This is a genomic window from Maribacter algae, from assembly GCF_047345745.1.
Classification (GTDB): domain Bacteria; phylum Bacteroidota; class Bacteroidia; order Flavobacteriales; family Flavobacteriaceae; genus Maribacter.
On the sequence record NZ_JBLFES010000004.1, the window covers coordinates 115,343 to 230,685 of the forward strand.

A 115,343-nucleotide genomic window follows, 5' to 3' on the forward strand; every position below is an offset into this window, starting at 1 on the left:
TAACCAGGGATTAAATTCCCCGACACAGAATCCGGCTGATTGTTTGCGGAATACACATAGTTCCAAGGCGGATTTATAGCCTGTGGATTTTCACTAAAATCCAAAAATCTTTTATTTAATGGCAACCCTTTTCCTCTTTCAAAAACCATTTTTGTATTTACACTATCCGGAATCTCGTATAATTTGGCCGAGGCGAACCAAGCAACATTTCCTTCTGCATCGCCATACATGATATTGAGTCCTGGAGCGTGTATGGCAGGAAGGGCATTTTTAAACTCATTAAGGTTATTTGCGGTGCTCATGGCGTATAGTCCATCAATAACTTTATTATCTAGCTGTGTATAAATCCATGACATGGCTATAGGACGCTCTCCCGTCACCTGATCAGCGATTCCATTAAGAATAGGTCCGTGATTAGATTTCTTATAAGAGAAGGATATAGTCGTGGAATCTTTGACCTTGATTTCCTTGGTTATCGTTTCATAAGTATTCCATCCACCATCAACCTTATATTCATTTTCATTTGAAGGATTCGTTTCTTCATAATAAAAGTCCACATCATCATTTTCGAACATGGTCATCCCATAGGCCAATTTTCTGCTATGTCCCAGAATAGGAAAAGGAATACCGGCAATATGATAGCCATATCTAGAATAGGTGGGCGTTTCTACATGCGCTTCATACCAAACAGAGGGCTGTGAAAAACCAATATGTGGGTCATTGGCAAATATGACTTTACCATTTTTAGTTTTTTCGGGAGCTATTACCCAACTATTACTGCCTTCAAACAATGGTAAATCCAGTTTTCCTAAGGCATTGTTTACCAATGCAGCAATAGAATTACCAATCGTATCCTGTTTTTTTGGGTTGTATGTTTTTATCCATTCCGTATTTTGATTTGAATCGATTTCCAAATCTTCTAAATATGCGGGTCCCAACTTGTCTTTGATATTGGTCAATAAAGGGTCCGTTTTATGAGCCATGGCAAAACTAAAGGCCATATACCCCATCGTATTATAAATATCCTTTAGTGTAAATTTGGTTTTTTCGATTCCGGTAAGATAAAATTCTATGGGTGTTGCTCCATTGGCAACAAATTGATTGATACCGTCCAAATAAGCTTCGCACAATAGTACCGCTTTACTATTTTTATCCAGTTGAGAAACGGTTTTTGTGGACGCATCATCAATCCCAATGGATAACATGAATTTATCGGTTCCTATTAAATCTTTTCCAAAAACCTCCGATAATCCTCCACTGGCAATACGACGCAATAACTCCATCTGCCAAAGACGGTCCTGAGCGTGCACATAACCTAACGCCCTGAACGCATCTTCTTCATTAGCTCCATAAATATGGGGAATACCATAGGTGTCAAAATAAACCTCTACTCCGGATTTTAAATTTTCCAACTCTTTTTCGCCTTCATAATCAGGAATCATGGAGTTCACTAATACGATAGAAATTCCTACACCGATCACAAGAACAATAAGTAGGCCCAACCCTACCTTTTTCAATACTTTCATACCTAATTACTTGATTGAAACAAGTTAGGGTTTATTTAAAAGGAAAAAAATCCGTAGGTGAAATTTTTAAATTAGGCCGAGGCCAAGCACCCTTAGGGCATTAATCCTTGTTCTTGAAATTACGCAACCCTTCCAATAACCAGAGTTTGTAGGTGTCCGCATCTGTATTTTGAATTGAAGTATTCAATACTTCCAAATCTGGGGAAAGTAATACGTAGAAAGGTTGAGAGACGGCGCCAAAGTTTATGTCCTGAAATGTACCCCATTTTTGGGCAATATTTTCAATGTGCTTTATTCTACCTGATTCATATTGAAAATCGAATACTTGCTCTTCGGGCAGTGCTTTACGGTCATCTACATAGAGGGAAATAAGTATATAATCGTTCTTAAGAATGGGATAAATTGCTGCTTCGCTCCACACATTCTCTTCCATTTTACGGCAGTTGACGCAGGCCCATCCTGTAAAATCTAACAGAATAGGTTTATTAACATCTTTGGCATAGGCTAGACCTTCATCAAAATCCTTGTAACAATCTATTCCTAAGGGACAATCGCTCTCCGTTTCAAAAATGCTATAAAAAGCAGGTGGCGGAAAACCGCTCAGCAGCTTTAAATTTACAATGTTGGTTATTCCCAAAATAAGATACAAGGTAAACAGTCCGCTCACTATTCCCGTTATTTTACGTCCTACGGACAACTTTCCCTTTGGACCATCATGTGGAAAACGAAATGCTCCAAAAAGATAGAACGTCATCAGTAGCCCCAAAACAATCCAGATGATAAGAAAAATCTCCCTTTTAAGAATGCCCCAATGCCCCACCAAATCTGCATTGGAAAGGAACTTCAAAGCTAAGCCTATTTCCAAGAATCCTAGGACCACCTTTACGGTCGTCATCCACCCACCGGACTTTGGCAAGGAATTCAGCCAAGCCGGGAACAATGCGAACAACGCAAACGGAAAGGCCAAAGCCGCACCAAAACCGGTCATACCCGCCGTAAGATTGGTAGCTACATCACCTTCCGCCAAAGTAGTACCTCCCAATAGGCCCCCTAGAATTGGCCCGGTACAGGAAAAGGAAACAATGGCCAGTGTAACGGCCATAAAAAATATTCCTAGAACACCGCCTACTTTTGAAGACGCGGCGTCCATTTTATTGGCCCAAGAGCTAGGTAAAGTAAGTTCATAATACCCAAAAAACGAAAAAGCAAAAAATATAAAAACGGCAAAGAACAATATATTGAGCCAAACGTTTGTGGCAATGGTGTTCAATATTTGGGAATCTACGGAATCGAACAAATGAAATGGCAAACTCAACAAAGCGTAAATCAGGATTATAAAAAATCCATATAGCAGCGCGTTTATGATTCCTTTTGATTTTTTCTGCGAATGTTTCGTAAAAAATGAAACGGTTAAGGGAATCATTGGAAAAACACATGGTGTAAGTAGGGCTATTAGTCCGCCAAGAAATCCCAAAGCAAAAATTACCCAAAGACTTGAATCCGAACTTATATTTTCTTGTCCTTGGCTTAAAAGTTCCCTGTTCTTTAAATTCAATTTTAATTTATTGCCCAAAGCAATACTTTTGGCATCTATGGTAGTATTCCCGGTATTGATTTTTGAACCATCCAGGGAGAAAACAAAATCGATATCGGCAGGAATACACACTTCTTTACATACCTGATAAAAAAGATTGGCCTTTACCTGTTTTACATCGGTATTCAGTAATTTGATATGTTGCTTGAAAATGGCTTTCTCTTTAAAAAAAGTCTCTTCCACTTCAAAAATATCACTGTATTCTTTTACAGTTTCACTCTCTGTGATTTCACCAATAAGCTCATAGTCCGTACCGGCATTTTTAAAATTGAACTCGCTCGGCAGAGAACCTCCTTCTGCGGTGAATTGAGAATAAACATGCCATCCGGGAAATATGGAACCTCTTACAATGAGGATAAACTCCGTTTCTGAAAGCTGCTTAACCTCATGGTTCCATATAACGGGATCTTCATCTGTCTGAGCGGATATGCTAAAAACAGTCATAAAAAAGAATATTGTGGCAACTATATATCTCATGGACTAAATTCTATTCTTAAAATTTCTTTTGTTTTTTCATCGACCTTAAATCTATCATCAAAACGTTTTCCAATTACCCAAACGATTTTTTCACCCGAGCAAAGCAACCATTGTTTTTGTTTTGACAATACATCGATTTTTTCATCCTTAAAAAATTTGGACAACTTCTTTTTTCCGTTAAGTCCAAATGGATAAAAATAGTCGCCATTTTCCCATTTTCTTATCACAAGGGGGTATCTTAACGTATTTTTATCTACATAAATTATAGTATCGGCAATGGTGCCAATAGCTTTTACCGTTGAAAAATTCAATCGAACGGGATATTCCAAAGACTGTTGCTCTTCAATTAAAACTGGGGAAGATTCTTCCTTGATCAATTCAGAAAGTAAAAGAACGTCCCTATCTTTCAACAACACATGGGTTCTGGATTTTAAGCTTTTGCCGCTCATCCCCTCAATTATATCCATTAAATTCTTAAGCTCAGTGAATCCATATTCCCTAAAAAGCTCGTAAAGATAAGCCTCAAAGGGTCTTAATTTTTTTAAATCATCAATTGCTATTTTGATGATTCTCTCCTTTTTTTGAAATAGCTGTTTTTTTAATGATTGTAGATGCCCTTCTAAAATGCTTTTTGTTTGGATTAAGTTGTGCTGCGTATTCTGAAAGTTGTTAAGAAAAGTTGGATGTAACTCTTTGAGCCGTGGTACAATCTCTTTTCTAATTTTGTTTCGAAGATATTTTATATCCTCATTGCTTTTGTCCTCTCGCCATTTTATTTCTTTATCGGTAGCATATTCCAAAATAGTTTCCCTGGAAAAAGGTAATAATGGCCTACGGATAGCACCATTTTTTGAGGGAATACCAGATAAACCATCAATTCCCGTACTGCGCGATAAATTGATAAGATAAGTTTCCAAATTATCATCGGCATGATGTGCCGTGACCAAAAATGGAATATTGTTTTTCCTCATGATACGTTCAAACCAATTATACCTTAGCGCTCGCGCTGCCATTTGCAGAGACGTTTTGCTGTTTTCTACATAGCCCAAAGTATCAAAAATGGTATCATAAAGTGTAAGTCCTTTTTCTTGCGCCAATTGCTTTACAAAAACGGCATCATCATCACTTTCTTTTCCCCTTAAATTAAAATTACAGTGCGCCAATGAAAACTCTAGTCCAAGTGCATAAGATAGATGGAAAAGCACCGTGCTGTCCAATCCTCCACTACAAGCCAACAAAAAATGATTTGTCTTTAATTCAGGGAAATTAAACTCTATATGTTTTTGAAATTTTTTAAGCACAATCAAAAATAAGGAATAGATATGAAGGCTTATCCAAATGACAATCGTTTAAATTATACCATCTATAAATAGTCAACAAAACTAGGGTTTCAAAAATAATTGTAAGGCAATATTTACAAAAAATTAGAGTTATTATTACACTAATGACCAACCAACAACTATAAAACAAATGAGCGGTTATGATCAAATCTTTTTAGTTGACGACCATGATATGACGAATGTCATGCATAAAATCTTCTTCAAAAAATTAGGCTTGGACAGCAAAATAACAACATTTACAAATCCTGAGGTGGCATTGAATCAATTAAGAACCTTCAAAAAAGAAAAAATTGATTTGTTGATGTTTTTAGATTTGAACATGCCGGAAATGAGTGGTTTTGAGCTTTTGGAAATACTTCGTAAGGAAAACTTTCCTACCACTTTTCAAGTAATTATTGTAACCTCATCTATATCGCCCCTAGACCGGGCTAAATCAGAAAAATATCATGAATTTGTCAAAGGTTTTGTGACAAAACCCATGCGACCGGATACCCTCAAAGAAATCACAGGCAATCTTTTAAGAACGGGATAATGTCCATCATTAGAACGTAAAAATCTAAATTTTGTATCAGTTAATCATATGCACAGGGATTACTTCAACTTTTTTAAAAATATCAACTTCAAAACGCTTAAAAAAATGCTTTTCTATGGTTTTATCATAGTGGGGCTGGTTACCGTTGCTAGTACTTGTGCTATTATATTTCTGTTGGACAAAAGACAAAATGATGCCAAGATTATTAATATGGCGGGTATGCAAAGAGCATTAAGCCAAAAAATAACCAAGAATATATATGTATCACAACTAAATGAATCCAAACCCAATGTACTATCTGAAGATGCTAAGCAATTTATGCTTGTGCACAATGCATTCTTAAATGGTGATACTGCATTGAATATTTCCAAATTAGAAAACAAGGAAGCGGATAGTATTTTAAATACCATTAATGTATATCAAAAAAACATCTATCATTTGGCCACTTTATCAAAATCTCAAATACCCAGTTCCAATGAACTTAACGCCTTGAAAATTTGGGAAGGAAAATTCTTGGCGGGTATGGATGAGATAGTTCACCGGCTAGAGTTGGATGCTTCGAATAAAATCAAAAAAATACAATACTTTTCTACAGTACTTGGATTTGCCACGCTTACCTTCTCGATCATTCTTTTCGTTTTCTTCATTAAACCCATATTTAGCGGCGTGAAGACTTTAAATGAAGAAAAGAAAATGCAAAAAGATCGTTTAAAATCCATCTTGGAAAATACGCCGAACGCCATATGGTCTGTTGATACAAATTTTGTCCTGTTGGCGCATAATTCGGCATTTACCGATTTTTTAAGAGACACGCACACAAAACCTATCGGGATAGGTGAATCATTGGAAGCTGAAATTCCCATGCAATCAAAAAAACAATATTATAAGGCTTTTAACGGCCAAAGTTTTAGGCGTGATATCGCATTGACGAACGTGGATGGAAACGTAATCCATAGCGAACTCTATTTTAATCCTATATACAATCAGAAGGGCGAAGTCACCGGATGCAGTATTTATAAAAACGACATCACCGAAAGAGTAAGAATTTTTGAGAACCTCAAAAAAAGTGAAGAGAGTTTAAAAGAAGCCCAAGAGATAGGAAATATTGGCAATTGGGACTTTGATGTTGAATCTGAGCGCATTATCTGGTCAAATCAATTATACAAAGTATTTGGGCAGGACGAGGAAACTTTTAAGACCGACTTTGAGAATCTTTTGTCCATCATCCATCCAGATGATCGCCAAGCATTTCAAGACGATGTTACCATGTGTTTGGAAAGAAAAAAGGAACACGATATTATTTACAGAGTAATTTCAAAAGAGAAAGAGATACGCTATGTTCATGGTAAAGGAATAGCTTTTTTTAAGGAAGATGGTACACCGTTCAGAATGATAGGAACTACACAGAATGTTACGGAAAGGGAAGAAATAAAGCAAAAATTGATAGCACAGTACAATGAACTCCAAAATTTCGTTTACATTATTTCACATAATGTAAGGTCACCTATTGCCACTTTACAGGCATTGACCTATATTTTTGATGAAAAAAATACGGAAGTAAACTCGCAAGTCATTGAAAACATACGAACAACGGTAAACGCTTTAGACCAGACCATTATAGACCTCAATACGGCATTGAATCTTCAGGACATTTCCGAATTGGACTTTACACAGGTTGACTTAAAAGGTGTTTTAAGCGATATAGAATTATTAATGGCCAAGCAGATTAGTGAAAGTAAGGCCAAAATTATTACTGATTTATCCGAAGCACCAACTTTACCAGGAATTAAGAGTTATTATACCAACATTCTATATAATCTTATAAACAACGCCATTAGTTACCGTTCTGAAAAAAGAACTCCCATAATCAAGATTTCCACTAGAAAAAATGAGGCTGGCGAATTTGTAATAAGAGTATCCGACAATGGTATGGGAATGAATTTAAATAATGAGAAACGAAAAAAAATATTTGATATGTACGGGCGCCTCAGCGGAAAAACGCAGGGCAAGGGTATGGGCCTTTATCTGGTAAAAACACAGGTCAGTGTTATGAACGGCAGCATAAATGTTGAAAGCAAACCTGATGAAGGCAGTATTTTTACTATCAATCTAAAAAATAAGACACTATCGGAACTACTGGTCACCAGTTAATTTTAAATGTATAAGATTACAAGCAAAAAAACCATAACTATCGCTTAAAAGTAAAATAATGACAAAGTACAATTCCATTTATTTAGTAGACGATCATGACATCATGAATCACTTGCACAATATAATTCTAAAGAATCTGGATTTACAGGAGAGGACCAAAACATTCTCCAATCCTGAAAAAGCGCTGGAAGATTTAAGATTGCATAAGAATGACGGGCAACTAACTTTAGTGCTTCTAGATTTAAATATGCCAGAGATGTCAGGCTTTGATTTTTTGGATATCCTCACAGAGGAGAATTTCCCCAATACCATAGATGTTGTCATATTGACCTCCTCTATCTCTCATTTTGACAAAGAGGAGTCGGAGAAATATCCAAAGTTTGTAAAGGACTTTGTAACCAAACCTTTGAATTTTGATAGCCTAAAGCCGTTGACCGAATACATCACTAAGGCCATCTAAGGATCAATACTTCTTTTCAAGGACGCTACGCATCGCTTTTGCCTTGACCAAACATTCCTCATACTCTTTGATAGGTATGGATTTTGCCGTAATGGCACTCCCAACCGAATAGGATAGATAGCGTTCCGTTTCGTTATAGAGTACGGTTCGTATGACAACATTAAAATCAAAATCGGAATCGGGCGTAAAATAACCTACCGCTCCGCTGTAAACTCCTCGCTTAAAAGATTCCAATGCTTCGATGATGTTCATGGCAGCAATTTTGGGAGCACCAGTCATACTTCCCATAGGAAACGATTCTTTGATCACATCAACCGGATGCGTGCCTTCTTTCATGTGGCTGGTTACCGTAGATATCATTTGATGTACTTGCTCAAAGGAATAGGCCTTACACAATTCATCTACCGCAACACTTCCCTTTTGTGCCGTTTTGGATAGATCGTTGCGCACCAAATCAACTATCATAATATTTTCGGCCCTTTCCTTCTCGTCTTTCTGTAAATTATTTTTCAAATGCTCGTCCTCAACTTTATCCAAGGCACGTGGAGCAGTTCCTTTAATGGGCTGTGAAATAATCTTGTATCCTATTTTCTTAAGATATCTTTCCGGGCTGGCACTTATAATATATTTGTCAAATAATTTCACATAAGTGGCGAAAGGACTTTTGGATATTTTATTTAATTCTTTATAAACATTTAATGCATCTAAAATGACATCCGCTGCATAGAATTCTTGGCAAAAGTTAGCTTCATAAATATTTCCCTGATAAATATGTTCAAGCATTTTAGCAACCTTCTTAAAATATTCATCTTTAAAAATTCGCATTTTTATATGGATGTCCCCTGTTGCCATAGGACTATTGGTAATAGTCTCATTATTCACAATATGATCGTAGTCTGTCTGAATCTCCTCGGAAACCATATTCAAATAAAGAAACTCTGCCTGATTGCCAATGAGCTTTATAATTTTCTTAGGTTGAAAAAAATAAAGATCGGGAAATTTTAAACCATCCCTGTTTTGTGATTTTAAATCCTCTGTATCATTTTTAAGATCATAAGATAGATAGCCAAAAATCCAATCCCTTGTTTGGGATTGGTACTCTTTTAAATCATCGAAAGCATTTGTGTGATCCGTAGTTATAGCAGTAAGACCATCGACCGCTAGGACAGCATCAAAAGAAGAATAATTTCCTCGGTGTTGGTTACTATCCAGCCAAACGGCTTCATCATGTTCATTTCCCCAGTTTAAAAGGGAATTTTTGAACGATTTTAAATGGGTTACCTTAAAAACTTTCCTTGTTCTCAATTATGATTGGGTTGCATCCAAGAAATTTTTCAGCACCGTAGCATGCTCTTGTGCTAACTTTTCATCGGTTATTCCTGCTTCAACGCTAAAATTATCATTAAAGCTTGGTAGTGAAAAGGTATCCGTAATTTCCGCTTCAAATCTGGAAAGCAGTTTTTCGGAAATCTCCAAGGAACTCTTAGCGCCACGCTTACCGGGAGAAGTGGCCATCAACAATACTTTTTTGCCGGAAATAAATTTCTTGTCCAATCTGGATAGCCAATCGATCACATTTTTGAAATAGGCAGAAGGATTGCTGTTATGTTCATTTACGGAAAGGATTATCCCAGAAGCATTTTGCACATCATTCTTGAACTCGACAAGCGAGTTGGAAAAACCGTTTTCCTTTTCATAATCCTCACTGTACATTGGAAAAGGATAGTTGGTCATATTCAATAACTTGGTCTCAAAAGAAGTTGTTAAAGAAATCGTATGGCGAACCAACTTAAAATTGATGGAAGTAGAAGAATTGCTTCCGGCAAAACCTAGAATGTATGACATATTGTATAAATTAAAAATCGCTCACGAAAATAAACCAAATACTATCCAGTTGCCAGTATTTTGTCTAATTTTGCCGCGCATAACATCCAAACATACTGTTAATTAAGTATATAGGAATAGTTATTTGAATATACTATGGGTACGAATAAAACGCGATTGTATTTTATTGATGCCATACGCGCATGGGCCATTCTAATGATGCTTCAAGGTCATTTTATAGATGGGCTTTTGGACAACGCATTTAGGGACAATTCTAATTTTGTTTTTTCGGTATGGCAGTATTTTAGAGGTATCACGGCCCCAGTTTTCTTTACGGTCTCTGGATTTATTTTTACGTATCTACTCATAAAAGTTCCGCAAGTAGGATGGGACAATCCAAGGGTTAAAAAAGGATTAAGAAGGGGGGTTCAACTATTGATAATCGGATATTTATTAAGATTGAACATCCTTGGCCTATTCGTGGGCGAGGTCTATCACGGTTTTTACTTGGTAGATGTGTTACACTGCATTGGGCTTTCTATTATAGGAATTATCGGAGCCTATGTATTGACGGCCAATTTCAAAAAATGGGTTTTCCCATTTTTGCTGTTGTTCGTAACACTTATTCTATTTGTTTTTGAACCATTGTACAAAGAGGCCAATTTTCATTTACTGCCGCAAGCCCTTGCAAATTATTTCACAAAGAGCAATGGTTCCGTTTTCACCATTTTGCCCTGGTTTGGTTATGCTACGCTCGGCGGGTTTATATCGGTCTTATTTTCAGGTTTCAAGAACCACAAGTATTTATATCCGGTGGCCATTCCTATGTTTCTGATAATAGGTAGTATCATAATTTTCTTTTCTTCGGATTTCTTTTTAGCACTCTCAGGATATACAGGAATCCAATTGTTCGCAGATATTTTCTTTAACAATTATCTTTTTATTCGATTAGGGGATGTACTTGTCGTTTTTGCCATATTCATGTTATTCCGAAAATTCTTGACCAATAGGACCGGTTTGAGATTGGGGCAAAACACCTTATCCATTTATGTAATCCATTTCATCATTCTATATGGAAGCTTTACAGGATTGGGATTATATGGTTTTTTTCATCATTCGCTAAGTCCTTGGCCGGTTATTCTCGGGGCCAGCGTTTTTATGATAAGTTGCTCCTACCTAGCATTAAAATATGAGGATAATGAAGTTTTGATAAAGCGTAATACAAACTACATTCTTAAAAATATCAATATTGCAATACAGCAAGCTTTTCTTATTGTTTTTGCAACATTGAGGACCGTTATCGTAAAAGTACTTCGCTTATTTGGAATGGCTAAAAATTAATCGCCCCTTTGGCCAGTTTCTTTCTTTTGGTATAAATTCACAAAAAAAAGAAATATGAGCGAAAAAGAATATGCCCCAATAGCAGTAGACTTAGAAAAAGACAAACGGTACGCATGGTGTACCTGTAGCCATAGCGAAAATCAACCTTTTTGCGATGGTTCGCATCGAGCGCACAACGCAACGCCCTCTTTAAGTTTTAGCGTAGAAGAAGATAAACAGGCCTATCTATGTACCTGTAAGAAAACCGGTAATCCGCCCTATTGTGATGGGAGTCACAAGAATTGATCTATAAGAATTCGCAACGACCTTACGTTAAATTGTAGTTAAACTGTTAGTCCCTTTATTCTCGTACGACCTAAGGGTAAAATTGCTTTATGTTTTCGTTTCCCAGATTGTTCGTGATAATCTGTTTTTCAATTAGTCTTATAACTAGCTTCATCTATCTAGAAAAATCAAGTGAGGGTATATCTCCTGTCAATAATCATACTTTTCAATCCAAGAAAAAAGTAACTGTTGATGATTTTTTTAAACTATTGACCAGCGATGATAAAAATGTACGAAACGCTATAATTGACAAGATTGATAAAAATTGGGACGAAAGCCTGGAAATCTTTGTTCTGGAAACCATTTATTTTTCTAGAGACCTTGAGCTCGATAATAAACTATCAGTACTCTTTAGTAAAAAGACCGGGCAGAAAAGAATAAAAAGTTTTGATTCTTGGTTTCAATACATTTGGAACAAGAAAGCAACATATCCAAATGAATATTTCGAGTTCAAGGCAAGAATCCATCAAAACATCGACTCGAAATTTTATAATTACTTTTCGAACAGGTCCGAGCAAAGTGTAATTCGTTTGGACGAGGTACGCTGGGGCGGTGTATTACAGGATGGCATACCTCCTCTGAGAAACCCGGAAATGATTACCGCGGACAGTGCAAATTATTTGGACGATGACAATATCGTATTCGGTATAGAAGTTAACGGGGATGCCAGAGCCTACCCAAAACGGATATTGGCTTGGCATGAAATGTTCGTAGATACCGTAGGTGATGTTCCTGTTGCCGGTGTCTATTGTACGTTATGCGGAACCGTTATTCTATACAAAACAGAGCATGAAGGTGTTAACTATAAATTGGGAACCAGTGGTTTTCTATATCGCTCCAATAAACTTATGTATGATAAAAAAACGCAATCTTTATGGAGTACTTTAGAGGGTGAGCCGGTAATTGGGCCTTTGGTCGGTAAAGGGATAACCTTGGATTATTTGAGTGTAGTGACGACCACTTGGGGCGAATGGAAAAAATTACATCCAGAAACAAGTGTTTTATCCTTAAAAACTGGCCATAGAAGAGACTATGGGGAAGGTGTTGCCTACAAATCCTATTTTGCAACGGATGATTTAATGTTTACCATCCCTAAAATAGATACTTCCTTAAAAAACAAGGATGAAATCCTAGCGCTTAGACTTCCCGAAGAAACTGATGAAAATATAGCCATATCCAGCAAGTATCTAAGAAAGAACCCTATTTATAGTGCCGCGTTGGGTGATATTCCATTTACGGTTTTTACCGATAAGAGTGGAGCCCACCGCATGTTTTTCACGAAGGGGAAAAAATTCAAGAGTTATGATAGAGCAACAAAAGCCGTTGATGAAAACGGAATACAATGGACGATATCCGAGAATAAAATGACAAGCGAAAATGGAGACAGATTAGAACGTTTTCCTACTCACAATGCTTTTTGGTTTGGTTATAAAGCAGCATTTCCAGATACAAAACTGATAAAGTAGTGAGAAAAAACGACTCTAACCAAAGACCCCGATGCCTAAAAAGCATCGGGGTCTTTGGTTTCTTTACTATATTTCCTCTAAACGTGCAAAGCTCTATCTCCCGTCGCCGCCAGTGCAGCTTCTTTCACGGCTTCCGCGTAGGTTGGGTGCGCATGGCTCATCCTAGCAATATCCTCTGCAGATGCCCTGAATTCCATAGCGGTAACGGCTTCCGTAATCAAATCCGCACAACGCGCTCCTATCATGTGAACGCCCAAAACTTCATCGGTCTCCTTGTCTGCCAATATTTTTACAAATCCCTCTATATCCATACTCGCTCTAGAGCGACCTAAGGCACGCATGGGAAACTGACCCACTTTATAAGCAATTCCGGCTTCTTTCAATTCTTCCTCGGTTTTTCCTACCGCAGCGACCTCAGGCCATGTGTAAACCACTCCTGGGATTAAATTATAATCAATGTGCGGTTTTTGTCCTGCCAATTGTTCCGCCACCAGCGTTCCCTCTTCTTCAGCTTTGTGGGCAAGCATAGCTCCTTTCACAACATCACCAATGGCGTAGATATTATCCACATTCGTTTTGAGGTGGCTGTCGACTTCTACTCTACCCTTACCATCTAATTTTACTCCGGCCGCTTCAAGATTAAGACCATCGGTATAAGGTCTTCTCCCTACCGAAACCAAACAATAATCACCTTCAAAAACGACTTCTTGCCCTTTTTTATCATCGGCTTTGACAGTGACTTTATCACCCTTTCTTTCAACCGACTTCACTCTGTGCGAAAGGGCGAATTTTATTTTTTGCTTTTTCAGCACTTTCATCAATTCTTTTGAAAGTGCGGCGTCCATTCCGGGAATGATACGGTCCATATATTCCACTACGGTTACCTCGGCACCTAGCCTCTTGTACACTTGCCCTAATTCCAATCCAATGACCCCACCGCCGATAATCACCATGTGCTTTGGGATTTCTTTTAGTTTCAAGGCTTCGGTGGAAGTGATGATTCGTTCTTTATCGATTTTTATAAAAGGAAGTGTTGCCGGTTTTGAACCCGTAGCAATAATGATATGTTTAGCTTCTATAGTCTCCGTTTTCCCATCGTTCTTCTTAATGTCTATGTGGGTGGCATCCTTAAAACTTCCTAAACCTTCAAAAACTTCAATTTTATTTTTGTCCATCAAAAATTGAATCCCTTTGGTGGTCATGTCCACTACGCCCTGCTTACGGGCGATCATCTTGTCCAAATTCACTTTTACTTCGCCGGGAATTTCAATACCATGTTCCTCAAAATGTTTTACGGCATCTTCATAATGATGCGAAGAATCCAATAGTGCTTTAGAAGGAATACAACCCACATTTAAGCAGGTTCCGCCTAACGTGGAATATTTTTCAATTATTGCGGTTTTCATTCCCAATTGTGCGCATCGTATGGCAGCTACATATCCTCCAGGTCCCGAGCCTATTACGGCTACATCATATTGATTCATATAAATGGATTAATTTCTGTTAATTCGTTGTACAAAAGTACAAATGTTTTAGGGGAGAACAAGACGATAAAATAGCTTATTCATACGGTAACGGAATAGCCGTGGAATGTTTTACCTCTTTGATGGTAAAGGAGCTCTGGGTGCTTCCTATATGTTGTATTGCTGTTAATTTGGTGACCATAAAATTCCGATAGGCTTCCATGTCGCTCACATGTATTTTTAACAAATAATCATAATCTCCACTAAGGTGATGGCACTCCACTACTTCTTCCAATCTAAACACTTCCCTTTCAAACCGTTGAATGTTTTCCTTGGTATGTTGTACCAATTTTACGTGGCAAAACACTGTAAAATTCCGGTCCACTTTATTTTTATCGACCAAGGCAACATAACTCCCAATGATTTCCAATCTTTCCAAACGTTTTATGCGTTCATAAACAGCTGTATTTGAAAGTTTTAGCTTTTGAGCGTATGCCTTAGTGGTCTTTTTACAATCCTCCTGCAATAGCGCTAAAAGTTTAATATCCGTATTGTCCAGTTTCATAGTTATTTATTTTCATCAGAATTGATTATAACACCATAATTTTAGATTTATAATCTAAAATTAGTCAAATAACAGAATCAAAATCTATATTAATCATTTTATATTGATATAAAACCTATATAATTCTATTTTTATACATAAATTTTCGTGATATGAGTAAGAAAGCTGCAAACGATTTACAGGATTTACAATATTTTGGGGAGTACGGTGGTGTTAATCCCTCTATTTCCGATTCTTCCACGTATACTTTTCTATCGGCAAAAACAATGTTCGATACTTTTGAGGGAAACACGGAAGGCTGTTACTTATATTCCAGGCACTCCTCCCCTTCCAATCTTTATCTTGGGGAAGCTTTGGCCGCTTTGGAAGGTACCGAAACCGCCAATGTTTATGCTAGTGGTATGGGCGCTATTACCTCAGTAATTCTTCAATTATGCAATGCAAATGAGCATATTGTGAGCAGCCGAACCGTTTATGGTGGTACTTATGCCTTTATGAAGAATTTTTTGAAAAAGCTACACATCAAAACCTCCTTTTTGGATATTACCGATCTGGATGCCGTAGCAAAGTCCATAACGCCCGAGACCAAAATGATATATTGTGAAAGTGTAAGCAACCCTTTGTTGGAGGTTGCGGATATTGCTGCGCTTTCAAAAATTGCCAAAGCACATCATATTCCATTGGTGGTGGACAATACCTTTTCACCATTATCTATTTCTCCGGCAAAATTAGGTGCCGATATTGTTGTTCATAGCCTAACCAAATTTATAAATGGTACGAGTGATGCGGTAGCTGGCGTTGTTTGTGGTACTACAGATTTTTGTTTGAGCCTTAAGGATGTGAACAGCGGAGCGGGAATGCTTCTGGGTAGCACATTGGATAGTTTGCGTGCCGCCTCTATCTTAAAGAACATGCGCACGTTGCACATCCGTATGAAAAAGCACAGTGAAAACGCTCAATTTCTAGCTGAAAAGTTTGAAGCGGATGATTTACGAATTGTATATCCCGGGCTTCCTTCCCATCCCGGACATTTGGTGATGGAAGATCAAATGAACCCTCAATATGGTTTTGGAGGTTTATTAACGATGGATGTAGGTTCACTGAAAAATGCCAACAATCTCATGGAACGCATGCAAGACCGGAAATTAGGATATCTAGCGGTCAGCCTCGGTTTTTACAAAACACTGTTCAGCGCTCCCGGTACCTCTACCTCTTCTGAAATTCCTTTGGAGGAACAAGAAGAAATGGGCTTAGGGGATGGGTTGATTCGTTTTTCCATAGGATTGGATGACGATATTGAAAGAACCTATGAATTAATGAAGTCTTGTATGCAGGATTTAAAATTGTTACATCCTAATGTAGAAAAGGTCTAGCGGTTTCAAAATTGTGGTTTGCACATCCTTTGCATAAGTTGTAATATTACGGCATAATTAATTAGATTTTAATGGCGGGCACAAACCAGGACCAACACAGACAAAATGAAAACATTGTTGAAAATAGAGAGCTTAGTATTTGGGAAGCGTTAATACCCGTTATCGCTTTAGTTGGAATGCTGGCTTACAATGTTTACGTGTTTGGCGATGATGCTTTGAGCGGGTCCAATCAATTTGTGTTGCTTTTAGGTGGTGCCGTTGCGGCCATCGTTGGATTTTTCAATAAGGTTCCCTATAAACAAATGCTAAAAGAGGTAGCCGAAAATGTGAAGTCGACTACGGGTGCCTTATTAATTCTATTAATGGTCGGAGCCTTGGCAGGAACTTGGCTCATAAGTGGTATTATACCTGCCATGATCTATTATGGACTGCAAATTTTAAATCCAACGATTTTTTTAGCGGCATGCGTTATTATATGTGCTATCATTTCAATTGCTACGGGCAGTAGTTGGACAACCGCCGCAACAGTAGGTATCGCTTTAATAGGTATTGGAAATGCTTTGGGAATATCTTTGGGAATGACGGCGGGAGCCGTATTGTCAGGGGCCTATTTCGGGGACAAACTTTCTCCGTTGAGCGATACTACCAATTTGGCGCCTGCCATGGCGGGAGGGGAATTGTTCGACCATATAAAGTACATGCTATGGACTACCGTTCCAACCGTTACGGTAACACTTTTGGTATTCATCATCATTGGCCTTAATATTGATACAAGTGGAGAGGCAGATGTAGATGCTATTTTATCCTCTATAGATACTTCTTTCAATATTAACGGATGGTTATTTATAGTACCTGTTGTAGTAGTGGCACTCATCGTGAAAAAAACACCGCCTTTGGCCGCTTTGTTGGTAGGGACTTTATTGGGCGCAGTTTTTGCACTGATTTTTCAACCCGAAGTGGTCGCCGGCATTACGGGTGCTAAAGATTTGAATTTTCAAACAGCTTACAAAGGTATTTTAAAAGCGATAACCGTAAATACGACCATTCCTACGGAAAATGAATTGCTGGCCGACTTATTTTCCGCAAAGGGTATGTCCGGAATGTTGGGCACCATATGGCTCATTGTTTGTGCCATGGTTTTTGGCGGAATCATGGATGGTATCGGGGCTTTATCACGAATTACCAAAGGTCTCTTGTCAATGGCCAAGTCCACGTTTAGTCTTTTCGCAAGTACGGTAGGAAGCTGTCTAGCATTGAATGTTACCGCATCCGACCAGTACTTGGCAATAGTAGTTCCTGGAAAGATGTTCAGTAAAGCATACGAAGACAAAGGTTTGGCCCCCGAAAACTTAAGTAGAACCCTAGAGGATTCCGGAACGGTAACATCGGTTTTAATCCCTTGGAACACTTGCGGCGCGTATCACAGTGGTGTTCTTGGTGTTAGTGTAGCAGAATATTTCGTTTATGCTATCTTTAATTGGTTAAGTCCTATCATGACCCTAATCTTTGCCGCTTTGAATATCAAAATAAAAAAATTGGTATCGCCATCTGGCAACTAAACCAGGTTTGGGCAAAAATGTGTTGCATCAAATTTTAACCAATAATTTTGATGTAATGCTTCCATTATCCTATTGTTATTTTTTAATTTCACGCTATAATTCAAAACAAAAAATATGGCATCTGTTACCTTAAAAGGAAATACGATAAACACATTGGGAACTTTACCTGCTGTAGGAAGTAAGGCCCCTGATTTTCAATTGACAAAAAATGATCTATCTAGTGTAAAACTTTCAGACTACGAGGGTTCTAGAGTAGTGCTAAACATATTTCCAAGTGTGGATACCGGTACCTGTGCCCAATCGGTGAGACAGTTCAACCAAGAAGCGGCAGAATTGGATAATACCATGGTACTCTGTATCTCTAAAGACCTACCGTTTGCACAGGCACGTTTCTGTGGTGCGGAAGGAATTGAGAATGTGGAAATGTTATCGGATTTTAGGGACGGGAACTTTGGCAAGGCATACAACTTGGAATTCACGGACGGTCCATTGGCTCCTTTACACTCAAGAGCAGTGGTGGTTATCGATGAAAACGGAAAAGTGCTCTATAATGAGCAAGTGCCCGAAATTGTTGACGAACCAAATTACAAGGCTGCTTTGGAGTCTTTAATGACCTCATAAGCACTTATTAAATGTCCAAAGAATCTTTCTTGGCCAATCGGCTTAAAAGTATTGGTTTTGCACTTCGTGGTGCGCTACTGCTCATCAGGACCGAAGCCAGTATAAAAATTCAGGTTTTCATAACGTTGATAATGACCGCTGCAGGTTTTTATTTCGAAATTTCAAATACCGAATGGGTATTGCAGATTTTGGCAATCGCACTGGTTTTGGGTGTGGAAGGCATGAATACAGCGGTGGAAAAACTATCCGATTTTGTACAACCGGAATTTGATTCCAAGATTGGATTCATAAAGGATGTTTCGGCCGGGGCGGTGATGCTCGTTTCCATAGCAGCAACGGTTATTGGATGCATCATCTATTTTCCTAAGATTTTTTAAATCCACTATCCCGTTCGCTTAGGGCGTAAATTTGTAATTTAGCCCTCAGAATAAAAGATTTCATGGCAAGAAAGGCAACCAAAAAAAAGCCAAAACCAGTTAAAAAAAGGTCTCCGTTTAAACTGTCCAAGCAAAATAAAATTATTTTGGGTAGTCTTTTGGCACTTTTCAGCATTGCCCTATTTTTCTCATTTGTTTCCTTTTATTTTACTTGGCAAGACGACCAAAGCCTTCTTTCTGAATTTAAGGACAGAAATGCGGAAGCCAAAAACCTCCTGAACAAATTTGGGGCCAGCGTAAGCCATTTCTTTGTATATAAAGGATTTGGAATAGCCTCATTGATCATTCCTTTTTTAATATGCTTAACGGGCATTTATATGTTCTTGGGCTTGGATAAAAAAGGATTGATCAAAAGATGGATTTGGGGATTGTTGTTTCTTATCTGGATTTCCGTGGCGTTTGGCTTTTTTGCCATAGATAGCCCACTGTTAGGGGGTTTGGTAGGCTATGAAATGAATGATTTTTTACAGGATTATACCGGTAAAATAGGTGTTCTTTTGCTTTTGGTTTTCGGTTTGATCTTTATTTTGGTACGATTGTTCAATATTACACCTGACGGTGTAGCTGAATTTTTCAAATCGAAGAAAATAGCGCTCGCATCGGAATTCAAATCGAAAAAATCCACTTCTTCCACTACGGATACCGTTATGTTGGAAACAGAAGATGAAACGCCGATAGTAGTAGATACCTACACCCATAAAAAAGATATACCTGCTTTAGGAAAAGAACCTGAAAAAGACAATTTTGAGATTACTCATCCTCCAGCCGAGGAATCGGACGAACAATTGGCTATGGAGGTTGAAAAAGTGGTCGAAGAAAAAGAAGAAACGGATGTTCTTGCCGAAAAATTGGTGGACGATTTCGGGGAATTTGACCCTACTTTGGAATTGGGCAACTATAAATTTCCAACCTTGGATTTGCTTGACCAGCACGGAGCTACCGGAGGCATCACCATCAACCAAGAGGAACTAGAGGAGAACAAGAACAGAATTGTAGACACCCTAAAAAACTATAAAATTGGTATTGCGCAAATAAAGGCGACCATAGGACCTACCGTTACCTTATACGAAATTGTTCCCGAGGCTGGAGTGCGCATCTCAAAAATCAAAAATCTAGAGGACGATATTGCACTTTCATTAGCCGCATTGGGCATACGGATTATTGCGCCTATTCCCGGAAAAGGCACTATCGGTATTGAAGTACCGAACAAGAATGCGACTATTGTTTCCATGCGTTCCGCTATCGCTTCCAGCAAATTTCAAAAAGCGGAAATGGAACTGCCCATCGCTTTCGGGAAAACGATCAGCAACGAAACCTTTGTGGTGGATTTGGCCAAAATGCCCCACTTGTTAATGGCAGGAGCCACAGGGCAAGGTAAATCCGTCGGGTTAAATGCCGTATTGACATCGCTCCTATACAAAAAACATCCCGCGGAAGTAAAGTTTATATTGGTCGATCCAAAAAAGGTAGAACTCACGCTTTACAATAAAATCGAAAGGCATTTCTTGGCAAAACTTCCGGATTCCGAGGAAGCAATTATTACGGATAACACCAAGGTAATCAATACATTGAACTCGCTTTGTATTGAAATGGATAACCGGTACGAATTGTTGAAAACAGCAATGGTTCGAAATTTAAAAGAATACAATGCCAAGTTTAAGGCCCGTAAGTTAAACCCGAATGATGGGCACAAATTCTTGCCTTACATTGTTCTGGTGATAGACGAGTTTGCAGATTTGATCATGACCGCCGGTAAAGAGGTAGAAACCCCCGTGGCGAGATTGGCACAGTTGGCAAGAGCTATCGGAATCCACTTGATTATTGCCACACAAAGGCCTTCAGTAAATGTAATTACGGGGCTTATAAAGGCAAATTTCCCGGCGCGCATTGCTTTTAGGGTAACCTCAAAAATAGATTCCAGGACCATTCTAGACGCTCAGGGAGCCGATCAATTGATCGGTCGCGGTGATATGTTGTTTACCCAGGGGAATGATGTCACCCGTATTCAATGTGCTTTCGTAGACACTCCTGAAGTGGCCAAAATAACGGAATACATAGGCAGTCAACGTGCATATCCTGAAGCGCACGAGCTTCCCGAATATGTTGGGGAAGAATCTGGCACAAGTCTTGATATTGATATTGCCGATAGGGATAAACTGTTCCGCGAAGCGGCAGAAGTCATCGTCATCGCACAACAAGGTTCGGCCTCATTGATTCAGCGGAAACTGAAATTAGGCTATAATCGTGCAGGGCGTATCGTTGACCAATTGGAGGCAGCAGGAATTGTGGGCCCTTTTGAAGGAAGTAAGGCAAGACAGGTGCTTATCCCTGATATGATTGCTTTGGAACAATTTTTTGATAACGAAAAGAATTAATTAAGAATGAAAAAAATTACACTATTGTTCATTGGAATAGTATCCATGCACATGGCTACGGCGCAAGATGCCCAAAAAGCAAAGGCCTTATTGGATGAAGTTTATAACAAGGTTAAAGGTTACGACAACATTTTTGTCGATTTTAAATTCGACCTGAAAAATACAGAAGCCGGAATCAATCAAGAAACAAGAGGAGATGTTACCTTGGCCGGGGATAAGTATCTTTTTAATTATTTGGGCTCCCAACAACTGTTCGATGGCAGCAAGGTTTACACCATAGTCCCCGAAAACGAAGAAGTTACTATTGAAAATCCGTCAGATGATGGCGATGCAATGACGCCATCAAAAATGCTCACATTTTATCAAGATGGACATAATTATGCATGGGACATCCTTCAAAACGTGGAGGGTAGAAAAATTCAGTATGTAAAATTGACCCCTATCGATTCCGATACAGAGATAAAATCCAGATTATTGGGAATAGATGTTGGTACAAAACACATTTATCGCCTTATCGAAACAGGCAAAAATGGTACCGTTACGACCATTACTGTTAATTCTTTTAAAACGGATCAACCTTTGTCGAAAACCTTATTTACTTTTGATGAAGCCAAGTACGAGGACGAAGGGTATTACATCATTAGAAATTAGGATATTTGAGAATTCTAGACCGATATATATTATCTAGGTTTGTTTTTAATTTTTTCAGTTCGTTTGTAATATTGATGTTCATCTTCATATTTCAAACGATTTGGCTTTTTATTGATGATTTGGCAGGTAAAGGGCTGGATATTATCATTATAGGTAAATTTCTTTTTTACCTAATGCCAGATCTAACTGAAAAAGTACTCCCGCTTACCGTTTTGCTCTCCTCCATCCTCACATTTGGTTCCTTTGCGGAAAGTTATGAGTTCGCGGCAATGAAGGCATCTGGTATTTCCTTACAACGCTCCATGTTATATCTCATTGTATTTGTAACTATTTTGGGCGGTGTTACCTTCTTTTTTGCGAACAATGTAATTCCGCTTTCACAGCGAAAAATATATAACCTTAGAAAAAATATCGCAAAGGTAAAACCAGCAGCGGCGGTAACGGAAGGCGTTTTTAGTGATTTTGAAGCAGCCGATATGAACATTAAGGTCGATGAAAAATATGGTGATAATGATCGGTTCCTTAAAAATGTAATCATCCATCAAAAAACAAAATCAAAAATAAATACCACTGTCATTAAAGCTAAAACAGGTGAATTGATCAGCAGTGAGGCATCGGATATTTTACAATTGGTACTAACCGATGGGCATTACTACGAGGATGTTGTTACCAAAAGTAATGACAGTAAGCTAAAATACCCTTTTGCCAAGGCCAATTTTGATACTTACACGATGAATATAGACTTATCCGAGTTGAATACGGTCGACTTGGAAGAAGAGCGTAGCGTGAGCACCTCAAAAATGAAAAACATATCACGCCTTACCAAAGATATCGATTCCATTAAAAACGACAATTTTAGGATTGTACGTGCGTTTTCAAAAAATATAGGAAGCAGAATGGGCGTTTTCGTGCCTTTACAAGTCAAAGATACCGTAACCAAAAAGAGCGAGGCCACCATAAAAAAAGATTCCCTGCTAACTGTCAAAATAGCAGAAATAAAGAACAACAAGGAAAAACAGGATTCTCTTAAGAACGATATTCTATATATTTATCCGGAATGGCAAAAAAACCAAATTGTAGGTTCGGCCAAAAATGCGGTGACAGGAATATTAGGTTCCGTAAGGGGGAAAAAAGAGGAGATGCAAAAACGCTACAAAAATTACAACATGCATATTCTTTCGCTACATAACAAATATGCCTTGGCCTTTTCCTGTATTATTTTATTCTTTGTTGGGGCGCCTTTAGGGGCCATTATACGAAAAGGGGGGCTTGGATTACCTATGGTGATTGCCATTATCTTATTTTTGGTGTATTATTTCCTTGGAGTTTTTGCCCAAAATTATGCCAAAGAAGGAAACATTCACCCTATACTTGGCGCATGGGTATCTACCTTGGTTATGCTACCTTTAGGTATCTTTTTGACCAAAAGAGCTACCGAGGACAAAGGAATGATGAATTTTGGAGTTGTGACCGATTTCTTTAAGAACCTATTCAAAAAGAAATCCAAAACCGATGGAGATGAGGAGTAGTACGTCTGTAAAAATTGAACTGAATACCATAGAAGAAGCTATTGCCGATATCAGAAAAGGCAAAGTAATCATCGTTGTGGATGATGAAAATCGTGAAAACGAAGGAGACTTTCTGGCTGCCGCAGAATTGGCCACCCCTGAAACGGTAAACTTTATGGCCACACATGGTAAAGGATTGATTTGCGTCCCATTAACAGAAGGGCGTTGCAAGGATTTAGGGTTACATATGATGGTCTCCAACAACACGGATCCTATGGAAACCGCGTTCACGGTATCCGTGGATCTAAGGGGAAATGGAGTCACCACGGGAATTTCCGCGTCGGATAGGGCTAAAACTGTTTGTGCGCTTACCGAAAACGGCACCAAACCCCATGATTTGGCGAGACCTGGACACATTTTTCCATTGGTCGCGAAAGAAGGTGGTGTTTTAAGACGTACGGGGCATACCGAAGCTGCCATAGATTTTGCTCGACTAGCAGGTTTAAAACCCGCAGGAATCATTGTAGAAATTATGAACGATGATGGTAGCATGGCCCGCTTGCCACAACTTCTTGAAGTTGCTAAAAAGTTCGATTTAAAAATTGTTTCTATAGAGGATTTGGTCGCTTACCGAATGGAACATGATAGTCTGATCGAAAAAGAAATCGATTTTGATATTAAAACCCGTTTCGGAGAATACAGACTTAGGGCTTACAAACAGACCACCAACAACCATATACACATCGCTTTGACCAAAGGTTCTTGGAAGAAAGACGAGGAAGTGCTTACACGGATCAATTCCACATTGATCAATAATGATATTCTGGGTACATTGACCAATAGCCCAGATAAAAAACTAGAAGACATGTTTACCGCCGTTAATACGAAAGGTAAAGGTGCCATTGTTTTTATCAACCAAGATTCGGAATCCTTAAACCTGCTTTCAAGATTAGCGGAATTGAAGGAATTACAAAAGGATGGTATCGCCAAAGCACCCAAAATTGAAATGGATTCTAGGGATTTTGGCATCGGTGCCCAAATTCTTCACGACATCGGTATCAGTAAAATGCGATTATTGACCAATAGTGCCCAAGCCAAGCGAGTGGGAATAGTAGGTTACGGGTTGGAGATTGTAGATTACGTTTCGTACTGAATTACAGAGGTCTGTAGATAATTACATACTTAAAAAAATAAAATGTCCGTTCGAGCGCAATCGAGAACTTTTTGTACTTTGAAATTAGATCTCGACTTTAGTTTATCTTGAGCGAAGTCGAAAGGCTCGATCTTACACTTACCGGAAAATTATAAATTTAATAGTAACGATTTACTACTCTACATCAAATTAATGCAGACATTCTTCAATGACTTTGGCCATGGTTTTAGCTCGAGCTTCTACTTCTTTTTCGGACCAACCTATTTTGACCAGACAGGATATCGCGCGGCCCATCCAGGCATCGGATTTTGAAAAATCGGCTTTTGTATAATCCGGTAATTGCGTTTTTATTTCTTCCGATAATTTTCCCAAAGTAGTCAGATGTGTCAGATGTTCCCATTTCCGGTAATAATGCCAATTGTTATCAAACCAGTAAAAACAAGCATCTATTCCTGCTTTACCCAAGGCACCATGCACTTCTTTTGCCTTTTCTTCCGTAGGAAGAAAGAAATTTAAGAAGGAATAATTTTCCACACCTCCTTCAGGTACTCTTCTAAAAGTGATACCTTTTATATTTTGGAGCGTATTTTTTAATATAGAATAGAATTTTTTTTGAATCGCCAAAAATTCATCCAACCGTTCTATTTGTGCACAACCTACCGCAGCGTTCAGCTCGGAAATACGATAATTATATCCTAAAAAGGGATGCGACTCCGCTCCCCTATCCGTTCCAATATGATCATGGCCATGGTCGGAATAATGGTCGGCGTTCAAGTAAAAAGATTCATTGTTCGTGATAAGTGCGCCACCTTCCCCGCACGTAATGGTCTTTACAAAATCAAACGAAAAGCAACCTATATCGCCGTAACTTCCCAACGGTTTGCCGTCATAACTACCCCCTATGGCCTGACAGGCGTCTTCTAAAAGCAATAGATCATATTCATCGCAAAGTTTCTTTAAAGCACCTAAATCTGCCATAGATCCGCACATGTGTACGGGCATGACTACTTTGGTCTTCTCCGTAATTGCCTTTTCCACAGCTTCAGGAGAGAGCGTCAACGTATCATCAATATCAACTAAAATTGGAATGCCCCCAATAGCCAATATGGATTCAAAACTGGCCACAAAAGTAAACGTGGGCATAATAACCTCGTCCCCCGCACCTATACCAGCACTGGCCAATGCCACGGACAAAGCTGCTGTGCCACTACTTACCAGTTGGGCGTGTTTAGTCTGCATTCTATCCGCTAGTGCCTTTTCCAATTCTTTGGCTTTCCAGTGCCCTTTCCGCATCCCGTCAAAACCATAGCGCATTAATATTCCAGAATCCAGTACATCTTGTACTTGCTTTTTTTCTTGCTCACCAAACAACTCAAATCCAGGCATTCTTTTATTTTAAAATCCAATGTAATATTACACAAAAAACCAAAGTCTTACCGCCATAGCAACAACTACTACAACTAAAAACGTTTTGATAAATCCATCCCCTTTCCTTACGGAAAATCTACTCGCCACCCAAGCTCCCGTTCCATTCCCCACGGCTAAAATCAACCCTATTTTCCAATTGACTTTATCGTTTAATACAAAAACAGCGAGTGCCGAAAGCATATAAATAAAAACAATTGCCACTTTGGTGGCATTAGCTCTGACCAAAGTCATATGATTTACATAATGCAAAAATAACAGCATCAAAAAACCTAATCCAGCATTTATAAATCCTCCATAAATTCCAAAAAAGAAGAATACCACAATACCTACCCAAAGATACTTGCCAGTGAGCCGTTCATTTTGATGCTGATTGTTCAGTTTGGGACCAAAAATGATAATCAATACCACGCTTATCATTACGATGGCTAGAATTCTATTAAATAGCTCAGCCGGAATATCCACTGCGATATAAGCCCCAATAATAGAACCCAAAAATGCCGCGATACCTAAATAAATATTAAATGGAAAAGTGGAAACACCCTTGCTTTTGAAGCCCGCTGTTGCCATTGCGGTCTGAATGATGATTGCCACACGGTTGGTTCCATTGGCAACACTTGGAGGTAGCCCTAAAAAAATCAAAACCGGTAACGACAATAATGACCCACCACCTGCTAATGTATTGATAAAGCCTACTACAAAACCGACCAAAATAAGTAATGGGTAATGATACCATTCTTGCATGAGCGCAAAAATACAAGGGAAAAAATTAGCAGCAGTTTTTTAAAATGAAAAAACCTACAACTTTCGTTATAGGTTTTAGCGGAGAAAGAGGGATTCGAACCCCCGGAGGTGTGACCCTCAACAGTTTTCAAGACTGCCGCATTCGACCACTCTGCCATTTCTCCAGTGTCTGTTGCGTTTGCCTATTAGCGGACTTGCCCGCCGAAGCGATGCCAGAGGCATTGCGTTGGCGGGTGCAAATATAGAAAGCTTTTTCTATTCTATAAAGGCTTTTTCTTAAATTAATTTTCAATCAAAAGGTATGGCTTCTGCAATTTTACATCGTAATTTTCCAATGTAACTTGTTCAAAACAAATGAATCGACCCCTTGTAAGCATACTCATTCCCTTTAAGAATACACAAGATTATCTATTGGAATGTCTAAAGTCTATTGCAAACCAACAATATAAGCACTGGGAGGTCATTGCCGTTAACGATGGCTCTACGGATAAAAGTTTGGAAATTGCCAAAAAATTCGCCCTACAAGACCCTCGTTTTAAAGTGTTGAACAATACCGGAAAAGGAATTATAGAGGCTTTGCGAATGGCTTATAAACAAGCTGACGGCACGCTGATAACTCGAATGGATTCGGACGATATTATGACGCCGGATAAAATAAGCGTGATGGTTAATTCACTCTTAGATCATGGGAAAGGACATATAGCCATTGGTCAGGTGAAATACTTCTCGGAAAAAGGGATAAACAATGGCTATGAACGCTATGAACATTGGCTGAACGAGTTGACCGAAAAAGGAAATAACTATGCGGAAATTTACAAAGAGTGCGTGATTCCATCGCCCTGTTGGATGGTCTTTAAAGAAGATTTGGACCTATGTGATGTCTTTAATCCCAATCGCTATCCGGAAGATTATGATTTAGCGTTTCGGTTTTACAAAAACAGTCTTAAGTGTATTCCTTGCGATACGGTGCTGCATTATTGGCGTGATTATGATTCCCGTACTTCCAGAACCAGCGAGCACTACGCACAGAACTATTTTTTGGACATAAAACTGCATTATTTTCTTGCGTTGGATTATAATCCAGAAAAACCATTGGTGCTATGGGGAGCTGGAAAGAAAGGAAAGGAAATTGCAAAGAAATTGGTCGAGAAAAATATCCCTTTTCATTGGATCTGTGATAACCCAAAAAAAATAGGAAAAGAAATTTACGGGAAGGAAATGCTTCCTTTTACCATCTTAAAAACCATAAAAAATCCACAAACTATTATCACGGTGGCCAACGAGGCCGAACAGAAGGAAATCCAAAACTATTTTCATTCACTTGAACAAGTTCCTGCCAAAGATTACTTTTTCTTTTGTTAAAAATAAAAACACCACTTATTTACAGTTTTCTTTAGCATTTTGATACGATAACATCTTTTAAGATTTAACTATCTTTGTTCAATCAAAAAAAGGAATGCAGTTTAAACATCCGGAAATTCTTTGGGCTCTTTTAGTACTCCTCATTCCTATTATCATCCATCTTTTTCAGCTTAGAAGGTTCAAAAAAACTCCTTTTACGAACGTAAAGTTTTTAAAAAAGGTAGTGAGTGAATCCCGGAAGAGCAATACTATAAAAAAATGGCTTATCCTTTGCACCAGGTTATTTTTATTGGCAGGTTTGGTATTGGCTTTCGCACAACCGTTCAGTGCCAAAGAAGAGGCTTTACAAGCTAAAGAAAATGTGTTTTATTTGGATAATTCTTTCAGTATGCAGGTCAAAAAAGACTCGGGCACGCTACTTGAAAATATAGTACAATCCTTTTTAAAAAGTATTCCCGAAGAACTAGAGTTTACCCTATTTACCAATAATCAAGTATTCAAGAACGTCACCAAAAAGGATATTCAAAATGATCTTTTGGATATTGAACCTGCTACGAAGCAGCTATCTATCCAAGAAATTATATTAAAGGCACAAAACTATTTTAATTCCTCCAAAGATACACAACACAATACCATACTCATTTCAGATTTTCAGCAAAGAATGGGTGAATTACCATCCGATAGGAAGACCGATGAGAATATTTATTTTATAAAACCTTCCGTCGGAAAAATTGAAAATGCTTCCATAGATTCGCTCTATCTGCAAACCATGAATACCGATAATATTGAATTGGTAGCTACCCTATCTACCAACACGGTTACGGAAAGCATACCGGTATCACTTTATAACGGAGATAAACTTATTGCCAAAACAGCAGCTAAATTTGGTACCAATAAAAAAGCTTCCGTTTCTTTTTCATTACCCAATGGAGAACCGATAAATGGACGAATCATCATCTCCGATACTGGTTTGGAGTATGACAACGAATTCTTTTTTAACATCAGTACCCCGGAAAGAATAAAGGTTTTAGCCATTGGCGAAACGGAAACAGGTTACTTAAATAAAATTTATGATCAAGAAGAATTCGACTTTAAAAAAACCAGTTTAAACCAGTTAAACTATAGCGAAATAGCATCACAAAATTTGGTGGTGCTCAATGAATTAGAGCGGATTCCGACTGCGTTGGCAAACGCGATAGAATCATTGACCAAAGACGGGGGGAGCGTTGTGCTCATTCCGGCAAAAGATATTGATTATACCTCCTACAATCAATTTACCAATAATTACGCCAATACTCGCTTTCAGGAAAAAATAGGTCAAGAGGCAAAAGTGTCGGGGGTCATTTTAGAACACCCGTTGTTTCAAAATGTTTTTGAAAGAAAGGTAGCTGATTTTCAATACCCCAAGGTATCAAGTTATTATAGATTGAAGGCAAATATGAGAACTGCGCTTCGGTTTCAGAACAATGAATCATTTTTGACGGGAAACGGCACTTTCTATTGTTTTTCTGCATCGATATCAACCGAAAATTCAAACTTTAAAAATTCGCCCTTAATCGTTCCTGCCTTTTACAACATGGCGATAAATAGTTTAAAACTTCCCGCATTGTATCACACAATTGGTCAAACGGCGGAGGTTGAAATCCCTATCTCACTTTCTCAAGATAACATTTTAAAAGTTTCAAAAGAAGGTTATGAATTTATTCCGCAACAACGGGCACTGCCTAAAAAAGTGAAGCTTCTTTTTGAGGAAAACCCTAAAGAAAATGGGATTTTCGAAATAAAGAACAAGGAAAACATTCAGCAGCTAATCAGTTTTAATTATGATAGAAAGGAAAGTCAACTCCTATACACTGATATATCGCTTGCAAACAATATAAATATTTATGATGCGATTCCTGATTTTTTTCAAGATGTCCAAAAAAACAACAGTATAAATGAGTTTTGGAAATGGTTTGCTATTTTAGCACTGTTGTTTGTTTTAATTGAAACAATGCTTCAACGGTTTCTGAAGTAACCAACTAATGAACAACCACATACGTAAATGAACATACTCCTAAAATCGGCCAAAATAGTACATGCCCCTGCCAAGGATATTCACTTAAAAAAGAGGGATATCCTCATTAAAAATGGGGTTATAGTTAAAATAGCCGCTTCAATTGAACCTCCCGCTAAAACGAAGGTCTTTGAATATGAAAATTTACATGTTTCCGTAGGTTGGTTGGATACTGGTGTTTGTTTTGGGGAACCAGGATACGAGGAGCGTGAAACCATTTCCAATGGTCTGGCTACCGCTGCAAAAAGTGGTTTTACAGATATCATACTCAATCCGAATACCAACCCGTTACCGGACAATAGTGGTCAAATTATATTTTTCAAAAATGCATCGGAAGGACATTTGACAAATTTGCATCCGCTTGGAAACCTTACGGTGTCATCCAAAGGGGAAAACCTTGCGGAATTATATGATATGAAAAATGCCGGGGCCGTTGGTTTTTATGATTATAAGCATTCCTTGGCAAATTCCAATTTATTAAAAATAGCGTTGCAGTACGCGCAGAATTTTGATGGTCTTGTTCATTCTTTCCCCATGGATAATAAAATAGCCGGAAAGGGAATCGTCAATGAAGGAGAAATCTCTACCAGAATGGGATTAAAGGGAATTCCTTCCTTGGCCGAAGAACTTCAAATTTCACGGGATTTGTTTATTCTGGAATATACCGGGGGCAAATTGCATATTCCCACCATCTCGAGCGCAGGTTCCGTAAAACTTATTTCCAATGCGAAAAAGAAGGGCTTGGATGTTACTTGCAGTGTTGCCTTGCATAATTTATATTTCGACGATAACGCGCTAAAAGAGTTTGATGCCAATTTTAAAATGCTGCCTCCCCTTAGAACAAAAGCAGATGTAAAGGCACTCATCAAAGGAGTGGAAAACGGGACCATAGATTTTGTTAGCGCTGACCATACTCCGCTAAATGTTGAATTAAAACATGTAGAGTTTGACAATGCCGAATATGGCACCATAGGCCTCGAAAGTGCTTTTGGTATCATGAATCAGCTATTTGGACTTGAAAAAGCCATTGAACTGCTTTCCAAAGGACGAGAGCGTTATGGAATCAAAATACCTGTGCTAAAAGAAGGAGAGCAAGCCAATCTTACCCTATTTGCTCCGGAGACTTCTTACGTAATGAAAAATGAGCATATTTCTTCATCTTCCAAAAACAGTGTATTCTTGGGTGAAAAGCTAAAAGGGAAGGTATTAGGCACCATAGGCAATAATCAGATACTATTTTGTTAAAATTTTAGTTATATATGGGTTAACCAACTAAAATTTGAATTATGTTTTATGGAATTTCATTAGTAATCCTTGGAATACTGGCAGTACCTTCTTTATTATTATCAAAAAAACCGAATGCACAAGAGCTTTTGGACAAAATCACTCCTTATCAAGGCTGGATAGGTCTTGGCTTTTGTATCTGGGGAATTTGGGGAATTATTAGCGCTATCTTAAATATAGGCATACTTTCCACTTGGCCAATTTGGTGGATTACCTGGATTGGTGTTAGCGTTGTTACCGCAGTGCTGGGCTTTTTATTGGGATATGGTATGATTCAGACATTGCTTTTATCCAAAAACGAAGAAGCCATGAAAAAAGGAGAGCAATTGCGCGCAAAATTAGCGCCATTACAGGGTAAATTTGGTATCGCCGCCATCATATTAGGGGTTTGGGCCATTATTTCAAGCATCATGTTCTTGGGGTAACTATAACCGTATCGGATATATAAAGAGACTCATTTTGAGTCTCTTTTTTTGTCCAAAATATTCAGTTCAACTACTTTTGGTTTATGGAAAATGAAGTGCAAGGAAAAACCACCGCTATCATAGCTTACCTTACCATTGTCGGAGCTCTGATAGCCATCTCAATGAATGCGGAACCTAAGCATGAATTCGCTCGTTTTCACAATCGGCAGGCATTTGGATTACATCTCCTTTTTATTGCTTTCGGAATTTTATCCAGTAATTATGGTAATGCCTATTCTGCAATGGGCCTCTTTCTTTGCTATTCCATTTTATGGGGCTATGGTTTTATTGGAGCCCTTTCCCTAAAAAAACATTCCATCCCATTTCTTGGAAACCACTTTCAAAAGTGGTTCACGTTTATTCAATAACCTATGACGACAGCTCCCCTATCCCTAGAACACATTATTAGACCATCCAATATTAAGGATAAAAAAGCCCCTGTGCTTTTCATGCTACATGGCTATGGTAGCAATGAAGAAGACCTTTTTTCATTTGCTTCGGAATTACCGGAAAAGTTATGTATTATCTCGGTTCGGGCGCCATACACTCTACAACCTTTTGGGTACGCGTGGTATGCTATAAATTTTGATGCCCAAAACGGAAAGTGGAGCGATGACGAACAAGCTATTGCGTCAAGGGAAAAAATTGTGACATTTATAGACGAAGCCTGTACTACATATGGCCTAGATACTGGCAATATTACTTTATTAGGCTTTAGCCAAGGGACAATTTTGAGTTATTCCGTGGCACTCTCCTACCCTTTCAAAATGAAAAATGTGATTGCGCTGAGTGGGTATATCAATGAAAAAATATTGGTGGAAGGTTATCGGAAAAACGATTTCAAAAATTTAAAAATATATGCTTCCCATGGTCAAGTAGACCAAGTAATTCCGATAGAATGGGCGCAGAAAGCGCCAGAATTAATGACTGCCCTAGAAATTGACCATATATATGAGGAGTTTCCATCAGGACATGGAGTGATTCCTCAAAATTTCTATGCTTTCAAAAAGTGGTTAGCGGATAAGATTTAATTATTTCGGGTATACAATAAATGGTCCATTAAAGTAAAATCAACCCCTAAATCGTCTTTTAGTTCGTACTTTATTAAGATTTCCCCCCAATATTTTCCATCGGAAAAATCGGCCAAAATCCATTTATGGTTCAGCACTTTGATTTTATTGATTTTAAAATCATTATGCATCCCCTCATAGGGCACCAAAGGGTTATCCCCTTCTTGCTCATTGGTTTCCAAAAGTTTATCGGCAATGTATCTCGAAGGATTTTTCAATTCTAAATAGTCATAATATGCCAAGGCATCATCGTTATTATCAAGTGAAAAATATTGCATCTCCAGCACTCTGAGATCGGCCTGCTGCACGGAATCTTTCAAGAGGACCATCTCCAAATTCAATTTTTCAATTTTTTCCCTATTGGCATCGGCCATTTTACCGCTACTCACAAACAAATACAGAGCTATCAAAGCCGCAAAAATAAAAAGATATAGAAAAATTTTGTTCTTCATAGAATTGCTAGATTATGGTTTCCCGATTAAAGTTCTAATAATATTAAACATTGACTACCAAGTTATCATAGGCCAAATGTACGTTTTCTGGCAAACGTTCCTCTACTTCTTTATGGAATCCCAATAAATGGCTTATATGCGTAAAATAGGCTTTTTCAGGGTTTATCAATTCAACAAAATCCAAAGCTTCTTTTAAATTGAAATGAGAGTGGTGCGATTCTTCCCGCAACGCGTTCACAACAAGGACTTTACTTCCCTTCACCTTTTCGATTTCCTTTTCTTTCATTGACTTAACATCAGTGAGATAAGTAAAATCATCTACCCTATATCCAAATACTTTCAAGCGATTGTGCTCCGCTTCAATAGGAATAATCTTTTTTCCGCTTAACTGAAAGGAAACATCTTTTTTCACAAAATTAATATTTACGGCTGGTGCTCCCGGATATCTATCCTTTTTATTGAAGATATAATCGAATCGCTTCTTTAGGGCTTTTATGACTCTTTTCCTTGCAAAAATGGGGATATCTCCTTGCCTAAAGAAAAACGGGCGTATATCGTCTATTCCCGCAGTATGGTCAGAATGTTCGTGTGTAAACAAAATCCCGTCCAATTTGGTAATATTTTGGGTCAACATTTGCTGTCTAAAGTCTGGGCCACAATCAATTACGTAATTATAATGGTCCCAAGATATTAATACGGAAACGCGCAATCGCTTATCTTTTTTATCATCACTAAGGCAAACTGGATGCATACTTCCAATGACCGGCACCCCTTGCGAAGTACCCGTGCCTAAAAAGGTGATTTTAAGATTTTGCCCCATGCACGCAAATTTAATCCTTATTTATATAAAATTTGAAAATCCTACGTTTTCTAAGGGTCATAACAATTCTATGTAAGCACTTAACCAAGTGAAAAGTATCCTATATTTTTCAATTAGTTTAACTATTAGGTGAACTGTTATTTATAAATTTGTTAAAAAGCAAACCCATTAAAAATGGCTTCATTTCTAAAGAAAAATACCGCCTTTGAAAATATACCTTCAATAAAGGCCAAAACGCTGAGAATAAACCTAAATCCTGATATTTACGGAACTTTTGCGGAAATTGGAGCAGGTCAAGAAACAGCTAGACATTTTTTTAGGTCAGGTGGGGCTTCGGGCACCATTGCCAAAGCAATGAGTGCGTATGACAAGGCTTTTAGCGATGCTATTTATGGAGTGGAAAAAGATGGTAGATATGTTACCCAAGCTCGCCTAAAAACAATGCTCTCTTATGAAATGCAACTGATGGAAGAGCGTATTAGTCGCGAAGAACATCCTGAAAGATTGTTTTTTTCCTATGCAAATACAGTAGCGACCATTGATTTTTCAAAACGATATAAAGGTCATGGATGGATTGGTATTCGCTACCAATTGAGTCCTGATCAAAAGGAATTTGATGAAATTATCCTACATGTTCGTTTTAAACAAAATGAAGCAAGACTACAACAAGAAACGCTAGGTATATTGGGCGTTAACTTAATTTACGGTGCTTTTTACAAATACCATAAGCCCAAGAAAATGCTTAAGTATCTGTACGACCACATTGATAAGGATACAGTGGAGATTGATATGGTCAATTTCAACGGTCCCAACTTTAAAGATGTGGATAATAGGTTGATGAGTCTTCAACTTATTAAAAATGATATGACCGATGCCGTGATGTTCGGCCCGGATGGTAACAACCTCCTTCCTGCAGCGGTACTCTATAAAAAGAATATTTTGGCGTTACGGGGTAGTTTTAGACCTGTAACCAAAGTGAATCTGGACATGTTCCAGAAATCCTATGATATTTTCATTCGTGATCCGCAAGTTGATCAGGATAATAGTATCGTGATTTTTGAAATCACTTTATCCAATCTGAAAGCTTCCGGTGAAATAGACGAACAGGACTTCATGGATCGCGCCGAACTACTATGCTCTTTGGGCCATTCGGTAATGATTTCCAAATTCCAAGAATATTACAAGGTTGTAGAATACTTTAATAATTACACCAAAAATAGAATTGGCCTCACGATGGGGGTCAATAATTTAGTCGATATTTTTGACGAGAAGTACTATCGTCATTTAAGCGGTGGTATTTTGGAGGCCTTTGGAAAACTGTTCTTCAAGGATTTACAAGTGTATCTATACCCAATGAAAAATCCGGATACCGGGCAGGTAATGACCAGTAACAATGTAAAAGTGCATCCTAGAATGAAGGAATTGTACAAATTCTTCAAGTATAACGGAAAGGTGATGGACATTATCGACTATGAACCGGAAATCATGCATATTTTCTCTCGTGACGTACTTAAAAAATTAACAAACGGTGAGGACGGTTGGGAAGAAATGCTTCCAGAAGGTATTGCGGAAATCATTAAACAAAAAAATCTGTTTACGCGAAAAACGATTAAAGCTACAACAGAGGAAAAAGTTTAAAAAAGCATTCATATAAAGAACAAAAGCCCCTATTTGAGGGGCTTTTGTTTTTGAGCATCTTTATAGTTTAGTCTAACAACTGTGCAGCGTGATCTTTGGTTTTCACCTTATCTATCACTCGGGTCACAATTCCATCCCCATCGATCATAAAAGTCTTTCTATGGATGCCGTCGTATTCCTTGCCCATGAATTTTTTTAGGCCCCAAACACCAAAGGCATCAATGACCGTATGGTCTTCATCTGCCAGTAAGGGAAAAGGAAATTCATACTTATTCTTGAAGTTCAATTGTTTTTTCTGCGAATCTTCGCTTACTCCAAGTAATTCATAATCAGCGTCTTGTAATTCTTTGTAGTTATCCCTTAAATTACAGGCTTCTGCTGTACAACCCGGAGTATTTGCCCTAGGATAGAAAAAAACAATCAGTTTCTTTCCTGAATAATCGGATAAATTTATAGTATTGCCATCTTGGTCTTTTGAAGAAAATGCAGGAACTTTATCTCCTACTTTTAAAGTATTCATATAGATTTGATTTTAATATTGTTTAAAATATTTAAAACAAAGTTAGACAAAAATGACAAAAACCGAAAAGGTATCGTTTGCAATTTCAACTTTGCAACAATTATATCCAGAAATTCCAATTCCATTAGACCATAAAGACCCTTATACATTATTGATCGCTGTATTAATGTCCGCTCAAAGTACGGATGTACGGGTCAATAAAATTGCCCCTTTATTATTTGCCAAAGCGGACAATCCGTTTGATATGGTAAAACTTTCGGTAGAAGAAATACGGGAAATCATTAAGCCTGTAGGACTATCGCCAATGAAATCCAAAGGTATTTATGGCCTTTCCAAAATTTTAATAGAAAAATACGACGGAGAAGTCCCCAAGGATATTGAGTTATTGGAAGAGTTACCTGCCGTAGGCCACAAAACGGCAAGTGTAGTCGTCTCGCAGGCTTTTGGTATTCCAGCATTTCCGGTAGATACACACATACAACGATTAATGTATCGTTGGGGATTTTCTAACGGAAAAAATGTTGTACAGACCGAGAGAGATGCCAAGCGATTGTTTCCCAAAGAATTATGGAATGATTTGCATTTGCAGATTATTTGGTACGGAAGGGAATATTCTCCGGCACGAGGTTGGAATCTTGATAATGACGTCATTACCAAAACAATAGGTAGGAAAACAGTCTTGAACGACTATTATAAAAAGCTAAAATCTCGCAAATAGCGGGATTTTTTAATTCAAAAAGGTTTCAAACCTTAGGTCTTTGTGCTCAATTTCATAAAGCGCCTGAGAAAAACTCAACAAAAAGTTGATAGTCTTGGGACAGACTTTGTTAAACTCGGTTTGTTCTTGATAATCAGAGTAAATTTTTTCCATATTTCCAATCTTGTTACATTAATTTAACGCAACTAAATTGGAAATATTGTTTATGTTATTTTAGACTCTTCCTAGTTTGTAAGAACAATATTGTTTTTGTCTATGATTTTTCTAAGATTGATCAATGCATAACGCATTCTTCCAAGTGCCGTATTGATACTAACTCCGGTGTTTTCCGAGATTTCCTTGAAACTCATATCCTTATAAATTCTCATTAAAAGAACTTCTTTTTGATCATCCGGTAATTCTTCGATTAATTCTCTCAAATCGGTATCGATTTGATCTTTGATCAACTGCTTTTCAGCATTTAGCTTATCGTCGCCAATTACGGAAAAGATATTGAAATCATCATTTCCTTCGAACATTGGCATTCTTTTGTTTTTTCTAAAGTGGTCTATAATGAGGTTATGCGAAATGCGCATTACCCAAGGCAAAAATTTACCTTCTTCACTATATCTACCTCTTTTCAACGTTTTAATGACCTTAATGAAAGTATCTTGAAAAATATCTTCCGTAATATCCCTGTCCAACACCTTAGAGTAGATAAAACTTGTGATACGTTGATTGTGTCTGTTGATTAAAATCTCCAGTGCCTTTTCATCACCGCTAATATAATCTCTTACTAATTCTGAGTCTTCAATTTGTAGTTCCATGTCAGTCATTTCTTTTGCTGGTTAAAGATTTTGGGAATCTTGTTAGTAATACTGTTTTGTTGTTAATTCTGATATAAAACTAGATAAAAGCCCTCCTGTAGGAAAAAGTATGTTGTCAAATAGCTCATTTATGATGTGAAACAACGAAAAAGTATTTTTCAATACAATAAAGCGCAATTTTGATAGTTGCGTGGGAAATGAAATACAGTCCTTGGGCCGGCCCACAAGAATTTATGGATAGAGGCGTGAAAGGATTCTTATATGCCATGATATAAAATGACACAAAACAAAAGCCCCTGGTATTTCTACCAAGGGCTTCTTTATATTATATAAAAGGGATAGCTAGTTTAAATTACTTTCAAAGGTTATCCCTTTTGCTTCCGTTACCTTTAATGACTTGGAATAGTCCAGCAAAAACCTAATAGTTTCTGGTTTGGCTTTTACTAACTTACATTGGTCTTCGTTTCTCTTGGCGTAAATTTTCTCCATATCCTTCCGGTTTGTTTCAATTGTAAAACGCTACAGATTTCAATATAATAGATCCAATCGACCTGTGACCAATTAATTCGTTAAAACTATACTATTTGCTTCAACCAGCTTTCTAAGGTTGATCAGGGCATAGCGCATTCTTCCTAAAGCCGTATTGATACTAACGCCGGTGTTATCGGATATTTCCTTGAAACTCATATCCTTATATATACGCATCTCTAGTACTTCCTGTTGATCTTCGGGCAATTGCTTGATCATAGTTACCAGATCGGTATCGATCTGATCCTTTATCAATTGCTTTTCGGCGTTCAAATGCTCATCGCCCATCAAAGAGAAAATATTATAACTCTCGGCGCCACCATACATAGGCATTCTGTTACTCTTTCTAAAATGATCTATAATAAGGTTGTGTGCAATACGCATGACCCATGGTAGAAATTTTCCCTCCTCGTTATAAGCACCTCGCTTGAGCGTGCGTATCACTTTCATAAATGTATCCTGAAAAATATCTTCGGTCAATTCACGGTCGCCAACTTTGGAATAAATAAATCCTGTAAGCCGGGAATTATGTTTGTTTATGAGCTGACCTATGGCACGCTCATCTCCGTTAATGTATTGTTTTACTAGTTGGGAATCCTCGATCTGTAGATTCATAGCCTTTACTTTTGGGGTTAAAACTTGGCCCTAATTCAAAGAAAAAGGGTCTTGTGGGTTACTATTCTAACTTAAAAAGTAATTGTGCTGTATAGGCTATTTTAGATTTTATTAGGATTCCAAAGATAGAAAAAAAATGATACTCACAAAAAAATGTGAAAATTTAGGGACCTATAAATAGGAAGAAAAGCTTTTCCTCGGTCAAGAAAAACCCATATTGTATCTTTGCCCATCGATAAAATGCTATGACGTTACTTACTGAAATAAATCCCAAAGAAAACATCATTATTAAAGGTGCAAAACTGCATAATCTTAAAAATATCGATGTAGTCATTCCTAGAAATAAGTTGGTTGTCATCACGGGGCTTTCAGGTTCCGGAAAGTCCAGCTTGGCTTTTGATACGCTATATGCCGAAGGACAACGAAGGTATGTAGAAAGTCTTTCTTCCTATGCCAGACAGTTTTTAGGAAAATTGGACAAGCCCAAAGTAGATTATATCAAAGGAATAGCGCCTGCCATTGCGATTGAACAAAAGGTAAATTCTACAAATCCGAGATCTACCGTAGGCACTACAACAGAAATTTACGATTATATAAAGCTGTTGTACGCCCGTATCGGAAGGACTTTTTCCCCAATTTCTGGAAAAGAGGTGAAAAAAGATACAGTGACCGATGTAATTGAGCACGTAAGATCCTTTCCTGAAAATACAAAACTGCTTTTATTGGCTCCTATTGAAATCCGTGAGGATAGGGATACTTTAAAATCATTACAATTATTTTCCAAACAAGGATATGCTAGAATAAAATATGAAGACAAAGTCATAAGAATAGACCAAGCACCACAGGATATAGGGAAGAAATTTGATTTGGTCATAGACCGTATTATTACAAAAAACGATGAGGATTTCTATAATCGATTGGCCAATGCAACGGACACCGCTTTTTTTGAAGGAAAAGGTCAGTGTAGTATAGAAATGCTGGAAACCGGAGAAAAAACCGTATTCAGTAATAAGTTTGAATTAGATGGAATGCAATTTTTAGAACCCAATGTGCATCTTTTCAGTTTTAACAATCCTTATGGGGCTTGCCCTAAATGTGAGGGATATGGTGATGTAATAGGAATTGACCCGGATTTAGTCGTTCCCAATACGGCGCTTTCCATTTATGAAAATGCAATATTTCCTTGGCGAGGCGAGAGTATGAGTTGGTATCGAGACCAATTGGTAAACGCCGCCTACAAATTTGATTTTCCGATTCATAAACCCTGGTTTGAACTTACCGAAGACCAAAAACAACTGGTATGGGATGGCAATGATTATTTTATTGGGTTGTACAAGTTTTTTGGAATGCTAGAGGAAAAAAGCTATAAAATTCAAAATAGGGTGATGCTCTCCCGTTACCGCGGAAAAACAAAATGTAACGTTTGTAAAGGAAGGCGTTTGACCAAAGAGACGGACTATGTAAAAGTTGGCAACACCAATATTTCCGAATTAGTAGAACTTTCCATAGAAAAGCTGATCGTTTTTTTTAATAAGCTGCAATTGAGCGAACATGATGCCCAAATTGCTAAAAGACTATTAAAGGAGATTAATACCCGTTTAGGTTTTTTGGATAAAGTGGGTCTAAGTTATCTTACCCTAAACCGAAAATCCAATACGCTGTCCGGAGGGGAGAGCCAACGCATCAATTTAGCAACCTCTTTAGGAAGTAGCCTAGTTGGTTCCATGTATATTTTGGACGAACCGAGTATTGGGCTCCACCCCAAAGACACTGAAAATTTGGTGGAAGTATTGTTATCACTTCGTGATTTGGGCAATACCGTCATTGTCGTTGAACATGACGAAGATATCATGAAAGCCGCGGACGAGGTTATTGATATTGGACCGGAAGCAGGAACGCATGGCGGACATATAGTTGCGCAAGGAAGCCTTAGCGAAGTATTAAAATCAAAATCGCTCACCGCCAGTTATTTGAACGGTACTATGGAAATAGCCGTTCCCGAAGAAAGAAGGACTTCGAAAAATCACATCACCATAAAAGGGGCGCGTGAAAACAACCTTAAAAATATAAACGCGACTTTCCCTTTGGATATGCTCACCGTAATCACCGGGGTTTCCGGTAGTGGTAAGAGTACTTTGGTCAAAAAACTGTTGTACCCTATTATTCTGAAAGAAGTAGGCGGTTATGGTGAAAAAGCGGGTCAGTTTACGGAGGTTGAGGGAAAATACAAGCATATAAAACATGTTGAATTTGTGGACCAAAACCCTATTGGGCGTTCCTCACGTTCCAATCCGGTAACGTATATCAAAGCGTACGACGATATCCGAAATCTATTTGCCGGACAAAAACTGAGTAAAATCAGAAATTACCAAGCAAAACATTTTTCCTTTAACGTGGATGGCGGCCGATGTGAAAAATGTAAGGGTGAAGGTGAAATCACCGTAGAAATGCAGTTTATGGCAGATGTGCATTTGGAATGTGATACCTGTGGTGGAAAACGTTTTAAGAAAGATGTTTTGGAAGTTACTTTCAATAACGCCAGCATTGATGATGTTTTAAACATGACCATTGACGATGCCATTGCTTTCTTTGAGGCTGGGGAGCAAACCAAAATAGTAAGTAAATTAAAACCCTTGCAAGACGTTGGTTTGGGCTATGTGACATTGGGCCAGTCCTCCTCTACCCTTTCCGGTGGCGAGGCGCAGCGCATAAAATTAGCATCATTTTTAGTGAAGGGGACCACAAAAGATAAAGCATTGTTCATTTTTGATGAACCAACTACGGGACTTCATTTTCATGATATCCAAAAACTGCTTAAATCTTTTAATGCCCTTATCAAAAAGGGACATTCCATTGTAGTAATTGAACACAATATCGAACTCATAAAATGTGCCGATTATATCATCGATTTAGGACCTGAGGGAGGTGAAAATGGCGGTTACTTATTGGCGGAAGGAACTCCAGAAGAAATCATAAAAAGTAAAAAATCGTTTACCGCGAAGTATTTAAAGGAGAAGTTGTAACCGATTAATTTGTAGATTTCTCACGCTCATTTCTTTCGGTTCGAAATGACTCAAAAATCTCTCAGTCATTCCGACATGAGAAGTAAAACTTCGATTTGGAAACCAGAAGACTATGAATAAAAATTACTAATCAATTGAAAGTTTACGCTATAAGTGGACTTGGTGCGGATAAAAGAGTTTTTCAGTATTTAAAATTGAATCAGGAGATTCTTCACCTAGATTGGATTCAACCTTTAAAAAGTGAATCAATAACTGCATATGCTCATAGGTTATCAGCAAAAATTGATACGAGAGAAGAATTTTGTCTTATTGGAGTAAGCTTTGGTGGGCTAATTGCTAAGGAAATTAGTTTATTTCTAAATCCTAAACTCACCATTCTGATTTCCTCCGCTTCAAAAAGCATGGAATTACCAAGAATTTATAAAACTTTTGGCTTGAAACATTTGATAAAAATAATTCCAAGAAGATTTTTTAAACCTCCTATTGCAGTTGCAAAGTTTCTTTTTGGCACAACCAAAACTCAGCTACTCAAAGATATTTTGAATGACACCAACTTAATCTTCGCTAAATGGGCTGTTACGAAATTGGTTTCTTGGGAGAATAATCATAACGCTAGAAACTTATATAGAATTCACGGTACAAATGACAAACTTATTCCAGCCAAAGGAAATTATCGAATTGATTTAATTAAAAATGGCGAACACTTTATGATAGTAGATAAATCAAAAGAAGTTAGTATTCTTATCCAAAAAAGAATAAATCTATTTATAAATAAAAATTACAAATAATTGATTTTCAGAATCTTATATTCATAATCTAATTTTTGGCACGCTGTTTGGTATTAGGTAAGAGAATGTAAATAGTTGCATTCAGAACCCGCCTGCCGTCGGGCAGGTTTAAAACCTTATATCATGAAGAATTTAGTACTCCTTTTTACGGCGATACTTTTTAGCACTACAGGTGCGTTCGCTAACGGTACAGTAGAAGATAAGGTTGCCTTACGCAATGCTTATAGAAATAACAACTCCTTCATCTTTGTGGAGAATGGCATTACGTTTTCCGTTTATCCAGATGGTGAGTTTGACTTCTACATAGAAGATTATGTAACAGGGCGCAGAAACGGAATCACATTTAATTCTGGATTCGATTATAACCCATATGCTCAGTATGATGATTACGGAGCCGTAATACAGGTAGAGAATGTTCCTATCTTTTACGACTACTATGGCCGAGTGAGCCAAATCGGTGATGTGGACATCCGTTATAGAAATGGTAGGGTCCGCAGATTAGGTGGAATGACCGTTTTTTATAACAACAGGGGATTCTTTGATTACCATACCGGATTCATCAATATCTATAACAGAAATTATGTGTACCGTCCATTTCATAGATGGTTCGTAAGACCTTCGGTCAACCTATGTTTGGTGTACAACAGACCTTATAGAAGGTTCTATACCCCAATTAGGTATACGTACTATAACCCATATAGATTTAACACTAGAAGGGCGTATGTGAATATCGGTAGGACCCATAGATACAATAGGGTACGTCAAGAAAGAGCCCGTGTCTATAGAAACGACAGAAGAGTTGCGGTAAGAAATAACAATTCCTTGCGAAACAACAGAAGCATTGCCGACCGTGGTGATGTAAGAAGTAACAGAACTGTTTCTAGAAGGGATAATAATTTTAAATCGGAGAGAAGAGTGGGTTCTAACAATACGGTACGGAGAGATAGAGGCAACGTGAACAGAACCAGTTCGGATAGAAGAGTAACCGCTAATACTGGACGTAACGATAGAAACAATGTAGGTAGAACAAATACAGTAAAACGAAATACCACAGTAGTAAAACGTGGAAACAATAATACTGTAAGAAACAATCAAGGTAGAACGGTCACCAAAAGAGAAGTGACCCGTACGCCAAGAAGTACTACCGTAAAACGAAGTACTACTACCTATAAGAAACCTGTGAACAGAAATACGAACGTTCGCAGTAATAATGGTAGAACGCAAAGAGCGGTAGCGCAATCAAGAACGCAGCGAAACTCAAATACTAGGTCGGTCAGCAAAGCACCTTCCAGATCAAGGACTACGGTAAAAAGAAGTTCCAGTTCCAGGTCGGTTAGCAAAGCGCCTTCCAGAAGTTCAAGAAGTAATGATTCAAGATCGGCTACTGTAAGAAGCAGTAGAAGACAATAACAATAATTGCTGAGCGAGGTCTTAGTTGCTTCGACTTCGCTCAGCATTCGTTACATAACCTATTTTTATTGCAGCCGCAATTTCAAAATAGATTTGCACAAAGTTTTTAGGTTGGTTAGTTGTTTAGCCCCGTAGCGGATTCGTCCACTGCGGGGCTTTTTTAGGCCCCACCCCTAAATCCCCTCCCGAAGGAGAGGGGACTTTAATCATAATTAGCTTTTAATAAATAAAACATCTTTATAAACTTTTCGGAAACTTATTTTTATGCTAAAAAATAAAGCAAATTAACCCTGAGCACTTCGGCTCCGCTCAGCGCAGGCTCGTAGAAGGGTCTCTTTTAATTTCCCCAAATCTCCCCAAAGGAGAGGGGACTTTACAATAGTCGCTTTATTCTCGAAGAAATAGTTTCCCAAACTTTTTAGGCAGTTTACTTTCCACTACTATTCTATTTTTAGCAAAGGGATGGATAAATTCCAAAGATTGGGCGTGCAGGTAAAGCCCCTTTCCTTTTAGAATGAGATGTGGCAATCCATATTCAGCATCTCCTAAAATCGGGTTTCCGACACCTGACAAGTGTTTCCGTAACTGATGCCTTCTGCCTGTTTTAGGGGATAGTTTCACCAAATTTAAACACTTGAACCGTTCCGAATTCAACGTTTGCAGTACTTCATATTCGGAAAGAGCTTCTTTAGCATTAATTGGGGTTTTAATTGTGCCTTTAGGCTTCGTTTCTCCAATAGTTACGGCAAAATAGGTTTTAACAACTTCTTTCTGTTCAAACAGTTTGTTCAATGCTAGGATGGCACCGCTTGTTTTACCTACTAAAAGTAATCCGGTCGTAGGATAATCCAACCGATGTACGGGTTGAGGCTGAACGGCATCAAGTTGTGTACTTTTCTTAAGATTTTGTGCCAATGCATTCGCAACGGTCTCGAATTTGTTTCCGCTAACTAAAATTCCTGCAGGTTTATTAATTACGGCCAAGTAATCATCTTCATAAACTACTTCTAGTGAAAAGTTTAACCTTTTATAAGTTTCTGGTTTAATGTTTTCCAGTAATTCAATTCGTTCTCCACCAGTGATAAAAGTACCTGTTTTGGCTTTGTTGCCATCAACCCAAATTAAATCGGTTTTTATTGCTTTTTTTAAGGCCGATTTAGTTGGTATCATTTTAAAAATTCCAACACCATATTCCTGTAATCGGATGGGGGTTGTTTGCATCGGGACAATATGTGTTGCTAGAATGTCCAAAAGGTAGAATACTTGGAAAGCACATTTTGTATATCCTTGGATATTTTAAACCGAAGCACTAAAAAAACATATAAAAATATCATCAGCATACTTTTTAAAGCAATGTTTATCAAAGGATGAAAAGAGAACTCTACATAGTAAAACAACACACCAAGTACAATCAGCAAAAACATGGCTTTTCCCGTATCTCGCGTAAACGGAATCATTTTAAATTTGGCCTTTACGTAAAACAGCTTCAACGTATTATAAATAAAAAAGGCCGAAAAACTGGCAACAGCTGCTCCATTAAGTCCATATTCGGGAATCAACCAAAGATTGAAACCAATGGCCAATAAGGCCAACAAAACTCCCAGAAACAATATGGAACGATAGTAATCAGAATTATAGAGAATGGCATTGTTGTTCCCCAGTAAAGCGTCATACACTTTGGCCAACCCAATCCAAAATACAATTAAAACACCGCCGCTATACACTTTGGGAATCATTTCATACAAATCGTTCAAGTTTAGCACAATCAATAAAAATAATATGCCTGAAACGATAAAAAGTGTTAATGAACTACGCTGATATAAATCTTTAAGTGCTGAATTATCTTTCTTATTAATATACTCTGCGGTAAGCGGATAGGTGATTTGATGCATGGCCCGTGAAGGAACGGCAATGGTTATGGCAATGAAACCCGCTACGCCATAATACGCTACGTTTTCAATTTCCAGAAAATGATTGAGCATTACTTTATCCACTTCCATCAAAACTATGGCCGTGGAACCTCCCAAAATAATCAATACACTATATTTTAAAATGGCGGTCATGTTCTTAGGTACACTAAAATTTAGCTTGGGCATGTGAAGTTTATAAGCGTAAAGCTTCATGATTACGGTACGTAGCAAATAGAACCCGACCAAGGCGTTAATAAAAAAATCAATGCCGATATATTCAAATAACAACAACACAAGCAATACTGTCTGTCCCACTCTACAGAAGATTTCTTTCATAAAATTTCCAAAGACCGACTTCATTTGAATTCGTACCCAAGCATAAAAAACTTCAAAATAGGCCATGGCCATCCCGATCAAAAATATCTGCCATACATAATCTTTTACAATAGGGTTCTTTTTGGCCAAAAATCCACCGATAAATTCGTTAGACGCGTAGCTTAACAACGCAATGGGAACGATTAAAACCAATGGCAAGAACAGCATCCAAGTAAGAAAACCTTCCTGTTCCTTTTTATGATTAAAACTGGAATAAAATTTTACCAACGTATTGGGTACGCCAAAAGCAAGAAAGGGCATTAAAACCATACTCACGGAAAGCACCACCTGTACCAGACCGTAGTTTTCATCGCTCATAAAATTGGTGTATAAAAAAAGGGTATTTATAGCACCGATAGCAAAACCAATATAGGTAACTACAAGATTTTTAAAAGATTGCTTTAGTACTAGGCCCATTAGATATATTCCACCAGCTTGCGGGTTAATTCCCTGCGACTATATTGGTTCAAATTCTGAGAAGAAACGGAAAGTGCCTGTTTCTGGTATTGTTCAAACCAATTTAAAAGTACATTTTTCAATTGAAAATGGGAACTGTACTCAAAAATTGCCCCTGTTTTGGTTTCTGAAACGATATTGGCCGCTTCCCAACCTTCTGGTCCAATACCGATAATAGGCCGCGCCGCAGCCATATATTCGAATAATTTCCCCGGAATAATACCCACCGTTTCGGGACTGTCGATTTCTGCCAACAACAAAATCTGTGATTTTTGCTGATATTTTAACGCTTCTTTGTGCGAAACATATCCCAAAACTTCCACGAATTCTTTTAGCCCGGCATTGGCGATACTTTCCAATACATCTTCACTGACCACTCCGATAAATTGAAGTTTTAATGAATTTGAAAAATCTTTATGCTCTTGTACCAATTCTGCAAGTACTTTCCATAAATTTTTAGGATTACGACCGGTAAGCATTGAACCGATATGGGAAATGGTGAATTTTTCGTCCAGTTTTATGCTTATTGGAGTTACACTATCAAAACCATTTGTAATTACCTTAATGGGGCGCTTGGTAAGCTGCTGAAATTCTTTTTGCGTGGTCTTGCTCGTCACTACAATTTTATCGGCATTGTTCAAAACCAAACTTTCCAGTTCTTTATGCCGATTTTCAGCAAGTTTGGTCAATTTTAATTTTTTGTGATACCCAATAGAGGTCCACGGATCTCTAAAGTCGGCAATCCAGGTAACCTTTTTAAATTCTTTCAGATAATGCCCTATAAGATGAACGCTATGCGGAGGCCCTGTTGTGATAATCGTTTCAATTCCTTCTTTTTCCAGTACACTGTACAAAAACTTAATAGAGGGCCGCACCCAATATTTTCTAGCATCTGGAATAAAAAGATTGCCGCGAATCCATAGCATGATTTTTTCCAAAACAGATTGATTTTTGGTCTGAATGATTCCTGAGCTGATGCGCTTGGTCTTTTTAGAGGATAGGATTCCTGCCAAACGATAGGGTTCAAAAATAGGATGTTTGTAAATGGTGATATCCTCTGGAATATCCTTCTCAAAAGTAGTATCTGTCAGTGGATAATGTGGATTCTCAGGAATGTAGATTACCGGTTCTACCCCAAAGTCCCTAAAATACTTTACAAATTTTAGCCATCGTTGTACACCGGGACCACCCGCTGGTGGCCAGTAATACGTAATGACCAGCACTTTTTTCATCAGGATTCCTCCTCTTTTCTAGATTTCCAAAACGAAAAGCCAATACCTCCTAGAATAACCAAAACCAGTATAATGGAACTCGCCAAACTTATTTGGCTTCCTTGGGCAACAACTTTAGGTTCAAACTTGAATTCTATGCTGTGTTTTCCTCCCGGTACTTTTAACGCGCGTAAAACATAGTTTACTTTAAAATGGTCTTTTAATTCCCCATCAATATAAGCGTTCCAACCATTCTTGTAATACATTTCGGAAAATACGGCCACACCTGCATTTTGGTTATTGGATTCGTAAGTTAAATGATTGGGCTTATAATCTACGAGTGTGATAGTAGCGCTCGAATCCAATTGATAATCAAACCGATTTAGGTTCTTGAACTTTTCTGTATTGACCACAGCCGTTTCTTTAGTGTTCAAGCTATCCAGAGCTTTGATTTCGGCATCGGCGGAGGCAACCTGGCGCAAGTTTTTTACAAACCAGGCATTGCCGTTGGCATTGGGATTTTCAATAGGAAATTTATTGCCCTCCTCATCCTGTTGCACTACATACTTTATATTTAACATATTGAGAACGGAAAGGTTTCCTTGATATACGTGAAAATCGAACAAATCTTGTATACCCGCAGGTTTTGCTGCGTGATATCCGGTGATACTTTGATGAAAATATGCTGTTTTAGCCGAATCAAAACCATCCGTTTGGTCAAAAACACGGAAAACACCATCATCTTTTAAAATTGCTTTATCCGCCGGAGTAGCCTGAAAAGGTTCCAGCATCTTTCTTTTGGAAACAAAATTATCGCTGTTCACATATCGCAGATTAACACCGACCAAATCAAAAAGAATAAGCAAACCTAGAGTTCCCACAACTAGGTTCATTTTTAGTTTATCCTTTAAAAATAACCAAAGGAACAGGCACGTCACCAAGACATAACCCATGGAACGCAAAAGATCGCTTGTATAGGCCGCTTTTCTGTCCAATCGTAACATTTCCGGAAGCTCCTCCAATCCCGTCATTCGGAGTCGGTCATCGGAAGGGCCTATAAAATCGAACATTCCCTTGAACACAAAAAGCAGAATTCCTAAACTGAGTACCACCCCAGCGGCATACTTCAAGGAAGTTAGTTTATCCTTTGCATCGACCTTACCGCTAAAGATTTTTTTCAGTGCCAGAATGGCCAGAATGGGAACACAAAGTTCCAATATTACTTGGATGGAGGAAACTGCCCTGAATTTATTGTATAAGGGGAAATAATCGATCATAAAATCGGTCAACAAACTAAAGTTCTTACCCCATGAAAGTACAAGCGATAATAACGCTCCAAATAATAGCCACCATTTGTGTTTGTTTTTCACTAGAAACAATCCTAGTATGAAGAGAAAAAAGATGATGGCACCGATGTAAGCTGGGCCAGAAGTACCAGGTTGTTCACCCCAGTACAAGGGCACACCATTCACAAAATCCAAAGCACTTCTTCTAGGCAACCCTTTATCTATCAAATAATTGAAGGATTTTGAATCTTCCCCCAAATTTTCTTGGCTCGCCCCGCCAAATAATCTTGGTACGAATAAGTTTAGGGATTCCGTTATCCCGTAACTCCAATTTGTGATATATGCTTTACTAAGTCCGTCAGTATTGTCTTTTAGGGACCCATCCGGATTAATAGTCAGTTCGGTTTTACCACGGGTACTCCAATCCGCATATTCCTTAGTTGTCAATAAACTGGTGGCGTTCGCAGCAATGCCCAGGGCAACCGCGGCCAATAAAATACCGACCGAACCAAAAAAATGCTTTAATTGCTTCTTTTTGATGGCATCTATAAAATAAACCACGCCCAACACCAATACCAAAAGCATAAAGTAATAGGTCATTTGATAGTGATTGGCAACAATTTCCAATGCCATTGCCAAAGCCGTGAGTACAAATCCCCACAAATACTTTTTTCTGAACACGAGCACAATTCCGGCCAATAACAATGGTAAATAGCCCAAAGCATGTGCTTTAGCATTATGTCCCGCACCAATGATGATAATCAAATAAGTGGAAAAACCAAAGGCGAGCGCTCCAAGTATTGCGAGCTTGAAATCTACCTTTAAGCAGCACAGAAGAATATAAAAACCAATGAAATAAAGAAAAAGATAATCTGCAGGTCTTGGTAAAAATCGAATTAAACGATCTAAATTTTTAATATAATTATGCGGGTAATTGGCTCCTAGCTGGTAGGTAGGCATCCCACCAAAAGCACTATTGGTCCAATATGATTCCTCTTCGGTGTTCTTTTTAAAATCGTTCCGTTCTTTGGCCATGCCCGTATATTGGGCAATATCATGTTGATAGATTACTTTTCCCTGTAATACCGGACTGAAATAGGCCAACGCCGCCACCACAAAAAATACGACAATAAAAAAATGGGTTAAAAAGAATTTTAGACCTTTTTTCATTTAAATAGCCATGATTGGTTAGGTAAAGATAGTTAGTCTATTTCTTCAAAGTCTATATACTCCCCTACTTTTTCGGATGAGTCCTTTTTTCTTTGGGTCTTTTTATCAATGATGACGTCTCCTACTTTTTCTTCCGAAGTGCTGTTTGGATGATCAAAACCTCCAAAAGCTTCCTTGAAATGGGATTCCGTCTTCCTTGCGGCGTAGTTTAAGATTTTAGGAGCAAACAACTTCACAACAATTTTTAGGAAGTAATAGCCCAAAAGAATAAACAATATTGTTTTTAAAAATGCCATTTTATTTTATAGGATATATATCAAAAGTACAATTATAGCGTTTTATAAGGAATATGTAAATCCTAAAATAATATTAAGATCAATAATGGGCTGTTCCCGTATTGTAAAAAACATAGCTATACCGTTCTTAATTATGAGCCTTTTGACCCCTTTTTTAGGGGTTTCCCAGTTTACGGACGTCATTAATTCCAACAGACCCAGTCTTGCCGTTAGTGCATATGCCGTAGGAGCCAATGTTTTACATATTGAAGGAGGTATGCGATATGAACAGAGGGATCATTCGCTATTAAAATCGCAAACGAATCTATGGGGCTCCGAAATCTCAGTACGATATGGCCTTCTTTTTGAGGAATTGGAAGTCACTTATGACGCTACCTTTCAAAATAGTGCTACCGGATATGTGAACAGCGATTATAGAAATAGTTTTACCAATTTCAGCAGAAATAGAATTGGTTTTAAATATTTGATTTATGACCGATACAAGGACACAATCCGGAACAAACCCAACCTAAAAAGTTGGCGTAAGGACCATTTGTTCCAATTTAAAAATCTAATTCCGTCCGTGTCTGCCTATGGTGGGGTAAATCTTAATATTGGAGAAAATTCCTTTTATCCCGAAGACCCTATGCTTTCCTACAGGGCTATGGTGGTTACACAAAGTAAACTAACCCCTAGAACCGTATTCATAAGCAACATTGCTTTTGACCGTATTGCATCGCCCTTTCCGGAACTTAGCTATAAATTGGCATTGACCTATGCTTTTAGGGACCCTAAATGGAGCACTTTTCTGGAACAGCACAGTATCCGCAGTAAGAGATATTCGGATATTCTTTTTCGCTCGGGTGTAGCACATCTGATCAATGAAGAACTACAAGTCGATTTTTCCATGGGAGCCAGTTTTAAAAACACTCCATCCAGAATATTCATGAACCTAGGTGCTTCCTACCGAATCAATATGCGTAAAAAACCGGTCATAAACCCGGAGGAAGAAGGTGAAGAGCCTATCAAGAAAGGGACTATGCGGAAAAAAGCAAAAGCGGAGAGAAAAGCACGGGAAAAGGCCAAAAAAGAAGAAGAAGCTTTAAGCGATGCTGAAAATAATGATGATTTTGATTGGTTAACGGGCGATGAAGAAGAGGCTGATATTACCGAGGAAATCCAAGAAGAGGAAGATTTGACCGAAGCACCGGTTGACGAAAACGATGAGGATATTGAAAAGAAACGAGAGACCAAGATTAGGGATATCACCTTAAAGCCCAAGAAACCTTCTGCCCGCAAAAACAAAAGAGAGGCCAAAAGACTCATTAAATCATCGGATGGTAGAATAACATTGTTCCCGAAAAAGAAAAAGAGAAGTAAAAAAATAAAGGTCAAAAAAGTAGATAAGGAAAAAATAGCGCAGGCAAAACAACAGCAACTAGACAAATATTTGGCAAAACAGGCCAAAGAGAAACAAAAGAAAGAAGCCAAAAAAGTTAAGACACAGCTCAAAAAAGAAAAAGAGGCAAAAAAATACACAGGTAAATTAGCAAAGGAAAAAATTAAAAAAGAGAAGAGAAAAACCAAACGTTTACAACAGTTTGATATACAAAACAAAAAGCAGAAAAGAAAAGCTGCCAAAAAAAGAAAGGGAATAGAAAAGAGCAATGGAAAACGTGCCAGAAAAATCAAGAAGTCCATTTCCGTAAAAGAAAAACAAATAGCCAAGAGAACTAGGAAAAAAGCGAAACAGGCATCTAAAATTCAAAAAAGAGCAGAAAAGTACAAAGAGAAAAAACGCAGGAGTACAGAAAAATTTCTAAAGAAAAAGGAAAAAAAGGCACTACAAAAACAAAAGAATGCACAAAAAAGAAAAGCTAAAAAAACAAAGCAAGTTCAAAAAGGAAAGAACAAGGCACATAAACAGCTACGGAAAAAAGAACGTAGCAGTTTTAAAAGACAGCAGAAAAAAAGAAAAGCAATTGAGAATTCTAGAGAACGTTTCCTAAAAAAGAAAACCAAAGCATCAAAAGAAGCCCAAAAGCGAAAAGCAAAATCAGAAAAAAGGAAAAAGACCTCGGTTGACAGGTACAACAAACAAAATGAGAAGAAAGCGAAGCAATATCAAAAAGAAAAACAGAAAACGGCCAAAAAGAAAGAAAAATCAATAACTGATTACGAGAGGAAAAACGAGAAAAAGCTCAGGCAATACGAAAATAGAAAAGAAAAAATAGCCAAAAAGAAAAATACTTCAATCGCTAAATACGAGAAAAACAAAAAGAAAAAAGTAGCCCAAGCACAGAAAAGGAGAGAAAAGATAGCTAAGAGAAAAAAGGCTGCCATTGCCAAATACCATAAGAATAATGAGAAAAAAGCAAAACAAGCCCAGAAGAGAAGAGAAAAAATAGCAAGAAAGAAAAAGGCTTCTATTGCTAAATACAAAAGGCAGCAACAGAAACGAGCAAATCAAAACGAGAAAAAAATTAGAAAAAGGAAGAATAAATAAGACCTATTTCGAGTTCTTTTTAATAGAAGGTCCACAAAATTAAGCCTATGAAAAGTAAAACAGTTTCTAATTTTACAGCTTTGTGCATATTATTATCCGCGTTTTTAGGCTATGGGCAGTATACGGACGTTATCAATTCCAATAGACCCGGACTATCCGTAAGTGCTTATGCTGTGGGTAAAAATGTAATACAAGCAGAATTGGGTGCGTTTTATGAACAAACGGACCACAGTCTTCTAAATACGGAATCCGATATATGGGGAACCGATATTTCCTTACGCTACGGACTGTTTTTTGAAACTTTGGAATTAAATTATGAAGGTACCTTTCAAAGCCAGGACCTTCTTTTTACCAATTTTGATTTTGAACAAAAACGAACCGATTTTTCCCGTAACAGGCTCGGTCTTAAATTTTTAATTTTTGACCCTTTCAAAAACCCAGAGGCCAATAAACCAAATTTATATAGTTGGAAGGCAAACAATAAGTTTAGCTTAAAAAATTTAATTCCGGCCATATCTATCTATGGAGGTGCGAACTTTGTTTTAGGGGATAATCCTTTCTATGCAGAAGATCCGACCACTTCTTATAGGGTTATGCTGGCTACACAAAGTAAATTAAGTTCCAAGTTTGTTTTGATTACCAATACCGCTTATGATAGAATCGGCACCGATTTTCCGGAATTGAGTTATCTCATTTCCTTATCGCATGCCTTCAGAAATCCTAAATGGAGCTTTTTTGCGGAACATCAGGGCATTCAAAGTGACAGATATTCGGATGTACTCCTGAGGGGCGGTATAGCGCATCTGTTGAGCAAAAAATTACAGGTGGACTTCAATCTAGGAGCAAGCTTTAAAAATACTCCTTCTCGCATTTTCGTGGGCTTTGGTGGTTCTTACAGAATTGACCTTCACACTGATAAACTTATACCTATTGAAAATCAAAAAGCCGGGCAAAACAATCGAAACCGATAATTCCTTTCCGCTCTTCTAAATTATACCTAATATTGAGGGTTCTAAAGAATAGCAATGATTGCCATCAAAGAAGCAAATACGTCAAAAGAACTAAAGCAGTTCGTGACTTTTCCTTTCTCGCTTTACAAGGATTCCAAATATTGGGTACCCCCTATTATAAAGGACGAATTGGAGACCTTTGACAAGTCTAAAAATCCAGTTTTTAAGGATGCCGAGGCATGGTTTTTCCTAGCTTATAAAAATAATGAAATTGTTGGCCGTGTTGCCGCTATTATCAATTGGCTGGAGGTCAAAGAGCAAGGCATTGCCAAAATGCGTTTTGGTTGGTTTGATTTTGTTGATGATACCGCCGTATCCGAAGCCCTACTTCAAAAAGTATCGGAAATTGGCGCAAAAAACAACTTAGAGTTTATGGAAGGACCCGTAGGTTTTTCCAATTTGGATAAAGTGGGTGTATTGGTCGAAGGGTTTGACCATATTGGCACCATGGTTACCTGGTACAATCATTCCTATTACCAAAAGCATTATGAGCGTTTGGGCTTCGCCAAGGAAAAGGAATACATGGAAAATAAGTTTCCGGCGGCCAATGCAGACCCAAAATTATTCGTTAAGATCAATAACCTCATCAAAAAGCGTTACGGTTTAAAAGAAGTAAATTTCTCCAAAACAAAAGAGGTAATGCCCTTTGCCGATGAGATGTTCGACCTCTTTAATGAAACCTATTCCAGCTTATCCTCTTTTGTACCGATTACCGATATTCAAAAAGCATATTTTAAAAAGAAATATATCAGTTTTATAAATCCGGAGTACATTAAATTCATAAAGGATAAAAATGATAAATTGATTGCTTTTGCTATAGTAATGCCCTCTTTTTCGGAAGCGCTTCAAAAAGCAAAGGGAAAGCTCTTTCCTTTTGGCATCTATCATTTATTAAAAGCGAAAAAGAGCAGCAAGGACGTTATCTTTTATTTGATCGGAATACATCCGGAGTATCAAAATAAAGGAGTTACCGCAATCATTTTCAATGAGTACTATAAAACCTTTACCAAAAAAGGCATAAAGATGTGCTACCGTACCCCGGAGTTAGAGGAAAATGTGGCCATCAAACAAATGTGGAAACACTTTGACCCCGTAGTCTATAAGCGTAGGAGAACTTACCGAAAAAACCTAACCTCCTAAAAACAAAAAAATTCCAGTTTATTTCTGGAACTTTTTTGTTGTATAAGCTGAAAAAGAAACCTACTCACCCATTGCCGCCGCAACCGCAGCAGATAACCTTTTATACGTTCCGTTCTCCAATCGTTCTCGGATGGCGGAGAAAGCCGCTAGGGTTTCCTCAATATCTTCCATCGTATGGGTCGCTGTCGGAATCATGCGTAACAGTATTAATCCTTTAGGTATTACAGGATATACCACTATGGAGCAAAAGATACCATAGTTTTCCCTTAGGTCTTTTACCAATGCCATGGCCTCTGGAATACTACCGTTAAGGTAGACCGGTGTCACACAACTGGTAGTAGAACCAATATCAAATCCTTTTTCTTTGAGTCCGTTCTGCAAGGCATTTACATTTTCCCAAAGTTTGGCTTTCAGTTCAGGTTGCGTACGCAACATATCCAAACGCTTTAATGCGCCTTTTACATACACCATTGGAAGTGATTTAGCGAACATTTGTGAGCGTAGATTATATTTTAGGTAATCTATAATTTCTTTGTCCGCCGCTAAGAAAGCCCCAATACTTGCCATGGATTTTGCAAAAGTGGCAAAGTACACGTCTATATCGTCCTGCACCCCTTGCTCCTCACCGGCTCCGGCACCCGTTTTTCCTAAAGTCCCGAATCCGTGAGCATCATCGACCAACAGACGGAAGTTATATTTTTTCTTTAGGGCCACTATTTCCTTTAATTTTCCCTGTTCACCGCGCATGCCGAAAACGCCCTCAGAAATCACCAAAATTCCACCTCCGGTCTGTTCCGCCATTTTAGTGGCGCGTTCCAGGTTTACTTCTAAACTTTCAACATCATTGTGCTTAAATGTAAAACGCTTGCCCATATGTAAACGCACACCGTCTATGATACAAGCATGGCAGTCCACATCATATACAATAATATCATCTTTGGATACCAAAGCGTCTATTGCGGACATAATGCCTTGATACCCAAAATTCAATAAATAGGCCGATTCTTTTTGAACAAAATCGGCACATTCCTGCTCCAATTGCTCATGGAAATCCGTATGGCCACTCATCATACGGGCACCCATAGGATATGCAGAACCATACTCCGCCGCAGTATCACCATCTATCTTCTTTATTTCCGGAAGATTGGCAAGACCCAAGTAATCATTAATACTCCAGGTAATGACATCTTTCCCTTGAAATTTCATTCTATTGGAAATAGGGCCTTCCAATTTTGGAAAAACAAAATATCCTTCTGCCTGTGATGCCCATTTTCCCAACGGGCCTTTATTCTCAATAATCCTATCAAATAAGTCTCTCATTTCCTACGTTTATTCTTGCTGCAAAAGTAAAAATTTTTAAGAAGCATTCATAATCTAATTTATTCCATAAAAAAAGCGGGTGTTTTACCCGCTTTTATCAAATTAAATAACATATTAATTACTTAACGTGCTGTATTTCATGTGTTTCTTCTACAGAATTCGTATTTAGGAATCCTTGGTCCTCCATCCATTTATCACTGTATATTTTACTCATATAGCGCGATCCATGGTCTGGGAAAATAGCTACTACATTGCTATCCTTATCAAAAGTTCCCAGTTCGTCCAATTGCTTTAAAGCTTGCATTGCGGCCCCACTGGTATATCCAACGAAAATACCTTCTGTTCTGGAAATTTCCCTAGCAGTATGCGCACTTTCGGCATCTGTAACTTTTATGAATTCATCGATTATATCAAAATCGGTTGCAGAGGGAATCAAGTTTTTACCGAGACCTTCTATGCGATAAGGATATATTTCATTTGAATCGAAATCACCCGTTTCGTGATACTTTTTCAAAACGGAACCATAGGCATCCACTCCAATGATTTTGATATTTGGATTCTGCTCCTTTAAAAAGCGTGCAGTACCGGAGATAGTTCCTCCCGTTCCGCTACAAGCTACCAAATGCGTAATTTGCCCACCGGTCTGTTCCCAGATTTCCGGACCGGTAGATTTATAATGTGCCTCAGTGTTCAATTCATTAAAATACTGGTTGATATAGATAGAACCTTTGGTTTCCTCATGTAAACGCTTGGCTACTTGATAATAAGACCTTGGATCATCTGCACTTACGTGCGCCGGACAAACATGCACCTTGGCACCCATGGAACGAAGCATATCTATCTTATCCTTTGATGATTTTGAACTTACCGCCAAAATACAATCATATCCTTTTATGATACTCACCATGGCAATGCTAAAACCCGTATTGCCCGAGGTAGTCTCTATCACCGTGCTGCCCTCCGTTAATAAACCTTTGCGTTCCGCTTCTTCAATGATATGAATAGCGATGCGGTCCTTGGAAGAATGGCCGGGATTAAAAGCTTCAACTTTTGCGAAAAAATTACCGGTAAAATCTTTTGTGATTCGGTTAAGCTTAACAAGTGGCGTATTACCAACTAACTGTAATATGTTATCGTAAGCCTTTATCTTATTTTCCATAAGGGGGATACTCTGTTTTAAAACTTTGAACAAATATTTAATTTGTTAAAATTCGATACAAAATTACTGTTTTTTTTCTATTATCGAATTTTACCTTCAAGTTCCATCAGAAAAGCGTATTCCTTAGCTACTTCTTTTAGCGACTCAAATCTTCCCGAAGCACCGCCATGACCGGCATCCATATTAATATCAAATAATAATTGATTGTCGTCTTTTTTAAGTTCCCTAAGTTTAGCGACCCATTTTGCCGGTTCAAAATATTGCACTTGGGAATCGTGAAGTCCGGTGGTCACCAACATATTGGGATATTCCTGTGCAACTACGTTATCATATGGGGAATAGGATTTCATATAATCGTAATATTCCTTTTCGTTTGGGTTACCCCATTCGTCATATTCCCCTGTTGTCAAAGGAATGGAATCGTCCAACATAGTAGTTACCACATCTACAAAAGGTACGGCCGCTATCACTCCCCTGTAAAGTTCCGGGGCCATATTAACGATGGCTCCCATTAATAAACCCCCTGCTGAACCGCCGCTCGCATATAGGTGTTCCGGGCCCGTGATATGTTCATCTATCAAAAACTTGGAACAATCAATAAAGTCCGTAAACGTATTTTTCTTTTGTAACAATTTACCATTTTCATACCATTGCCTTCCCAAATATTCCCCACCTCTTACATGTGTAATGGCGTAGACGAATCCCCTGTCCAGTAGGCTTAACCTGATTGTAGAAAAAGAAGGGTCTATGGTATAGCCGTAGGAACCATAGGCATATTGAAATAAAGGCGTGTTTTGGCCAAGCTCGGTATCTTTATGATAAACCAAGGAAATAGGCACTTTTACCCCATCTCTGGCGGTGGCCCACAATCGTTTTTCTATATAGTTTTTTTTGTTGAACGTACCTCCTAAGACCTCTTGTTCCTTCATGATTTCTTTCCCCTTCGTTTCCATATCAAAATCGATTACGGAACTAGGCGTGGTCAAAGAATTATAAACATAGCGTAACGTATTGGTGTCAAAATCCGGGTTGTTACCTACATAAGCAGCGTATGTTTCACTTTCAAAGGGTAGGTAATACGCGCTACTACCGTCCCATTTTACAATTCTGATTTTATATAGTCCGTTTTCTCGTTCGGAGAGCACGTAGTAATCCTTAAAAATATCCACATCCTCCAAACGGACGTTTTCCCTGTGGGCGATAAATTCTTGCCATGTTGCTGAATTGGTATGCTGTTCATTGGTTTCCATCAATTTAAAATTCGTGGCATTATCTTTATTAGTAAGGATATAAAATGAATCTTCGTAGTGATAGATAGAATATTCCAATCCCCGGGTTCTTGGCGAAAACACCTTAAAATCTCCGTCCGGATTATCCGCAGGAAGAATACGGTATTCCGAAGTCAAAGTGCTTACCGAGCCTATGACCAAATATTTCTTTGATTTTGTGCGATAAATAAAGGTGGTAAAAGTATCATCTTCCTCATGAAACACCAATATGTCCTCACTAGCATCTGTCCCTAAAATATGCTTGTATACCTTATCTGAACGTAGGGTTACTGCATCATTCTTTGTGTAGAAGAAGGTCTTATTGTCGGCCGCCCAAACGCCACCTCCGGTAGTATTTTCAATAACGTCATCATAGATTTCGCCTGTAACCAAGTTCTTTATGCGCAACGTATACTGCCTTCTAGAAACGGTATCCACACCATATACGGCAAACATATTGTTAGGACTTACGGCAATACCGCCAATATTAAAGTAATCATGTCCAATCGCCATTTCATTACCATCGAACATGATTTCCTCGGAAGCTTCCAAAGTTTCCTTAAATCTGGAATAAATAGGATATTCTTTGCCCTTTTCGTACCGAGTTTTGTACCAGTACCCGTTTTTCTTATAAGGAACGGAAGCATCATCCTCTTTGATGCGTCCTTTCATCTCTTCAAAAAGTAAGGATTGGAAAGCTTTGGTATGCGCCGTTACCTGATTGTAATATGCATTTTCCTCTTCCAAGTAGGCAATGACTTCCTTATCTTCCCTATTATTCAACCAATAATAATTATCCAATCTTTCATCCCCATGCTTTGCTAATTTCTTGGCTATTTTTTTGGCAACGGGAGGACTTGGTTTTGTCATGATATCCTTATTAATATTTTGTATGAGCGATTGCAAAAATAACACTTAATGCAAGTAGTGCTGTACCTTTTGTATTTGAGTTGATATATGCGAAGAAAAATCATGAAAGTTAGTACTTTTGATGTGTATGTATAATTAAAAACACAGCTATGTTCGGAGATATGATGGGCATGATGGGAAAACTTAAAGAGACCCAACAGAAAGTTGAAGCCACCAAAAAAAGAATGGATACCGTTATCCTCAACGAAAAGTCTTCCGACGGACTTCTCAATGTGGAAATCACCGCAAATCGAGAACTGAAGAAAATTGAAATTTCCGAAGAACTCCTAAACGATAAAGAACAACTGGAAGACTATCTCATCATAACATTGAACAAGGCCATAAAAAAAGCCACTGAAGTTAATGAAGCAGAACTGGCCGCTGTTGCCAAAGAGGGAATGCCCAATATTCCCGGTATGGACGGACTATTTAAATAGCGACATCTAAATATTTCATTTTCAAGTCTTTTAAAATTCCCTATCTTTAAAAGAAAGACTTGTTATGATAGAATTATTTGAGATTGATAAAGAAAAACATCGTTTTATTGTCAAATCAAAGTCCGGCACGACACTTCTAAACAGTATTGATTTTAAAAACAAGGAAGAGGTGGAGCAAACGGTCTTAAATTTGACTTCTACTTCCAATGCCATAAAAAGAATTGAAAGAAAGACCAATTTTGATGGAAAGTTCCTTTTTGATGTAAAGAACAATGAAGGTAAGACCATAGGCAGTAGCGGACTTTATTCCTCGGAAGCCGGTATGGAAAACGGCATTAAAAATCTCAGAAATAGCCTTTCGGCCAATTTATGAGTTCAAAAATAATTCTCTAAGGTTGGGTTATCGTCTCAAGGAAAAAACTGTGCATCTCTTCCGTATAATCCATATGCGTTACCATACGTAATTTACCTTGGCCCATACTTATAATATGTATATCCCTTTCCAATAATTTGTTCACAAAATCTTCACTGGACATGAAGTTTTCATCAATCTCAAAAATAATGATGTTGGTTTCTATGGGTTCTACCTTTTTAATAAACTTTAGTGTATTCAAGATTTCACCTATTTCCTTTGCTTTTTTATGGTCTTCGGAAAGTCTCTCGATATTATTGTCCAAAGCAAAAATACCGGCTGCGGCCAAGTATCCAGCTTGACGCATTCCACCTCCGAAAATTTTACGGATTCTAAGTGCTTTTTGAATATCAGCTTCGGAACCCACCAAAATAGAGCCAACTGGACACCCTAAGCCTTTGCTCAAACAAATACTGATGGTATCGAACAATGCCCCATATTGTTCGGGAGTTTCATTTTTGGCCACTAAAGCATTCCACAAACGGGCACCATCCAAATGATAGGCCAAATGATGTTTTTCACAAACCGCTTTTATTTTCTTTATCTCTTCAAAATCCCAACAAGAACCACCTCCTTTGTTCGCCGTATTTTCAATACAGACCAAAGAGGTCAACGGACTATGATAAAAATCAGGAGGATTGATAGCAGCTTCCACTTGTTTCGCGGTCATCATTCCCCGATGGCCATCTACCAGCCTACAGGAAACGCCACTATTAAAACTTACGCCACCCCCTTCATAATTATAAACATGGGCGTACTTGTCACAAATGAGCTGTTCCCCGCGTTGGGTATGCAATTTTATAGCCGTCTGGTTGGTCATGGTGCCACTGGGGAAAAATAAGGCCGCTTCCTTGCCAAAAAGTTTGGCCGCCTTGGCTTCCAAGGCATTTACCGTAACGTCTTCCTTGAATACATCGTCACCTACCTCGGCGCGCATCATGGCATCTAGCATCCCTGGGGAAGGTTTAGTTACAGTGTCACTAATCAGATTTATTTTCATATGGAATTAATCTTGAAACTTAAACTTATATTTTAATGAAAACAATCCATTCCAATAGGTGATCCATCCGGTATTTTTTGTGCGGGAATCACTTCAAATTCTTCGGGATGTTCATAAAAATTATTGATTCTCCTGACCATCTCCATTGTATTTGCATTTTTACCTTGGGTCTGTAAACTTGTTTTTAAACCCATTAATTGTGCATTAGCAATGGCATTTACCTGTGGGTGAACATTGGTATGTGCCGCCAAATTCATCAAATGAAATAGCACACGGAAATTTATGTTGTTCTGCACTTCGGATACATAAGCATCTTTGTGGTTTTTCTTGATTGTTTCGGAAATCAATTCGTCCAAAACATTCCCTAAACCTAAATTATTGGGTTGTAAAGCTTTTTGCTGAATCAATCGTGACGCTCGCTCAGGATGTAACAACAATCCCAGTGTCATGTCCGCGGCAGTTTCCGGAGCGGAAAGTGCATCAAAAGAAACACCCGTTTTTCCTAAAATGGACTCTCTGGTTCTAGGGTACCCAAAAGCCCTTGGGGGAAACAAATCCAATTTATCCTTCGGAATTGCAATTTCACTGGCGTCCAATGTTTTAAGAATACTGTTCAATGCTTCTTGTTGTTGTGCTTTCTCCACCACTGAAACTACTGGTTGCCCATCACCCTTTATAGCGTAATTATACTCCATACCTCCTACTACTTTGGCAACCGCTTCCGTTTGGTATCTATGAAAAAAATAGAGCGGAACAAAAACATCCTCCAAAACCGTGTTAGGCTCATTGGTTTTTATATTATCTATAGAAAAATTGTTAATTGCAGTTTCCCGTACGTTCAACATGGCGTCCAGTTCTTGGCTCACGTTTTTACCATTGTCCCATAAATGGGCCAAAACATGTGAACCTCCTTGGGGACGCGCATCTTGATCGGTAATATATCGCAATCCTTTTTGTTGGGCATCATCCAAAATTTCATTCAATCCCTTTCTTTCATCTACCCCTTCACCAAAATTGGTATAGGAATATGCTACGGATACCTTGTCCCATTCGCCAATTCCCGTTGCATAAGCGTTTGAAAAATCTATTGTACCATTTTTGACCGAAAATTGGGGGTGCGGGTAATCCATAACCGAAGCCCTGTTATTAGTACTTGCAGCGTAGTTATGTGCAAAACCAAGGGTATGCCCTATCTCATGGGCGGAAAGTTGACGGATACGGGCAATGGCCAAATCCAACATCGGTTTGTTATTGTCATCGTTTTCTGCAAAAGGTTTGTTCATTAAAGCCTGCGCGATCAGAAAATCCTGACGGATACGCAAGCTCCCAAGACTAACATGACCTTTCATGATTTCCCCTGTTCTTGGGTCGGTAATACTGCTACCATAACTCCAACCCCTAGTAGAGCGGTGCACCCATTGAATGACATTGTAGCGTACATCCATCGGGTCGGCATCATCGGGCAGTATTTTCACCTGAAAAGCATTTTTATAGCCAATGGCCTCAAAAGCTTGGTTCCACCAGCGACCGCCGTCCAGAAGTGCGGACCTCACTGGTTCTGGCGTTCCATTGTCCAAATAATAAATGATGGGCTCTACGGCTTCGCTGACCGCTGCTTTGGGATTCTTCTTTTTCAATCGGTGCCGTGTTATGAACCGTTTTAAAATAGGTTCTTCAACGGGAGTGGAATAATCATAATAGCTAAAGGGATAGGAGCCGCTCCGCGGGTCAAAAACACGTTTCTCGTATCCATCATCCGGAAGTTGGATAAAAGAGCGATGCTGCGCTACAGTAATCAAATCAGGGTTAGGGGTCACACTGCCAATATATGTTCCCTTTGCTTCTCCTTTAAACGTCATGGTCATATCAAACTCCACATTTTGAGGAAACGCTTTGGTCCGTTCCAAGGCAAAGGCACTTTTTGATTTATCCAAACTGTAATTTCCTTCATTGGACTGCTTCAAGCGCTTTGATACACCGTGGGCGTCTTCCATTAAAAAGTCGGTAATATCAATGATAAAGCTCCCATTTTTCTCCTCTTCAATCTTAAAACCACCTAAAATGGACTTTGCAAAGGCCTGTCCAACTGATTTTCGCTCCAAATCGTTATCCGTCAACGCCCTGAATTTTAAATTAGGCTGTACCAAAAGTAGCTTGTTCCCCACTTTTTGAAAGTAGACCACCTGTTCATTACCCAATTGCCCGCGATCCAGGCCAATATCATTACTACCGATTCCACTACTCAGCGAATACACATAAAGAAACTCTTTATTCAGGTCATCTACCTCTAAATACATCTTATCCTCATTGGCATCATAGTAAAAATCAAAGAACCCTTCGTACTTTTTAAATGTCTTTTTCTTTTCTGAAAATTGCGCCTTAATAGCTAACGGCAAAAGGAATATTGTACAGAGAAGTAAGCTTCTTTTCATCATTTTTATTTTAGGATTTTAAAAATATGGAAAAACAAATGAAATGGTCATTTTATACATTATTTTTGAAAAAATTTGTACAGAAATGACAGTAGGAACAGACCAATATAAAGGTCTTATAGATCGCCTTGGCGCGTTAAGGAGGTATCTTTGACATTGATGCCAAGCTTATAGAAATAGAGAACGAACAGGAAAAAACCCTGGCACCTGACTTTTGGGACAATCCACAGGAAGCACAGGCGCAAATGAAATTCATCCAATCCAAGAAACAATGGGTAGATGATTTTAATGCCGCAAAAACTTTGGTCGGCGACTTGGAAGTATTGATCGAGTTTCAACAGGAAGGAGAGGTATCCGAAGAAGAAGTCGCCCAACTCTATGAGAAAGCCGTAAACACCATCGAAAAAATGGAGTTTAAAAATATGCTTTCCGAGGAAGGTGACGAGCTCCCGGCAGTACTACAGATTACCGCTGGTGCAGGCGGAACGGAAAGCTGTGATTGGGCGGCCATGCTCATGCGCATGTACATGATGTGGGCCGAGAAAAGCGGTTTCAAGGTCAAAGAGCTAAACTACCAAGAAGGAGATGTTGCCGGTATAAAAACGGTTACCTTAGAGATTGATGGTGAATTTGCCTTTGGATGGTTAAAGGGCGAAAATGGGGTTCATCGTTTGGTACGTATCTCCCCTTTTGACAGTAACGCTAAGCGGCACACCTCCTTTGTTTCCGTCTATGTCTATCCATTGGTCGATGATAGTATTGAGGTAGATGTAAACCCGGCCGATATCACCATTACTACCGCAAGGTCCAGCGGTGCGGGAGGGCAAAATGTGAACAAGGTCGAAACTAAAGTACAATTGGTACACCATCCTACGGGAATACAGATTTCGTGTTCGGACTCGCGAAGTCAGCACGATAATAGGGCAACCGCCATGAAAATGTTGAAGTCGCAATTATACGAGATAGAGCTTCGCAAAAAGATGGAGGCACGTCAGGAAATTGAATCTTCCAAGATGAAAATAGAATGGGGTTCCCAAATCCGTAATTATGTAATGCATCCCTATAAATTGGTCAAGGACGTACGCACCGCCCAAGAAACAGGAAATGTGGATGCCGTAATGGATGGGGATATCGACCAATTCCTAAAAGCCTATTTGATGATGATGGGGCAAAAAGATGAGGTTTAATGTATTCTATAATTTTGTTTGAAATTTTGAAGAAGTGCAGATTTGAAAATGTAACGATGCAAATAGTCGTATAACTTTTCCATTATCAAATTAACCTACTAATAAACTATTTTTATAATGATTAAAATATATCACAATCCAAGATGTAGAAAATCCAGGGAAGGACTTGAATTTCTGGAAAAATCTGGCAAGGAGTTTGAAGTAGTAAAATATTTGGAAGATATTCCCTCAAAAGAAGAACTAAGGGAAGTGATTAATTGTCTTGGGATCTCACCGGAAAATCTTGTTCGCAAGAATGAGACCGTATGGAAAGAAAAGTATAGGAACAAATTATTATCGGATGAAGAAATATTGGACGCCATGATTACTCATCCAAAATTGATAGAAAGACCTATTGTTTTGAACGGCACAACTGCAGTCATTGGTAGGCCGAGCAGTTCAATACAGGAAATTTTATAATTTATTTTTAAGCGATGCAATTTAACATCACATTAACTATTACAGATTAAACCAAAGTAAAATTTCACAATCTATACATATGAAAGTTTTTAATAATGCCGTTGGATTAAAATTCGTTTTTGCAATCGTCCTATGTTTTATAGGGTCGGAAACTATGGCGCAGTATGGGTATGGAGGTAGAGGAGGCTATGGCTATGGAAGACAGCGTAGTGCCGTTCCACAGGCCCAGACGGCCCAAAAACCGCCAGAACCAAAAACGGCCGAACAAATAGTGGATGATGAGATGCCCTCCATTACGGAAGCCTTGAGTCTAAATGAGTTTGAATCTGCCATTTTAAGTTCCGTACTCAAAAAATATGTTCAGGAACGTATAGAGGCACAAATTTTGAAACTTCCGCCAGAAAAAATGAGGGAGGTGTATGAGAACATTACCAAACGGCAAGATGAAGAATTAAGAGCGGGATTGCCGTCAGAAAAATATGAAGCATTTGTTGCGCTTCAAAAAGATGGGGTTTCCAAAACCTTGAAAAAGAAGAAAAAGGAAAAAAAGAAAAAACGTAAAAAAGACAAAACCTAAATATGAGAAAAATTCTTCTGTTCTGTTGCGCGCTCTCCTTAGTTAACGGATATTCACAAAGACCAAGGGAAAGCCAAGAACGGAAATCGGGACCAATAACGATTAGCGGAAAAGTTATTGACCAAGAGACAAAAGCCCCCTTGGAATATGCCACTTTAGTACTACAGAGCATTAGAAACCCTGAAAAAATTACGGGCGGCATTACAGATGAAAATGGCATTTTTAAAGTAGAGACCTCACCAGGAAGATACAGTGCCCGTATTGAATACATTTCCTATAAGACTTACAATTTTGAAGTACAAACTTTCACCACTTCAACTGATTTAGGCACCATTTCCCTAGAATTGGATGTAGCACAGTTAGATGCCGTTGATGTGATTGCGGAAAAGACCACGGTAGAATTAAGACTGGACAAAAAAATATATAATGTAGGCAAGGATTTAACGGTCAGGGGCGGTACCGTTAGTGATGTTTTGGATAACGTACCATCCGTTTCCGTTGATGTGGAAGGGAATGTACAACTTAGAGGAAATGACGATGTTAGAATCCTCATAAATGGTAAACCCTCGGCCATTACAGGTCTTAACTCAACAGAGGCATTGCGACAACTTCCAGCCGAATCTATCGAAAAAGTAGAGATTATCACTTCCCCTTCCGCAAGATATGATGCGGAAGGTTCCGGAGGAATTATCAATATCATCTTGCACAGGAGCAAACTGGCAGGGCTCAATGGTGCATTGACCACAAATATTGGCGACCCCACCCTACTTGGTATAAATGGTAATTTAAACTACCGTACAGGAAATGTAAATATCTTCACCAATGCAGGATACAACTATAGAAAGTCTCCAGGGAATTCTTTGAATGCAACCGATTTCTTTGACCAAAACGGGGACTTTACCAATGCAATCCGCGAAGAGCGAGAATTTGATAGAATCAGAAAAGGATACAATGTAAACTTAGGCGTTGAATGGTACGTAAATGAAACGGCCTCTATTACCCAAAGTATTTTTATTCGCAATTCGGATAATGAAAGAGAAACCCTGAACATTTTTTTTCAATTGGATGAAAATCGAAACGAAACCAATGGATTTCGCTTGGACAATGAAATCGAAGATGACAAAACATTTCAGTACGCCTTCAATTTTGACAAGAAATTCGATGATTCCGGTCAGAAATTAACTTTTGCCTTTCAATATGAAACTACTGATGAGGTAGAATCGTCATTGATCGAGCAAAATGGGTTTGATAGTGAGACCGTCCGTACCGCCGAAGATCAGAATAGGGTTTTTCTTCAATCTGATTACATTTTGCCTATCGGGGAAAATAGCCAATTTGAATTCGGGTATCGAGGCGATTTCAATAGATTGGAAACAGATTATGACGTGAATTTTATTCAACCTACTATTGACGAATTAGGAATTACCGATCCGAGCAATCTTCTGGATTTCAAAGAAACCATTAACGCCGTATACACGCAATGGGGCAGCAAAATCAAAAATTTCTCTTATTTACTGGGGCTTCGCTATGAAGCAACAAGATTGATCATTAATCAGATAGAATCAAATGATTTTAGAAGAAATAATTTTGACGGTTATTTTCCCACGGTAAACTTGAATTATGAATTCACCGAAAGGGAAAGTCTTTCTTTTGGATATAATAGGAGGTTAAGGAGACCTAGGTCTCGATTTTTGAATCCGTTCCCCTCAAGATCTAGTCCTACAAATCTGTTTCAAGGAAATCCATTATTAACACCCTCCTTTTCAAATCAGGTAGATTTAGGATACCTCAATCGGTTCAAAAAAGTTACACTGAACGCATCTATCTATTACCAAAGAGCTACGGATGTTATCACCTTTATTACGGAGGATACCGGAGAAAATACGGTGTTTGATGGTCAGGTAGTGAGCATACTAAGAAGAACACCGGTTAATCTGGCTAAAAATGACCGTTATGGCTTTGAGTTCACCACCAATTATAGACCTACCGATACGTGGAACCTCAACGGAAATTTTAATGTTTTCAATCTCGTGACAAGGGGAGATTTTAACAATCAGAATTTTGATGCGGAAAATCTAAGTTGGTTCGTTCGCTTGAACAATAAAGTAACCCTTTTTAAAAATATTGAATGGCAAACACGCCTAAACTACAGGGGACCTGTAGAAAATGCACAAACGAGAAACCAAGGAATCATTTCCATGGATTTGGCCTTTAGCAAGGACCTTTTCAAGGAAAAAGCTTCACTGGCCTTGAATATAAATGATGTGTTCAATAGTAGAAGAAGAATTAGTGAAACCATTACCCCCTTTTTTGTGAGCGATAGTGAGTTTCAATTTAGGGTACGTTCCATAAATGCATCTTTCACCTATCGTTTTAATCAGAAAAAGCAAAATAGAAGGGAAGGACGTGGTAATGAAAACGGTGATGATGAGATTGAAGGTTGACATACTACCCACACATAAATAAAAAAGAAGCCTATCGGCTTCTTTTTTTATGCGTTACGAGCAGCTCTTTTAGCGTCCCGTTTTTCTTTCAAAAGTTCAATGATATTTCCAAACAACCAATACGGTACGGCAAATAACAACAAGAACATCATGAGCCAAAAACCGATGGTTAAAATGCTTAGAAAAGCTAAAAATCCTAAATATTGATCAAATTCAAACATAATACTTTAATTAAGCATCACAAAGATACCATAATCGCTATCTTTTATGCAAGTCATATCTCAAAATATTTAGAGTAAGATTTAGAAATTTAAATCTTGAAGCTATTTTAGCCTTCGGGCGTAAGCCTTAACTTTACAATATTAAATAGAATCCTATGGAATACAGAATCGAAAAAGATACAATGGGCGAAGTAAAAGTGCCCAAGGATAAATATTGGGGAGCACAGACAGAGCGTTCCCGTAACAATTTTAAAATAGGCCCTCCGGCCTCCATGCCTCTAGATATCGTTTATGGTTTTGCTTACCTAAAAAAAGCGGCAGCATATACCAACTGTGAGCTAGGTGTGCTTTCCGATGAAAAAAGAGATTTAATCGCTCAAGTCTGTGATGAGATTTTGGCAGGAAAACATGATGATCAATTTCCATTGGTCATCTGGCAGACAGGCTCAGGTACCCAAAGCAATATGAACGTGAATGAGGTAGTCGCCAATCGCGCCCATGAACTGTCCGGAAAAACAATTGGCGAGGGAGAAAAAACGATTCAGCCCAATGATGATGTAAATAAGTCACAATCATCAAATGATACCTTTCCGACGGGAATGCATATCGCAGCCTATAAAAAAATTGTAGATGTCACCATTCCCGGAGTACAAAAGCTTAGAAATACCTTAGATGCAAAATCCAAGGAATTTAAGAATGTGGTCAAAATAGGCAGAACACATTTAATGGATGCCACTCCCCTTACCCTTGGTCAGGAATTTTCGGGTTATGTTTCACAACTGGACCACGGATTAAAAGCATTGGAAAATACGTTGGAACATTTAAGCGAATTGGCTTTGGGCGGCACAGCAGTGGGAACAGGTTTGAATACACCGAATGGTTATGATGTATTGGTAGCGAAATACATTGCCGATTTTACAAATCTACCTTTCAAAACCGCAGATAATAAATTTGAAGCGTTGGCTGCACATGATGCTATCGTGGAAAGCCATGGTTCCTTAAAACAATTGGCCGTTTCATTAAATAAAATAGCGAATGATATCCGTATGATGGCTTCCGGACCGCGTTCCGGTATTGGGGAAATTATCATCCCTGCCAATGAACCGGGCAGTTCCATTATGCCGGGAAAAGTAAACCCGACACAATGCGAAGCATTGACCATGGTCTGCGCGCAAGTAATGGGGAACGATGTTGCCATAGGTGTAGGAGGTACCCAAGGACATTATGAATTAAATGTTTTTAAACCTATGATGGCCGCAAACATCCTACAATCCGCCCAACTTATTGGGGATGCTTGTGTAAGTTTTGAAGAAAATTGCGCTGCCGGTATTGAACCCAATCATGAGGTTATCAAAGAATTATTGAACAATTCCTTAATGTTGGTGACCGCTTTGAATACCAAGATTGGATATTACAAAGCCGCTGAAATAGCCAATACCGCCCATAAAAATGGAACGACTTTGAAAGAGGAAGCTATCAATTTAGGGTATGTAAGCGCAGCGGATTATGACGAATGGGTAAAGCCGGAAGACATGGTGGGAAGCCTAAAATAAGTTTTTAAAGTATTATTCATCATATAAAATGAAAACGGGGCCGGTCAAATGACCGGCCCCGCTTATATAATAAATGGATAGTGTTCCTTTTTATTTTAAAGTGAACTTAGATGTTCCCAATAATTTCAGCTTATCGTCATAAACATTGACCATATAATTTCCTTTTTGGAAATCGCCGGAAGGTTTTCCTATGTAATCACATACATCCAAAGATTTGTTTTCGTAATAGAACCCAGTTCCTTTACTATATGTTACGGAAGCTCCACTATCGTTTGTTTTAGAATAACTTTCCCCTAAAACGTTTCCTTGTGGATCAAGTACCTCTAAAAAGAACTCTCTGTCACCAGCCTGCGCGATAACATTATCCGCTACTGTAAAACAGATTTTGAATTTGTCCGTCGCTTTGGCTCTTGATGTAGAAACCAATTTCCCACTGTTTCTTTCTTTAACGGCATCTACGTTGAACTTGGATAAATTTAAGGCAGAACCTTTTTCCACAGCGTCCGATAATTGTGTGTTCTGAACTACTAGAGAGTCATTAAATACGGTCTGCTTTTCCAACTCAACATAAGTACTGTCACGTTGCATGGCGATAAAAGTGTTGGACCTTGTTAAAGAATCTACTTGCTTCAACAATTGCTCTCTTTCAGCTTTTAAAACACCAACTTGTCTTCTGTATCTTGATAAAGCAGAGATATCGGCTTTCATTGTTTTTACAGAATCTAGGTATTTCGCAATATTGTCACGCGCCGTTACCAATTCTTCATTGGTTGCATTGCTTTCCAAAATCGCTTTGTCATACTCGGATTTTAAGCTGTTCAAATCTTCTACAACTAAATCCTTTTCCTTCGTTAAAACAGTTTCCGTCTTCTTTTTATCTTGATAAAGACTTACTGTATAAATAATGGTACCCAAAAGCACTACTCCCAGTAATGCCGCCAATACCTTCAATCCATTGTTGCTTTTTGTTTCAGTCATAATGTAAAAATTAATTAACCTTGTTAATTTTTAATAAAGTGTTTGTTTGTATCAATTTTATATACGCAGACAAGTTCATTTTAGATGTTTCCCGTGTTAAATTATACTCAAACATAGGATTAAAGCCCATTCAAGTTTTTATTTTTGAAGAATAATTCTACCTAAAAGCCAATGTTAAAAATCATACCTTTTGATAAAACACATTCAAGGGCATTCAAGGAGCTGAACATAGCATGGCTTGAAAAATATTTTTACGTAGAACCAAAGGACGAATTTCTTCTTGGGAACGGGCAGGCCAATATAATCGATAAGGGTGGCCATATATTCATGGCTATTGATGATGCCAAAATTGTTGGATGTTTTGCATTGTTGAAAAACGGGAATACATGTTACGAATTGGGTAAAATGGCCGTGGCCGATGATGCCCAGGGAAAACAAATAGGTCAGAAAATGCTCATATATGCCATTGATTTTGCCAAAATCCAGAATATGGAAGCCATAGAACTTTATTCCAGTACCAAACTCCCCGCCGCACTTCATATCTATAAAAAATACGGATTTGTGCAGATTGAACTGGAAAAAGATTTACCTTATAAAAGAAGCGATATAAAAATGAAATTGAAATTAAAATAAACATCCAATGAAAACGAAAGTCCGTTACTTACTGATTACTTTATTTACCATAACGATTTCCTGTAAGGAAAATTCGAAAAAAAAGGAAACCACTGCAAATACAGACATAGAAACATTGGAAAGTGAAACACCCGTTTCTAAAAAAACGAGCTCCGATGTTGAAATCATACCGATTGAACATGCAACAGCTGTTCTGCAATGGAACAATATCACTATCTATGTTGACCCTGTAGGGGGAGCGGAAACATTTTCGACCTATAATAAACCTGATTTGATATTGATTACGGATATTCACGGAGACCACTTTAACCTAGAAACATTGGAGGCCTTGAACACTTCTAAAGCCAAAATCATGGTTCCCCAGACCGTAGCCGATAAAATGCCGGACAGCTTTACACCTCAATTGGATATCTTAAACAACGGCGATACCAAAGAACGCTATGGCATTCTTGTGGAAGCTATCCCAATGTACAACTTAAGGGAAGAAGCACTTAAATTTCATAAAAAAGGGAGAGGAAACGGATATGTTCTGAATATGGATGGTGAACGAATCTATTTCTCGGGAGATACGGAGGATATTCCAGAAATGCGGGCACTTGAAAATATAGACAAGGCTTTTATCTGTATGAACTTGCCCTACACAATGACCCCAAAAAGTGCCGCAGATGCTGTTCTGGAATTTAAACCAGCGGAAGTATATCCGTATCACTATAGGGGAAGACCAGATGTAAGTGATGTTTCCATTTTTAGAAACCTAGTGAATAAAGGCGATTCCGAGATTAAAGTTGTACAAATGGATTGGTACCCTAATAATGATTATTAGCTTATATATATGCGGTCACCCCTGAAAAAGTTCAGGAAATCACCAAAAGTATATCAAACCTAAACATATGGCTTTAATCGCTGTAGGGAACAAGGCCAAGATTGAAGACCAGATTCAGGAAACAATCAAAAAACCGCTAAAACAGTAATTTCACAATAATTCCAAACAAAAAGAGAGCGGAACCCTGTGGGTTCCGCTCTCTTTCTATATTTTAAACTTAAGTTATTCCTAACGAATCAATTTCTTATACTTAATACGTTTCGGCATGATATCTGCACCCAATCGTTTCTTTTTATTTTCCTCATAATCGGAAAAAGAACCTTCAAAGAAATAGACCTGGGAATCCCCTTCAAAAGCCAAGATATGGGTACATATCCTATCTAAAAACCATCTGTCGTGGGAAATGACCACCGCACAGCCCGCAAAATTCTCCAAACCTTCTTCCAAGGCTCGCAATGTGTTCACATCCAAATCATTGGTAGGCTCATCCAAAAGCAGTACGTTCCCTTCCTCTTTTAAGGTCATTGCCAGATGAAGTCGATTGCGCTCCCCACCAGAAAGCATATTTACCTTTTTATTCTGTTCACTTCCGGAAAAATTGAACCGACTCAAATAAGCTCTAGAGTTTACTTGTCGCCCTCCCATCATTATTAATTCCTGCTCATCACTGAAATTTTGCCAGATTGTTTTTTCCGGGTCAATATTAGAGTGACTTTGGTCTACGTAGGCAATCTTAGCAGTATCTCCCACTTTAAAAGAACCTTTGTCCGGGGCTTCTTCTCCCATCACCATCCTGAAAATAGTAGTTTTACCGGCCCCATTGGGTCCAATTACGCCAACAATGCCAGCTTGCGGAAGAGTAAAATTTAAATCTTCATACAATAGCTTATCCCCATAGGCTTTGCTCACCCCGTTCGCTTCCAACACATTGGTTCCTAAACGTGGGCCGTTGGGAATATAAATTTCTAATTTTTCATCCAACTGTTTTTGATCTTGACTCATTAACTTATCGTAATTTTTGAGTCGGGCTTTCTGCTTGGTCTGTCTTCCCTTGGCACCTTGACGTACCCATTCCAGTTCTCGTTCCAAGGTTTTTTGCCTTTTAGAAGCCGTTTTGGACTCCTGCTCCAGACGTTTTGATTTTTGTTCCAACCAAGAAGAATAATTTCCTTTCCATGGAATGCCTTCTCCCCTGTCCAGCTCTAAAATCCATCCTGCCACATTATCCAAGAAATATCGATCATGGGTCACGGCAATGACCGTTCCTTTGTATTGGGCCAAATGATGCTCCAACCAATGCACCGATTCCGCGTCCAAATGGTTGGTGGGCTCATCCAACAATAATATTTCCGGTTCCTGTAACAACAATCTACATAATGCAACCCTACGCCGCTCCCCTCCGGAGAGTACACCTATCTTTTTATCCGCTTCCGGTGTACGAAGGGCATCCATTGCTATTTCTAGCTTTGTGTCCAATTCCCAAGCGTTGGAAGCATCAATTTTATCCTGAAGTACAGCTTGCTTGTCCATTAATTTCTGCATCTTATCAGCATCTTCATAGACTTCCGGCAATCCGAACATATCATTGATCTTATTGTATTCGTCAAGAATGGCAACGGTCTCCGCAACACCTTCTTTTACCACTTCTAAAACCGTTTTGTCTTCATCCAGTTGTGGTTCCTGTTCAAGGTATCCTACCTTGTACCCGGGCGAAAAAACGACATCGCCCTGAAAATTTTTATCGACTCCAGCTATTATTTTTAACAAGGTAGACTTCCCTGAACCATTGAGACCAAGGATTCCGATTTTAGCCCCATAAAAAAAGCTCAGGTATATATTTTTTAGAACGGGAGTGTTTGCATTTTTATAGGTTTTGGTCACCCCGGACATTGAGAAAATGACTTTCTTATCGTCGCTCATTTGTGTATTTGTTTGTTTATGAGTTGAAGATTTTATTTAAAATATTTGAGTTGTAATGAGAACTATGAGTATCAGTATCCTACATGAACTTGGAACATATAGACTTACAACCTTTTCATACCCTTCCCTTCAAGGCATTAAAAACCCACGCAATGGCAAAGAAACCAATACCGACAGAGGCAAATCCCCAACCTGCTACATCATCATATCTGAATGCACCAAGTCCTATCAAGGCAAAGCCTACAAAAATCATTATAAAAGTGGCCCATGCCAATACCGTATTTTTATTCATCCCCATTTCTCTTCAGTTTTAGTTAGTGGTAATTTCAAATATCGTGATTTTTGAAAAATACTTGGTATGAATTTGAAGAGTTTATGATTCAAAAGGGAATTTAATCCCCGATTTTTCTCGAACCGTATCCAAAAGCTTGCACAAATCCATACTGTTCTTATGGCTCCAGCGTTGGCTCTCTTTTTTTCCTTGTTCCAAACAGTGCTGTACTTCTTTTATCTCGTAGGTGTATCCTTTACCCCGCTTACCGATTTGCATGTCCTTGGTTTCACCATCCTTTTCCAAAATAAAACCTGTGGCCTCATGCCACCTTGGTTTAATATATATGGAACCTTTACTTCCGGTAATTTTTGCCTTCATTTCAGCATTGGAACTCAGACCGCTATAGAGCATGGCTTGGGCATTCTCATACTCGAACAACATAGCTGTTTGAATTTCCGCTCCCGTTTTGAAAAATTTTGATTTCGCTATAATCTCTTCCGGCATACCCAAAAGCAGATAACTCAAGAATATGGGATAAATACCGATATCCAACACGGAACCGCCTGCCAAGTCCGGATTCAATAACCTTCCTTTTTCATCTCGGTCCAATCCGTAAAATGCAAAATCCGCATGTAAGTACCCGACATCTCCTATTGCCCCGTTTTCAATGAGTTCTTTCACTTTTAGGATTGTTGGATTAAATCTGGTCCATAAGGCTTCCATCAGAAAAACATTATTTTTTTTCGCGACAGAAATCATTTTATGAACCTCTGCACTATTCACTCCCAATGGTTTTTCACACAAAACATGTTTGTTTTGGGACATGGCCGCAATACTCATTTGAGCGTGGGAAGTATGTGGCGTAGCGATGTAAACAACATCTACCGTATCACTTTCAAAAAGCTCCTGATAACTGCCAAATGCATGAGTAGCATTATAAGTTCCCGCAAATTTCTTAGCTTTTTCCAAACTTCTTGAAGTAACGGCCACCAGTTCATTTTCCGCTACCAAACTTAGATCTTTCGCAAAGGTATTTGCAATATTGCCAGCTCCGGCAATCCCCCATCTAATCATTGTTCTATTTGTGCTTTTGGTTTTTTCAAATGTAGTCAATTTTACTCCTTATCTTTATCGAACTAAAGCGATAGAAGAATGGATATCAAGTTCAATAAGAATGAGGATACGAACAAATTAATGCTTTCCGAGCTTAAAAAACGACTGGCAAAAGTTCATCTAGGTGGAGGAAAAGCAAGAATAGACAAGCATCGTGAAAAAGGTAAAATGACCGCTCGTGAACGTATCGATTATCTATTGGATAATAATTCCGAACGCATTGAGATAGGAGCTTTGGTTGGTGATGGCATGTATGAGGAACACGGTGGATGCCCTTCCGGTGGCGTTGTCGTAAAAATAGGATATATCTCCAAAAAACAATGTGTTGTAGTCGCCAATGATGCAACGGTGAAAGCAGGGGCCTGGTTTCCCATCACTGCTAAGAAAAACCTAAGGGCACAGGAAATTGCCATTGAAAATAAAATCCCCATTATTTACTTGGTGGACAGTGCCGGTGTTTATTTGCCCTTACAGGATGAGATTTTCCCTGATAAGGAACACTTTGGGCGTATTTTTAGGAACAATGCCATTATGAGCAGTATGGGAATCACACAGATTTCGGCTGTCATGGGCAGTTGTGTTGCCGGTGGCGCATACCTTCCTATAATGAGCGATGAGGCCCTTATTGTCAACAAAACCGGAAGCATCTTTTTAGCAGGTAGTTATTTGGTGAAAGCCGCTATTGGCGAAAGCATTGACAACGAAACTTTGGGCGGTGCCACAACACACTGTGAAATAAGTGGTGTGACCGATTATAAATGCGAAGACGATGCAGCAGCCTTGGACACCATAAAAAATATCATGGATAAAATTGGCGACAACCCAAAAGCAGGTTTTAACCGGGCCAAGAGTACAAAACCTGTTGAAAAACAGGAGGAAATATATGGCATCCTACCTAGCTCAAGAGCGGAACAGTATGACATGATGGAAATCATCAGAAGACTAGTTGACAATTCGGAATTTGAAGCCTATAAAGACGGTTATGGGCAAAGTATACTTACAGGTTACGCACGTATTGATGGTTGGGCCGTGGGCATAGTTGCCAATCAAAGAAAAGTGGTAAAGACGAAAAAAGGGGAAATGCAATTTGGCGGTGTCATTTATTCCGACTCTGCTGATAAAGCCACCCGCTTTATTGCAAATTGCAATCAGAAAAAAATTCCATTGGTTTTTTTACAAGACGTAACGGGGTTCATGGTCGGTAGTAAAAGTGAACACGGCGGCATTATAAAAGATGGTGCCAAAATGGTAAATGCCGTTAGTAATTCCGTAGTGCCAAAATTTACCGTTGTCATCGGGAATAGCTATGGTGCGGGAAATTATGCCATGTGTGGCAAAGCCTATGACCCAAGATTTATAATAGCTTGGCCAAGTGCCGAGCTTGCCGTAATGAGCGGTAATTCCGCGGCAAAAGTATTATTACAGATTGAAACCGCTTCCTTAAAAAAGAAAGGGGAAACCATTACCGAGAAAAAAGAAAAAGAGTTATTTGATAAAATCAAACAACGTTATGATGCGCAAGTCTCTCCATACTATGCTGCTGCACGTTTATGGACAGATGCCGTTATAGACCCTTTGGATACCCGAAAATGGATTTCCATGGGCATCGAAGCCGCAAATCATGCTCCCATCGAGAAACAGTTTAATATGGGAATTTTGCAAGTTTAATTCCCTAACTGCTCCTTAACTCGTGGTATCAATAATAACTCAGTTTGCCTTCCATTCACATATCTAAATTCGTCTTCTCCATAAAAGCCTGCTTCTTCTAGCATAATCCTAATATCCCTGTTCCATTCCGATATAGTAATGGTCGTATTCAATTCTATTGCATAGACCGTATTTGGGTTCAGTGGGTAGTTCTCCCCATCATCTTTCATAACGCCGCCTTGGGAATCCCACATACCGATCGTAGTTCCTGCGGAATGCCCATATAGTCCCAAAGGGTGTGTATAAATGGACGGTCTTAGCCCAGCAGCTTTGGCATCGGATAGCGCATTTGCCAATATTTGATTTCCGGTTCTTCCCTTTATCATGTTTGTGGTCAAAAAGTCTTGGACTTTGTTTCCGTCCTTCAATCCATTCACAAGAAAATCCGGGGCGGAATGCTCTTTGGGTTTCAGCACATAGGCCAATTCCTGACAATCCGTGTTGAGTCTCAGATAAGTAATCCCAAAATCGCAATGCAATAAATCCCCTGGAAGGATAACCATATTGTCCGGGCGGCCCGAAAATGAATACAAATGACTTACCAATTCCTCTTTGGAGCGCTGCACATCTACAGTGGGATGAAACCAAGTTTCCAACCCTAAGTCCGTTACTTTTTGGCGCATCCACCACTCTACTTCTGTGGTTGTTGTCACTCCGGGGGTAATGACTTTTTCGGAAAAAGCCTCGGCAATTATATCATGGGTTATATCAACTAATTGATTATAAATAACCATCTCCCTTTCAGTTCGGGTTTCTATCCACCGGACCGCCAATTGTTCTGCCGAAACTACTTTTTTATGATACGTTTTCGGGAGATTCTCCATGAACTCGTCATAATCCGTTTTATCCAGACCATCTGCAATGTTATGGTCTTTGGAAAAATTAAGACCTATTTTCTGTGGGTTTCGTTCGGAGATAAGCTGTATAAGTCGTTTCCATTGGTTTGGCTCCTTTTCCTTGTCCCAAGCCGAAACAATATTCTTACCCACATTATAACGCGCGACCGCTAATTTCTCAATCGTATTTTTAGATTTGTTCCTGTAAAATAATAGAATAGTTCTTCTCCTCGCGTTCAGCCATGTTGCGGGAAGCATTGTTTTGATTACGGGGTCTTCATTATATTCCCTCGAAATAATAATCCACATATCAATACCGGTGGTATCCATAAGCTCCGGCAAAAGGGAATTGAATCTTTCTTCCAGAATTTCATCCACCACTTGGGCTCTTTGCCGTTCCGGTAGTATTTGTTGGGCCCATAAAGACTGAATCAATGCGAAACAAAACAAAAAGAGTAGTTTTTTCATTGGTTTTATTTTATCTGAAAATACAAAATAAACCGCTTGAAAAAACCACTATATCTTGAAAGTACGTTTTGAATTATTGTCTAAAACCACTCAAAAAATAATTGGTAGCAGCTACGGAAGGAGCCACTTTAACCGATTCAATATCCTGAGGATTCAAAGTATTTAAAATAGAAGCATCATACCTGACCCCATCCACGATAACTATTGTATTGTCGTCACCTCTCATCTGGATAGAAGGTGGCAAAGTCAACGCGTTTTTATTTTGTATCCTTAGCGAAGGCACCCTTACTTCCAATTCAATATACATATCCTGCTGTGTCATCCAATTGTTATTCGTTATACAATGAACTTTGAACGGATACGACTTTTCAGAACATTTTTTGATTTTGTTGGTTTCAGTTTGAATGAGTACCACTCCGTTTTTACCTGCCGCACCATAACAGCTTAAAGCATCAGGATCTCTCAAGATTGAAATTGAAGCGATATCCTCGGGGTTTATTTCTTTTAACGCTTCTTCCCCATTCAAGGGTACACCATTAATAATATATAATGGTTCATTTTCATAATTTAAAGAAGTGCCGCATCTAATTTTAACAACATCATTTTTCTCAGTTGAAGTTTCAGTCTGGGAATAACTAACTAGAAAACTAAAGGATAGTAAGAGGGTAGTAAATATTCTTTTCATGTCGATTATGTTTAATTTTTAAACAAACCTACATCGCCATACCTAAATTATAAAGTGTCGATTAGGGAAACTCCCCTTTGGATGCGTAAAACTACCTTTGAAGCGTTTTAATAGTTTTTGATCGGTTTACTTTTCCAGTATCCGTCTCTTTAAATTGAGCCAAAAAGAAAATCTCTTTGGGCAGTTCATACTTTGAGAGTTTTTTGGAAGCTTTTATTTTTTCTAATAAATCCGACTCTTTTTGGCCTTCGACTAGAAGGATTAGTTTTTCTCCAAACATATCATCTTGAACTCCTGCTACAAAAAACCTATTCCTAATGACTTGTGCCAACGCATTTTCTATTTGTTCGGGTATGAGTTTTATCCCCCCGGAATTGATAATGTTATCATGTCTTCCCAACCATACAAACTCCGTATCGGAAATTAGGTCTACAATATCGTTCGTTACTACTTTTTGAACGGAGATTTTCGGAGCATCAATAATCAAACAATCGAGTTTATCCCTTGAAAAAGATACGTTTGGCAATGCTCGAAAAGGGTTTACCACACTTTGATCTTTATCATCAAAATTATTGACCTTCTTTACTGCTACATGCGTAATGGTTTCCGTCATGCCATAGGTCTCGTAAACCTTTGTATTTTTTTTCTGAACTTCGTATTTAAGATTTTTCGTTAACGGGGTACCACCAACAATCAGTGTTTTAATGCAATTGATATCCTTAAGTGAATTCCGTAACTGCAGAGGAACCATCGCACTAAAATCATATGTTTTTTTATTGTTTTCAAGAGGGTATTTACTAGGTGCAACACAATCTATTTCCAAGCCCAAAACCATGGCGCGCACCAACATCATTTTTCCGGCAATGAAATTAGAAGGAAGACAGTTAAAAGCGGTATCACCTGGCTCTAGGTTAAAAAAATCACCTGTTGCCAAGGCGGAGTTTACCATATGTTTTTTAAGCAAATGTATATGTTTTGGAACGCCTGTAGAGCCAGATGTTTTAACGACGAGTTCATCGCTTTCGTTACACCAGTCCAATAAGAAATGACCAATACTTTTTTCAAAGTCCTCCCCCGTCTTGGTATAACCGTAACCCACAACAAGGAGGTCTTCGTTACTTAATGAAGTCCCATTTAATTTAAATCTGGGATGTACGTTAAACTGATTCAATATCGGCATTGTCTTGCGCTAAAAACGCTTCCCTAGAAAGTACTTTGCCTGTTAGACGCTCTTTCCAGTTGGTCCATTTGTATTTTTTTGAAAAAATCAACAAGAGAATAGGAAAAATCACAAAGACGGGTATTAAAACATCCCATCCTAAAACCGGGTCGGAAACGTCCCTGTAAACAGAATCGGTTTGAAAGGCTGTCCAATCCGCAGTAACCAACAAAGCGGCCGTTAAATTATTAGCGGCATGAAATCCCAATGCCAATTCCAAACCTTCGTCCATAAGTGTTAAAATCCCTAAAAAGAATCCGGTGCCTATATAAAAGACCATGATACCATATCCAAGTTTTTGAACTTCAGGATTTAGAATATGTAATAATCCAAAAAGTAAAGATGTAAATAGTAACGGGAAAAGTCTACTCTTAGTCATTACACCTAAACCTTGCATCATGTAGCCGCGCATAAAGTATTCTTCCATACTTGTCTGTATAGGAATCATTATAACTGCAATCAAGGCTAAAATTAAAAACGGAATCAATTGAAAGTTAAATTCGTAATCTTCCGGTGAAAAATAGATATCGATCAAAATGAAGATTACAGAAATGATGGACCAAAGTGTAAAGGCGAAACCTATTCTTTTCCAATCAATCTTTTTTCTAGACGTAGTCAGCGACGAAATCGTTTGTTTATGAACAAATTTTACAAAAAGGAAGAGAGAAACCAATCCTATTGCAAATGTCAAAAGCATGAAAAACAAAAATGTATTAGTACCCAAAATATTTGACATGGTTCCCATATCGCCACTTGCCAAGATTGCCAAAGAATCGGACTTCATGAGCAAAGCCGCCACCAATGGAACTCCACCGATAAATTGCCATGCTACAAACACTACAAAGATTCCTAAAATATATCTCCACCCTTCACTTAAGCCTTTAAACGCTTGTTCTATATACATATTTCCTTAATTAAATTTTCGTTCCATCTTTTATGCTGATCATAATACAATCCTCCATGCTTCACTTCCAAAGGACTTTCAATATTATTGGTGAAAAGAGAACCTGTTCCAAGTCCCTGCGGCATTTTACTATCCAAGATAGCCGTCCATTGGGCAATGGCGTTCAATCCAATATTACTTTCCAAAGCACTGGTAATCCACCAGGCAATACCCAACTTTTCTGCTAAACCTATCCATTCTTCACTTCCTCGAAAACCGCCTACTAAACTCGGCTTTAAAATAATATATTGTGGTTTTATGGTTAGTAGCAGTTTTTCTTTTTCCGTTACATCCAGTATCCCAATTAATTCTTCGTCCAAGGCAATCGGTAACGATGTCTTTGCACACAAGGATTTCATCTGCAACCAGTTGCCCTGTTTTATAGGTTGTTCTATGGAATGCAGATCAAGTTTGGCAAGAGTAGCCAATTTATCCAATGCTTCTTCGGGAGCAAAAGCTCCATTGGCATCCACGCGAAGTTCTATTTTCTCTTTGGAAAACCTTTCACGTATAGACTCCAATAATTTTAGTTCTTTTTTAAAATCGATAGCCCCGATTTTCATCTTTATGCAATCAAATCCATCTTCTAACTTTTCTTGAATTTGATCGTGCATAAAATCAACATCTCCCATCCATACCAGACCATTGATGGCTATAGGTTCTTTTTTATTCAAGAAAGAGGAATCAAAAAGATGAAAAGGATTTTCTGAATGAAAAGACATAAAAGCTTGCTCCACACCGAATTGAATACTAGGAAAAGCCTGTAATTGAGAAAGCAAAATGTTTTTTCCCAGATGAATATGTTCTACAATCCACCTGCATTTCTCCTCATATTCAGGAACATCATCATAACTGAGTCCTCTAAACAGTCCACATTCCCCAATTCCAAATTTATTTCCGTCCTTTAGTATTAGAAAATAGGTGTCTTTGGTATGCAATACCCCTCTAGAGGTGCCGCCCGGCCTTTTAAAGTGTAAAGTGTATTTTTTGTAGTTAGCCTCCATTCAATCCATCAAATTTAGGTATATTTTGACTGTTAAAATAACAACGCCATACGTATGAAAGGAAAAGTGGTTTGGATTACAGGGGCATCATCCGGCATTGGAGAGGCGTTGACCTACCAACTGAACGAGATTGGCTGTAAACTTATCATTTCGGCCAGAAGGGAAAAGGTCCTCGCCGAAGTAAAAAAGAACTCTAACCTTCCTGACCATGTAGCCATTTTGCCCTTGGACCTCACCCAAACCGATCAACTTCCAGCAAAAACCAAAAAAGCCATTGAATTTTATGGACATGTAGATATGCTCATCAACAATGGCGGTCTAAGCCAACGTTCACTCATCTTAGATACCAAATTTGAAGTGTTTCAAAAAATGATTGAAGTCAATTACCTGGGTACCATATGTTTATCAAAATCGATTTTACCTCATTTCATTGCTCGAAAAACAGGTCATTTTACGACTATTACAAGCCTAATGGGAAAGTTTGGGTCACCTTACCGGTCCGGTTATTGTGGTGCAAAACACGCATTGCATGGCTTTTTTGATGTGCTTAGAATGGAGCATGAAAAGGATAATATCAATGTAACCTTGATTTGTCCAGGATTTATTAATACCGATGTTGCCAAAAACGCTTTAACAGCTGATGGAACAAGGCAAAAAAAGCAAGATGAGGCTACGGCCAATGGAATGCATGTTGCAAAATGTGCCAAAAAAATCATAAAGGCTATCCAAAAAAGGAAGTTTGAAGTCAATATTGGCGGAAAAGAAATTATGGCCGTTTACTTAAAACGATTTTTTCCCAGACTGCTGCATCGTGTAGTATTGAAAAGTGCCGTTAAATAGTCATGGAAGCGCCTATGTCCAATAAATGAAGTTTTTTGCCTGCTTTTTCAAATTTTGAAATGGCCTCGGCATGGTCAATTTCAATATACCCAAAAGTATCAAAATGATATCCCAATACATTTGAACATTCTACAAAACTGGAGGCACTGATAGCATCATCTATACCCATAGTGAAATTATCCCCAATTGGTAAAATGGTTAAATCCAAAGCATAGGACATGGGTATCAATTTCATATCCATAGTTAAGGACGTATCGCCCGCTATGTAAATGCATTTTTTGTCGGTTTGGACTATGAAACCGCCAGGCTGCCCTCCATATGTGCCGTCTTCAAAAGAAGAAGTGTGGATTGCATTGGTATATTTTACGGTACCGAAATCAAATTGCCTTTTGCCTCCATGATTCATAGGATGTACTTTTAAGCCTTTCGCCTGAAAGTACATGGCAATCTCATAGTTACTTACAATAGTAGCATCGGATTTTTTTGCAATGGCGGATACATCCAGGATATGATCTTGATGTGCATGGGTCACCAAAATAAAGTCAGGGTTTAGCTCGTCCATATTTACTTTTTCCTTGGCTTTTTCATTCCCCGAAATAAAGGGATCAACCACTATGGAATAAGAATCAAATTCAAGGTAGAGACCTGCATGGCCTAGAAAAGTTATTTTCATTCTCTAAAAAATAAGTGTTCCCCAAATTTATTTAAAATTGAACCAAAAACGAACTCCTTCCGCAGTTTCATCCGTATTTAAAGTAGTTTGCAACTGATTGGCAAGCCTGTTCATTAACCGTATTCCCATAGAAGAACTTGCCCGTTCCTCAGTGTCCTTGGGGAGGCCTATACCGTTATCCGTATATTCAAAGAAACCTTCTTGTCCAATCATTTTACGCAGATGAATATAAATTTTACCGTTATCCTCATCATTCGGGAATGCGTATTTAAAAGAATTGGAAACCAGTTCGTTCAGAATTAATCCAAAAGGGATGGCCCTATCAATATCTAACTCTACACCTTCGGCATCTACGCTAATATTAATATTATGCCCTCCTTTTTTATAAACCGATTGAACGCTGTTTATCAAACTTTCAATATAACCCTGCATTTCAATAACGGATAAGTCTTCGTTCTGATATAGTTTCTGATGAATCAGTGCCATTGCCTTTACCCTGCTCTTGCCCTCCTCCAAGGCAACAATAGCCGCCTTGCTTCTGGTATTTTTAGTTTGTAGGCTCAACAAACTGGAAACCATTTGAAGGTTGTTCTTTACCCTATGATGAATTTCTTTTAAGAGTGAATCCTTTTCTACCAGAGAACTTTCAATAATGTGTTTCTGCTCCGCTATCAAACGTTGATTCTTGATACTTTTTAAATAGGCATAGACCAACCCAGCAAAACCCATCAGCGTAAATATTAAGGAAATGAAGACCAAACTGATGTTCCGGTCACGTTCCTGAATATCATTCCTTGATTTTTCGAGCGCTTTTTTCTGCTCTTCGATCATATTTTTGGAGTACTCCACTTCTTGGGTAACGATTGCGGTAAGTTGCTGATTTTTGATATTGGACTCTTTGGCATCCAAAGAATCCCGTATTCTCATATTCTGTTTTAAATACGATGTTGCACTTTGATAGTTACCCGTTTTATCATAATATGCCGCATATAGCCTGTTTTTCTTGAGAATGTTTTCTGCTTTTCTAGGCTCAATATCGTTACTCAAATAATCCGTTGCCTTGGCGAAATCATTGAGCTGTAAGTGACAATCCGTTATTTCCAACGTATTTTCAACCAACTCAGAGGAAAATTTTCCGCTATTGTACTCCGTAATAATTTCTATACTTGTTTCCAGATACGGGACAGCCTCTTTGTATTCCTTTAATTGTACGTGACACTTACCTATGTTACCAAGAATAATCCCTTTCAATAAATTGGCTTTTGTAAGTTCTTGTTCCGTTCTCAGATTGATTACATCACTAAAATAAACTTCCAATAAGGCTTCCGCCTTTTTAAAATAGGTCATCGCAGTTGGGGTAGACTTATCCAATCGTAAATAGTTGCCAATATTGTTATTGTAATTGGCTTGAGCTAGGAAATCATCTTCATCAAGGTTTTTCTTTTCTTCGGTCATGTAATCCCGCATAGCTTTACGGTGCTGCCCAAGACTTGAATAAATATCGTAGAATGCTACATTCTTGGTAAGCCCCAAATCACGTTTGCGCAAACGAACTTCAATTTGCTTGTCATAGAGTTCCAACTTGGAATAATTATTATCCATCAGCTCTAAAAGAAGCACCTTGGTATCTATGTCAAAACTTTCTATTTCTTCGTAAAGTGATTTTGTCAGTGCCAAACTCTTTTCATAATCACCAAGATCATAATAAATCTGAGCTTGAATCAGTTCATATTTCTGAATCGAAACTGTATCGTTAACCTTTCTAGAACTGCTTAAATACACGTTTACAGTATCTAACCAATCATAGGCAGAGTTTTTATTATATCTATTTGGAGTACTGAAGAAAAAAGTTGAACGATCATCAACTCCCTCAATAATTTGAAACTCTTCAAAGTAATCCTCATCCACATCAGTAGCAGGTTCTTGTGCTGTTACCGATTGGCCTGTTATGAACAAGCAGATTGCTAAAAGAGTGAAAAAATGAAAGTTCTTTTTCATATCATATAAACACGCGAATCCAAACATAGAAATTATGTACGTTTTAGATAAACTTTTGTTGTGATCCACTGAAAAATTTTCAATATCAACGGAAATAAATTTTTCTACGAGTGATAATCCTGTTGTTAATATGCCACTTTTTCCAAACTAAAACATCAATTAATCAAAGATTAACGATAAAAATCAGTAAAATTTGGAAATTATTAAGCCAGCAATAAAAATATTGTTTGAAGAGACGCTCTTTTTGGCATTGTTGTGTAAGTGCTCAATTTTGTTGTGTACATCAATTCAGCCCCGCATTTGAGTTATTCGTCGGGTTTTTATGCATTTCATAGGACGGATACAAAAAATAATCCCCGAAAAAATATTGAAAACTCAATCGGAAAAAAGAAGTATGCTTTACTCTAAAACTCTTTCAAGAGTTCATTGCGGAAATAATGAATTCTTTAAAGTCTTTTGATATGGGAATCAAGGTCTCATTGATCATAATATCCTTGGAATTGATTGCATCAATATGATCAACATTTACTATATAGGATTTATGGGCCCTGTAAAATTTTTTCTTGGGGAGTTTTTCCAAATAGTCCTTTAAAGGCGATCTGACCAAGAATTTTTTATCGACCGTATTTACCTCTAAATAAACATTATCAGCCTTTATAAATTGAATATCCTCAAACTGAATTCTGTAATATAGGTGTTGTTTTTTTACAAAAATGGAATCCTTCAAAATAGAATTTGACATAGCGACATCATCATCCATTTCGCCATTGGGATTGCTTACCGCTCCAGTATTCTGTTTACCATAGATAAAATTGGATAACGCTATTTCTATTGAAGTATAAAGATCCTGTTGCTCAAACGGCTTCACCAAATAACCGTTAGGCTTTACGGTCTTGGCATTTTCTACAGTAGCCCTATCCGAGTTGGAAGTAACAAAAATGAAGGGAATGTCGTAATTCTCTCGAATGTGTTTTCCCAAATCTATACCCGTCTTATCAGATGCAAGAATTATATCTATCAGAACAAGATCAACTTGCTGGGATTTTAAAACTTCTACGGCTTGTTCATAGACTATTACGTTGTCTACAATTTCATAGCCAATTTCTTCCAACATAGATTGCATATCATCTGCGATGATAACATTGTCCTCAACAATAAGAATTTTAATGGGTTGTTCCAAGTGTGTGGGGTTTAGATGGTTTTGTATCAAAATTACAAAAAATTATGATATGCCAAACAAAACAGGATTGCCAGTAAGAAAGTACTGAGTGCCAACTTTTTAAGTTCTGGGTCTAGTCTAGCGGGCGATTCCGTCTTTTTAACCTTTATAGCATGTACTATAATCGGGACATAAGCAATGAGGCACATAAACTGATGTACGCTATCATGTGTAAACACAACAAAGGACAATAACCCAAAAAACGAAATTCCCAATAAGTATAAATGATATTTTTTGGCTTTTGCGAAACCTAGCTTGACCACAACCGTATTTTTTCCGGCCTTCTTATCTGAAATATGGTCCCTAAGATTATTAAGGTTCAATACCCCAACGCTCAGCAAGCCTATAGCGAGTGCCGGTAAAAACGAAAGTACCGGAATAGTTTTTATGTACAAAAACATAGATCCCAAAACGCCCACCAATCCAAAAAAGATAAAAACAAACAAATCACCCAGGCCGCTATAGCCATAGGCAGAGTCACCAACTGTATAGCGTATCGCCGCCCATATACTCAAAGCTCCCAACACCAAAAAAAATATAATGAGCGCTAGATTTTCTTTGCTGAACGAAAAATATAAAAGCAGAAGTACCAATAAAACGTTTATAACGATGGAGACGATAATCCCTTTTTTAAGAGATTTCCTTGTTAATAACCCACTTTGTAGAGCACGTTTAGGACCGACCCTATCATCATTATCGGTGCCTTTTACGCCATCACCATAGTCGTTCGCAAAATTAGAGGTAATCTGAAACCCCACCGTAGTACATATTGCCAATACGAAAATGGGCCAACTGAAGTCACCATAATACAATGCCAATCCTGTCCCAACAAGTATTCCGGAAATTGAAAGAGGTAATGTTCTAAGTCTCGCGGCGTTTATCCACGCACCTATTTTTGACACTAATACGGGTCTTCTATCTGGACACGTTTCCCATCCTTATAAGAGGCCACAAAGGCATCTTCAAAACCAATATCCACTAATTGTTTTCTAAAAGATTGTGCTTCCTTTAAGGTTTCAAAATTACCAAGGGAATAGGAATAAAATGGATTCGTTTTGACAAATAACGTGTTTGTGAGTGCTTCCGAAGCTAGCGTTACATTATTATCCACAAAAGATTTCACTTGAACCGAGTAAATTTTCTCTTTCTGAAGGAACTCTTTTGCGAGATAGAACTCTTTTACCAAACTCAATTCATCGTTCTGTTGCTTAAGATTGTCCATTCGAGTTCGTACCGCTTCCAAACTATCAATAGAAGTGACCACCAAATCGGTATTGTTTCTATCAAAACCACCTGAACTACTAATGCCGGCCGTAAAGGAGGTAAATGCTAAACCACCAATCAAGAACAGTGTGGTAATCCCAGCAAAAATATTGCGTTGGATCTTACTCTTCTTGAGCTCTTTGTTCTTATACTTGATTTGATCTAAAAGTCGTTCATTGATAATTTGGGCCTTATCAATATCCTTGTGCAGTTCTAATAAATCGCTTTCTTCTATAAAAGGCATGTGTACTGATCTTGTGGGACGTTGTTCTAAAAGTAAACAAAAAATTAAGTGATTTGTATAAAAATCCTTTCAATTTCACAAAAATAAGATTTAAAGCAAATTATTGCAATAAAAGACCTACAAAATTTCAATACAAAACTGAAAATCAATCATTTGAGAATTTTCTGACAATAGCATAAATCAATCCTCGGCCAATGCTATACCATCATTTTCCAATGTAATTTTTCGTTCTTTATATAAAGTGCCCAATCCTTTTTTGAATGTCTTCTTGCTCATCTGCATTATATCCCTGATTTCCTCTGGGTCCGACTTATCATGTAATGCTAAAAATCCTCCATTCTCTTTTAAGGTCTCATATATTTTTTTGGCTGCTGGCTCCAAGACCCTACTGCCCAATGGCTGTAGCGAAATATCAATTTTATTATCGCTTCTGATTTTCTTGATGCACCCCGGGATTACATCCCCAATATTTATGGTCTTGAATACTTCATTAAAATAGACCAACCCTTTATGCTTTTCATTGACAATGACTTCCCAACCTAAATCGGTCTGTCTAATAACTACTAAATCTACCTCGTCCCATTCCTTCACATTGAGATTGTCATTGCTTAAAAATTTATCCAATTTGTTAGAGGCAACCAATCTTCCGGTGCGTTGGTCCAGGTAACAATGCACAACATACCACTGCCCCTGTTTCATTTTATCCCTTTGCTCACGAAAAGGCACAAGAAGATGTTTCTCAAGGCCCCACTCCATAAATGCACCGAATTCATTTACTTCAGCTACCTGTAACAACCGGAACTCTCCAACCATAATGTATGGTTCCAAAGTAGTTGCTATGGGTCTTTCATCATAATCCAGATAACAAAAAACTTCTATATGCTGCCCAATCTCATAATCTTTTGGCACATATTTGTTGGGCAAGAGGACATCATGGCCTTTTCCATCGCTCAAAAAGAGACCAACACTGGTATCTCTTACTATTTCCAATTTATTAGTTCTTCCCAATTCTATCATAAGAGCAAAATTACGTTTTAATTACCCATCATAGTAAGGTAAAATTAGGTGCATAAAAAAACCGTCCGCTAGAGAGCGAACGGTCCAATTTATATACGTTAAGCTTTCTAGTACACAGAAGCTTTGTTAAAATGTTTACATAACATATAGTATACTACCGCTCTGTGCTTGTTCTTATTGGAAGAACCGTATTTATCCAAAACAGATTTTACGGCATCCATTAGAGCAGGACTATCCTTAAGACCTAGTTTTTTTACCAGATAATTATTTTTTACGGTTTCTAGCTCCTTTTCGTCTCCTCCGGAAACTTTTGAAGCGTCTAAATTATAGATTGATGGTCCTAAACCTACAGTGACTTTAGTCAATAAATCCATATCTGCACTTTCACCAAATTTGTCTTTGATGTCCGCGGCATATTTTTCAATAAGTTCATCTCGTTTGCTCATAATTCTTAGTGTCTTTAAAATTAATGGTTAATATGCCCTAAGATATAAAATGAAAGTAATCCATCAAAATTTTATCATTCTTTAATCGTGGAGTGAAAATTTCGAGAATTCTTGACGTATTGGATTCTTCATAAAAGGATTCCAAAATTTTGGTCAATGAATTTGTATCATCCGCTTTTAGGTATTCAATATTAAATGTTTCGCAAAGACCCGAAGCATTTAATTCATGTTTTGTTTCAAAATAGGTTTCAAAATTATCCGTGTTCTCTTTGCCGGGTAGAATTCTAAAAATTCCCCCACCGCCATTATTAATGACGATAATCCTGAAATCCTTTCTTAAATAATTGTTCCACAGGGCGTTACTATCGTAGAAAAAACTAAGGTCCCCCGTAATCAACAAAGTTGGTTCCTTGCCTATTTGTGAAGCACCTATTGCCGTAGAAGTGCTCCCATCTATTCCACTAGTTCCCCTATTACAGAACACTCTCAGGGTTGGATTTAACTCGCAGAGCTGCGCATAACGCACGGTAGAACTATTGGCCAGCTGCAACTGATATTTATCTGGAATACTTCTTAGAATTTGCTCAAAAACCAAAAAGTCGGAAAATGGAATTTTTTCCAGATATGTTTTTCTTTTACTCCTATAGGTCTGTTTTACCTTGTCCCAACTTGGAAAATAGTCACTTTCTATTTTCGGATTCCCAATATATAATTCCTTTAAAAATTCGTTCGGTTTACATTGTAAATGAATGTCCAAACAAAAAAAGGTATCGTTTGCCTTAACGCCGCCAACATGCCAGTGTTGTCCGGGAGGATGCTGTCGTAGAAAAGCCTTTATTTTTTTTGATACGATGAGTCCTCCAAAGGTCACTAGAATTTCCGGTCTAAGGTCATCAAAAAGGACTTCCTTGTCATCCAATAGTTCAATGGGCGCAATGACACTATCTATACTGTTGAAAAAGTTTTTGTGATGCAAATTCGAAGTTGTTTCGGAAAAAACAAGAACCGATTCATCCATTCCAACAAAATCAAGTAGTTCTTGTTGAATCGTATTTGGAAAATTGACTCCTACCAAAATCATTTTTCTTTTAGCCCTGCTCCAGAGATTCCTCAATTCATCAAAATCAATTTTTGCACTTGTTTTACTTTCGGTGAAATTGATGTCGGGCGCTACCGAGGGAGCTTCCAAAAAATCATAGAGCGGCTCTTCAAAAGGTACGTTGATGTGAATGGGAAGGAGTTCCCGAGTGGCCAGATTGATTGCCGTATTCAGTTCATCGTCATTATACTGTTGTCGCTCCTGTTGTATCTTTAAAATATCCTTTTTGGATATCCATTCCGGTCTGTATTGTTTTATCCGGTTTGTGGCATGAACTACATCTTGTTGCAAATTGGCAGAATACCCAATATGTCTTTGATACACGTTATCCTGCCGTATCGTTTGCCCATCTCCAACATCTATTTTATAGGAAGGCCGATCTGCCGAAATAATGACCAAAGGTATTTGACTATAAAAGGCTTCGGTCACCGCGGGATAGTAATTTAAAAGTGCACTGCCAGATGTGCATACAACCGCTACCGGTTGCCGTAATTGTTGTGCCATTCCCAAAGCGAAAAAAGCGGCACAACGTTCATCAACTATGCTATAACAGTTAAAAAAAGGATTCTCTGTAAAAGAGATGGTCAAAGGCGCATTTCTAGAACCCGGGGAAATCACAATATTGGAAATACCTTTTGCTTGACAATGGGCGACCACTGTTTGTGCCAAAGGAATAGAGGAATGCTTCATCACCTACAAAAATACAACCTGTATGATTCTAAAACCAGTGGTTTTGAATACTGAACTCATTTTATGCTAAAACCTTCAAAATAGTACCACTTTTGTTAACGGTTTCCTGCCATTCTTTTTCCGGGTCGGAATCTGCCGTTATTCCACCCCCAACATAAATTGTGGCCATATCATTGGAAAGGGACATACACCTAAGATTCACATAGAGTTCCGAAGCTTTATAAACAGATTTATAAGCATTGTTTTCCACGTTCCTCAAGTTTCTGTTCCTAGTGCGCTCCCGTTTTAAATTCAATTCCCCTAAATACCCGGTGTAATACTTCCTGTCATAGTTTTCTTGCTCTAAAATGAACGCCTTGGAAATATCTTTTGGCATACCGCACACAGCAGGGGTGGGATGTAATGATTGGATAATATTCCCTAACTCTTCTACATCATAATTTCCTGAAATCTTTGTACGTAAATGCCATAATTGCCCTGCTTTTATGGATTCCAGTTCCCCAACGTGCAGATTGTTCAATTTATTTTTTAGAATGTCTTTAATATAATCTGTCACCAATTGTTGTTCTTGTAACTCCTTCTTTCCCCAGACAGGTTTTTTATAATCATCTGTGGTTTGGGTCCCGGCCAAAGACATTGTTGTAAGTACCCCGCCTTTTGTCATTAAAAGAATTTCAGGAGTAGCGCCCAGCCATAGACCAACTTTGGGATGAAACCATAAGTAACAGAACGCATTATGATAAGATGTCAATAGCCGCTCAAGCAAAATAAACGGGGACTCTTTTACGGGTACTTGAATTTTTCTGGACAACACTACTTTTTGGAATGTCCCTGCTTTAATCTTATCAACAGCCTTACCTACTAAATTCAGGTGAATTGCCTTATCGTTTGAATTGTGCAATACTTGGGACTCCGAGAAGGTATCCGTTTTTTTCAGATTGGATATATCTCCTTTCAAAAAGACATCGGTCTTTATTAAAATAGGCTTGTTCGTAGAATCAAAAGGAGCAAAAACAAAACCACTTTCCCTGTAATCGGAAACATAGGATAACGTTTTTGCTTTTTGGAAAATTCCATTTATCAAATTCTGCCTGGGTTTCCGGTATAAAACAAAAGGAAGTTCTTTCTGTAGCTGGCTTTCAGCAAAGTCAAGAATCTTGTCGGCCATATTACTTTCGGGGCAAGGCTATTGTGGTGAGTTTACAGATAGAAATCAGGTTATCGTCCTCATCGGTAATTTTAATGTCCCATAGTTGGGTGGTACGCCCTTTGTGAACGAAACTGGCCTTGGCAAAAACATGACCCTCTTTAACACTTTTTACATGATTGGCAGAAATTTCGATACCGCGTACAAAATATTTTTCGGCATCTAAAAAAATATAAGATGCCGTACTACCAATACTTTCTGCCAATGCCACCATAGCCCCACCGTGCAAAACACCATCAGGTTGGTATACTTTAGGGGTCACCGGCATTTTACCGACCAAAAAATCGGCTCCAACATCAATATATTCTATCTGCAACGTTTCCATCATCGTATTTTTGGTGGCTTCATTACAAATTTTGAGAATTTTATCTTTGTGCTCCATTATCAGCTTTTTTGTAAAATTAATCAATAGAAAGATAGTAGGTCTTCTAGCACAATAGAATTTGTATGTCCAAAACAAGTAAAGAAGTAGCGTATGTATCTCACAACTCTTATGAAGTTTTAAACGAGCTTACCCCAAAGACCAAAAACGTTTGGATCGTGCTGCACGGTTTGGGCTATTTAAGTAGGTATTTTATAAACTATTTTGATGAGCTATCCCCGGGAGAAAATTATATTATTGCGCCTCAGGCTCCTTCTAAATATTACCTCAAGGACAATTTTAAGCACGTTGGTGCCAGTTGGTTGACCAAAGAAAACACCGTGGGAGAAACCCGAAATGTCCTTGCATATTTGGACACAGTGCTAGAAAATGAAAAAATACCGAATCATTGTAATGTAATGGTATTTGGTTTTTCGCAAGGAGTATCCATTGCCACGAGATGGGTAGCAAAATCAAAGCTGAAATGTTTCAAATTGATATTATATGCCGGAGGAATCCCAAACGAATTGACAGCTGAAGATTTTGATTTTTTATGGAAGAACCAAACGGAAGTAATTACTATTGTGGGCGATTCAGATGTATATTTAACCCCCGAAAGATTATCAAAAGAAAGTGGGAAAATTGATGCCGTTTTTAGGGGAAATGCCAAATCTATTTCTTTTGAAGGTGGGCATGAAATCAAAAAAGAAATAATTAATAATCTGTTCTAGAATGAAGAAATTCCCAAATCTAGAGACAGAACGCCTAGTCTTGAGCGAAGTTGTTCAAAGTGATGTTCCCAATATCGTTTTACATGCCAATAACCGAAATGTTACCGACAATACGAGAAGCTTGCCCTTTCCTTACACTGAAAAAGATGCCGTAGACTGGATACGTATTATTAATAAAGGCTTTCATAACGAGGACCAATACGCCTTTGCCATACGCAGAAAAAATGGTTTAGAGTTTATTGGCGCCATCGGATTGACCATTTCATTGTCCAACAATAGAGCTGAGCTTGGATATTGGTTGGCAGAACCTTTTTGGAATAAGGGGCTCATCACTGAAGCTGTTCAACGTTTATTGAAATTTGGGTTCGAGAATTTAAATCTCAACAAGATTATCGCTGTTTATCTTAGTAGCAATGAAGCATCGGGCAAAGTAATGGTTAAAAACGGAATGATCAAAGAAGGTGTATTCAAAGACCATGATGTTAAAAAAGACCACTCTGTTTATGAGGGAAAATATGTTTCGCTAATTCAATACCGATTATTAAAAAGCGAATACGAATCATTGTAAACAAAAATTTAATCAAAATGTCCACATCGCCAACACTAGAAAATAGCTTTGCAATACTATCTCCGCTTACTTTGGATAACTTCCCAAAACTAATTCCCATAGCTGCGGAGGACAAACTTATCCAATATTCTCCATCGGACATTAAAACCCCTGAAAGCTTAAAAAAATATGTGGAAATTGCACTGGACCAAAAAGCAAATGGCACCAGTATTCCTTTCATCGTTTTTGACAAAAGCAAACAGCAATACGCCGGAAGCACGCGATTTATGAACATAAGCGCAAAGAATAAGGTTGTGGAAATAGGTTCTACATGGATTGGCAGGGCATTTCAGGGTACCGGACTCAACAGTCAAATGAAATTTCTAATGCTAGAGTATGCATTTAATGTTCTAGGATTTGAAAAGGTAGAATTCCGTATTGATGAACGAAACAAAACTTCAAGAAAAGCGGTAGAGAAATTGGGTTGTACCTTGGAAGGGATTCTAAGAAAAAATGTTTACCTCATGGACGGTTTTAAGAGAAATACATGTTGCTATGGATTGTTAAGAGAAGAGTGGAGCCTCATAAAAAAGGAACGGTTCAAAGATTATTCCTCTTCCTCTGCAACGTTCCCTGATTCGTAATATTCTATTTTCCTCGTAGTATATGTATTGTCCGGGGTTACTATTTGTTTGATCCAGTTGCCGTCCTCTTCACGGTCATATTGATAGATATATGCTTTCTTTTCAGTAATGTTTTCGGTTTTGGCGGTTTCGGAAATAAGCATATTATTTGAGTCATACTCATATGTGGTTCTGGTAGTCGGTACGAAATTTTTCTTCTTTTCATCGTACTCGAACATTTGCCGTGCCAACAATTTACCGGACACATCAAAAACTTCTTCAAAAGCTTTATTCGCCTCTCCGTCTAAATATTCTTTGGTCAAAACTACTTCTTGAACCGAATTATCTTTATTTTTTTGATTTGAAGTACGGATAGATTTTAAAAGTTCATCGTTCATCGTGTATGTCACGGTGTGCTCACCTTTATAGTTCTTGTAGCTGATAATGGTTTCATCCGTACCGTTATTATTAGTACGCATAATTTTCACCAAATTACCGGCAGTATTATATTCATAGACATATTGGTCCAAAAACTCCTTATCATAAGAAATAATTTTCTCGGTGACCGTTCTAACAGGAATCGTATCTATTTCATAGAAATGCGCAATAGAAGTATTGGAATCAAAAACGTTATTCCTATAAGATTCCGAACGTTTTTCTATAAGCTCATTATTATTGAACTTGTAATAAATAACGTCATAATCCGTATCATTGAAACGTGTAACGGATTTGGTCAGGAATCCGGCTTCGTTAAAATCATATTCTTCCTTGCCGTATTTGGTGCTCACCAGACACTTTTTTACCTGATGCTTGAGTTCAAAATCAGATGTTGTAAATACCCGGATCTCTTGTCCCATTAACTGAAGTGGGTTACCAAATAGTATTAAGAATAAAAAAACAAGGTAGTTTTTTAGCATATATTCAAAATTAGTCCAATTCCTACAAATTGAACGCGAAAGATATATCAAAAATAAAAAGGAGCGGTAAATACCGCTCCTTTTTCGATGTTATGCTTACGTCAATTACTTGACTTCTTCGAAATCTACATCCTCTACATTATCGCCTTCTGGAGCCCCTCCATCAGCGGTTGGTTCACCTTGAGGTGCGCCGCCAGCCTGCTGTGCCTCAGCTTGTGCTTTGTACATTTCTTCGGAAGCAACTTTCCAAGCTTCGTTTATTTTATCCAAAGCTGGCGTAATCACTGCTAAATCTTTTGTTTCATAAGCTGCTTTCAATTCTGCCAAAGCCTCTTCTACCGGCTTCTTCTTGTCATCGGACAATTTATCTCCAAACTCGCTCAATTGCTTTTCCGTTTGGAAAATCATACCGTCCGCTTCATTCAGCTTATCCGCAGTTTCCTTCGCTTTTTTATCCGCATCGGCATTTGCCTCAGCTTCAGCTTTCATCTTTTCGATTTCCTCTTCTGTTAATCCAGAGGAAGCTTCAATACGAATATCCTGCGTTTTGTTCGTGGCTTTATCCGTTGCGGAAACTTTTATGATTCCGTTCGCATCAATGTCAAAAGTTACTTCAATTTGAGGTGTACCTCGCTGTGCCGGTGGAATACCGTCCAAGTGAAAACGTCCAATCGTTTTATTATCCGCTGCCATAGGCCTTTCTCCTTGCAATACGTGAATCTCAACCGATGGTTGATTATCCGCTGCAGTAGAGAATATCTGGGATTTCTTGGTAGGAATCGTAGTGTTGGCATCTATCAACTTGGTCATTACGCTTCCCATGGTTTCTATTCCAAGAGACAATGGCGTTACGTCCAATAACAATACGTCTTTTACGTCTCCCGTTAAAACCCCACCTTGAATAGCAGCACCAACTGCCACTACCTCATCTGGATTTACACCTTTGGAAGGTTTTTTCCCGAAGAACTTTTCTACCGCATCCTGTACTGCCGGGATTCTTGTAGAACCACCTACTAAGATAATTTCATCAATATCGCTCTTGGAAAGTCCCGCTGCTTTTAAAGCTGTTTCGCAAGGCTCAATTGTTCTTTTGACCAAATCAGCGATCAATTGCTCGAATTTTGCTTTGGTCAGTGTCCTCACCAAGTGTTTTGGTCCTGAAGCCGTTGCGGTAACATAAGGTAAATTGATTTCTGTCTGAGCGGAAGAAGACAATTCGATCTTTGCTTTTTCGGCAGCTTCACGCAAACGTTGCAACGCCATTGCATCATCACGTAAATCTATACTTTCATCTTTTTTGAACTCCTCTGCCAACCAATCAATAATTTTTTGATCTACATCATCACCTCCCAAGTGGGTATCACCATCCGTGGACAGTACTTCAAAGACACCGTCTCCCAATTCCAAAATGGAAACATCATGTGTACCACCTCCAAAGTCAAAAACGACTATTTTCTGGTCGGTATCTTTTTTGTCCATTCCGTAGGCCAAAGAGGCAGCCGTGGGCTCATTGATAATACGCTCTACCGTAAGTCCGGCAATTTCACCGGCTTCTTTCGTAGCCTGTCTCTGCGCATCGTTAAAGTATGCCGGAACTGTAATCACGGCTCTAGAAACATCCTGACCAAGATAATCCTCTGCCGTTTTCTTCATTTTCTGAAGAATCATAGCGGACAATTCTTGCGGTGTGTATAATCTTCCCTCAATATCTACTCTTGGAGTATCATTGTCGCCCTTCACTACTTTATAAGGAACTCTATCCGCCTCTTTACTGGACTCGGAAAATTTGTTCCCCATAAAACGCTTTATGGAATATATGGTCTTGTGAGGATTGGTAACCGCCTGTCTTTTTGCAGGATCACCTACCTTAATTTCACCACCTTCTACAAATGCGATAACGGAAGGCGTTGTTCTTTTTCCTTCTGCGTTTGGTATTACAACGGGTTCGTTACCTTCCATTACGGAAACACAGGAATTCGTTGTACCCAAATCTATACCTATAATTTTACTCATTCTATATGTTTTAAAATATTAGTGCTTTTTTAATCAACCAGTAAATGTCAATTAATATGCCAAGCGAGTAAAACTGACAGGATGTCATTTTGAAAAACCAAATGTATGGATTCATTGTCGTTTTTTATGCTGATGTTACTATCGCCATATATTGTTAGCGCATATTAAACTTTAATTTATAGTCCAGCTGCTGCATTTGTCACTGCATCAAGGGCACTACTTATTTTTTTAAGAATTTCAGAAGTTTTTTCGCTTAATTGGTGACGCTCCTTAAGGTAGTAAGAATCGTTGTAGAACAATTTAACTGTTTCAGATGTTTCAATAACCAGTATCTTTTGGGGTAAATCAATACCAACAGTTTGGTTGTCTTTCATTAATACCGTACCCAATTTTGGATTTCCAAATAAGATGATTTTGGTCGGTGCCAAATCTAAATCTACGGAGGCTGCATTTTTACTGTGGTCCAACTCTAACAAAATCTTCAGGTTTGGATTTTCTTCTAAAACCTTTCTTAACTTATCGTAAGTATCCGTAAAGCCATATATACTATTCTTTTCTATAAGTCCGTTCGCTTTCATAATTATTTATTTAATAAGATTTTTTTAATAGTCGAAGGCTTTCTATCTACCTTGCCTAGGCCCAGTTATTTCCTATCCAAACAGATTATAATATTTTAAATTACCATTACCTTTACTTTGCAAAACTTCTTTATCAAATGGAGTGTATCAGTATTTTTGACATGCTAAAGATAGGCGTTGGGCCATCAAGTTCGCATACATTAGGCCCTTGGCGCGCCGCGGAACGTTGGATCAAGGAACTTAAAGCTTCCAATATTTTCCCTGACGTTAAAGAAGTACACGTACACATGTATGGGTCACTTTCTTTAACCGGGAAAGGACATGCCACGGACTATGCCATAATATTGGGGCTATCCGGAGCCGACCCGGAATATGTTCCTATTGATGAAATACATACTCTGGTAGAAAGCGTCAAGAAACTTAAAAAGTTACATTTTGGCGGGAATTTTTCAATTGATTTCGACCCTGATACACATATAAAGTTCCATAGGAAGTTTTTACCTTTTCATGCGAACGGCTTAACTTTTGAAGCACTGTTGAATTCTGGTATAAAGAAAACCAAAACCTATTATTCCATAGGCGGAGGATTTGTAGTGGTCGAAGAACGTAAAAACGCGAAGAAAAAAATTGAGGCATTTCATACATTTCCTTTTCCTGTTCAAAAAGGAACCGAACTATTGGCTTTTTGCGAACAAGAGAAAAAGAATATTTCGGAAATCGTATTGGAGAACGAACGTTCTTTACGGTCAGATACTGAAATTGATAATCAATTAAACCGCGTATGGGAAACCATGCTAGAGTGTATGTATATAGGTTGCCATACGGAGGGAAAGCTTCCTGGCGGGCTCAACGTAAAACGTAGGGCCTTTGAAATGCATCGAAGCTTAAAGGGCGAACTGCCCTACTCCAATCCCGAAGAGTGGTTGAACGGTATACGACAAACCGAAGTCAAGTTTCGGCAGATTTTGCAATGGGTAAGTTGTTTTGCCCTCAGCGTGAACGAGGTAAACGCTTCTTTGGGCCGCGTAGTTACGGCACCTACAAACGGAAGCGCAGGGGTTATTCCAGCAGTGTTGATGTATTATCTGGTTATTGAAAATCATGCAGGTAATTTTGAGCATATCAAACAATTTTTATTGGTGGCGGGCGAAATAGGAAGCATCTTTAAAAAAGGAGCTACCATTTCTGCGGCGATGGGTGGTTGCCAAGCAGAGATAGGCGTTTCTTCAGCTATGGCAGCCGGTGCTTTAACAGAATTACTTGGAGGAACTCCTGAACAGGTTCTTATGGCTGCAGAGATTGCGATGGAACATCACTTGGGACTTACCTGCGACCCAATTGGTGGGTTGGTCCAAGTACCATGTATTGAACGAAATTCCATGGGAGCCATAAAAGCCATAAACGCTGCCGAATTGGCATTGGGTTCCGACCCTAAAGAGGCCAAAGTGCCTTTGGATAAAGTTGTAGAGACCATGTGGTCTACGGCAAAGGACATGAGTTCCAAATACAAAGAGACCTCTGAAGGTGGCCTGGCCGTTGGCGTTTTCTTGAGTGATTGTTAATATTTATTGTAGCCTAAAAAGAATTTAAATAGTTTAGAACATTCTTTTCAATGCGCTCTTGAATGTTTGACACATCACCTTTTATAAAAGGTTCTCCAATAATATTCTCATAGAGTTCTATGTAGCGTTCAGAAACAGAATTGATGTATTCTTCGGACATTTTTGGAACGGCCTGCCCTTTTAAACCTTGAAAACCTTTGGAAATCAACCATTGGCGCACAAATTCTTTGGACAACTGTTTTTGAGGTTCGTTCTTATCCTGTCTTTCTTGATACCCATCTGCATAAAAGTAACGGGAAGAATCCGGAGTATGGATTTCATCGATCAAGACAATTTTTCCATCCTTGGTTTTTCCGAATTCATATTTGGTATCCACCAAAATCAATCCTCGGCTTGCCGCTATCTCCGTGCCTCTTTGAAAAAGGGCGCGTGTATAGTTTTCTAGAACTTCATATTCATCAGCTGAAACAATTCCCCTAGCCAAAATACCTTCGCGTGAAATATCCTCGTCATGATCGCCCATTTCAGCCTTTGTGGCCGGAGTAATAATAGGTTGCGGAAATTTATCGTTCTCTTTCATTCCTTCGGGCATAGGAACTCCGCATAACGTTCGCTTGCCTGATTTATATTCCCGCGCTGCATGACCGGACATATAGCCCCTAATGACCATTTCAACCTTAAATGGCTCGCAAGCATGGCCCACAGCTACATTTGGGTCCGGCGTTGCTGTTAGCCAATTCGGAACAATATCAGCTGTGGCAGCCATCATTTTTGTGGCAATCTGATTTAATATTTGTCCTTTAAAAGGTATTCCTTTGGGCATCACCACATCAAAAGCGGAAAGACGGTCCGTGGCAATCATCACCAATATATCATTATCCAAAGCGTAAACCTCCCTCACTTTTCCTTTGTATACACTCTTCTGATTGGGGAAGTTAAAATTTGTAGCTATGATCGTATTGGGCATAAACTTGATTAATTTTGGTGTTCTATGGTTTTATAGGCATCTATTACTTTCTTCACTAATTTATGGCGAATAACATCTTTATCGTCCAAGTAAATTATTTCAATACCTTCAACATTTTTAAGAATCAACAAGGCTTCTTTTAAACCGGATATGGTTCTTCTAGGCAAATCTATCTGTCCTGGATCTCCCGTAATCAAAAATCTAGCGTTCTTCCCCATACGGGTAAGGAACATCTTCATCTGTGCATGTGTCGTATTTTGGGCTTCATCCAAAATTACGAATGCATTGTCCAAAGTTCGCCCGCGCATAAAGGCCATTGGTGCAATCTGAATGGTTCCGTTTTCTATATAATGTGTCAGTTTTTCAGCGGCGATCATATCCCTTAGCGCATCGTACAAAGGCTGCATGTAAGGATCCAATTTTTCCTTCAGATCGCCTGGTAAAAATCCCAGATTTTCCCCTGCTTCGACAGCTGGCCTGGTCAGTATAATTCTTTTGACCTGTTTTTCTTTGAGCGCTTTTACCGCTAAGGCTACTCCTGTATAGGTTTTTCCTGTCCCCGCTGGACCAATGGCAAAAACCATATCATTCTTTTTAGAAGCATCCACCAACCTGCGCTGGTTTGCCGTTTGCGCTTTTATAAGCCTGCCGCTAACGCCGTGGACCAAAGTCTCCCCGCTCTTGGCAGAGGACTCATACCCCTTGGCGTCATCACTTGTAAGCACTCTTTCTATACTGTTTTCATCAATTTTATTGTACTTTACAAAATGTTGGGTAAGCATATCAAAACGCTTGTCAAACTCTTCTAAAAGTTCTTCATCGCCATAGACTTTTATCTTATTGCCTCGGGCTACAATTTTGAGTTTTGGAAAATATTTCTTGAGAAGGTCTATGTTCTCGTTCTGTTGTCCAAAAAATTCTCTTGGACTAATTTCGGTGAGTTCTAAAACAAGTTCGTTCAAATAGTGGGATTTTGAAGATTTAGCGTCGCCAAAGTTTAATTTCCAGTGGCTAATTTTTTGTTTAATTTTGTTTTCAAATTTAAGTAAAAATTAAGTTTAGCTAATCAAAAACATATCAACATTGCTGCATGGCAATCATCACATTAACTACTGATTTTGGACTTAAAGACCATTTTACCGCCGTCTTAAAAGGTTCTATTTACAGTGAACTCCCAGATGCAAAAATTGTTGATATTTCCCATAACATAACTCCGTTCAACATTCAGGAATGTGCCTATATTTTGCAGAATTCCTATCATAATTTTCCTAAAGGCACCATTCATATTGTTGGTGTAGATTCAGAGAAAACTCCTGAAAACGAGCATATTGCCGTACTTATCAATGGCCATTATTTTATCAGTGCCAACACAGGTGTCATTGGTTTGATAACTTCCGAAATGAAGCCGGACAAGGTGGTGGAAATTAAAATCCCCAACCCTATACATGGCTCCTTTCCAGTAATGAGCGTTTTTATCCAAGTAGCTTGTCATATTGCGCGTGGCGGAACTTTAGAAGTGGTGGGCAAATCTTTTGACAATTTAAAAAGTCTTCGTGAATTCTCTCCCAGAATTGTTGAAAACGGCAAAAAAATAATAGGTAGTGTCATTTATATTGACAATTATGGTAACGTAGTGACCAATATTCAAAAGCACTTATTCGATGCATATAGGAATGGTAGAAATTTTAAACTTTTGGTCCGTAACCATAAAATAAACGAGATTTTTAATGCCTATAGTGATATATTGGATTTTAATTTAGAAAAAGACAAACGAAAGAGTGACGGTGACCTTTTGGCCCTTTTTAATTCTTCCGACTATATTGAACTGGCCATCTACCGTAGCAATCTCACAACCGTTGGAGGGGCCTCTACCCTATTGGGATTGGACTATAGAGATACCGTAATCATAGATTTTGAATAATGTTCGTTCGGATTGTTAAAATGACCTTTAAAAAAGAAAAAGTAACTCAGTTCGAGCAACTTTTTAATGAAAATAAGCATAAAATAAGAGGTTTTGAAGGCTGTACTTTTTTAGAACTTTATCAAGATAAAAAAGATACCCGTATTTTCTTCACCTACAGTTATTGGGAAAATGAGTCCTCTTTAGAAGAATATAGACATTCCCAATTATTCAAAGGTGTTTGGAGTCAGACAAAAGTGCTATTTGATGAAAAGCCAGAGGCATGGAGTGTTGATAAAGTAGTTTCTTTGGATTAGACCTATTTGTGGAAGCAGTACATATCTTCCATTTTAAAAATAAAATCATAGGAAACATTGGCTTTTTAGAAGAATATGTATCTCAAATCTATTTCAATTACATGATTTTGTAGAGCATAACAGGTGTTGATAAGTTTGTTTTAGATAAAAGAGCAATTAAAATATCTTTGTTTTATTGCAGTTTTTAAATCAATTGCAATAATTTTCAACTTTCACAAAAGGTAAAGAACAAGTCAAACAGCATTATATGAAATTTATAGTATCCAGCACCTATCTTTTAAAACAACTTCAAATTCTGGGCGGGGTTATCAATAATAGCAATACGTTACCCATTTTAGATAATTTTCTTTTTGATTTAAATAAGGACAAGTTAACCGTTTCCGCTTCAGATCTGGAAACTACCATGAGTTCCGTATTGAATGTAGATTCTGATGCAGAAGGCACGATTGCCGTTCCGGCAAGGCTACTTTTAGATACTTTAAAAACGTTTCCCGAACAGCCCTTGACCTTTGTGGTGGAAGACAACAATACCGTAGAAATTAGCTCCAATCACGGTAAATATGCATTGGCCTATGCCGATGGTGCAGAATTCCCAAAAGCGGTCGAGTTATCCGACCCCAGTGCTACAACGATTCTTGGAGATATACTGGCGACTGCCATAAACAAAACAATTTTTGCTTCTGGAAATGACGATTTAAGACCCGTCATGAGCGGCGTGTTCTTCCAATTTTCAACCGAAAATTTAACGTTTGTCGCAACAGATGCCCATAAGTTGGTAAAATACCAACGTGCCGATGTAAGTGCTTCCCAAGTAGCAGAATTTATTATGCCGAAAAAACCATTGACTTTGTTGAAAGGAATTTTGGCAGGAAGTGAATCGGATGTTTTGATCGAATATAATGATAGCAATGCCAAATTTACTTTTGATGACACGGAATTGATCTGTAGACTTATTGATGGGAAATATCCAAATTATGAAGCGGTAATCCCAAAGGAAAATCCAAATAAATTGACCATCAACAGAAATCAATTCTTAAGTTCCGTTCGCAGGGTATCTATCTTTTCCAATAAAACCACGCACCAAATTAGATTGAAAATTGCTGGTGCCGAGTTAAATATTTCAGCCGAGGATATTGATTACTCCAACAAGGCCGAGGAACGTTTAACGTGTTCCTATAATGGGGACGATATGCAAATTGGGTTCAATTCTAGGTTTCTGACCGAAATGCTGAACAATCTGAATTCGGATGAAGTTTCCTTGGAAATGAGTTTACCTAACCGAGCTGGAATCTTAACTCCAATTGATGGATTGGACGAAGGCGAAAACGTGACAATGCTCGTAATGCCGGTGATGCTCAACAATTAATCTTGGTCAAGTAAAATTTTAAAGCAAAAATCCCGAACATTATGTTCGGGATTTTTTATACTCATTTCTTGTTAAGAAATAAACTTTATCGTCCCGAAATAGCTAGGACTTTCTCCATTACTGGCCCTCACCGCATTTATAGCTGGCATGACCAAGGAAAGAATTCCCGCAAAAATCAAAAGTAAAATTCCGAGGCCAAATAATAATATTCCAGGAATTCCGATAATGATATATAGAATGAGGGTCAATTGAAAATTAATGACCGATTTACCATGCTCGTCCATTCCTATAACTGAATCTTTGGAGGTCAACCAAAGTACCAACGGTACAATAAGTCCACCAAATCCCGTAATAAAATCCAAATATTGCGAAAGATGTGTGATGACCAATAATTGTCGGTCTTCTCGTAATGCGATTTGCTGATTTATAATTTCCATTTTTTGATTGATTTAATGATGAATACTACCTATTAGTAGTCAAAACATCCATTTTGTTACAAATCAATCCAAAACAGCTTATAACTTCTTTTTCTTTTTTAATAGCTTCTCTTTTTCTTTGACCGTCTTCGCTTTTAACTTTTCTATTTTACCTTCTATTTTTTTAATATCCGTAGGTGCCAATTTGCCCTTCAGTTTTCCCTTCTCTAATTTTGAATTCAACTTTTCAATTTGTTTTTCATATTTTCTAATTGTCTTTTGCCTTGAGGCAATGTCTTTCTTTAATTTCTGAATTCGCTCTTTTTCCTTTTCTTGTTTTGCCGCCTCTTGAGCTTCTTTTTCTGCTTTCTTAACTTTTTTTACAACTGCTTTTTTTTCCTTGGCTTCCATTTTGGCATCTTCAATAGTTGGGGATGCAGAAGACTCCTGTCCCTTTAGGATAGCTGTAAAAAGGAACGTTAAAACTATTATTAAATTTCTCATTTTTTAATTCTAGGATTTCTTTGGAAATATAAGAAATTATATAACTCGTCTGAATTACAAAAGCGCTTTCGTTTGACTATTTTTGCAGTATGATTTATACAGATACCATTATAGCCTTGGCCACACCATCCGGTGCTGGAGCCATTGCCGTGATACGTATTTCAGGTAAGAATGCAATTTCTATTGTTTCCTCTTTTTTCAAGTCCATTCATAACAAGGATTTAAATATACAAAAAACACATACCATCTTATTGGGCCATATCATTGAGAATGATGCTATTCTTGATGAAGTTTTAGTTTCCGTCTTCAAAGGTCCCAATTCTTACACTGGTGAAAATGTTGTTGAAATTTCGTGCCACGGATCACCATTTATTCAACAACAAATTATTCAACTCTTCTTAAGAAACGGATGCCGAACAGCCGAAGCTGGAGAATTTACCTTAAGAGCTTTCTTGAACGGAAAAATGGATCTGAGTCAGGCCGAGGCCGTTGCTAATTTAATAGCTTCAGATAATGAAGCTAGTCATCAAGTTGCCATTCGGCAGATGCGAGGTGGATTCAGTAATGAAATTCAAAAACTTAGGGAGGAACTGTTGAATTTTGCCTCATTGATAGAATTAGAACTCGATTTTTCGGAAGAAGATGTGGAATTTGCGGACAGAACACAATTTGTAGAGCTGCTCAATCGAATACAGAACGTCTTAAAACACTTAATTGATTCTTTTGCCATCGGCAATGTCATAAAAAACGGAATTCCCGTCGCCATTGTGGGAGAGCCAAACGTTGGAAAATCTACACTGTTGAACGCACTATTAAATGAAGAACGCGCCATAGTCTCTGAAATTGCCGGAACTACTAGAGATGCGATAGAAGACGAAATTACCATAAAAGGATTTGGATTCCGTTTTATAGATACGGCGGGTATTAGGGAAACCAAAGATGTAGTAGAAGGGATTGGAATTCAAAAAACCTTTGAAAAGATTGAAAAAGCTCAAGTAGTGCTTTATTTGGTTGATGGCCAATCTTTATTCGTTGCGGGGAAAACTTTAGAAAAACTCAAAGTTGAAATAGAAAAGGTAAAAAATCAGTATCCCCAAAAGCAGTTAATAGTTATCATAAATAAGAAGGATAGATTATCCGCAGAACACTTATCCCTTATCGACCAACAGTTATCAAATGTTCTACTTCTTTCGGCTAAAACCGGTCAAGGTATTGAAACATTAAAAAATCAACTACTGGATTTAATAAATACAGGGGCTTTACGGAACAATGAAACCATTGTCACAAATACCCGCCATTACAATGCCCTTTTAAAAGCGTTGGAAGCCATAGAAAAGGTTCAGTCCGGTAATACAGAGGGGATTTCGAGTGATTTAATGGCAATAGATATTCGTGAAGCTTTAAATCATCTAGGTGAAATTACTGGGGAAGTCACTAATGATGAACTGCTTGGGAACATATTTTCCAATTTTTGCATCGGGAAATAAATAAGTATTTCATTTGGTCTCATATGATTCTATTTGGTTTTATTTAACTGTAAATCAATACGTTGTTAAAAAGTATTTTTATTTTCTCTTTCTCTTAATCTCCTATTTTCATAAATTTATTACACCATTTTTACACCTCATTTAATTTTTTAACTAAAAAGGTGTAAAAATTACACCTCAAAATCCTTTGTTATGAAAATCAATCTAAAGCAGAAAAAGTTAAAAAACGGAAAATCTAGTTTGTTTCTTGAATTCTATAATGGTTATCGGATAGATAATAATGGGGTTAAAAAGCATCTACGAAAATTCGAATACCTAAAACAGTATGTTTTTGATAATCCTGCAAATGCAGAGGAAAAAAGAAAAAATAAAGAAACCCTTCAATTGGCCGAAAACATATTGGCGATAAGAAAGGCTGAATACATTCAAGGGAAATACAAAATCAAGAATGATAAGAAGGGAGAATTAACTTTTTTAGAGTACTATGAGCAGCTTAAAGAAGACCGCTTTGAAACCAAAGCGAATTATGGCAATTGGGATGCAGCTCTAAAACATATCCAAAAATATTGTCCTGCCCATAAACAGCTAAAGGATATTGATACCGATTTTGTCAAAGGGTTTAAGCGATATCTAAACACTAAAGCCAAAACCAAGAGTGGTTCTCCCCTATCCCAAAATTCTAAATACACCTACTTCAACAAATTTAAAGCAGCTTTGCGAGAAGCCTATACCGAAAACTATTTGGAAGAAAATGTATTGCGGTCAGTTAAAGGTTTTGAGCAAGGTGAGTCTACAAGGGAATACCTTACCTATTCAGAATTACAGGCAATGTCACAAGCCGAATGTAAGTATCCTGTACTAAAGAATGCTTTTATTTTTAGTTGTCTTACTGGTTTACGATGGAGCGATATTGATAAATTAAGATGGTCGGAGGTTAGAGATGAAGATACAGGCTCTAGAATTATATTCAGACAAAAGAAAACAGAAGGACTAGAATACCTTTACGTTTCGGAGCAATCAAGAAACCTTTTGGGCAAAAGAGCCAATGAGAGTGACCGCGTTTTTAGAGGTCTTAAATATGGTGCCGTTTACAACACCGAGATTCTAAGATGGTGTATGAAGGCTGGAATTACAAAGCACATAACTTTTCATAGCGCAAGACATACCAATGCGGTACTCTTGTTAGAGAACGGTGCAGATATTTATACTGTATCGAAACGTTTGGGACACAAAGAAATTCGAACAACAGAAATCTACACCAAAATTATAGATGAAAAAATGAAAGAGGCTGCGAATTTGATTCCGGAATTGGAATTGAAAATTTAGTAAAAGTGTTTAGGTTTTCATAAACCATAAAGCGCCTCAAAAAAGGTTAAAAAAAAACTACTAAAAGTGATCACGAATGGGACACCCTAGAAAATAATCGAAGTTTCATAAAACAGTCCCATAGAAAGGTCGATTTTGGGGACTGACTTTTATCCCCAAAGATATGATCTAAATGCCCCTTAAGATATTTTTTTTGCAATCGGTATCTAATGTGGTTTAATGGAATTCCTATTCTACACGTTTATAAGCATATCCGGATAAATTAATGGATTTTTAAAATGTCCGCTCTGATAATAAAACCAAATCAATTTTAAAGACACTATTAAATTTAGCACTCTACAATCTTTATGGCAATTAATCTTGCATGTTTTGTTTAGTAAAGTTGAAGGTCTTCGCGCCGCATATATTTTTACTTTCGTTACGTCCCATACGCCTAATACTTGATAAAGAAAATCCAATTATTTTTTACAAAATAATCCTTATTTATTAGATAAGGGGTTTCGCAATCTAAATATGCTACAAACGCTCCCAAAAATAATAGTTACACCGATATACCAGGAGGTGCATAAAGTCCTGGTACCACAATTACCATTCTACTACCGATATAGACTATTTTATCTGCAATCGACAATACCAGAGGGTTCCTTTTAATCATTTTAACATCTGATAATTTAAAATAGTGTCCTCGAATCTTAATTCTAGTTGAATCGACTATTTCAAATTTCCCTACCCTTCTCACATCTTTGGAAGATTTCAGCTTGATTCTCGAGAATTGCTTTGCCCTTACCATTATAACTTTTCCGAATATGTTATAATTAAGGCTCTTTCTTGTGAAAAAGACATATTCATTATAACTAAGCAAAGAAGTATAAGCGCTGATTTCATCTTATTTTATTTTTATCAGTCGAAAACTCTTGTTCCACAGAAGGAGAAATAGCAATTTCAAAACGCCACTTTCTATTGATGTTATAGCCTTTGTTTAGATTTGGAGATTTTATAGCGCCATAAATACCCGCTGCTAATACAGCTGCCCCACCCACTAATATGCCACCTTCACCACTAAGACCCGTACCTAAAATTCCAAAAAACATACCTAGAGAACCTATATGAATCAGATTTGATTTAATAAAAATGGTGTTGAAAAGAGGGTGACGTCTTATTTTTATAATTTCAGACAAATTTATTTCAACTCCATCGAGCACTATGGTATTTTCATCAATTATCCAAAAACGCCCTTGAAATTTTTCGCCTGTACTTTTGGTTATCCTTATTCGCTTACGCTCTTCAATCAGTTTTTGCTTTTGGGTTTCAGTATTGGTAATCAAGAGCGTAGCTTTTTGAGCAAATGACTGGTTTGCCGTAAGTAGGAAAAGTAGTATCAGTAGCTGTTTCATTTTATAGATTTTTTAGAGGTCAGCAGATAAATACATCTGTTTTGAACCACATAATATATTGAAAATCAATATATTAAATTTCGCTGTCAGTTCGAATCTGGCCGACAGGCAAGGGCAGTCGAGAACTCTTGATTGGCAAAATCAGACTTCGACTGCGCTCAGCCTGACATTTTTGCTATAAATTCAACTTAGAATAGGTAAAACTATCACCATCGAAATCGATGGCCTGCCCTCGAGTAAGAGGGGGTGTACGAATTACAATTGTATTATCAATTTCCGGCGTCAATAGTAAAAAACTATTGGGCGCTTGGGATTCGGGATTCGGGATTCGGTTCGGAATCGGGATTATCGATTACGTTTGGTGCTAGTCAAATACCCATACACCATTCTGGGTGATACCACTCTCCTCACCGCCGATGACCCAGATTTTCTCTCTAAAAACGGTTGCACTATGGTTGGCCAATTGACCAAGTTCATTGTTTTCCGATAACAATTTCCAATCTGTGCCATCTTTGCTATACCATATTCCTGCATAGGTATCATCAAATTGTGGAAGGCCCTCTATGACCCAAATCACGTCATCGAATACTACGGAAGTATGATTAAACCTTTCGGGCAAACTTGCTCCGCCAGTGGGCTTTATCCAATTTTGACCATCTTCGGTATACCAGATTTCATCTGAATATTGATTGTTGCTATCAAGTCCTAAAATGACCCATAACTTATCATCGAAAATCACCGATGTGTGATCTGTTCTTCCGAAAACCGCTTTATTATCTGCAACTCGTTCCCAATTTTTTCCGTCCTCACTGACCCACGCATCCTTCAAGTATATAAGTCCATCGGTTCCTTCAGCTGTGCCAACACCGCCTATAACCCATAATTTGTCATTGAAGACCATTGTTGTATGACCAAACCGCTGCTGACCATAGAATGCCTCGTTCTCATTGTCTATTGATTCGTCGATCCAGTTTACACCGTCGTCAGTTGACCAAACAGGATTGCTTGAAGCACTACCACTAACCTGACCTCCTATGACCCATAGCCTCTTTCTAAAAACTACCGAAGTGATCAATTTGGCGGTCGAGAAACCATTTCTATCATCGAATTCTATTTTCTGCCATGTTACCCCATCTGTGCTCCTGACAAAAGAATCATCGGCGTTACCAACCCCACCTATAGCCCATAGCTCATCATTAAACACTACTGTTGAATGTTCTTTTCTACCAATCCACTTTTCATTAATGGTAGAAGGTTCGGAAGGAATACGTAAATCTCTCGTTGTGAACGAAAAAATATTACTCTCTACAGAACCGTTTTTGTCATCTTTTGCCAATATCTTCCAATAGTATGTGGTATTAACCTTTAAGCGTCGATCTAGTGCCACCGAGGTAGTGGTCAAATTTTCCAACCAAATTATGGTTGAATCCTCTTCAACACCCATTAACAAATCATAAGTGACCTGATCACCATCGGGATCAGTGGCCTGCTCCCAACTTAAAGTGGGGAGTATATTAACATTCTCGGCGCCGTCTGTAACAGTCATTAGACCAAATGACCCGGGAGGCCGGTTTTGGGGATCCGGTTCGAGATTAGGTTTGTCAATGACCTCGGACTTTGGTGGTACGGGGTCGTCGTTTTTATTGCAACCTAAAGCCACTAAGAGTATCAGTACCAAGAATAGTACCCAACTAAAAATTCGTTTTTCTTCTTTTTCCATGATTTCGTTTTATTCAAGCACCCAAACATCATTTTTTAAGCTACCCCCGTCGCCGCCGACAATCCAAAGCTTTTTATTGAACAAGGTCGTGGAGTGTAAATTGCGAAAAGGGTAGTTGGCGGAATCGGTATTTCGCAACCACTCAATACCATTACTGCTATACCAAATGTAATTTTCGTTCGTGCCTGTAGCCCCTCCTATGAGCCACATTTTATTTGCATATGTGGTCACCGTATGTTGTTGCCGCGCTCTAAAGGCACCTTCTTCTGTTGCCAAGGCCCAAGTTTCACCATCGGTACTATACCAAGCATCATTTTTATTGATGCCATCGTTGCCGCCGATCACCCACATTTTATCATCAAAAACTGTCATGGCATGTTCCTCTCTCGCTGTAAAATTGGCGTTCGCGGTGGCCATTTCCCAATCAACGCCATTTGAGCTTGACCACGCATCATTTCTTCGAGTGCCATCGTACCCACCAATGACCCATAATTTCTTATTAAAGACTACTGTTGAATGCAGGTTCCTGCCCGAAAAATCAGCCTCTTCCGTTGCCAAAACCCAATCCATACCGTTGTTCGAATACCAGACTTCATTGCCATACTCGTTATCGGTATTTCTACCCCCGATTACCCACAACCTATCGTCAAAAACTGCTGTCGAAAAACCGTTTATTCTACCAAATTCAGCCGTATCGGTCATCAATTCCCAACTATTGCCATCGAGACTACTCCATACCTCGCTTATGAATCCGCCTAAGGTAGTGGTGCCTCCAATAAGCCATAAACGTTGCTTGTACGCCAGAACCCTGTGTCCTCTACGTCCCGCGAATTCAGCGTTCTCAATAACTAAACGGCCGTTTGAAATGGTTCTAGTGGTAAAGCTATTAACAGCACTCGAATTGGTCGCCCCAAGGTCATCTTTGGCAACTACCTGCCAGTAATATTCAGTGAGTATTGTCAAAGAATCGGATAGTGTAAAATTGGTCTCGGTCAGATTGGTCGCCACTTGAGTGGTCGATTCCGCCGTGGCCCCCAGATACACGTCATAGGTGACACCATTACCTTCTGGATCTTCGGAAGCCTGCCAGCTGAGCGTGGGTTGTAGCTCTGTTGCCTCAATATTCTCCAAAGGGATAAGTTCAAAAGCCGTGGGAGGCTCATTTTCCGGATTATCCGGTGGGTTGCCGACAAAATCATCCGGGGAACAACCAAAAGATAGCATCAAAATTGCTGCGCTTACGGTGAATCTTATATTTTTCATATCTCTTATTTTAGAATTCTTATTTATTCAAATACCCAAACATCATCTCTAATTTCGTTCCCATTTTCGCCTGCGATAATCCAGATTTTCCCTTCAAAATAAACTGAACTGAAATTTTGTCGGAAAGGGTAAGATTCAGCAGGAGTAACATCTTCCCACGATGCCCCATCTTGGCTTGTCCAAATATCGTTTTGACCTGCGCCTACGCCACCAATCAGCCAAAGTCTATCATCAAATGCCAGTACACGATGGCCGGACCGCTCCGAAAAACCCCCATCAGTAGTTACTTCTGTCCAGGTTTTTCCATCCACACTATTCCAAACGTCTTTTTCTGCGCTACCCGGGTCGTTACTCAGGCCTCCAATGAGCCAAAGATTATCCTTGAAACTGACCACCTGATGAAAACTACGTGGGCCGAATTCCGGATTGGACGTTTCCTCCACCCAATTACTTCCGTCTTCGCTGCTCCAGACATCCATCAAACGAACAGCCCCAGTAGTTACTCCTCCAATTATGTACATTTTGCCATTGTGAACGGTTACCGTATGCTCACCACGAACTGGGAATTCGCTAATTTGTGTGATTTCTTGCCATTGATTACCATCTTCACTTGACCATACCTCATTCGAAAAACCATCTGCATTGCCGATTACCCACATTTTATCCTTAAAAACCAAAGCTTCATGAAAAAAACACTCCGTAAATTTTTCACCTGGAGTTTTTATGAAGCTCATCCAAATCTTTCCGTCGGATGAATGCCATACTTCGTTTGAGGCCGCGGGTCCTGCCATAGAATTTACAAGACCGCCCAACATCCATATTTTGTCTTCGAACACCACCGATTCGTGTTTAGAAACATGTGTAAAATCGCC

Annotated in this window: 104 protein-coding genes and 1 tRNA gene (2 of these 105 running past the window's edge); 48 read left to right on the forward strand and 57 right to left on the reverse strand. The window is 38.3% G+C overall.

Annotated elements, in window-relative coordinates:
- The 3 genes from ACKWBX_RS15100 to tilS all read right to left on the reverse strand — a co-directional run.
- Nucleotides 1-1,526, reverse strand: partial view of a penicillin acylase family protein gene (locus ACKWBX_RS15100; protein ID WP_413969554.1) — the 5' portion only. Its footprint begins 865 nt before the window's first position; the window shows 1,526 of its 2,391 coding nt (coding positions 1-1,526); its start codon is at nucleotides 1,524-1,526; its stop codon lies off the left edge, out of view.
- A 100-nt stretch (nucleotides 1,527-1,626) separates the two neighbouring features.
- Nucleotides 1,627-3,597, reverse strand: a complete 1,971-nt coding sequence (locus ACKWBX_RS15105; protein WP_413969555.1) for a protein-disulfide reductase DsbD family protein — start codon at nucleotides 3,595-3,597, stop codon at nucleotides 1,627-1,629.
- The gene (gene tilS, locus ACKWBX_RS15110; protein ID WP_413969556.1) at nucleotides 3,594-4,832 is read right to left on the reverse strand and encodes a tRNA lysidine(34) synthetase TilS; all 1,239 of its coding nucleotides are present in this window, start codon (nucleotides 4,830-4,832) and stop codon (nucleotides 3,594-3,596) included. Before tilS ends, ACKWBX_RS15105 begins: the two co-directional genes overlap by 4 nt.
- Before the next feature lie 235 nt (nucleotides 4,833-5,067).
- On the opposite strand from tilS, the gene ACKWBX_RS15115 reads away from it, so the two are divergent.
- The 3 genes from ACKWBX_RS15115 (at nucleotide 5,068) to ACKWBX_RS15125 (ending at nucleotide 8,080) form a co-directional block, all read left to right on the forward strand.
- A complete protein-coding gene (locus ACKWBX_RS15115) occupies nucleotides 5,068-5,469 on the forward strand; it encodes a response regulator (RefSeq protein WP_413969557.1) in 402 nt (133 codons plus the stop codon).
- 105 nt (nucleotides 5,470-5,574) lie between these two features.
- Complete coding sequence (locus ACKWBX_RS15120) at nucleotides 5,575-7,620, forward strand: PAS domain-containing protein (RefSeq protein WP_413969558.1); 2,046 nt, start codon at nucleotides 5,575-5,577, stop codon at nucleotides 7,618-7,620.
- 58 nt (nucleotides 7,621-7,678) lie between these two features.
- Complete coding sequence (locus ACKWBX_RS15125; RefSeq protein WP_413969559.1) at nucleotides 7,679-8,080, forward strand: response regulator; 402 nt, start codon at nucleotides 7,679-7,681, stop codon at nucleotides 8,078-8,080.
- A 3-nt stretch (nucleotides 8,081-8,083) separates the two neighbouring features.
- Here the strand turns inward: ACKWBX_RS15125 and ACKWBX_RS15130 are convergent, their stop codons facing one another.
- Both ACKWBX_RS15130 and ACKWBX_RS15135 read right to left on the reverse strand, forming a co-directional pair.
- The gene (locus tag ACKWBX_RS15130; RefSeq protein WP_413969560.1) at nucleotides 8,084-9,385 is read right to left on the reverse strand and encodes an anthranilate synthase component I family protein; all 1,302 of its coding nucleotides are present in this window, start codon (nucleotides 9,383-9,385) and stop codon (nucleotides 8,084-8,086) included.
- Entirely contained in the window at nucleotides 9,386-9,925 is a 540-nt protein-coding gene (locus ACKWBX_RS15135; RefSeq protein WP_413969562.1) for an NADPH-dependent FMN reductase, read from the reverse strand. It lies immediately after the preceding gene.
- 135 nt (nucleotides 9,926-10,060) lie between these two features.
- Between ACKWBX_RS15135 and ACKWBX_RS15140 the strand changes: the two genes are divergently transcribed.
- From ACKWBX_RS15140 to ACKWBX_RS15150, 3 genes are all read left to right on the forward strand, one after another.
- Nucleotides 10,061-11,245, forward strand: a complete 1,185-nt coding sequence (locus tag ACKWBX_RS15140; RefSeq protein WP_413969563.1) for a heparan-alpha-glucosaminide N-acetyltransferase domain-containing protein — start codon at nucleotides 10,061-10,063, stop codon at nucleotides 11,243-11,245.
- Nucleotides 11,246-11,299: 54 nt separating this feature from the next.
- Entirely contained in the window at nucleotides 11,300-11,530 is a 231-nt protein-coding gene (locus tag ACKWBX_RS15145; protein WP_413969564.1) for a CDGSH iron-sulfur domain-containing protein, read from the forward strand.
- An 89-nt stretch (nucleotides 11,531-11,619) separates the two neighbouring features.
- Nucleotides 11,620-13,035, forward strand: a complete 1,416-nt coding sequence (locus ACKWBX_RS15150) for a DUF3179 domain-containing protein (protein ID WP_413969565.1) — start codon at nucleotides 11,620-11,622, stop codon at nucleotides 13,033-13,035.
- Between the two features lie 77 nt (nucleotides 13,036-13,112).
- On the opposite strand, the gene lpdA is transcribed toward ACKWBX_RS15150, so the two are convergent.
- Together lpdA and ACKWBX_RS15160 are read right to left on the reverse strand one after the other, a co-directional pair.
- The gene (gene lpdA, locus ACKWBX_RS15155; RefSeq protein ID WP_413969566.1) at nucleotides 13,113-14,519 is read right to left on the reverse strand and encodes a dihydrolipoyl dehydrogenase; all 1,407 of its coding nucleotides are present in this window, start codon (nucleotides 14,517-14,519) and stop codon (nucleotides 13,113-13,115) included.
- A 76-nt stretch (nucleotides 14,520-14,595) separates the two neighbouring features.
- The gene (locus ACKWBX_RS15160) at nucleotides 14,596-15,063 is read right to left on the reverse strand and encodes an Lrp/AsnC family transcriptional regulator (protein ID WP_413969567.1); all 468 of its coding nucleotides are present in this window, start codon (nucleotides 15,061-15,063) and stop codon (nucleotides 14,596-14,598) included.
- Nucleotides 15,064-15,215: 152 nt separating this feature from the next.
- Here ACKWBX_RS15160 and ACKWBX_RS15165 point away from each other — a divergent pair, with 152 nt between their 5' ends.
- From ACKWBX_RS15165 to ribB, 8 genes are all read left to right on the forward strand, one after another.
- Nucleotides 15,216-16,436 (forward strand): aminotransferase class I/II-fold pyridoxal phosphate-dependent enzyme, encoded by a 1,221-nt coding sequence (locus tag ACKWBX_RS15165; RefSeq protein WP_413969568.1) that lies wholly within the window; start codon nucleotides 15,216-15,218, stop codon nucleotides 16,434-16,436.
- Nucleotides 16,437-16,507: 71 nt separating this feature from the next.
- The gene (nhaC, locus tag ACKWBX_RS15170) at nucleotides 16,508-17,995 is read left to right on the forward strand and encodes a Na+/H+ antiporter NhaC (RefSeq protein ID WP_413969569.1); all 1,488 of its coding nucleotides are present in this window, start codon (nucleotides 16,508-16,510) and stop codon (nucleotides 17,993-17,995) included.
- Between the two features lie 114 nt (nucleotides 17,996-18,109).
- Entirely contained in the window at nucleotides 18,110-18,616 is a 507-nt protein-coding gene (gene tpx, locus ACKWBX_RS15175; RefSeq protein ID WP_413969570.1) for a thiol peroxidase, read from the forward strand.
- An 11-nt stretch (nucleotides 18,617-18,627) separates the two neighbouring features.
- Complete coding sequence (locus ACKWBX_RS15180) at nucleotides 18,628-18,993, forward strand: diacylglycerol kinase (RefSeq protein WP_413969571.1); 366 nt, start codon at nucleotides 18,628-18,630, stop codon at nucleotides 18,991-18,993.
- 62 nt (nucleotides 18,994-19,055) lie between these two features.
- Nucleotides 19,056-21,428 (forward strand): FtsK/SpoIIIE family DNA translocase, encoded by a 2,373-nt coding sequence (locus ACKWBX_RS15185; RefSeq protein WP_413969572.1) that lies wholly within the window; start codon nucleotides 19,056-19,058, stop codon nucleotides 21,426-21,428.
- Nucleotides 21,429-21,434: 6 nt separating this feature from the next.
- Nucleotides 21,435-22,079 carry an outer membrane lipoprotein periplasmic chaperone LolA1 gene (locus ACKWBX_RS15190; RefSeq protein WP_413969573.1) on the forward strand — a complete coding sequence of 215 codons (645 nt, stop codon included), beginning with the start codon at nucleotides 21,435-21,437 and terminating at the stop codon, nucleotides 22,077-22,079.
- 74 nt (nucleotides 22,080-22,153) lie between these two features.
- Nucleotides 22,154-23,608, forward strand: coding sequence for an LptF/LptG family permease (locus ACKWBX_RS15195; RefSeq protein ID WP_413969574.1), 1,455 nt, complete (start codon nucleotides 22,154-22,156; stop codon nucleotides 23,606-23,608).
- Nucleotides 23,598-24,740 carry a 3,4-dihydroxy-2-butanone-4-phosphate synthase gene (ribB, locus tag ACKWBX_RS15200; protein ID WP_413969575.1) on the forward strand — a complete coding sequence of 381 codons (1,143 nt, stop codon included), beginning with the start codon at nucleotides 23,598-23,600 and terminating at the stop codon, nucleotides 24,738-24,740. The genes ACKWBX_RS15195 and ribB overlap by 11 nt, the downstream gene beginning before the upstream one ends.
- A gap of 189 nt (nucleotides 24,741-24,929) precedes the next feature.
- Here the strand turns inward: ribB and ACKWBX_RS15205 are convergent, their stop codons facing one another.
- From ACKWBX_RS15205 to ACKWBX_RS15215, 3 genes are all read right to left on the reverse strand, one after another.
- Nucleotides 24,930-26,126 carry a DegT/DnrJ/EryC1/StrS family aminotransferase gene (locus ACKWBX_RS15205; protein ID WP_413969576.1) on the reverse strand — a complete coding sequence of 399 codons (1,197 nt, stop codon included), beginning with the start codon at nucleotides 26,124-26,126 and terminating at the stop codon, nucleotides 24,930-24,932.
- 27 nt (nucleotides 26,127-26,153) lie between these two features.
- Nucleotides 26,154-26,909: a sulfite exporter TauE/SafE family protein gene (locus tag ACKWBX_RS15210; protein ID WP_413969577.1), complete on the reverse strand. Its 756-nt coding sequence runs from the start codon at nucleotides 26,907-26,909 to the stop codon at nucleotides 26,154-26,156.
- A 79-nt stretch (nucleotides 26,910-26,988) separates the two neighbouring features.
- Nucleotides 26,989-27,073: transfer RNA gene (locus tag ACKWBX_RS15215), tRNA-Ser, on the reverse strand.
- A 190-nt stretch (nucleotides 27,074-27,263) separates the two neighbouring features.
- Between ACKWBX_RS15215 and ACKWBX_RS15220 the strand changes: the two genes are divergently transcribed.
- The 6 genes from ACKWBX_RS15220 (at nucleotide 27,264) to ACKWBX_RS15245 (ending at nucleotide 33,106) form a co-directional block, all read left to right on the forward strand.
- A complete protein-coding gene (locus ACKWBX_RS15220) occupies nucleotides 27,264-28,271 on the forward strand; it encodes a glycosyltransferase family 2 protein (RefSeq protein WP_413969578.1) in 1,008 nt (335 codons plus the stop codon).
- Nucleotides 28,272-28,365: 94 nt separating this feature from the next.
- On the forward strand, nucleotides 28,366-30,288 hold the full coding sequence (locus ACKWBX_RS15225; RefSeq protein ID WP_413969579.1) for a BatA domain-containing protein: 1,923 nt from the start codon (nucleotides 28,366-28,368) through the stop codon (nucleotides 30,286-30,288).
- Nucleotides 30,289-30,315: 27 nt separating this feature from the next.
- Complete coding sequence (locus ACKWBX_RS15230; RefSeq protein ID WP_413969580.1) at nucleotides 30,316-31,572, forward strand: dihydroorotase; 1,257 nt, start codon at nucleotides 30,316-30,318, stop codon at nucleotides 31,570-31,572.
- A 41-nt stretch (nucleotides 31,573-31,613) separates the two neighbouring features.
- Nucleotides 31,614-32,036: a hypothetical protein gene (locus ACKWBX_RS15235; RefSeq protein ID WP_413969581.1), complete on the forward strand. Its 423-nt coding sequence runs from the start codon at nucleotides 31,614-31,616 to the stop codon at nucleotides 32,034-32,036.
- Between the two features lie 83 nt (nucleotides 32,037-32,119).
- Entirely contained in the window at nucleotides 32,120-32,443 is a 324-nt protein-coding gene (locus ACKWBX_RS15240; RefSeq protein ID WP_413969582.1) for a hypothetical protein, read from the forward strand.
- Between the two features lie 3 nt (nucleotides 32,444-32,446).
- Nucleotides 32,447-33,106 (forward strand): alpha/beta hydrolase, encoded by a 660-nt coding sequence (locus tag ACKWBX_RS15245; RefSeq protein ID WP_413969583.1) that lies wholly within the window; start codon nucleotides 32,447-32,449, stop codon nucleotides 33,104-33,106.
- Here ACKWBX_RS15245 and ACKWBX_RS15250 read toward each other — a convergent pair.
- Nucleotides 33,103-33,597: a hydrolase gene (locus tag ACKWBX_RS15250; RefSeq protein ID WP_413969584.1), complete on the reverse strand. Its 495-nt coding sequence runs from the start codon at nucleotides 33,595-33,597 to the stop codon at nucleotides 33,103-33,105. The genes ACKWBX_RS15245 and ACKWBX_RS15250 overlap by 4 nt on opposite strands.
- Before the next feature lie 43 nt (nucleotides 33,598-33,640).
- Entirely contained in the window at nucleotides 33,641-34,417 is a 777-nt protein-coding gene (locus ACKWBX_RS15255; protein ID WP_413969585.1) for an MBL fold metallo-hydrolase, read from the reverse strand.
- A 174-nt stretch (nucleotides 34,418-34,591) separates the two neighbouring features.
- On the opposite strand from ACKWBX_RS15255, the gene ACKWBX_RS15260 reads away from it, so the two are divergent.
- The gene (locus ACKWBX_RS15260; RefSeq protein ID WP_413969586.1) at nucleotides 34,592-36,055 is read left to right on the forward strand and encodes a TonB-dependent receptor; all 1,464 of its coding nucleotides are present in this window, start codon (nucleotides 34,592-34,594) and stop codon (nucleotides 36,053-36,055) included.
- A 67-nt stretch (nucleotides 36,056-36,122) separates the two neighbouring features.
- On the opposite strand, the gene bcp is transcribed toward ACKWBX_RS15260, so the two are convergent.
- Nucleotides 36,123-36,575, reverse strand: a complete 453-nt coding sequence (gene bcp / locus ACKWBX_RS15265) for a thioredoxin-dependent thiol peroxidase (RefSeq protein WP_413969587.1) — start codon at nucleotides 36,573-36,575, stop codon at nucleotides 36,123-36,125.
- A 52-nt stretch (nucleotides 36,576-36,627) separates the two neighbouring features.
- On the opposite strand from bcp, the gene ACKWBX_RS15270 reads away from it, so the two are divergent.
- Entirely contained in the window at nucleotides 36,628-37,293 is a 666-nt protein-coding gene (locus tag ACKWBX_RS15270; protein ID WP_413969588.1) for an endonuclease III domain-containing protein, read from the forward strand.
- 224 nt (nucleotides 37,294-37,517) lie between these two features.
- Here the strand turns inward: ACKWBX_RS15270 and ACKWBX_RS15275 are convergent, their stop codons facing one another.
- The 3 genes from ACKWBX_RS15275 to ACKWBX_RS15285 all read right to left on the reverse strand — a co-directional run bounded on the left by ACKWBX_RS15275 (nucleotide 37,518) and on the right by ACKWBX_RS15285 (nucleotide 39,242).
- Nucleotides 37,518-38,099: an RNA polymerase sigma factor gene (locus ACKWBX_RS15275; RefSeq protein WP_413969589.1), complete on the reverse strand. Its 582-nt coding sequence runs from the start codon at nucleotides 38,097-38,099 to the stop codon at nucleotides 37,518-37,520.
- 342 nt (nucleotides 38,100-38,441) lie between these two features.
- Nucleotides 38,442-38,588, reverse strand: coding sequence for a hypothetical protein (locus ACKWBX_RS15280; RefSeq protein WP_413969590.1), 147 nt, complete (start codon nucleotides 38,586-38,588; stop codon nucleotides 38,442-38,444).
- A gap of 72 nt (nucleotides 38,589-38,660) precedes the next feature.
- On the reverse strand, nucleotides 38,661-39,242 hold the full coding sequence (locus ACKWBX_RS15285) for an RNA polymerase sigma factor (RefSeq protein ID WP_413969591.1): 582 nt from the start codon (nucleotides 39,240-39,242) through the stop codon (nucleotides 38,661-38,663).
- Between the two features lie 245 nt (nucleotides 39,243-39,487).
- On the opposite strand from ACKWBX_RS15285, the gene uvrA reads away from it, so the two are divergent.
- The 3 genes from uvrA (at nucleotide 39,488) to ACKWBX_RS15300 (ending at nucleotide 44,463) form a co-directional block, all read left to right on the forward strand.
- Complete coding sequence (gene uvrA, locus ACKWBX_RS15290; RefSeq protein ID WP_413969592.1) at nucleotides 39,488-42,265, forward strand: excinuclease ABC subunit UvrA; 2,778 nt, start codon at nucleotides 39,488-39,490, stop codon at nucleotides 42,263-42,265.
- A 134-nt stretch (nucleotides 42,266-42,399) separates the two neighbouring features.
- Nucleotides 42,400-43,053, forward strand: coding sequence for an alpha/beta hydrolase (locus ACKWBX_RS15295; RefSeq protein ID WP_413969593.1), 654 nt, complete (start codon nucleotides 42,400-42,402; stop codon nucleotides 43,051-43,053).
- A 123-nt stretch (nucleotides 43,054-43,176) separates the two neighbouring features.
- Entirely contained in the window at nucleotides 43,177-44,463 is a 1,287-nt protein-coding gene (locus ACKWBX_RS15300; protein ID WP_413969594.1) for a hypothetical protein, read from the forward strand.
- 387 nt (nucleotides 44,464-44,850) lie between these two features.
- Here the strand turns inward: ACKWBX_RS15300 and ACKWBX_RS15305 are convergent, their stop codons facing one another.
- From ACKWBX_RS15305 to ACKWBX_RS15325, 5 genes are read right to left on the reverse strand one after another with little or no spacing between them, the layout of a single operon-like run.
- Entirely contained in the window at nucleotides 44,851-45,684 is an 834-nt protein-coding gene (locus ACKWBX_RS15305; RefSeq protein WP_413969595.1) for an RluA family pseudouridine synthase, read from the reverse strand.
- Between the two features lie 17 nt (nucleotides 45,685-45,701).
- Nucleotides 45,702-47,165, reverse strand: coding sequence for an oligosaccharide flippase family protein (locus tag ACKWBX_RS15310; protein ID WP_413969596.1), 1,464 nt, complete (start codon nucleotides 47,163-47,165; stop codon nucleotides 45,702-45,704).
- On the reverse strand, nucleotides 47,165-48,436 hold the full coding sequence (locus tag ACKWBX_RS15315; protein WP_413969597.1) for a glycosyltransferase family 4 protein: 1,272 nt from the start codon (nucleotides 48,434-48,436) through the stop codon (nucleotides 47,165-47,167). Before ACKWBX_RS15315 ends, ACKWBX_RS15310 begins: the two co-directional genes overlap by 1 nt.
- The gene (locus ACKWBX_RS15320; RefSeq protein WP_413969598.1) at nucleotides 48,436-50,871 is read right to left on the reverse strand and encodes a YfhO family protein; all 2,436 of its coding nucleotides are present in this window, start codon (nucleotides 50,869-50,871) and stop codon (nucleotides 48,436-48,438) included. Before ACKWBX_RS15320 ends, ACKWBX_RS15315 begins: the two co-directional genes overlap by 1 nt.
- A 32-nt stretch (nucleotides 50,872-50,903) precedes the next feature.
- Nucleotides 50,904-51,167 (reverse strand): DUF4834 family protein, encoded by a 264-nt coding sequence (locus ACKWBX_RS15325; RefSeq protein ID WP_413969599.1) that lies wholly within the window; start codon nucleotides 51,165-51,167, stop codon nucleotides 50,904-50,906.
- Nucleotides 51,168-51,300: 133 nt separating this feature from the next.
- Here ACKWBX_RS15325 and ACKWBX_RS15330 point away from each other — a divergent pair, with 133 nt between their 5' ends.
- The 3 genes from ACKWBX_RS15330 to ACKWBX_RS15340 are packed head-to-tail and all read left to right on the forward strand — an operon-like array spanning nucleotide 51,301 to nucleotide 55,802.
- The gene (locus tag ACKWBX_RS15330) at nucleotides 51,301-53,652 is read left to right on the forward strand and encodes a transporter (protein ID WP_413969600.1); all 2,352 of its coding nucleotides are present in this window, start codon (nucleotides 51,301-51,303) and stop codon (nucleotides 53,650-53,652) included.
- A gap of 47 nt (nucleotides 53,653-53,699) precedes the next feature.
- Complete coding sequence (locus tag ACKWBX_RS15335) at nucleotides 53,700-54,623, forward strand: transporter (protein ID WP_413969601.1); 924 nt, start codon at nucleotides 53,700-53,702, stop codon at nucleotides 54,621-54,623.
- A gap of 54 nt (nucleotides 54,624-54,677) precedes the next feature.
- Nucleotides 54,678-55,802 carry a GTP cyclohydrolase gene (locus ACKWBX_RS15340; RefSeq protein ID WP_413969602.1) on the forward strand — a complete coding sequence of 375 codons (1,125 nt, stop codon included), beginning with the start codon at nucleotides 54,678-54,680 and terminating at the stop codon, nucleotides 55,800-55,802.
- A gap of 60 nt (nucleotides 55,803-55,862) precedes the next feature.
- Here the strand turns inward: ACKWBX_RS15340 and ACKWBX_RS15345 are convergent, their stop codons facing one another.
- The 3 genes from ACKWBX_RS15345 to ACKWBX_RS15355 all read right to left on the reverse strand — a co-directional run bounded on the left by ACKWBX_RS15345 (nucleotide 55,863) and on the right by ACKWBX_RS15355 (nucleotide 60,419).
- On the reverse strand, nucleotides 55,863-57,122 hold the full coding sequence (locus tag ACKWBX_RS15345) for an aminotransferase class I/II-fold pyridoxal phosphate-dependent enzyme (protein WP_413969603.1): 1,260 nt from the start codon (nucleotides 57,120-57,122) through the stop codon (nucleotides 55,863-55,865).
- A 118-nt stretch (nucleotides 57,123-57,240) separates the two neighbouring features.
- The gene (locus ACKWBX_RS15350; RefSeq protein WP_413969604.1) at nucleotides 57,241-58,281 is read right to left on the reverse strand and encodes a PLP-dependent cysteine synthase family protein; all 1,041 of its coding nucleotides are present in this window, start codon (nucleotides 58,279-58,281) and stop codon (nucleotides 57,241-57,243) included.
- 80 nt (nucleotides 58,282-58,361) lie between these two features.
- Nucleotides 58,362-60,419, reverse strand: a complete 2,058-nt coding sequence (locus ACKWBX_RS15355; protein WP_413969605.1) for a S9 family peptidase — start codon at nucleotides 60,417-60,419, stop codon at nucleotides 58,362-58,364.
- A 149-nt stretch (nucleotides 60,420-60,568) separates the two neighbouring features.
- Here ACKWBX_RS15355 and ACKWBX_RS15360 point away from each other — a divergent pair, with 149 nt between their 5' ends.
- Nucleotides 60,569-60,895 (forward strand): YbaB/EbfC family nucleoid-associated protein, encoded by a 327-nt coding sequence (locus ACKWBX_RS15360; protein ID WP_413969606.1) that lies wholly within the window; start codon nucleotides 60,569-60,571, stop codon nucleotides 60,893-60,895.
- A gap of 64 nt (nucleotides 60,896-60,959) precedes the next feature.
- A complete protein-coding gene (locus ACKWBX_RS15365; protein WP_413969607.1) occupies nucleotides 60,960-61,268 on the forward strand; it encodes a YegP family protein in 309 nt (102 codons plus the stop codon).
- Between the two features lie 16 nt (nucleotides 61,269-61,284).
- On the opposite strand, the gene ACKWBX_RS15370 is transcribed toward ACKWBX_RS15365, so the two are convergent.
- Both ACKWBX_RS15370 and ACKWBX_RS15375 read right to left on the reverse strand, forming a co-directional pair.
- Nucleotides 61,285-62,307: a threonine aldolase family protein gene (locus tag ACKWBX_RS15370; RefSeq protein ID WP_413969608.1), complete on the reverse strand. Its 1,023-nt coding sequence runs from the start codon at nucleotides 62,305-62,307 to the stop codon at nucleotides 61,285-61,287.
- A 32-nt stretch (nucleotides 62,308-62,339) separates the two neighbouring features.
- Entirely contained in the window at nucleotides 62,340-64,739 is a 2,400-nt protein-coding gene (locus tag ACKWBX_RS15375) for a zinc-dependent metalloprotease (protein ID WP_413969609.1), read from the reverse strand.
- Nucleotides 64,740-64,824: 85 nt separating this feature from the next.
- Here ACKWBX_RS15375 and prfB point away from each other — a divergent pair.
- From prfB to ACKWBX_RS15395, 4 genes are all read left to right on the forward strand, one after another.
- Nucleotides 64,825-65,926 (forward strand): peptide chain release factor 2 gene (prfB, locus tag ACKWBX_RS15380; protein WP_413969610.1). Its coding sequence is split into 2 segments (ribosomal slippage): nucleotides 64,825-64,890 and nucleotides 64,892-65,926, totalling 1,101 coding nucleotides; the frame shifts between segments, so codons are not numbered across the junction.
- Nucleotides 65,927-66,043: 117 nt separating this feature from the next.
- Complete coding sequence (gene arsC, locus ACKWBX_RS15385; protein WP_413969611.1) at nucleotides 66,044-66,385, forward strand: arsenate reductase (glutaredoxin); 342 nt, start codon at nucleotides 66,044-66,046, stop codon at nucleotides 66,383-66,385.
- A gap of 79 nt (nucleotides 66,386-66,464) precedes the next feature.
- The gene (locus ACKWBX_RS15390; protein ID WP_413969612.1) at nucleotides 66,465-66,962 is read left to right on the forward strand and encodes a hypothetical protein; all 498 of its coding nucleotides are present in this window, start codon (nucleotides 66,465-66,467) and stop codon (nucleotides 66,960-66,962) included.
- Between the two features lie 2 nt (nucleotides 66,963-66,964).
- Complete coding sequence (locus tag ACKWBX_RS15395) at nucleotides 66,965-69,406, forward strand: TonB-dependent receptor (protein WP_413969613.1); 2,442 nt, start codon at nucleotides 66,965-66,967, stop codon at nucleotides 69,404-69,406.
- Nucleotides 69,407-69,453: 47 nt separating this feature from the next.
- Here ACKWBX_RS15395 and ACKWBX_RS15400 read toward each other — a convergent pair whose 3' ends face one another.
- Complete coding sequence (locus ACKWBX_RS15400) at nucleotides 69,454-69,627, reverse strand: hypothetical protein (RefSeq protein ID WP_413969614.1); 174 nt, start codon at nucleotides 69,625-69,627, stop codon at nucleotides 69,454-69,456.
- 155 nt (nucleotides 69,628-69,782) lie between these two features.
- On the opposite strand from ACKWBX_RS15400, the gene fumC reads away from it, so the two are divergent.
- Nucleotides 69,783-71,180, forward strand: a complete 1,398-nt coding sequence (gene fumC, locus ACKWBX_RS15405; RefSeq protein ID WP_413969615.1) for a class II fumarate hydratase — start codon at nucleotides 69,783-69,785, stop codon at nucleotides 71,178-71,180.
- A gap of 90 nt (nucleotides 71,181-71,270) precedes the next feature.
- Here the strand turns inward: fumC and ACKWBX_RS15410 are convergent, their stop codons facing one another.
- Entirely contained in the window at nucleotides 71,271-72,158 is an 888-nt protein-coding gene (locus ACKWBX_RS15410; protein WP_413969616.1) for a hypothetical protein, read from the reverse strand.
- Between the two features lie 171 nt (nucleotides 72,159-72,329).
- Here ACKWBX_RS15410 and ACKWBX_RS15415 point away from each other — a divergent pair, with 171 nt between their 5' ends.
- Both ACKWBX_RS15415 and ACKWBX_RS15420 read left to right on the forward strand, forming a co-directional pair.
- Nucleotides 72,330-72,791, forward strand: coding sequence for a GNAT family N-acetyltransferase (locus ACKWBX_RS15415; RefSeq protein ID WP_413969617.1), 462 nt, complete (start codon nucleotides 72,330-72,332; stop codon nucleotides 72,789-72,791).
- Nucleotides 72,792-72,798: 7 nt separating this feature from the next.
- Entirely contained in the window at nucleotides 72,799-73,614 is an 816-nt protein-coding gene (locus ACKWBX_RS15420) for an MBL fold metallo-hydrolase (RefSeq protein ID WP_413969618.1), read from the forward strand.
- A 228-nt stretch (nucleotides 73,615-73,842) separates the two neighbouring features.
- On the opposite strand, the gene ettA is transcribed toward ACKWBX_RS15420, so the two are convergent.
- From ettA to ACKWBX_RS15435, 3 genes are all read right to left on the reverse strand, one after another.
- Complete coding sequence (ettA, locus tag ACKWBX_RS15425; RefSeq protein ID WP_413969619.1) at nucleotides 73,843-75,534, reverse strand: energy-dependent translational throttle protein EttA; 1,692 nt, start codon at nucleotides 75,532-75,534, stop codon at nucleotides 73,843-73,845.
- A gap of 115 nt (nucleotides 75,535-75,649) precedes the next feature.
- Nucleotides 75,650-75,832 (reverse strand): CAL67264 family membrane protein, encoded by a 183-nt coding sequence (locus ACKWBX_RS15430; RefSeq protein ID WP_413969620.1) that lies wholly within the window; start codon nucleotides 75,830-75,832, stop codon nucleotides 75,650-75,652.
- Between the two features lie 75 nt (nucleotides 75,833-75,907).
- Entirely contained in the window at nucleotides 75,908-76,882 is a 975-nt protein-coding gene (locus ACKWBX_RS15435; RefSeq protein ID WP_413969621.1) for a Gfo/Idh/MocA family protein, read from the reverse strand.
- Nucleotides 76,883-76,960: 78 nt separating this feature from the next.
- Between ACKWBX_RS15435 and ACKWBX_RS15440 the strand changes: the two genes are divergently transcribed.
- Entirely contained in the window at nucleotides 76,961-78,589 is a 1,629-nt protein-coding gene (locus ACKWBX_RS15440; RefSeq protein ID WP_413969622.1) for an acyl-CoA carboxylase subunit beta, read from the forward strand.
- On the opposite strand, the gene ACKWBX_RS15445 is transcribed toward ACKWBX_RS15440, so the two are convergent.
- The 5 genes from ACKWBX_RS15445 to ACKWBX_RS15465 form a co-directional block, all read right to left on the reverse strand.
- A complete protein-coding gene (locus ACKWBX_RS15445; protein WP_413969623.1) occupies nucleotides 78,586-79,932 on the reverse strand; it encodes a M24 family metallopeptidase in 1,347 nt (448 codons plus the stop codon). The two genes, ACKWBX_RS15440 and ACKWBX_RS15445, sit on opposite strands and share 4 nt — an antisense overlap.
- A gap of 73 nt (nucleotides 79,933-80,005) precedes the next feature.
- Nucleotides 80,006-80,617, reverse strand: coding sequence for a TonB-dependent receptor plug domain-containing protein (locus ACKWBX_RS15450; protein WP_413969624.1), 612 nt, complete (start codon nucleotides 80,615-80,617; stop codon nucleotides 80,006-80,008).
- Nucleotides 80,618-80,708: 91 nt separating this feature from the next.
- Nucleotides 80,709-81,797: an AMP-binding protein gene (locus ACKWBX_RS15455; protein WP_413969625.1), complete on the reverse strand. Its 1,089-nt coding sequence runs from the start codon at nucleotides 81,795-81,797 to the stop codon at nucleotides 80,709-80,711.
- Complete coding sequence (locus tag ACKWBX_RS15460) at nucleotides 81,775-82,740, reverse strand: CPBP family intramembrane glutamic endopeptidase (RefSeq protein WP_413969626.1); 966 nt, start codon at nucleotides 82,738-82,740, stop codon at nucleotides 81,775-81,777. The genes ACKWBX_RS15455 and ACKWBX_RS15460 overlap by 23 nt, the downstream gene beginning before the upstream one ends.
- Complete coding sequence (locus tag ACKWBX_RS15465) at nucleotides 82,731-83,783, reverse strand: o-succinylbenzoate synthase (protein ID WP_413969627.1); 1,053 nt, start codon at nucleotides 83,781-83,783, stop codon at nucleotides 82,731-82,733. The genes ACKWBX_RS15460 and ACKWBX_RS15465 overlap by 10 nt, the downstream gene beginning before the upstream one ends.
- A 54-nt stretch (nucleotides 83,784-83,837) precedes the next feature.
- On the opposite strand from ACKWBX_RS15465, the gene ACKWBX_RS15470 reads away from it, so the two are divergent.
- Nucleotides 83,838-84,623 (forward strand): SDR family oxidoreductase, encoded by a 786-nt coding sequence (locus ACKWBX_RS15470; RefSeq protein ID WP_413969628.1) that lies wholly within the window; start codon nucleotides 83,838-83,840, stop codon nucleotides 84,621-84,623.
- On the opposite strand, the gene ACKWBX_RS15475 is transcribed toward ACKWBX_RS15470, so the two are convergent.
- The 10 genes from ACKWBX_RS15475 to ACKWBX_RS15520 form a co-directional block, all read right to left on the reverse strand.
- On the reverse strand, nucleotides 84,616-85,296 hold the full coding sequence (locus ACKWBX_RS15475; RefSeq protein WP_413969629.1) for a metal-dependent hydrolase: 681 nt from the start codon (nucleotides 85,294-85,296) through the stop codon (nucleotides 84,616-84,618). The two genes, ACKWBX_RS15470 and ACKWBX_RS15475, sit on opposite strands and share 8 nt — an antisense overlap.
- 27 nt (nucleotides 85,297-85,323) lie before the next feature.
- On the reverse strand, nucleotides 85,324-87,294 hold the full coding sequence (locus ACKWBX_RS15480; RefSeq protein ID WP_413969630.1) for a sensor histidine kinase: 1,971 nt from the start codon (nucleotides 87,292-87,294) through the stop codon (nucleotides 85,324-85,326).
- Between the two features lie 415 nt (nucleotides 87,295-87,709).
- Nucleotides 87,710-88,474: a LytR/AlgR family response regulator transcription factor gene (locus ACKWBX_RS15485; RefSeq protein ID WP_413969822.1), complete on the reverse strand. Its 765-nt coding sequence runs from the start codon at nucleotides 88,472-88,474 to the stop codon at nucleotides 87,710-87,712.
- Nucleotides 88,475-88,506: 32 nt separating this feature from the next.
- Nucleotides 88,507-89,415: a 1,4-dihydroxy-2-naphthoate octaprenyltransferase gene (menA, locus tag ACKWBX_RS15490; RefSeq protein ID WP_413969631.1), complete on the reverse strand. Its 909-nt coding sequence runs from the start codon at nucleotides 89,413-89,415 to the stop codon at nucleotides 88,507-88,509.
- Nucleotides 89,415-90,020 (reverse strand): SPOR domain-containing protein, encoded by a 606-nt coding sequence (locus ACKWBX_RS15495; protein ID WP_413969632.1) that lies wholly within the window; start codon nucleotides 90,018-90,020, stop codon nucleotides 89,415-89,417. Before ACKWBX_RS15495 ends, menA begins: the two co-directional genes overlap by 1 nt.
- 180 nt (nucleotides 90,021-90,200) lie before the next feature.
- Nucleotides 90,201-91,037, reverse strand: coding sequence for a CvfB family protein (locus ACKWBX_RS15500; protein ID WP_413969633.1), 837 nt, complete (start codon nucleotides 91,035-91,037; stop codon nucleotides 90,201-90,203).
- Nucleotides 91,038-91,144: 107 nt separating this feature from the next.
- Nucleotides 91,145-91,483, reverse strand: coding sequence for a DUF2853 family protein (locus ACKWBX_RS15505; protein WP_413969634.1), 339 nt, complete (start codon nucleotides 91,481-91,483; stop codon nucleotides 91,145-91,147).
- Nucleotides 91,484-91,520: 37 nt separating this feature from the next.
- Entirely contained in the window at nucleotides 91,521-93,272 is a 1,752-nt protein-coding gene (menD, locus tag ACKWBX_RS15510; protein WP_413969635.1) for a 2-succinyl-5-enolpyruvyl-6-hydroxy-3-cyclohexene-1-carboxylate synthase, read from the reverse strand.
- Between the two features lie 61 nt (nucleotides 93,273-93,333).
- Complete coding sequence (locus ACKWBX_RS15515) at nucleotides 93,334-94,440, reverse strand: chorismate-binding protein (RefSeq protein WP_413969636.1); 1,107 nt, start codon at nucleotides 94,438-94,440, stop codon at nucleotides 93,334-93,336.
- A 1-nt stretch (nucleotide 94,441) separates the two neighbouring features.
- Nucleotides 94,442-94,861 (reverse strand): PaaI family thioesterase, encoded by a 420-nt coding sequence (locus tag ACKWBX_RS15520; RefSeq protein WP_413969637.1) that lies wholly within the window; start codon nucleotides 94,859-94,861, stop codon nucleotides 94,442-94,444.
- 65 nt (nucleotides 94,862-94,926) lie between these two features.
- Between ACKWBX_RS15520 and ACKWBX_RS15525 the strand changes: the two genes are divergently transcribed.
- From ACKWBX_RS15525 to ACKWBX_RS15535, 3 genes are read left to right on the forward strand one after another with little or no spacing between them, the layout of a single operon-like run.
- Nucleotides 94,927-95,571 (forward strand): alpha/beta hydrolase, encoded by a 645-nt coding sequence (locus ACKWBX_RS15525; protein ID WP_413969638.1) that lies wholly within the window; start codon nucleotides 94,927-94,929, stop codon nucleotides 95,569-95,571.
- 1 nt (nucleotide 95,572) lies between these two features.
- Nucleotides 95,573-96,139, forward strand: coding sequence for a GNAT family N-acetyltransferase (locus tag ACKWBX_RS15530; RefSeq protein WP_413969639.1), 567 nt, complete (start codon nucleotides 95,573-95,575; stop codon nucleotides 96,137-96,139).
- Between the two features lie 17 nt (nucleotides 96,140-96,156).
- Nucleotides 96,157-96,762 (forward strand): GNAT family N-acetyltransferase, encoded by a 606-nt coding sequence (locus ACKWBX_RS15535; protein WP_413969640.1) that lies wholly within the window; start codon nucleotides 96,157-96,159, stop codon nucleotides 96,760-96,762.
- Here the strand turns inward: ACKWBX_RS15535 and ACKWBX_RS15540 are convergent.
- The 3 genes from ACKWBX_RS15540 to ACKWBX_RS15550 form a co-directional block, all read right to left on the reverse strand.
- Nucleotides 96,726-97,598 carry a hypothetical protein gene (locus ACKWBX_RS15540; RefSeq protein ID WP_413969641.1) on the reverse strand — a complete coding sequence of 291 codons (873 nt, stop codon included), beginning with the start codon at nucleotides 97,596-97,598 and terminating at the stop codon, nucleotides 96,726-96,728. The genes ACKWBX_RS15535 and ACKWBX_RS15540 overlap by 37 nt on opposite strands.
- Before the next feature lie 165 nt (nucleotides 97,599-97,763).
- A complete protein-coding gene (dnaK, locus tag ACKWBX_RS15545; RefSeq protein WP_413969642.1) occupies nucleotides 97,764-99,671 on the reverse strand; it encodes a molecular chaperone DnaK in 1,908 nt (635 codons plus the stop codon).
- Nucleotides 99,672-99,847: 176 nt separating this feature from the next.
- Entirely contained in the window at nucleotides 99,848-100,249 is a 402-nt protein-coding gene (locus ACKWBX_RS15550; protein WP_413969643.1) for a DUF302 domain-containing protein, read from the reverse strand.
- A 137-nt stretch (nucleotides 100,250-100,386) separates the two neighbouring features.
- Between ACKWBX_RS15550 and ACKWBX_RS15555 the strand changes: the two genes are divergently transcribed.
- The gene (locus ACKWBX_RS15555) at nucleotides 100,387-101,811 is read left to right on the forward strand and encodes an L-serine ammonia-lyase (protein WP_413969644.1); all 1,425 of its coding nucleotides are present in this window, start codon (nucleotides 100,387-100,389) and stop codon (nucleotides 101,809-101,811) included.
- Between the two features lie 13 nt (nucleotides 101,812-101,824).
- Here ACKWBX_RS15555 and ACKWBX_RS15560 read toward each other — a convergent pair whose 3' ends face one another.
- Nucleotides 101,825-102,778: a phosphoribosylaminoimidazolesuccinocarboxamide synthase gene (locus tag ACKWBX_RS15560; RefSeq protein WP_413969645.1), complete on the reverse strand. Its 954-nt coding sequence runs from the start codon at nucleotides 102,776-102,778 to the stop codon at nucleotides 101,825-101,827.
- Between the two features lie 8 nt (nucleotides 102,779-102,786).
- Entirely contained in the window at nucleotides 102,787-103,740 is a 954-nt protein-coding gene (locus ACKWBX_RS15565; protein ID WP_413969646.1) for a PhoH family protein, read from the reverse strand.
- Between the two features lie 128 nt (nucleotides 103,741-103,868).
- Between ACKWBX_RS15565 and ACKWBX_RS15570 the strand changes: the two genes are divergently transcribed.
- The 3 genes from ACKWBX_RS15570 to dnaN all read left to right on the forward strand — a co-directional run bounded on the left by ACKWBX_RS15570 (nucleotide 103,869) and on the right by dnaN (nucleotide 106,361).
- On the forward strand, nucleotides 103,869-104,699 hold the full coding sequence (locus tag ACKWBX_RS15570) for an SAM hydrolase/SAM-dependent halogenase family protein (protein ID WP_413969647.1): 831 nt from the start codon (nucleotides 103,869-103,871) through the stop codon (nucleotides 104,697-104,699).
- On the forward strand, nucleotides 104,699-104,995 hold the full coding sequence (locus tag ACKWBX_RS15575; RefSeq protein ID WP_413969648.1) for a putative quinol monooxygenase: 297 nt from the start codon (nucleotides 104,699-104,701) through the stop codon (nucleotides 104,993-104,995). The genes ACKWBX_RS15570 and ACKWBX_RS15575 overlap by 1 nt, the downstream gene beginning before the upstream one ends.
- Before the next feature lie 247 nt (nucleotides 104,996-105,242).
- Nucleotides 105,243-106,361, forward strand: a complete 1,119-nt coding sequence (gene dnaN, locus ACKWBX_RS15580) for a DNA polymerase III subunit beta (protein ID WP_413969649.1) — start codon at nucleotides 105,243-105,245, stop codon at nucleotides 106,359-106,361.
- Nucleotides 106,362-106,432: 71 nt separating this feature from the next.
- Here the strand turns inward: dnaN and ACKWBX_RS15585 are convergent, their stop codons facing one another.
- Nucleotides 106,433-106,798, reverse strand: coding sequence for a DUF4870 domain-containing protein (locus ACKWBX_RS15585; protein WP_413969650.1), 366 nt, complete (start codon nucleotides 106,796-106,798; stop codon nucleotides 106,433-106,435).
- A gap of 78 nt (nucleotides 106,799-106,876) precedes the next feature.
- Complete coding sequence (locus tag ACKWBX_RS15590) at nucleotides 106,877-107,281, reverse strand: hypothetical protein (protein ID WP_413969651.1); 405 nt, start codon at nucleotides 107,279-107,281, stop codon at nucleotides 106,877-106,879.
- An 89-nt stretch (nucleotides 107,282-107,370) separates the two neighbouring features.
- Between ACKWBX_RS15590 and mnmE the strand changes: the two genes are divergently transcribed.
- Both mnmE and ACKWBX_RS15600 read left to right on the forward strand, forming a co-directional pair.
- Nucleotides 107,371-108,768 (forward strand): tRNA uridine-5-carboxymethylaminomethyl(34) synthesis GTPase MnmE, encoded by a 1,398-nt coding sequence (gene mnmE / locus ACKWBX_RS15595; protein ID WP_413969652.1) that lies wholly within the window; start codon nucleotides 107,371-107,373, stop codon nucleotides 108,766-108,768.
- 192 nt (nucleotides 108,769-108,960) lie between these two features.
- Entirely contained in the window at nucleotides 108,961-110,094 is a 1,134-nt protein-coding gene (locus tag ACKWBX_RS15600; RefSeq protein WP_413969653.1) for a tyrosine-type recombinase/integrase, read from the forward strand.
- Between the two features lie 881 nt (nucleotides 110,095-110,975).
- Here ACKWBX_RS15600 and ACKWBX_RS15605 read toward each other — a convergent pair.
- The 4 genes from ACKWBX_RS15605 to ACKWBX_RS15620 form a co-directional block, all read right to left on the reverse strand.
- Nucleotides 110,976-111,488, reverse strand: coding sequence for a hypothetical protein (locus ACKWBX_RS15605; protein WP_413969654.1), 513 nt, complete (start codon nucleotides 111,486-111,488; stop codon nucleotides 110,976-110,978).
- A gap of 364 nt (nucleotides 111,489-111,852) precedes the next feature.
- Entirely contained in the window at nucleotides 111,853-113,208 is a 1,356-nt protein-coding gene (locus ACKWBX_RS15610) for a Kelch repeat-containing protein (RefSeq protein ID WP_413969655.1), read from the reverse strand.
- Nucleotides 113,209-113,217: 9 nt separating this feature from the next.
- Nucleotides 113,218-114,471, reverse strand: coding sequence for a Kelch repeat-containing protein (locus ACKWBX_RS15615; RefSeq protein WP_413969656.1), 1,254 nt, complete (start codon nucleotides 114,469-114,471; stop codon nucleotides 113,218-113,220).
- Between the two features lie 23 nt (nucleotides 114,472-114,494).
- Nucleotides 114,495-115,343, reverse strand: the 3' portion of a protein-coding gene (locus ACKWBX_RS15620; protein ID WP_413969657.1) for a Kelch repeat-containing protein. Its footprint extends 471 nt past the window's final position; 849 of the gene's 1,320 nt are visible here — the last part of the coding sequence; its start codon lies beyond the right edge, outside the window; it ends in the stop codon at nucleotides 114,495-114,497.

Coding starts and splice junctions, on each gene's coding strand:
- ACKWBX_RS15105 (WP_413969555.1), bottom strand. CDS start 3,597: ATGAGATATATAGTTGCCACAATATTCTTTTTTATGACTGTTTTTAGC.
- ACKWBX_RS15115 (WP_413969557.1), top strand. CDS start 5,068: ATGAGCGGTTATGATCAAATCTTTTTAGTTGACGACCATGATATGACG.
- ACKWBX_RS15120 (WP_413969558.1), top strand. CDS start 5,575: ATGCTTTTCTATGGTTTTATCATAGTGGGGCTGGTTACCGTTGCTAGT.
- ACKWBX_RS15125 (WP_413969559.1), top strand. CDS start 7,679: ATGACAAAGTACAATTCCATTTATTTAGTAGACGATCATGACATCATG.
- ACKWBX_RS15135 (WP_413969562.1), bottom strand. CDS start 9,925: ATGTCATACATTCTAGGTTTTGCCGGAAGCAATTCTTCTACTTCCATC.
- ACKWBX_RS15140 (WP_413969563.1), top strand. CDS start 10,061: ATGGGTACGAATAAAACGCGATTGTATTTTATTGATGCCATACGCGCA.
- ACKWBX_RS15145 (WP_413969564.1), top strand. CDS start 11,300: ATGAGCGAAAAAGAATATGCCCCAATAGCAGTAGACTTAGAAAAAGAC.
- ACKWBX_RS15150 (WP_413969565.1), top strand. CDS start 11,620: ATGTTTTCGTTTCCCAGATTGTTCGTGATAATCTGTTTTTCAATTAGT.
- lpdA (WP_413969566.1), bottom strand. CDS start 14,519: ATGAATCAATATGATGTAGCCGTAATAGGCTCGGGACCTGGAGGATAT.
- ACKWBX_RS15160 (WP_413969567.1), bottom strand. CDS start 15,063: ATGAAACTGGACAATACGGATATTAAACTTTTAGCGCTATTGCAGGAG.
- ACKWBX_RS15165 (WP_413969568.1), top strand. CDS start 15,216: ATGAGTAAGAAAGCTGCAAACGATTTACAGGATTTACAATATTTTGGG.
- nhaC (WP_413969569.1), top strand. CDS start 16,508: ATGGCGGGCACAAACCAGGACCAACACAGACAAAATGAAAACATTGTT.
- tpx (WP_413969570.1), top strand. CDS start 18,110: ATGGCATCTGTTACCTTAAAAGGAAATACGATAAACACATTGGGAACT.
- ACKWBX_RS15180 (WP_413969571.1), top strand. CDS start 18,628: ATGTCCAAAGAATCTTTCTTGGCCAATCGGCTTAAAAGTATTGGTTTT.
- ACKWBX_RS15185 (WP_413969572.1), top strand. CDS start 19,056: ATGGCAAGAAAGGCAACCAAAAAAAAGCCAAAACCAGTTAAAAAAAGG.
- ACKWBX_RS15190 (WP_413969573.1), top strand. CDS start 21,435: ATGAAAAAAATTACACTATTGTTCATTGGAATAGTATCCATGCACATG.
- ACKWBX_RS15195 (WP_413969574.1), top strand. CDS start 22,154: ATGTTCATCTTCATATTTCAAACGATTTGGCTTTTTATTGATGATTTG.
- ribB (WP_413969575.1), top strand. CDS start 23,598: ATGAGGAGTAGTACGTCTGTAAAAATTGAACTGAATACCATAGAAGAA.
- ACKWBX_RS15205 (WP_413969576.1), bottom strand. CDS start 26,126: ATGCCTGGATTTGAGTTGTTTGGTGAGCAAGAAAAAAAGCAAGTACAA.
- ACKWBX_RS15210 (WP_413969577.1), bottom strand. CDS start 26,909: ATGCAAGAATGGTATCATTACCCATTACTTATTTTGGTCGGTTTTGTA.
- ACKWBX_RS15220 (WP_413969578.1), top strand. CDS start 27,264: ATGAATCGACCCCTTGTAAGCATACTCATTCCCTTTAAGAATACACAA.
- ACKWBX_RS15225 (WP_413969579.1), top strand. CDS start 28,366: ATGCAGTTTAAACATCCGGAAATTCTTTGGGCTCTTTTAGTACTCCTC.
- ACKWBX_RS15230 (WP_413969580.1), top strand. CDS start 30,316: ATGAACATACTCCTAAAATCGGCCAAAATAGTACATGCCCCTGCCAAG.
- ACKWBX_RS15235 (WP_413969581.1), top strand. CDS start 31,614: ATGTTTTATGGAATTTCATTAGTAATCCTTGGAATACTGGCAGTACCT.
- ACKWBX_RS15240 (WP_413969582.1), top strand. CDS start 32,120: ATGGAAAATGAAGTGCAAGGAAAAACCACCGCTATCATAGCTTACCTT.
- ACKWBX_RS15245 (WP_413969583.1), top strand. CDS start 32,447: ATGACGACAGCTCCCCTATCCCTAGAACACATTATTAGACCATCCAAT.
- ACKWBX_RS15250 (WP_413969584.1), bottom strand. CDS start 33,597: ATGAAGAACAAAATTTTTCTATATCTTTTTATTTTTGCGGCTTTGATA.
- ACKWBX_RS15255 (WP_413969585.1), bottom strand. CDS start 34,417: ATGGGGCAAAATCTTAAAATCACCTTTTTAGGCACGGGTACTTCGCAA.
- ACKWBX_RS15260 (WP_413969586.1), top strand. CDS start 34,592: ATGGCTTCATTTCTAAAGAAAAATACCGCCTTTGAAAATATACCTTCA.
- bcp (WP_413969587.1), bottom strand. CDS start 36,575: ATGAATACTTTAAAAGTAGGAGATAAAGTTCCTGCATTTTCTTCAAAA.
- ACKWBX_RS15270 (WP_413969588.1), top strand. CDS start 36,628: ATGACAAAAACCGAAAAGGTATCGTTTGCAATTTCAACTTTGCAACAA.
- ACKWBX_RS15275 (WP_413969589.1), bottom strand. CDS start 38,099: ATGGAACTACAAATTGAAGACTCAGAATTAGTAAGAGATTATATTAGC.
- ACKWBX_RS15280 (WP_413969590.1), bottom strand. CDS start 38,588: ATGGAGAAAATTTACGCCAAGAGAAACGAAGACCAATGTAAGTTAGTA.
- ACKWBX_RS15285 (WP_413969591.1), bottom strand. CDS start 39,242: ATGAATCTACAGATCGAGGATTCCCAACTAGTAAAACAATACATTAAC.
- uvrA (WP_413969592.1), top strand. CDS start 39,488: ATGACGTTACTTACTGAAATAAATCCCAAAGAAAACATCATTATTAAA.
- ACKWBX_RS15300 (WP_413969594.1), top strand. CDS start 43,177: ATGAAGAATTTAGTACTCCTTTTTACGGCGATACTTTTTAGCACTACA.
- ACKWBX_RS15305 (WP_413969595.1), bottom strand. CDS start 45,684: ATGCAAACAACCCCCATCCGATTACAGGAATATGGTGTTGGAATTTTT.
- ACKWBX_RS15310 (WP_413969596.1), bottom strand. CDS start 47,165: ATGGGCCTAGTACTAAAGCAATCTTTTAAAAATCTTGTAGTTACCTAT.
- ACKWBX_RS15315 (WP_413969597.1), bottom strand. CDS start 48,436: ATGAAAAAAGTGCTGGTCATTACGTATTACTGGCCACCAGCGGGTGGT.
- ACKWBX_RS15320 (WP_413969598.1), bottom strand. CDS start 50,871: ATGAAAAAAGGTCTAAAATTCTTTTTAACCCATTTTTTTATTGTCGTA.
- ACKWBX_RS15325 (WP_413969599.1), bottom strand. CDS start 51,167: ATGGCATTTTTAAAAACAATATTGTTTATTCTTTTGGGCTATTACTTC.
- ACKWBX_RS15330 (WP_413969600.1), top strand. CDS start 51,301: ATGAGCCTTTTGACCCCTTTTTTAGGGGTTTCCCAGTTTACGGACGTC.
- ACKWBX_RS15335 (WP_413969601.1), top strand. CDS start 53,700: ATGAAAAGTAAAACAGTTTCTAATTTTACAGCTTTGTGCATATTATTA.
- ACKWBX_RS15340 (WP_413969602.1), top strand. CDS start 54,678: ATGATTGCCATCAAAGAAGCAAATACGTCAAAAGAACTAAAGCAGTTC.
- ACKWBX_RS15345 (WP_413969603.1), bottom strand. CDS start 57,122: ATGAGAGACTTATTTGATAGGATTATTGAGAATAAAGGCCCGTTGGGA.
- ACKWBX_RS15350 (WP_413969604.1), bottom strand. CDS start 58,281: ATGGAAAATAAGATAAAGGCTTACGATAACATATTACAGTTAGTTGGT.
- ACKWBX_RS15355 (WP_413969605.1), bottom strand. CDS start 60,419: ATGACAAAACCAAGTCCTCCCGTTGCCAAAAAAATAGCCAAGAAATTA.
- ACKWBX_RS15360 (WP_413969606.1), top strand. CDS start 60,569: ATGTTCGGAGATATGATGGGCATGATGGGAAAACTTAAAGAGACCCAA.
- ACKWBX_RS15365 (WP_413969607.1), top strand. CDS start 60,960: ATGATAGAATTATTTGAGATTGATAAAGAAAAACATCGTTTTATTGTC.
- ACKWBX_RS15370 (WP_413969608.1), bottom strand. CDS start 62,307: ATGAAAATAAATCTGATTAGTGACACTGTAACTAAACCTTCCCCAGGG.
- ACKWBX_RS15375 (WP_413969609.1), bottom strand. CDS start 64,739: ATGAAAAGAAGCTTACTTCTCTGTACAATATTCCTTTTGCCGTTAGCT.
- arsC (WP_413969611.1), top strand. CDS start 66,044: ATGATTAAAATATATCACAATCCAAGATGTAGAAAATCCAGGGAAGGA.
- ACKWBX_RS15390 (WP_413969612.1), top strand. CDS start 66,465: ATGAAAGTTTTTAATAATGCCGTTGGATTAAAATTCGTTTTTGCAATC.
- ACKWBX_RS15395 (WP_413969613.1), top strand. CDS start 66,965: ATGAGAAAAATTCTTCTGTTCTGTTGCGCGCTCTCCTTAGTTAACGGA.
- ACKWBX_RS15400 (WP_413969614.1), bottom strand. CDS start 69,627: ATGTTTGAATTTGATCAATATTTAGGATTTTTAGCTTTTCTAAGCATT.
- fumC (WP_413969615.1), top strand. CDS start 69,783: ATGGAATACAGAATCGAAAAAGATACAATGGGCGAAGTAAAAGTGCCC.
- ACKWBX_RS15410 (WP_413969616.1), bottom strand. CDS start 72,158: ATGACTGAAACAAAAAGCAACAATGGATTGAAGGTATTGGCGGCATTA.
- ACKWBX_RS15415 (WP_413969617.1), top strand. CDS start 72,330: ATGTTAAAAATCATACCTTTTGATAAAACACATTCAAGGGCATTCAAG.
- ACKWBX_RS15420 (WP_413969618.1), top strand. CDS start 72,799: ATGAAAACGAAAGTCCGTTACTTACTGATTACTTTATTTACCATAACG.
- ettA (WP_413969619.1), bottom strand. CDS start 75,534: ATGAGCGACGATAAGAAAGTCATTTTCTCAATGTCCGGGGTGACCAAA.
- ACKWBX_RS15430 (WP_413969620.1), bottom strand. CDS start 75,832: ATGGGGATGAATAAAAATACGGTATTGGCATGGGCCACTTTTATAATG.
- ACKWBX_RS15435 (WP_413969621.1), bottom strand. CDS start 76,882: ATGATTAGATGGGGGATTGCCGGAGCTGGCAATATTGCAAATACCTTT.
- ACKWBX_RS15440 (WP_413969622.1), top strand. CDS start 76,961: ATGGATATCAAGTTCAATAAGAATGAGGATACGAACAAATTAATGCTT.
- ACKWBX_RS15445 (WP_413969623.1), bottom strand. CDS start 79,932: ATGAAAAAACTACTCTTTTTGTTTTGTTTCGCATTGATTCAGTCTTTA.
- ACKWBX_RS15450 (WP_413969624.1), bottom strand. CDS start 80,617: ATGAAAAGAATATTTACTACCCTCTTACTATCCTTTAGTTTTCTAGTT.
- ACKWBX_RS15455 (WP_413969625.1), bottom strand. CDS start 81,797: ATGCCGATATTGAATCAGTTTAACGTACATCCCAGATTTAAATTAAAT.
- ACKWBX_RS15460 (WP_413969626.1), bottom strand. CDS start 82,740: ATGTATATAGAACAAGCGTTTAAAGGCTTAAGTGAAGGGTGGAGATAT.
- ACKWBX_RS15465 (WP_413969627.1), bottom strand. CDS start 83,783: ATGGAGGCTAACTACAAAAAATACACTTTACACTTTAAAAGGCCGGGC.
- ACKWBX_RS15470 (WP_413969628.1), top strand. CDS start 83,838: ATGAAAGGAAAAGTGGTTTGGATTACAGGGGCATCATCCGGCATTGGA.
- ACKWBX_RS15475 (WP_413969629.1), bottom strand. CDS start 85,296: ATGAAAATAACTTTTCTAGGCCATGCAGGTCTCTACCTTGAATTTGAT.
- ACKWBX_RS15480 (WP_413969630.1), bottom strand. CDS start 87,294: ATGAAAAAGAACTTTCATTTTTTCACTCTTTTAGCAATCTGCTTGTTC.
- ACKWBX_RS15495 (WP_413969632.1), bottom strand. CDS start 90,020: ATGCCTTTTATAGAAGAAAGCGATTTATTAGAACTGCACAAGGATATT.
- ACKWBX_RS15500 (WP_413969633.1), bottom strand. CDS start 91,037: ATGATAGAATTGGGAAGAACTAATAAATTGGAAATAGTAAGAGATACC.
- ACKWBX_RS15505 (WP_413969634.1), bottom strand. CDS start 91,483: ATGAGCAAACGAGATGAACTTATTGAAAAATATGCCGCGGACATCAAA.
- menD (WP_413969635.1), bottom strand. CDS start 93,272: ATGAAGCATTCCTCTATTCCTTTGGCACAAACAGTGGTCGCCCATTGT.
- ACKWBX_RS15515 (WP_413969636.1), bottom strand. CDS start 94,440: ATGGCCGACAAGATTCTTGACTTTGCTGAAAGCCAGCTACAGAAAGAA.
- ACKWBX_RS15520 (WP_413969637.1), bottom strand. CDS start 94,861: ATGGAGCACAAAGATAAAATTCTCAAAATTTGTAATGAAGCCACCAAA.
- ACKWBX_RS15525 (WP_413969638.1), top strand. CDS start 94,927: ATGTCCAAAACAAGTAAAGAAGTAGCGTATGTATCTCACAACTCTTAT.
- ACKWBX_RS15530 (WP_413969639.1), top strand. CDS start 95,573: ATGAAGAAATTCCCAAATCTAGAGACAGAACGCCTAGTCTTGAGCGAA.
- ACKWBX_RS15535 (WP_413969640.1), top strand. CDS start 96,157: ATGTCCACATCGCCAACACTAGAAAATAGCTTTGCAATACTATCTCCG.
- ACKWBX_RS15540 (WP_413969641.1), bottom strand. CDS start 97,598: ATGGGACAAGAGATCCGGGTATTTACAACATCTGATTTTGAACTCAAG.
- dnaK (WP_413969642.1), bottom strand. CDS start 99,671: ATGAGTAAAATTATAGGTATAGATTTGGGTACAACGAATTCCTGTGTT.
- ACKWBX_RS15550 (WP_413969643.1), bottom strand. CDS start 100,249: ATGAAAGCGAACGGACTTATAGAAAAGAATAGTATATATGGCTTTACG.
- ACKWBX_RS15555 (WP_413969644.1), top strand. CDS start 100,387: ATGGAGTGTATCAGTATTTTTGACATGCTAAAGATAGGCGTTGGGCCA.
- ACKWBX_RS15560 (WP_413969645.1), bottom strand. CDS start 102,778: ATGCCCAATACGATCATAGCTACAAATTTTAACTTCCCCAATCAGAAG.
- ACKWBX_RS15570 (WP_413969647.1), top strand. CDS start 103,869: ATGGCAATCATCACATTAACTACTGATTTTGGACTTAAAGACCATTTT.
- ACKWBX_RS15575 (WP_413969648.1), top strand. CDS start 104,699: ATGTTCGTTCGGATTGTTAAAATGACCTTTAAAAAAGAAAAAGTAACT.
- dnaN (WP_413969649.1), top strand. CDS start 105,243: ATGAAATTTATAGTATCCAGCACCTATCTTTTAAAACAACTTCAAATT.
- ACKWBX_RS15585 (WP_413969650.1), bottom strand. CDS start 106,798: ATGGAAATTATAAATCAGCAAATCGCATTACGAGAAGACCGACAATTA.
- ACKWBX_RS15590 (WP_413969651.1), bottom strand. CDS start 107,281: ATGAGAAATTTAATAATAGTTTTAACGTTCCTTTTTACAGCTATCCTA.
- mnmE (WP_413969652.1), top strand. CDS start 107,371: ATGATTTATACAGATACCATTATAGCCTTGGCCACACCATCCGGTGCT.
- ACKWBX_RS15600 (WP_413969653.1), top strand. CDS start 108,961: ATGAAAATCAATCTAAAGCAGAAAAAGTTAAAAAACGGAAAATCTAGT.
- ACKWBX_RS15605 (WP_413969654.1), bottom strand. CDS start 111,488: ATGAAACAGCTACTGATACTACTTTTCCTACTTACGGCAAACCAGTCA.
- ACKWBX_RS15610 (WP_413969655.1), bottom strand. CDS start 113,208: ATGGAAAAAGAAGAAAAACGAATTTTTAGTTGGGTACTATTCTTGGTA.
- ACKWBX_RS15615 (WP_413969656.1), bottom strand. CDS start 114,471: ATGAAAAATATAAGATTCACCGTAAGCGCAGCAATTTTGATGCTATCT.